We start from the raw sequence: 115,343 nt of genomic DNA, 5'->3' as shown, positions 1-115,343 counted from the left end.
TCAAAATAACCCAAATCGGCATTTACATTTAGGGCAAAACCGTGCATGGTAACCCATCGGCTGGCACGTACACCCATAGCACAAATTTTTCTGGCAAAAGGGGTACCAACATCCAACCATACACCGGTTTCCCCAGCACTCCTTTCTCCTTTTAAACCATACCCTGCCAAAGTAAGAATAATCATTTCCTCCAAAAAACGAAGGTATTTATGAATGTCTGTAAAGAAATTATCCAAATCTAAAATAGGATAACCAACAATTTGTCCTGGTCCGTGATAAGTAATATCTCCTCCCCTATTAATTTTATAAAAGGTTGCCCCTTTTTCGGTAAGTTGTTTCTCGTTTAAAAGTAAGTTTGCCAAATCACCACTTTTACCTAAAGTGTAAACATGCGGATGCTCTACAAACAAGAAATAGTTTTGGGTAACATCATTTAAGTTTTCCCTGCGGTTTTTAATTTTGGCATCAACAATGCCTTTGAACAATTCTTCTTGGTAATCCCAGGTTTCCTTGTAATCCTTAAAGCCTAAATCTTGCAGTAAAACGGTCTTATTCATAGGCTGCAAAATTACAACAAATTTATGTTCTAACGGTTAGGGTTGTTTAGTATTACCAAAGCTGCGATGACCCCAGGCACCCAACCACAAAGCCACAATAAAAATACAATAAAGATAGAGCCACAACCTTTATCCAATACGGCCAAAGGTGGACATATAATTGAAAGTAAAACTCTCCAAAAACTCATTTTGATTTATTTTAATGATTGATGATTGCCTATTTGACGTTATATCCAGCATTTTGTTACAAAGATTTTCGTTGAAAATATTCCATCTCATTTTGAATAAATTATAGTAGTTTAGCGGTATGGCAAAGTGTTCCTTTTTTTTATTTTTTGTATTGTTTTCGTTTTCTATGAAAGCGCAATATTCGTTTACGGGTCATGTTGACAATGAAGAATGGCATAATAATGTTTACCTTTCCATAATTGAGGATTACCGAAAAATTTCCGGTGTTTATTTTGAACAAATTATAGCTAAAGCAACTACCGATAGTTTAGGCTATTTTAGGTTTACTGGGAACCAATTGGAAAATGACAATAGAATTTACAGAATACATGTTGACAATTGTTTTGAAAGCGAACAAAACCAAAACCATTTTGATGGCCATTGCGATGAAAGCAAAGAAGTTATTTTTATTGCAAAAAACAACGACACTATTGTATTCCCTATTTCTTTTGAGCAGCAAATATTTTGCGATATAAAATCTACAAACCAAAAAGCAAAAGCCTTTGTTAAGATTGACTCTTTAAGGGAAGAGATGAAATTTGCCTTTAGCGAATTCAGAAGTGAAGCCAACCGAAAATTAAATGCTAAAAAATGGTTTAAAACCTTACAGGATTTTGGTCAAAATCTCAATGAACCTTTAGCTGAACTTTATATTTACTCCTTTCTATCGGACAGAAGAAACGACCTTCATAGCCATTATTTAGAAGACCTAAAAAACAACGCCTATTACGCAGATTTGTTGAGTCGACTGGAAACACAATACCCAAATTCCAGCTACACCAAACAGTATAGGGCAGAATTAAATTCAGATAAATTTATTGTTAATGGAGCTTCAGATTCTGATTTTAAATTGAACTACTTACTTTATTTTTTCTTAGCCATATCACTATCATTTAACTTATGGTTTTTGTTTTCCAATAAGAAAAACAACCCTAACACCATAACAAAAGCAAAAGAACAACTCACCAAACAAGAGCAAAACATTCTCTCCCTTTTATTGGAAGAAAAGAGCAACAAAGAAATTGCAGACAAACTTTTTATAAGTTTAAGTACGGTAAAAACCCATGTTAATAACATTTACAAAAAACTGAATATACAATCCAGAGACGAGGCAAAATCACTATTCAAAGCAAATTAAATAAATCTAAACCTAGGTACTAGTACTCATTTCAACCCCTAATTTTATTGATGTTTCTAAAAATTTTATGATGTTTGTGTCTTTATAAACCAAAAAACTCGAACATTATGAACTTATCTAAAAATGCTTTCCTTTCTTCAAAGACCAAAGTTTTATTAATTCTTTGTCTTTTTGTTTATGGTATTAACTTTTCACAAGAAACTGCCACTAATGAAAAAACTGGCGTTTTTTCTTTTGAAACTACCGAAATAGACTATGGCACTATTGAACAAAATGCAGATGGCGAACGATTTTTTAAATTCACCAATACCGGAGACGCTCCAATTGTAATTTCAAATGCAAAAGGATCTTGTGGTTGCACCGTTCCTACTTACACTAAAAATATGATTGCTCCGGGAGAAAAAGGAGAAATTAAAGTAAAATACGCCACTAATAGAATTGGTAAATTCTCAAAAACGGTTACGTTAACATCAAACGCATCAGAACCTACAAAAATTCTGAAAATCAAAGGTGAGGTTTTAAAGCCCGAAGTGGAACCGGCCGCAAATTAACCTCGAATTTCTTTTCACAAAAATCTACCAACAAGTTGTATGCTAATTTTTTGAAAATAACGTAATTTTGCAGGCGTCTGTAAAAAAGGCAGAATTCAAAATTAATTAGCATGCAGCTTTCAGAACAAGAAATAGTAAGAAGAGTCAAGTTAAACAAACTTCGCGAGTTAGGAATCAATCCTTATCCAGCAGATTTATACCCCGTAGACCACACTTCAAAACAAGTAAAAGAGCATTTTGAAGAAGGAAAAAAGGTGGTCATTGCTGGCCGATTGATGATGATTAAAGTTCAGGGAAAAGCCAGTTTTGCCCAATTACAAGATGCCGAAGGGAAAATTCAGGTATATTTTAACCGTGATGAAATATGCCCTGGCGATGACAAAACCAAATATAACGAAGTCTTTAAAAAACTAATTGATTTTGGCGACTTTGTTGGTATTGAAGGCGAATTATTCAAAACCCAAGTAGGCGAAAAAACAGTAAAAGTAAAAGACTTTAATGTACTTAGCAAAGCGCTAAAACCGCTACCGCTACCAAAAGAAAAAGATGGTAAAGTATATGATGCCTTTACCGATCCCGAACAACGTTACAGACAGCGTTATGCCGATTTGGTTGTAAACCCACATGTAAAAGAGGTTTTTGTAAAACGCACAAAATTGTTCAATGCCATGCGTCAGTTTTTTAACGATGCTGGTTATTTTGAAGTAGAAACTCCAGTTTTACAGCCTATTCCGGGTGGTGCGGCGGCACGTCCATTTATAACGCATCACAATGCTTTAGATGTGCCTCTATATATGCGAATTGCCAACGAGCTTTACTTAAAAAGATTGATTGTTGGTGGTTTTGATGGAGTTTACGAGTTTTCTAAAAACTTCAGAAATGAAGGCATGGACAGAACCCATAACCCAGAGTTTACCGCGATGGAAATTTATGTGGCCTACAAAGACTACAATTGGATGATGGGCTTCTGCGAGCAATTACTTGAGTATTGTGCCATAGCAGTAAACGGAACAACCAAAGCTACTTTCGGGGAACACGAAATAGATTTTAAAGCACCCTATGCTCGGGTGACTATGGCCGATTCCATCAAGCAATTTACAGGATTTGATATTACAGGAAAAAGCGAAGCTGAAATAAGAAAAGCTGCCGTAGATATGGGCATTGAAGTCGATGACACCATGGGCAAAGGCAAGTTGATTGATGAAATTTTTGGTGAAAAATGCGAAGGTAACTATATACAACCTACGTTCATTACAGATTATCCAAAGGAAATGAGCCCATTGTGTAAAGAACACCGTGATAATCCTGAATTGACTGAGCGTTTTGAACTTATGGTTTGTGGTAAGGAAATAGCCAATGCATATTCCGAATTAAACGACCCCATTGATCAACGTGAACGTTTTGAACATCAGTTAAAATTAGCCGCTAAAGGTGATGACGAGGCAACAGAATTTATAGACCATGATTTTTTACGTGCTTTGGAGTACGGTATGCCTCCTACATCGGGAATGGGCATTGGCATGGACCGATTGATAATGTTCTTAACCAATAACCAATCCATACAGGAAGTGCTGTTCTTCCCACAAATGAGACCTGAGAAAAAGCCTGTAGCGGTTAGTGAAGATGCAAAAGCTGTTTTTGAAATCTTGAAAAAGGCTGAAAAACTGGAACTTGATGACTTAAAAAACCAATCTGGTTTATCAAACAAAAAATGGGATAAAACTATTAAAGAACTTACCAAAAGTAATCTGGCAAAAGTTGAAAAGACTGATGAAGGTTTACAAGTTCAAATTATTAATTAAACTTCTGGGTTTTATTCAAACTACAAAAGGATTAAATTAAATTAATCCTTTTTTTATATCATTTAGTGTAATTTTATTCATAAAACATAAAATATTTGCTATTACTTTAATTAATTAAAAATCACTATCTTTAACAACCCAAGGTTGATTTAGCCTTTTGTTTTGGTTTATTTGTTTTTTTTTGAACTCAAAAATCAATAGCATATATGCTGCGCAAAACCTTTTGTGAAATGTCCTTCTTAGCTGGCTTGAGCATCTTTTTCCCAACAGTAGGTTGCTCAAAATTAGAATCTTCCATAGCTAAAAAACTAAGCCTACCATTGACCTTAGCCAAAATCAACGATCATAATACAATAATTGACATTGGAAATTCCTATTTAGATAAAAATCCAGATGAAAATAACCAGGAACATTTGATTGACAAACTTTTGGTTTCCTCAAATGGCGGTTTAATTTCAAAAACAACTGATAGTTTAACTCTAGAAAATTTGATTTTGAAAAAAATAGAAACCGATTTCAAAAATGGAGAAACCATTGTAATTAATGGATGGGTGCTTTCCAAAACCGAAGCTCGTCAATGTGCATTATTTTCACTCACTCAAGCTAAAAATTAAGTTATGCATATAGATGCCAGATATTTAGATGATCACACTAATATTGAAGGGGATATTTGCATTGTTGGTTCTGGAGCCGCAGGCATAAGCTTCGCTTTAGAATGGATAAACACTCCTTATAAAGTTATTCTTCTTGAAGGGGGTGGTTTTGAATATGACAATCAAGTTCAAAATTTGTATGCCGGTAAAAACACAGGGCAACGTTATTACCCATTAAGATCAAGCCGCTTACACTATTTTGGTGGAACTACAAACCATTGGGCTGGTATGTGCTCGCCATACGACCCTATTGACTTTAAAAAAAGAGATTGGGTTCCCCATAGTGGTTGGCCCATTACCAGACTCGATTTAGATCCATTTTATGCTAGAGCTAATAAAGTATTAGAATTAGGCCCATATCGTTACGATATTGAATATTTAAAGGAAGTAAGACCCAACAAGGAAACCCTACCTTTAGACGAGGGAGTCGTATGGAATAAAATGTGGCAGTTTAGCCCACCAACAAGATTCAATAAAAAATATCGGGATGACATTGTAAATGCCAAAAACATTCACCTATATACTTATGCGAACCTCACCAATATTATTGCAAATGATAGCATTAACTCCATAGATAAGTTAGAGTTAAAAAATCATGCCAATAAAACTCATAATGTTAAAGCTAAACATTATGTATTGGCTTGTGGAGCCATTCAAAATGCTCGAATGCTATTGGCTTCCAACAAGCAAGCCAATAAAGGGCTGGGAAACCAGAACGATTTAGTCGGCAGATATTTTATGGAACATCTTGAAGTTATTTCTGCTCAAATGTTTCTAAAAAAACCATTTGCTATGGATCTTTATGGATTTGACCCCAAGAGCTGGACAACCCCAAGAGCCGAAATTGGATTAACTGAAGAAATACAAGAAAAACACCAAATTTTAAATGGCACTATATCTTTCACTCCCATGGCTTTAACCAAAAGTCAAAAGCCCATGATAGATGTTTGGACTAGTGATGACCCTTTAGAAAGTGAGAAAAAATTATATGAGAACTTCGAAGATTATGATAAGATTGATAGAAGTGTCAAAAATCCATATGAAACAAATGTCTTTGAACTGTTTACAAGAATGGAACAAGCTCCCAACCCCAATTCTAGAATAACCTTAGATTCAGAAAAGGATGAACTTGGCGTCCAAAGAGCCAAACTGCATTGGGATTTAACTGAATTAGACAAACACAGTATGAGGAAAATTTATGAAATCTTTGGAGAAGCCGTTGGCAAATCTGGAATTGGCAGGGTGAAAATGTATGATTTCTTATGGAAAGCGAACAACAGTGAGATGCTAAAAACTCTTGGTGGCGGATGGCATCATATGGGCACTACCAAAATGCATGATGATCCAAAACAGGGAGTGGTTGATGCTAATTGCAAAATACATGGTTTAAGCAACCTTTTCATTGCAGGCTCTGGTTGTTGCTCTACAGCAGGGGCACCCAACCCAACACTAAACTTGGTGGCTCTAAGCCTTAGATTATCAGATCATCTTAAAACTTTAATGCGTAATAATTAATCATTATACCTATCATTCTCCATAAAATTGCAATGCATCATTAATTAAATCCATACCGAAACAGTTAGTCTTTCTTTTATTAAGTTTTAACTAATAGTATTGTAAATTTACTTTACGAGTATTACCTTTAAATCAGTTATCTTTTCATTCATAAATGCAAGCCAAAAGCTAATCACTTGGAATGATTCAGGACGATAAATTAATATCCAAACTAAAATCAATAGTTCTAGATAATCTTCAAAATGAACAATTTGGCGTTGAAGAATTATCAAAATCAGTAGGTCTAAGCCGTTCACATTTACACAGAAAATTAAAGAGGTTAAAATCACAATCCATAAGTCAATTCATAAGAGAAATAAGACTTCAAGAAGGACACAAATTAGTACAACAGGACGCCTATACAATTTCTGAAATAGCCTATAAAGTTGGTTTTGGAAGCACTTCATACTTTCATAAGTGTTTTCACGAATATTATGGTTATCCAGCTAGTGAAGCTAAAAAACATCTTAATAATGAAACCTTAAAGCAAACGACAGAAAAAAGAAAGCTTTTCAGTTTTCAAAATCAAATAAAAACAACATTTAAGATTATTGAGGTTTTGCTTTTTGTCTTTTTTGCTGGTTATTTACTAACTAACCAATTTTCAAAAAATAAAGTTCGATCTACAAAAGATAAATCAATTGCCGTTTTGCCGTTTAAAAATATAAGTGATGATGCAGAAAATCAGTTTTTTGCAGATGGACTAGTTGAAGGGATTTTAAATAGGCTTGCTACCTTAGAGGATTTCAAAGTTATATCGCGTACCTCGTCAGAAATCTACAAACATAACACAACGAAGACAACTCCAACAATTGCCACTGAATTGGGCGTGTCCTATATTTTAGAAGGCAGTATTCAGACGTATGAAAACAAAGCTAGAATTACGGTTCAGCTTATTGATGCTACTCAAGATGATCATGTCTGGATAAAAAGTTTTGACAGAGAACTATCTGATATTTTTGATGTCCAAAGCGAGATAGCTATCCAGATAGCTTCAGGTCTTAACACGACACTTTCAGAAGAACAAACTTTAGAGATTAAAAAGAACCTAACAAAAAATTTAGAAGCGTATAAATTATACCAACTAGGTAGATTCTATTGGGGCAAAAGAATAAAAGAAGATTACGCAACGGCCATAGGTTATTTTAAAAAGGCCATCATCGAGGACCCTAATTATGCTTTAGCCTATGCCGGTCTGGGCGATACTTACTTTCTAAAAATATGGACGTCTTCAACCCAAGAGGAGATTATAGAAAACAGAAAGAAAGCCGAATTTTACGCATTAAAAGCTTTGGAATTAGATGAAAATCTAGTTGAAGCCCATACCGTTTTGGCAACCCTTTACTTTTTTATTGACTGGGAATGGGAAAAATCAAATAAAGCATTTATGAAGGCCTTTAAAATTGGTAAAAACTATTCAACTTTGCATCACCGGTATTCTGAATACCTTAGTTGTATTGGCAGACATAAAGAAGCCCGATTTCATATAAACAAAGCCCTAGAATTAGACCCTTTGTCATTTATAGTGCGCGAGGTAAGTGCGAAGTTGCACCTAAATAACGGACAATTTCTTAAAGCTATAGAGGAATCAAAAATTGCTGGAGATTTGAACAAGGATCATATACGACCACCGCTATATCAGTTTTGGAGTTATTATATGCTCAAGAATGATGCACTAGCTTTAGAAAATTTAAAAAATCTTAGAACCGTAATAAAAAATACTACTACCGGTAAGACTTTAGACAGCATTCATAACACCTCGGGGAGAGACGGTTTAATGAGATGGTGTGCAGAAGCCACTTCAAAAGAAGTTAAGACCCAAACCCTGGTTTTTTTAGGTGAAAATGAAAAAGCATTGGATGGGCTTGAAGAGCTTTATTATAGAGGAGAACGTTTGCCTGATGTACCCTATTGGTATTCCCCTAACAGTTTAGAAGAACACCCACGTTTTATTGCCTTAAAGAAAAAAATGAATCTGCCCTACACTCCAGCATCATTGCCTTAATTTGTTCTTAATTCTATCGAATTATAACCCGTATATTGTTTTCTGCAACATAGTTTGACCAAACAACATAGTTTTCAAAAAAAATTAAGCATTCTGCAACATAGTTTCTTTATATGACAAGTAGTATTTAACAATCTTTATAGTTATAAATATTGTATAACCACTAAAACTATTTAATCATGAAAACTATAAAAATATTAGGTTTAGCCCTATTAAGTCTTTTTCTTTACACGAGCTGTGAGGACACCACTGATGAATTCAATTCGGAACAAAACTTATTTGAAGAAAACAACTTAACTTCAAAATCAACTAATAAAAAAGAGCTGCCTTTTAAAGCTACGTTTACAGTGTGGCGAGCAGAAGCTCCAGGTTCCCAGCCATGCGATGCTGGTTTTAGTGAAACCATGATAATGAAGGGAAACGGTGAAATGACCCACCTTGGGCAGCTACAGGAACTCTTTATGAGATTTTGTTCAGCGCCTACTCCGGAAGTAATTTTTCCTGTAAACTATTCATTTATTGAAACCGGTAAATTTGTCGCTGCCAATGGAGACGAACTGCATTGTATAATTGAGTCAGGCCAGATATGGCCATATTCAGGAGATAACCCTCTGTATCAACTATATTTTAATGACGATATCTTATTTATTGGAGGTACTGGCCGTTTTAAAGGTGCATCCGGATGGGCTAAAACCAATGCCTATGTTCATCCGGGAACTACAGATAATGAAGGGGAGGATCCTTTTTATACCGACTTCTTTATAAATGAAGGAGAATTAATTATTGTACCAGGTAGTGCCGCATCGGAATTGCATTTAAGTAAATGAAAATCTAGTTTAAAAAAAGGAATCAAGATTGATTTCCCTTTTTTAAATAAAAATCCTCCTGAACCGAAATTATATCACCAAGTGGCATCAATATTATCTCAAAAAAAGGGCTTGGGATTGAATAACAAAAATGCGAAGAGATAATCAGAGAATTAACTGTCAAAAATTAGCAAAGTTGAAAAAATTAATAAAGTAATTATCGTTGGTGTGACTTAGATTTTAAGTATTGATTTTTTTCTAAAACCACAATGCAACAAAAAATTCCGAAATACAATTCGTGTTTTATTTTAATGAAGATTCTATTCCAGTCCGAAACTCTTCAAAATCAATAAGATTATTATGATTTCCTCCTTCAACAGTAATAAATTTAGTTTGTGACTTGGGAGCAACCTCAAATAATTTTCTGGCTGAATTAAAAGGAACAACATCATCATTGGTTCCATGAACAATCGTTATAGGGCAACTTACATTTTGGACAAACTGAAACGTTGGAAATTTATATTTAAGCAGCGGTTTAACAGGAAAGAAAGGAAACCTAGATTTGGCCACATCAACCATACTGTAATAGGGCGATTCCAAAATAAGCCGTTTTGGGTTGTTATTTGAAGCCAGATAAGTGGCTATTCCCGTTCCCAATGAACGGCCGTAGAGTGTTATTTCAGATTCATCGTAACGTTTCAATAAGTAATCGTAAAACAACTGGGCATCATTATAAAAAGCTTCCTCACTTAACTTTCCGGTGCTTTTACCATAGGATCTATAATCCATGACCAAAACATCATACTGCTTTTCAACAAAAAATTCAGCTATGGTTCCCCAACGTAATAAATCGCCAGCATTACCATGAAAATATAGTATTATGCCTTTTGGGTTTTCAATCTTAAAATGAATGGCATTCAATTTTGCGCCATCATTGGTTTCAAAATTCAATTCCTCAAAATCATAATTAAAATCAAACTGATAATCCTGATCCAAAGTTGTGGGCAAAAACAATATTTTTTCCTGAAGAAAATACAACGATGCTGTTATCATAAAATAAATACCGAATAAAACGAAAATTAGCCTTTTAAGCTTTTGCTTTAGTGACCTTGGAGCTGTGTTTGACATGAATACTTGTGGTTGACAAATCGATATTTTGAGGTTTTGAATTGAGTATATCGTGAATCATTTCATGGTAGGATTCAAAATTATTTAAGTTTTTATGGCCACCCCCGATAACCGTATGTAGTTTTGTGAGTTTGGGGTTGATTTTAGATAATTTTAAACTGGTTTTGTAAGGAATCAGTTTATCGTTAGTTCCGTGGATTATATGAATGGGGCATTGCACATACTTGAGCCACTTAAACGTTGGAAGCGGATATTTTAACAAAACCGAAAGCGGCATAAATGGGGCATAACGTGCCGTGACTTTGGTCATGCTATAATATGGGGCATCTAAAATGAGCATTTTTGGGCTATTCATAGAAGCCAATTTCGCAGCAAAACCCGAGCCCAATGAGCGGCCATATAAAATAATGCGGTCTTCGGTGGTCCGTTCTTTTATTCTGTTGTACACTTGTTGCAAATCGCGCTTAATGGCTTTTTGGGAGCGCTTTCCGGTGCTTTTTCCAAAGCCCCTGTAATCTACCATCAAAACATTATAATTATGGCGTGTAAAATCTACTGCAAATTTACCCCAGCCTCTAATGCTTTTTGAATTCCCTTTGAGGTACAATACAATGCCTTTGGGCTCTCCCCTTGGCTTAAACAAGAGTCCGTTGATAACGGCACCGTCTCGGGTTTCTAAATTGTACTCTTTGGTATCCTGATTTTCATAATGGAACTCAAAATCCTTGGGAAGCTTTTCAGGTTTAAACAGCATATAGTCCTGCAAATAATACAAAGCCACGCTTATTGCTAAATAGGCTATCAGCAAAATCAAAATAATATGCAACCAATAAGGCATGTTAAAAACCTGTTAGAACACTAAGTTACAACAAAAGTTGAAAACAATTTTGGGAAGCTGTAAAACAAAAAAAGCCAACCTTAGCAGGCTGGCTTTTTTTAAACAAACTAAACTTTAACTTTTTCGCACAATAATAAGAAGATTGTGCTTAACTAAACTAACTATGCAAAGAGACGCAATATTTTTCGCTTAGGAAATTAATTTTGAAATATTTAACACTCAAAGAGCCAGTTTTATAACTTCATTAAGAGACGTTTATTCGAAGTGTTAATTTTTTAAGAATACAATGTAGCCAAAACTTAAATTTCTACTTTTGTGCGATGCTAAAAAAACTGTTTGTACTTTTTATTTTTTCAATCCACATAAATGGTTTCGCTCAAGAAAAAGATAGCCTATCTTACAAAAATGGTATAAGTAATCCCAGTCTTTTAGGTACTCATCATTTTGGTATTTTCAGTTCAAGAATAAATACTAATTTTAAATATTTACCAAACCAAAAACCAAGATTCAGCATTGATTACTCCAGCGGGAACAACTTCCATCCGTTTGTTGAGGCACATTACCCAAAAGACCCTGAAATAAGAAGACGACTCAGTCAAACCATATGGCACGACCGCCAGTTTACCTTTTTAGACCAAGAAACCACACCAGCCGATTACATGAATATTGTAGTTGATGCGGTTATTAAGGAGTTTAGGCTAAATTTTGAGATTCCATTAAACAAAAGGCACGAACTAAATTTAAATTTCAGGTCTTATTTAATTACTAAAGGGAAATATCCCTTTTCATTTTTTACCGCCGACGAAAGCATCGAGTGGTTCCACTCCAATGTTGCTGGAGGTGAAGACCCTTATGGAAGACGTTATTACGGTCTAAACCAAGTTAACTTTAGATATCTCGACCGCAATGGAAACACGCTTGAACTTAGGCAGAACAATTTCTTTATGGGTGGTATTGAGCTAAGCCATTATTACTATCCAAAACTTGCAATAAATGACTCCCAAGGTATTTTTATCAATTTTGGAAGCCATTTGGGGCTCAATACTTCAAGATTTAATTCTTCCATGGATTTTGGTCTGTCGGCGAATGCCATTAAAAGGATTGACTTAAAAAACAATTATGAACTGAACTTAGCCCTGGGAGCCAATGTTTTAAGAAAAAATATAATCGATTTTAAAGAGGTTATGGATTTGGGGAACAATCCTTATTTGGGCACGTTTGAAACCAATTTAGAGATTACAAAATATACCAAAAAAGGCAACTACCATGCCTTTGGGGTAAACTTTCAGGCACAAACCCGATACAACAAAAAAGAAGAATTCGGTTATTTTAGGCTTTTGGGCAAATGGCGAGAAATTAATGCTGGTTGGCAAAACGGTGTTTACACCTTATATAGCACCATACAAAACTGGAATTTTGTTTACACCTACGGCAAACCCAATTTTCAGCTATCTATCTATATAAAAGAAGATTTTGAGGTCAATAATGCCCCTGATTTCCAAACAGGCATCAGCATAAAATTACCTATCGTCAAGTAGCTTCTCCAATATCTTCTTTACCATAAACGTTAACGTCTAGTTAAAAGCTAATGGCCTTTAAACCTTTTCAAGTTTTTAAAGTCCTATTGGTATAAATCAAAAATATCAAAAAATGAAAAAGCTTTTAATTATTGCAATTGCTTTGGTTACCATTCAAGGAATTGCACAGGAAGAGAAGAAACCACCAATGTCCAAAGACAAAATGCATCGTATGCAGGATTTAACCCCTGAGGAAGCGGCCACTTTACAAACAAAAAGAATGACTTTGCACTTAGATTTGAGCAAGTCGCAACAAGATGAGATTTACAAAATCAATTTGGACAATGCCACCAAACGAAAAGAAATGATGGCTGCATGGAGAGCCAAAAAAGAAAGTGGTAATATGGAAAAGCCCACCAAAGATGAGCGTCTTAAAAAAGAAAATGCGAGATTAGATCATCAGATTGCGGTGAAGGCAAAAATGAAGAAGATTTTGAATGATGACCAATACGCAAAGTGGGAAAAGAGTCAAGCTAGAATGGGAATGAAAGGAAAAGAAAAAAAGCAAGAGCTTAGAAAAAAGATGCACAAAAAAAATATGCAAAAAGAGTAAAGTTGACTGATTTTAGTTTAGTTTGTTGAAGAAAAGCGCATTTCTGAATTTTGAAATGCGCTTTTTTTTATAAACTTTTAGCAACCCTGCTTACAGCGGCTATGGTAAAATCTAAATCTTGGTAAGTTAAGGCATCCGTAATAAACCACGTTTCGAATGCACTTGGCGCAATATAAACACCTTCGTTGAGCATCCCATGAAAAAACTTTTTAAACGTATCATTATTGCCTTTTGCAGCAGTATTAAAATCCATAACTTCAGCTTCATCAAAATGCACCGAAATCATTGAACCTGTCCTATTGATGGTGTGCACAACATTATTTTCATTTAAAACCTTTGCAATACCTTTATGCAGATATTCCGTTTTTTCAGCTAAACGATTAAAAATTTTGGCACCATTGTTCAACTCAGTCAACATGGCCAAACCAGCTGCCATGGCCAAGGGGTTTCCACTTAAAGTTCCAGCTTGATAAACAGGTCCAAGAGGCGCTAAATGATTCATAATTTCATTTCTAGCCGCAAAAGCACCAACCGGCAAACCGCCGCCAATTACTTTACCGAAACAAACAATATCTGCATCTATCTTGAAAAGTTCTTGTGCTCCACCCTTAGCCAATCGGAAACCAGTCATCACCTCATCAAAAACCAACAAAATATCGTTGATGTCGCAGAGCGCTCTTAAGTTTTGCAAAAAGCCTTCCTTTGGTGGAATACAGCCCATATTACCCGCTACAGGCTCAATAATAATACAAGCAATTTTGTTTTTGTTGGCTTTAACTAACTCCTTTACATTTTCAATGTCATTATACTTGGCCAATAAGGTGTCCTTTGCCGTACCTTGAGTTACACCCGGGCTATTGGGCGTTCCAAAGGTACTGGCACCACTACCGGCTTGAATTAAAAACGAATCGGAATGTCCATGGTAACAACCAGCAAACTTGATGATTTTATCCTTTCCAGTAAAGCCGCGTGCTAAGCGCACTGCACTCATACAGGCTTCTGTTCCCGAATTCACAAATCGAATTTTATCAATGTTCGGCACCATAGAAACTGCCAATTCGGCAATTTGGGTTTCAATTTCGGTTGGCATACCAAACGAAGTTCCTTTTTTGGCTTTTTCAATTACTGCATCTACAACCGGTTTGTGGGCATGACCCAAAATCATCGGTCCCCAAGAGTTTATGTAGTCAATTAACCTATTACCATCTTCATCATATAAATAGGCACCTTTTGCTTCTTTTACAAAAATTGGGGTACCACCAACACCTTTAAAGGCCCTAACGGGCGAATTCACCCCTCCAGGAATTACTTTTTCAGCTTCTGCAAACAATGCACTGCTTCTTTTATAAATCATTTTTTAATTGTTTGATACCGGTTTAACAACCAACACTTGTCCAATGCTAAGTGCCGTATCATTTAAACCATTTATGTTTTGAAGTTCTTTTACCGTGGTATTATATCTTTTTGAAATGGAATACAATGTATCTCCTTTAGAAACGATGTAGGTAACAAATTCATTCTCTACAACTTGAGGTTCATATTTTGTGTAAGAATCACCCAAAACGGCTTTGTCGTATTCATGCAAATTGTAGCGTTCAATCAGGTCTATCAACTTTTGCGGGTATTTTCTATCGGTAGCATAACCTGCCTCTTTCAGCCCTTTTGCCCAACCTTTGTAATCTTCTTTCTTTAAGAGGAAAAGACCTGAATAGCGTTTCCGTTCTGTTAAGAATAGAGAATGGTCTCTGAAGGAATATTTAGCATCTTTATATTTTCGGAAGCATTCTTGTTTTTTATCGTCGTCGTGATAGATTTTTGCCCCAGTCCATTCATGGCATTTAATGCCGAAATGGTTATTGGCTTCAACCGAAAGTCGGCCACTTCCCGAGGCTGACTCCAATATCCCTTGGGCCAAGGTAATGCTGGCTGGGATTCCGTATAAAGCCATTTCATTTTGGGCAACTTCTTTGTAATTGTCAATATAGCGTTCAGTGTTACTGGTATAAACTTTTGGCGTTTCTTCTATAACTTCTTTTTGCTTATCCGTTCTATCTATTACTATTTGTCTTTCAGTGTCATTGCCTTTTTTGGTTACAATGGCCTTCTTAGATTTACAACTAAAAAGCAAGAATCCAACACATAAAAATATTAATATTCTGTTCATTAATTTGTGATAATTATCGGTAAATTTTTCTTCTTCAAAAGAGCGTTCATTCCTTCAATGCCTTGCAAACCTCCGGTATGAATGGCCAGTATTTTTGACCCTTTTGGAAAATATCCTTGTTTGACCATATCAAAAATTCCGAAAAGCATTTTACCCGTGTAAATGGGATCCAATGACACCTTATAATCGGCTTTAAATTGATTAATAAACGAGACTAAATCTTCATTTGTTTTGGCATAACCCCCAAAATGATAATCGGTAATCAATTTCCAACTGCTCTTGGTAACAAATTTACTAATATCTTGTCGTAAAAAATCGCCTTTTAAAGCAGGAAAACCCAAAACTTGTTGACTAGGTTTTGAACAATTTATAATTCCTGAAATGGTACCACCAGTTCCAACAGCACAACAAACATAATCGAATTGCTTATCCTCAAGGGTTAAAATTTCCTCGCAACCCTTTATGGCAAGAGCATTTGTTCCACCCTCGGGAATTAGGTAAAAATTTCCAAATTCTTCTTTCAAACCAGACAAAAAATCTTTCGAAGTTTTGTTTCGATATACATCACGCGAAACAAACTTAAACCGCATACTATTTTGGTGTGCAAACTGAAGCGTACTATTTTCATTAATTTTATCCTCCAACTCATCACCCCTGATAATTCCGATGGTATTAAAACCAAGTTCCTTTCCCGCCGAGGCTACAGCCGCAATATGGTTGGAAAATGCACCACCAAACGTCAGCAAGGTTTTAAAACCTTCTTTTTCGGCTTCTTGCAAATTGTACTTAAGCTTTCTGTATTTGTTGCCAGAAACGAACGGATGAATTTGGTCTTCCCTTTTTATAAATAGCTCAACCCCAAATTTCTTAGGTAATGCCAAATGCTGATTGATGCTATTTTCGAGTTTGAAATCCATTTGTGCGAAGATAACCCAAAAATGCCCAAAGTGGTCTTTTGTTTAAATATCCTGAATCCTTTTCATTGGCATTAGCTTCCCGCTCAAAAGAAATATTCCTATATGCCAAATGCCAATTTTTGTATTGTGCCAATCACAAAAAAAATTCTACACCATAAATCAGATAAAAGGGAAAAATCAACAACTCAATTTGCTGACTTAAATGGATTTTTTCATGGTTAATCAATACTTTGTCTACCTTTAATTGTTCATACTTTAAAAGAACAAACGGAAAAATGGTCATTGCCGTATAACCTTTGGGCACCAAAAATTTAGAGATGAAAATCATGTATATTTGAAATCAAAAATCAATCCAATTTACTTTATCTTTGCTTATATATGAAAAAAATTGTCCCGATTGAAGAAGGCGATTATTATATAACGCCCGAAGGTTACCGCTGTTTTACCGAACAGTATCATTTAAAACGTGGGTATTGTTGCGAAAGTGGTTGCAGACACTGCCCCTATGGATACGATAAAAGAACAAACAGTATAAAAAGTTAACTACACCTGTTTTTACCAGACCTTGGTACGATTATTGCTGCTTTTATTCAATGAAAACGTATAAGAAAAAGCCTTTTTGTCCTAAAAAAATTCATTCTACGAACCATTAATTTTATTTGCTATGAAAAATTTTTTAAAAACCGTTCCGATTTTGGCATTACTAATTGTTGCTACTTCATGCAGTTCGATTAGAGTGGCTGCCGATTATGATAAAAATGCAACCTTTAACGATTATAGAACGTTCGCCTTTTTTAAAACTGGAATTGACAAGGCTGAAATTAGCGACCTTGACAAACGCCGTATTTTAAGAGCCATTGAAGCGGAACTCTTGGCAAAAGGCTATTCAAAATCTGAAAATCCGGACTTATTGGTGAGTTTGTTTACCAAATCGCAACAACGTGTTGATGTTTACAATAATGCCTGGGGCTATGGTGCCTGGGGTTGGGGCGGATGGGGCCCATGGGGCGGCTACGGACCTGGTTGGGGCTGGGGCTGGAATCAACCTACTGCCTCGGTAAGCACACAAGGCACACTTTACATCGACCTTATTGATGCCAATAAAAAGGAATTGGTATGGCAAGGTATGGGCACAGGCTACTTAAGTAGAAACATGGAGAAAAAAGAAGCACGCATCAAGGAATTTGTTGCCGAGATTATAGCGAAATATCCTCCTGGAGCACAACAATAAAAATTCAAAAAGCAGCTTAAAGCTGCTTTTTTTATGGAAAATATGGTTTTGCATGGCCATTGTCAACTAGCCATTGGTTGACTTCCAGTCCGTCTTCCAAAATATATTTGCCAAGTATCGGCAGTATTTGCTCTGTTTACCGTTGTAAGAGCGAATAGTGACTTCTTTATCTAAAACCATTTCCCTAAAATACCCCTGACTTTTATACCTTCTTCTTTCTCTTCTCCCCTTAATTCAGGAGTATCACTAACATACAAGCGAAGCTTCATTTCTTGAAAATGTAGAAAACCTAAATCTACAATGGCGGTTACTGTATCCCCATCGTAAACATCAATAATTTTTGATTTATAAGTGTACATTTTTTCTTTTTAATTGTTCGCTTCTCTGATTATTAAATATACACAAATACGCGAATGATTTTAAAATTATTCTATTTTAAACCATATTATTAAATGATTCTTTGAAAAACAGAACAATTTATAAATATTTCGTATTTTTACTTATCGCCTAAAGCAAATTTTATCATGCCCAAACATATAGAATCTAACCACATTTTAAATCGCCTTCCCAAACACCTGAAGCAATTTATTAAGCCACAGAATTACGACTTATATTCGGCAATTGATCAAGCGGTTTGGCGATATGTCATGCGAAAAAACGTGGATTTTTTAAGTACCGTAGCGCACAAATCATATGTTGACGGGTTGAAAAAAACGGGGATTTCTATTGACTACATTCCCAATATGTATGGCATGAACCGTATTTTAAAAGATATTGGTTGGGCAGCCGTAGCCGTTGATGGTTTTATTCCACCAAATACCTTCATGGAATTTCAAGCCTACAACGTTTTGGTTATTGCCAGCGATATTAGGCAGTTGGAGCACATTGAGTACACTCCTGCCCCAGACATCATCCATGAAGGGGCTGGCCATGCACCAATAATTGCCAATCCAGAATATGCCGAATATTTAAGACGCTTTGGTGAAATTGGCTGTAAAGCTATTTCATCTGCCAAAGACTACGAACTTTACGAAGCCGTGAGGCATCTTTCCATTATAAAAGAAGCACCCAACACGAAAGAAGAAGACATTGCTTTCGCCGAAAAAAAAGTAGAAGAGCTTCAGCAAAATATGGGTAGTGCTAGTGAAATGGCACTCATAAGAAATCTACATTGGTGGACGGTTGAATATGGCTTAATTGGCACCATTGATAATCCTGAAATTTACGGCGCCGGCCTTCTTTCTTCAATTGGGGAAAGTGCTCGGTGTTTGATGGATGACGTTAAAAAATTACCATACACAATTGATGCAGCCTATCAAGATTTTGATATCACCAAACCACAACCCCAACTTTATGTTACGCCCGATTTTGCCCATTTAAGTTTGGTTTTGGAAGAATTTGCCAATACCATGGCTCTGCGTAAAGGTGGGCTCTCTGGAATTAACAAACTCATTGAATCTGAAGCTTTGGGTAGTGTGGAATTAAGCACAGGTCTTCAAATTTCAGGTACCTTTAAAGAGGTCATTGAATACGAAGGCAACCCAATTTACATTCAAACCACGGGTAAAACGGCATTGGCGTATCGAGAAAAGGAACTTGTTGGACACGGAACTAATACCCATCCAAAAGGATTTGGTTCGCCAATTGGAAAACTGAAAGGCATCAATTTGGCCATTGAAGATATGAGTCCGCGTGATTTAAGCGCATACAATATTTACGAAGAAAAACAAGTTACTTTGGAGTTTGAAGGTGGCATTAAAGTTTCTGGTGAAATTATTACGGGAAAACGCAATCTTCAAGGAAAAATAATCCTGATTAGTTTTAAAAATTGCACTGTTAGCCACAACGAAACTATTCTATTTAAACCTCAATGGGGCGTTTACGATATGGCCGTTGGCAAAGAAATTGTTTCAGCATTTGCTGGCCCTGCAGATTTGAACAGTTTTGATTTAATGACCCATAAAATATCATCGCAAACCATTCATGTGGAAAAATCGGATGAGCGATTGGAACTCGAAACTTTATACCAACAAATTCGAGATTACAGAGAAGGTAAAAACCGAACAATATCTAGAACAAAAGTTTCGGAGCAACTTATTGAAAAACATCCAAACGATTGGCTTTTATCTGTTGAGCTCTATGAGCTGGCTTATAAAGGAAACGAAAAAATGCTATGCGATAACATTTTAAAACATTTGGAGATCGTTAAGCAAAACAGACCTGAGGTTGGAAAATTGATTGATGATGGGTTAGCTATTATTAATTCAAAAGTAAGGGTTTGACGGCTACCTAAATCGTTTCAATGTTTTTTTCGTGAACTTACTTAAAACAAGTTTTCCGCTAATTTCAGCACGTTCTGCAAGTAATTGGTCCCAATATTGAGTATCTTTCCAAAACACCTTTTTCATTTCAGCAAGCGCTTCTGGATTATAGCCAGATAATTTTTCAACTAAAGCGCTAACGGCATCATCTAATGCTTCCGTAGTTTCAAATATTTCCGAAAATAATCCCTTTTCTTTTCCGTATTCCGCTGAGAAAAAAGTTTCGGCATTTATGGTCATTTGCGCCATTGAATTGCCTCCCATTTTTCTCGATACTATAGGTTCAATAACAAACGGGCCTATTCCAATACTTAATTCACTAAGTTTTATGGATGCATATTTAGTAGCCAAACAATAGTCGGTTGCTGCAGCTAAACCCACACCACCACCGACGGCTTTACCCTGCACCCTTCCAATAATTAATTTGGGGCATTTACGCATAGCATTTATTACATTGGCAAAACCCATAAAAAATTGTTTTCCGGTTTCGGCATCTTCAATGGCAATGAGCTCATTAAAACTGGCACCTGCGCAAAATGTTCTGTTACCCCCGCTTTTTAAGACAATTACTTTGATTTTGTCATCCGTTCCAGCACTAATGATTGTTTGTCCCAACTGGCTTAAAACATCACTTGGCATGGAATTTTTGTTGGGATGAAAGAATTCAATATAACCAACTCTGTTTTCAACTTTAAGCTTAACGTAAGGGGTTTCCATTTTTCGGCGGCCGTTATTTAAGGGATGAATATACGTAAATTTTTAATGAACTTTAATGCAACTTATGTTACCGATGCTTTAAAATTTATTCAATTAATTTGCCGAAAAATTATTTATGGGATTATTAGATTTTTTATTTGGAAACAAAAATAATATGATAAAAGAATATCAAAACAGAGGCGCCATCATTATAGATGTTCGTACTCCAGGAGAATACAGCCAAGGTGCCATTAAGGGTTCAAAAAACATTCCGTTACAAAACATCAATTCCAAAATTGAGACTATTAAAAGTTTTAAAAAACCTGTAATTACATGTTGCGCTAGCGGTATGCGCTCAGGAAATGCTGCATCAATTTTAAAAAGCAACGGAATCGAGGCTGTAAACGGTGGCGGTTGGGTTAGTCTAAAAAACCAACTATAGGTTCAAGCCATCCAAAGATTCACGGGTATTTATTGGTTGGTTGTTATACTGTAAAGTCCATCCCAACGAATTTGTGAGGATATAGAATTTTGACAACTCACTAACCAAACGGTTTTTGGCGTTTTTCTTTAAATCTGAAGCCTCAATCTTTTTTTGTAAGGATATCTTAACTTTGTTTTTGATATCGTTGTAATCTTTGGCCTCAAAAGGATTTAAAAAATCTGCTTGTATATCGTAATACTCAAAATCTGGACTAATCTTTATTTCTTCCTCCGGAATATTTAAAATGGTGAGTGTTTTGTTGGCTTGGTCTATTTCGAAGTCAATTTTACTTAAATCGTAAGCAATGGTAACATCCGCATTCACTACAACCAAAGCTTTTTTCTCGGAAGTGAAATAATCCCCAAAAATTTCCTTAGAGTTTTTATAATTGAACACATCACTAAAATGCCCTTCTGTAACAATAAGTTTTCCGACGTTGCTTATTTGCTCCTGAATTAGCCCGCTGCTTTCCTGAAGGGCCAACTTGTCTTCACGCTTATCGCCACAATACTTGAGGGTGAACAAGACAATTAGGGTAATTACAACACCAAAAAGAATTTTTCGCATACGCTAAGTTAGAAATATTATGAGAAGCTTTAATTTTTTATTTTACCGGAAATTTACTAGGATAAGAAGATATTGATTCAAATCGAACCTTTTAAAAACAAAAAAACATTAGTTTCCTTCGACATATGAAGCCTAACTAATGTGATTAAATACCAAAAACTAATTCGTTGTAAAATTAATAATGAAATACTTTTGAATTATTACCTTGAATTTACCAAATCATTAAATTAAATTGTTCTTTTTGGCTTTTTGTACAGCCTCCAGTTTATTGTGTACTTGAAGTTTTTTATAAATATTTTCTATATGCTTCCTCACCGTTCCAACCGAAAGAATAAGATTGTCTGCAATTAAATTATAGCTCAACCCTTTACTCAGCTGCTCCAAAACCTCAACTTCACGTGTTGTCAGTTTTACATCATCTTTCTCATTTGTGTCTTCAATTTCTAACGGATTTCTTAGCAACTTCAGTGTTTTTAAAGCTATTGACGGATTCATGGCAGCGCCTCCATTTAAGGTTTCTAAAATTCCTGTATGTAAATCTTTAGCGTTCACCTCTTTCAGCAAATAACCATCGGCTCCCGCTTTTATGGCGTTAAAAATGTTTTCGTCATTATCAAAAACAGTTAACATGATAATTTTAATGTGCGGATATTTTTGTTTTACTTCTTCTGTTGCCTCTATACCGCCCATAACTGGCATTTCAATATCCATCAAAATAACATCGACATTATGATCGGCCTCAAGTTTTTCCAAAAGTTCAGAGCCATTCATGGCTGTTAATTTTAAACTTAGGTCATTAAAAAAAGACAGTTTTTCAGTTACTATGTTAACCAAAAATGTATTGTCGTCTGCTATGGCTATTTTAATATTCATTAAATATATTTTCTGTTAACAAATCAGCGATATGGTTGTTCCCATATCTAAATTACTCTCAATTGCTAGTTCGGCACCAATATCTTCCGCTCGTTTTTTCATATTTTGAAGCCCATTTCCTTGTTTTATATTTTGCATATAAAATCCTTTACCGTTGTCCGCAACCTTAAATAATATTCCTTGTTCTACTTTGTTAATATCAATTTCCACCAAAGAAGGTTCGGCATACTTAATAGCATTGTGGATAGCTTCTTGAAGAATTCTATAAATATTCATGCCTTTTACCGAAGTGAATTCTAAATCTTTCGAAATAGCCTCATCTGTATTGAATTCAAATTTTATTCCTTGTGAAGATAAATCGGCTTTATCAATAAAATTAGAAATTCTAGCTTGCAAATCTTCCAAAGTGATTTCATCTTTATTCATTGCCCAAATGGTATCGCGCAATTCATATATGGTTTCTTTAGTGAAAGCACTCATGTGCAAAAGTTTGCTAGTGAGTTTCTCGTTGGCAATTTTAAATCCGTATTGCAAGTTTTCTATCGAAGATATGATAAAAGTGAGCTGCGCCCCTATATTATCATGCAAATCGCGTGAAATTCTAATGCGTTGTTCGTGCAATCTGTTTTGGCTTTCAATTTTGGCCAATGCTATTTTTAACTCACTGTCCTTTTGTAATTGTTTGTTTTTAAGTTTTTGTTGCTTATAGATCAAATACCCCAACAGCGACAACACCGAGACCAATATGCCCAAACCTATTATTTGGGTATTTTTTCTTGTTAGGTTTAATTCTTTTTCAGCCAATTCAGCCCGCTGGGTTTGAATTTCTGTTTCCTTGAGTTCGTTTTGGTATTGGGCTTCGAGTTGGTCAACGTTCTTTTTTACTTCTGAAGACGAGATTGAATCATTCACTTTGTGGTATTCCTCATAATAACCCAGCGCCTTTTCAAAGTTTTGTTGTTCTTTACTCAGTAAACTCAAAATGAGTAACACTTCTTTTTTTACATAAAGATTTTGGCTTTCCTCAGCCATCTTCAATGCCTGTAACAATTGTTGTTTTGCTAGATTAAATTGCTTATTGAACCTATATGCATCACCTAAATTTGTTCTAGCAACCATCTCTTTATCATAATCTTTAGATGCAACGGCTAGCTCCAAGGCTTTTTGTCCATAGGCAATACTGCTCTCATAATTTTTTAATGTGCTTTCAACCAAAGCCAAATTAACGTAGGCATTATTCTTTCCCCGAAGGTATCCAGAAGAAATACTCAATTTCAGGGCTTCTTGAAAATATTCCCTTGCCTTAAACAGCATAGAAGAATCTTTTAGTTTATCGCCCATGGCACGCTGGTTGGCGCCCAAATTTAAATAGCTGCCAACGATATCTATTGGATTACCTTCTTCCCTTTTTATTAAAAGTGATTTCAACAAATACTCATCTGCCTTTTCCAGTTCATTTAAATCTTTGTAAACCAAACCCATATTGTTATAGGATTTAGCCAAGCCAATTCTATCATTCATTTCTTCTGCTATTTTTGCTGATTTTATGTGCATTTCCAGTGCTGCATGATATTTTCCCAAATAAGACATGCAAATAGCAATGTTGTTATAACTTCTGGACTGGGCATTTAAATCCGCTTCTTTTTCGGCTATAGCCAAGGTTTTCTTAAACTCATTAGCGGCCAAATTGTATTCCGATTTATGAAAGAGCAAAATTCCCTTGTTGTTGAATAGTGACTTTTGTAGTTCCTGACTCTTTATAACTTCAAGGCTTTTTTCTGAAACGTCAAAATAGTAATCGGCCGAGTCAATCATAGTCTTATCAGTAAAAGCTTTTGCCATACCCAAATACCCTTTTAATTCAAGTGTATCATTATTAACGATTTTAGAATTTTTAATGACTCGACGAAAGATTTGTAAAGAAGAATCTAAATTGATGCTCAAATATTCAATGCCTATTTTATAAAGAATATCATTTTTGGATTTTTTGCCCTTCAAAGAATTATATTCGAGCTGTAAACTATCAATGCTCTTTAAACTGTTTTGAGAGAATATTAAATAGTTACATATTAAAAAGATGATGGCCAATACCCTCTTCTTCATAAAATTTAATTAAGATATAAATATCATTTTTTGAACTGCCAACAATTCCTTGGTTATCTTAAAAAGCCTTTTCATTAGTAAAGCAGTTAAATTATCAAACACTAGAACTTTTTGACTGTTCAATTTAAGTTTTTGTGTTTGCACTTCCAAATCCTTCATTAAAACAGAATTCTCCTTGTGCGCTTTCCTTTTAAATGACATTATGTTAAAAAACACCTTAACTGAAAAACACACCAGAATCAATGCCAACAAAAGCAACCCGTGAATAAGCAAAATATCAAACTCCATTTTTGATTTTTCAATTCAATACCAATAATCCTAAAAGTAAAAAACACCAATAGCAAATAGGTTTTTTGCATATTGGTGCCTTTTGATATGAACTGATTAATAGCAGTATTAAATTTAACCCAATATGTTGAACCTCAACTAAATTTTCGACAAAATGTTATAAAAAAAGATTAAGCGCAGTAGTGTTAATACCACACTTAATCATAAAAAACCTCAACAACAAGATTTATTTATTTAAATCGAATGCGCTTATGTTATTTCCTTTGTCTTTGAAATAAAGAAAACCTGCAATATCATCCACCTCGTACATAGGATCTTTATCTTTAATTACAATTTCGTTCAATGTTTTTCCTGAGTCTTTATCTACTTTAACCAGTGCAACTCCATCATCTACTTTGGTTAAGATAAACGCAGAATTTGCCGTAGCCTTGGTAGCTTTAAAGCGTTTTGCCATTTCCTGAAATCCTGCATCGGCTACATTGGCCCAACTTTCTGCTTGTTGTTCGTGATATTGAACCGAACTATTATAAGATGGAACACCTGCACCTTTCATATATCCGGCGGTAGCCGAGTGGGAAATTGATGCGGAAGCCGATGCTAATGTCAATGCACCAACTATAGCAAGCCCAAAAGCACTTTTGCCTGGTGCACGATGGTACACATGCCAATTAGAGTCTCCTTGAAAGCCTAACATTTCTAAATTTTGTGAAGCGGTTAACAATATTCCATTATCCCTCGCTTCAATTCCTGTTGGATCTTCTTTGCCTTCAAATTTGGTTCCGTTGGCAATTAAATTGTACTCTCCAGTATTTCCATTCACTTCGTAAACACCATCTTTGCAGGTAATAAGGAACCTGTCTCGAGCTTTATCATATGTGGAAGCTATCGCTTCAGAATTCCTGTATTTAATGGCTTTTCCAAAAACCGATTCGCCGGTTGACATATCAATAATATCGGCATCTGTTTCGGATATATAAAGAAGACCAGTTGGCACAGTTGCCATAATTTGAATTGCAGGTCCTGTATTTAATGGTTTTCTCCAACGTGGCGTGCCATCAAAACCAATTTTATTGATGCCTCCATCTGAAACTCCAAAAAGAATACCATCATCCTCAACATAAAAATGATTGATGATACCTTTGGTTTTTGGCGACTTATCCCATAGGTCGGCGCCCGAGTTCAAGTCTAAAAGATATACTTTTGAGGTTCCTGAACCTTTTAGTTTACTCATAAGTTTGCTTCCACCGCTTAAGATGTTGGTCACAATAGCCAATCCCTTATCCGTAAACTCAACAGTTGAAATAACACCTTTAATCTTGTTGCCTTCCGGCCACATGTCTGCACCGGTATCAGCATTTATTTTATGAACTACTGTGTTGTCTCCCTTTGTTTGAAATGCATAAATCTCCTTTGAGTCTTCATTTGCAGCAATATTTGAAGCATTTTTTATGTCTGCCGTCCACTTAACAGCACCTGAACTTATAGAATAGCACTCAACATTTTTCATGCCTGGAATAACAATATTATCGCCCAATATGTCGGGCTCACCAACCATAGGATTTGTTGCTTTACGTTCAAAAATATTAACGAGTTTTCCTGTTTTTAAATCATATAGGCCAACTCCACCCGTATACTTATTGCCTTCTTCTTTATGCATTCCATTCACTACAAACATCATCTCAGGCCCTAAAAAATACCTACTGGTTACACCGTTTTGCCAATTTTCTTCTTTTGAATCAAAAACAATTTTACCCTTAACCACGTCAACAACCACAGTGTGCATAAATATTCCGCGTGGTTTTATAATCACATAGGGTGTACCTGGAACAAACTCAAGGTTTTCCTCTTTAACTTTTTTAAGTCGCTCAAGCTTAAAAGACACTTCATGGCTGTTGGGTCTTATCCCAGCTAAAGCTTCACCTGTTGATGCCAGCAAGGTTCCTGATTCATGAAGAATCAACCATTTTACTTGTCCATCAAAAGCATATTGGTAGTCCGGAGTAGTTTTTTGGGACCATCCTACGTGAGCCAATAACATTACAGTTACCAGTATCACTATTTTTTTTAAATCTCTCATTGTTGAATATTTGTTGATTAATACTTCAACAAAGCTCAAACAATAAACAAATGGAATCAATACGATGAATTACGTATTTTTAGAACACAATCTGTGGGAATTGCCTTTGGATTTCAAATTTTTTAGCCTGCAAATTTTGAAGAAAGGCTTGGTGTGCCGAGGAATTTGGATTAAATGGTCTATGCTGAAGTCCTTTTTGTATGGCATCAACTTCTTCCATTGTTTTTAATGTTTTGGAAGACATCCAAACCTGAATAAATCTTTCCCAAATATAATCTACTGCCGTTTGGTTGGGATGAATCATATCCTCTGAATAAAAACGGTAATCGCGAAGTTCGTCCATAATAATTTCATAGGAAGGGAAATAATGAGAATTACGATTGGCAATTGACGATTCTTGATTTAAAGCTTGGTGGATGGCTGTAATTAAATGCGATTTGCTTTGTGTGTTTTCTACAAAGCCGTCTTTTAAATGACGCACAGGTGAAACGGTAAAAATTATGGCCGCTTTTGGATTGACACCTTTTACTAAATCGATAATGCCTTGCAAAGATTCTGCAACTTCATCAACAGACAACAGCTTTTTTGAAAATTGTTTTTGGGGAACTTTATGGCAATTGGCCACAATGGCACCAGATTCCATTAATCGGTAAACCCAAGCAGTCCCAAGCGTAATAATGATATGCGATGCTTTTTGTATTCCTTTATTAGTCTGCGCAACTTGGTTATTTAATTCATTCAATAAGTCATCTTTTGAAGACGAACTCAGTCTTGAATGCGCATCAAAACAATGCCATTGTTCATTATGAAAAAAAATGTCTTTTTCTGAATATTTTTTCTCTTCAATGGTATAGGAAATCAAATTTTGGATGGCTTTAGAATGAAAAAGAATCCCAAACGGATTTTGAAGATTTTGAAACTTAAAATAGTTTAGTTTACCTCCAATATTTTCTGTAAAGCACGATCCAAAGAGCAACACAGTAGAATTGTAGTCTATTAAATGTTCAGACTGTTTTTCTAACGGTATTTGGGTTTGGAGTTTCACTGGTCTAAAGTTGCAAAGTTTCAAAGACACAAAGTTAGAAAGATTAAAAACTGAGCTTTGAAACTTTGCATCCCTAAAACTGCTATTAAATATATTTTTTGGCTTCTTTTAAAGCCGCATCAATACCATCAGGATTTTTACCTCCTGCCGTTGCAAAAAATGGTTGGCCGCCACCACCACCTTGAATTAGCTTGCCTAATTCCCTCACCACTTGCCCTGCATTCAAACCTTTTTCAGCAACCAATTCTTTTGAAATGTAACAGGTTAAAAGCGCCTTTCCATCTTGTTCACTTCCGAACAACAAAAACAAATTATCAAACTGGCTGCCCAATTCAAAAACGACATCTTTTAATCCTGCCGCATCTAGATCTAATTTTTTAGCTAAAAACTGAACACCGTTAATTTCAGTCAACTCACTTCTAAGTTCACCTTTAATATTTTTAGCTTTATCTTTTAAAAGGCTCTCAATTTGCTTTTTTAAATTGGCGTTTTCTTCCTGTAAATTCTGAAGTGCCTTTACGGGTTCTTTGGCATTATTGAGTAAATCTTTCATTTCAAAATACGCTCGGTTATTTTCAAAGTAAAAGTCCTTCACCGCATCATTGGTTATAGCCTCGATACGGCGAATACCTGCGGCAACCGCACCTTCTAAAACTATTTTAAAATGCCAGATATCTGAAGTGTTTTTAACATGCGTACCCCCACAAAGCTCGATTGATTTTCCAAAGCGAATGGCACGTACAGTATCTCCATATTTTTCACCAAACAAGCTCATCGCACCTTCGGCAATGGCTTCCTCTTTCGGAATATTTCGCTTTTCTTCCAATGGCAATTTTCCTTCAATTCTTCGGTTTACGAAATCTTCAACATCGCGTAATTCTTCGGTAGTCAATTTTGAAAAATGGGAAAAATCAAAACGCAAATGTCGTGCATTTACCGCACTTCCCTTTTGTTCCACGTGAGTTCCTAAAACCTCCCGTAAAGCTTGGTGCAACAAATGGGTTGCCGTATGGTTGCACTCCGTTCTGTAACGGACTTTGGCATCAACCACTGCCTTAAATGTTTCGTTGATATGGTTTGGCAATTCTTTTGAAAAATGGATAATGACGTTATTTTCCTTTTTGGTGTCCAAGATATAAATGACACCGCCATGGCTATCTTCCAAATAGCCCTTGTCGCCCACCTGGCCACCGCCTTCGGGATAAAATGGGGTGATATTGAATACCAATTGGTACATATCTCCATCTTTTTTGGAAGTCACTTTTCTATATCGCGTTATTTTAACTTTAGCCTCAAGCGTGTCATAGCCCACAAATTCTTCCTCAAAATCTTCGCTTAAAACCGTCCAATCGTCCGTGCTCATTTCACTGGCAGCTCGAGAACGATTTTTTTGTTTTTGAAGTTCTTCCTTAAATCCTTTTTCGTCAAGTCTCAATCCTTTTTCAGAAAGAATCAATGCCGTTAAATCTATTGGAAAACCATAAGTATCATACAATTCGAAAGCCTTTTCACCAGAAACAACTTCACCTTTTGTTTCTTCAACAATACCATTTAAAAGCACCAAACCTTGATCTAAAGTCCTTAAAAAGGATTGTTCTTCTTCCTTAATAACACTTTCAACCAATACTTTTTGAGTTTTTATTTCAGGAAAAGCTTGTCCCATTTTTTCGCTCAGCACATCAACCAATCTATAAATAAATGGTTCCTTTTTGTCTAAAAAGGTAAATCCGTAGCGTACGGCACGGCGTAAAATTCGGCGTATTACATAACCGGCACCTGTATTGCTTGGCAACTGCCCGTCTGCAATGGAAAATGCTACAGCGCGAACATGATCGGCAATGACGCGAATGGCAACATCGGTCTTTTCGTTTTTGCCATAATTCTTATTGGTAATGGTTTCAATCTCTCTAATTAATGGCGTAAAAACATCGGTGTCGTAATTGGACTTAACCCCTTGCAATACCATGCATAAACGTTCAAAACCCATTCCTGTATCTATGTGCTTGTTGGGCAAAACCTCAAGACTTCCGTTTGCTTTTCGGTTGTATTGCATAAAAACCAGGTTCCATATTTCCACAACTTGTGGATGGTCTTTGTTTACCAAATCCTTTCCTGAAATTTTTGCCTTTTCTTCAGCAGAACGGATATCAACATGTATCTCGCTACAAGGTCCACATGGTCCTTGATCGCCCATTTCCCAGAAATTATCCTTTTTGTTTCCTTTTAAAATGCGGTCTTCTGAAATGTATTTCTTCCAAATCTCAAAAGCCTCGGTATCCATACCCAATTTATCGTCTTCACTCCCCTCAAAAACAGAAACGTAAAGTATGTCTTTATCAATGCCAAAAACCTCGGTAAGCAATTCCCAAGCCCATGCAATGGCTTCTTCCTTAAAGTAATCACCAAAGCTCCAATTTCCTAACATTTCAAAAAGCGTATGGTGGTAGGTATCGTAGCCAACCTCTTCTAAATCGTTATGTTTACCCGAAACACGCAAACACTTTTGGCTATCTGCCAATCTATTGCTCTTTGGCTGTGCATTACCTAAAAAATATTCCTTAAACGGCGCCATGCCCGAGTTTACGAACATTAACGTAGGATCGTCCTTTAAAACCATGGGGGCTGATGGCACGATAGTATGCTTTTTATCCTCAAAAAAACTTAAAAACTTAGAACGGATGTCTTGAGACTTCATAAAATATAAAATATTCTCTTTTCGGTTATTTGGCTCTAATTACAAAACAATTTTTATCTTTACTCACCCTAATTTTGAATAACCAAACCAATTTCTATAATATTTTATTGGTTTGTTCGTTTTTTACAAAATTCGCGTTTTGCAACTAAAGTTTTCAAAGCGCAAAAATAGTATAATTTAAGTAATGAGTAAGGTAAAATATTACTACGATTCTGAAACACTTTCATACCGGAAGATTGAACGCAAAAAAAGAACAACTTTTAAGTATGCGTCTTTCTTTATTTTAGCTTCAGGACTTTTTGCCTTTATCTTTGTTTTTATTGCAGGCCAATATATAGAATCACCAAAGGAGCGGGCTATGAAAAGAGAGTTGGAAAATGCCAAATTGCAATTTGAACTGCTCAACAAAAAAATGGATCAGGCCGAAGCTGTTTTGGCGAATGTAGCTGAGCGAGATAACAACATTTACCGAGTTTACTTTGAAGCAAACCCAATTCCGGAAGAACAACGTAGAGCTGGGTTTGGCGGTATTAACCGCTATAAAAGCTTAGAAGGCTTTGACAATTCTAAATTAATTATTGAAAGCAACAAGCGTTTGGATATTTTACAAAAACAAATAGTTGTTCAATCCAAGTCTCTAGATGAAATTGCCGTATTAGCCGCAGAAAAGGAAAAATTGTTAGCGGCCATTCCAGCTATTCAACCCGTAAGCAACGAAGACTTAACACGCATGGCATCGGGCTACGGTATGCGATCGGATCCGTTTACAAAAGCAAGAAAAATGCATTGGGGTATGGATTTTACAGCACCACGCGGAACTCCTGTTTATGCCAGTGGCGATGGTGTTGTTGTTAGAGCAGATAACCGTGCAGCTGGTTACGGAAACCACATTCGCATTGACCATGGTTATGGTTACACCAGCTTGTACGCCCATTTATACAAGTATAATGTAAGAAAGAACCAAAAAGTAAAAAGGGGCGACCTTATTGGCTTTGTAGGGAGCACAGGACGGTCTGAAGCACCACATTTGCATTATGAGATTTTTAAGGATGACAACCGTATCAACCCAATTAATTTCTACTACGGAAGTTTAACGGCGGAAGAATTCAACAAACTATTGGAGCATGCTTCTCTTGAAAACCAATCTTTAGACTAATGCATATAGAATTACCAGAAAAACGATATTATAGCATTGGCGAAGTTGCCAAAGCCTTTGGAGTAAACACCTCATTGATTCGTTTTTGGGAAAAGGAATTTGATGTGCTGAAACCTAAAAAAAACGCTAAAGGAAACCGCAAATTCACTCCAGAAGACATCAAAAACCTTAAATTCATTTACCATCTTGTAAAGGAACGCGGTTTTACCTTAGAAGGGGCAAAAACCCATTTAAAGGAAGAAAAAAAACAAGCCCTTAGTAATTTTGAAATCGTCAGCAAACTCGAAGACATAAAAAACCAACTTATCAAAATAAAGGAACATCTTTAATCTTTGAAAAAAATGTTTTTAAAACGTAACTTTTCAAAAAAGAATGTGTCTTATAGATAACTTTTAAAAACATCTTTAAACTAAATTATCATGAAGAGATTTTTACCATGGATTATCGTAGCCATAGTGGTCTTCGGAATCTATTCTTGGGGAAAAGGATTTAACAATACAGCTGTAGAATATGAAGCCAATGCAAAAACCGCTTGGAGTAATGTAGAAAGTGCCTATCAACGCCGCGCCGATTTAATACCAAACTTGGTGGCTACCGTTAAAGGTTATGCCGCGCATGAAAAAGAGACTTTGGAAGGTGTTATCAATGCACGAGCCCAAGCCACCAAAACTACAATTGATGTGAATGATTTAACGCCGGAAAAAATGGCGCAATTCCAGCAAGTACAACAAGGTCTAAGCGGTGCTTTGTCAAGGTTATTGGTTACCGTTGAACGCTACCCAGATTTAAAAGCTGATAAAAGCTTTCAAGAACTACAATCGCAACTTGAAGGCACAGAAAATAGAATTAACGTAGAGCGCAATCGCTACAACGATGCCGTTAACACATACGATATTTACACTACAAAATTCCCAGGAAAATTGTTGGCTGGCCTATTTGGTTTTGAAGAAATGGCCAGATTTAAAAGTGCTTCAGGCAGTGAAAATGCACCAAAAGTAGAATTTTAAATGTCCAAAATTGAAGATTTTTTAACTAAGGGCGAAGAACAAGAAATTGTTGAGGCCATAAGGCAAGCCGAGTTAAATACATCTGGTGAAATACGCGTGCATCTTGAAAAAACAGCCAAAGGCGATGCCACAAATCGTGCTTTGGAAGTCTTTCATTTTCTAAAAATGGACAATACCAAACTCCAAAACGGGGTATTGATTTACGTTGCCGTTGAAGATAAAACCTTTGTAATTTATGGTGATGAAGGCATCAACAATGTGATTCCCAAAAATTTTTGGGACAGCACCAAAGATGTTATCCAAGCACATTTCAAAAAAGGCCACTTTAAAAAAGGCTTAATTGAAGGCATTTTAAAATCTGGCGAGCAACTTAGAGCACACTTTCCATATTTGGATTCGGATACCAACGAACTACCAAACGAAATTTCTAAAGGCTAGGTTTCATCATGGAGTTTTCAGTTTTCAGTTTTCAATCGCAGTATAAATCACTTAGAAGGCTTGTTCTTTCTTTGTTCGTTGGTTTTTTGTTTTTAAACGTTTCCTATGGGCAGTTTGAAATTCCAGTAAAGCCAAGTCTTCAAACCAGTGTTTATGATTATGTTAGCTTGCTTTCTTCTTCGCAAAAAAATAGCTTAGAGCAAAAATTAGTAAAATATTCAGATACGACGTCAACCCAAATTGTTGTTGCCATTATTAATTCCACCAACGGTGAAAATATAAATTTTCTTGGAGCGGAATGGGGCCAAGCTTGGGGTATTGGTCAAGAAAAAGAAGATAACGGTATTTTAATTTTACTGGCCAAAAACGATAGAAGAATTGCCATTAATACGGGCTATGGCATTGAACATTTATTGACCGATGCCTTATCAAAACGTATTATTGAACGCGACATTATTCCGTATTTTAAACAAGGGGATTATTATGGCGGATTAAATAGAGGTGCCGATGCTATTTTTGAGGTTTTAAATGGTGAGTATAAAGGCACGCGTCAGTCCAGCAAAAACGATTTTCCTTTTGGGCTGATTTTCATTCTGATTTTTATTTTTATCATCATCCTTGTATCCATTTCAAAAAACAGACGTGGCGGTGGTGGCAATCGTGGTCATCGGTCTACAGGACAGGATTTGTTGGAAGCCATTATTTTAAGCAATATGGGACGTGGCAGTTACAGACGTGGTTCATCTGGTTGGGGCGGAAGCTCCGGCGGAGGCGGATGGACTCCAGGTGGAGGCGGTTTCGGTGGTGGCTTTGGCGGCGGCGGCTTTGGTGGCGGAGGTGCTTCAGGTGGTTGGTAAAACCCAATTTCCTTCTTAAATATGCATGAAAGAGGTTTTTAAAAGTGCATAAAATACCTTCCTAAAATTAATCAAAAAGGAATTTCACTATCTCGTAAAACGCCCAGTTATATTGCCATCAAGAATTCTTGTAACTTCCTCAGTCGTTGCGTAATTAACGTCACCAACATAAGTGTGTTTTAAAGCACAGGCTGCACTGGCAAATTGCATGGATTTGTAATCGTCGTAGTGCTGCAAGCCGTAAATCAATCCAGCGGCGAAGGCATCTCCAGTACCAATACGGTCTACAATATGGGTAATATCAAAATCCTCGGTTTCCCTAAACTCTTTACCATTCCACATTCTGGCTCTGATTTTATGCCATGAGGAATTAATAGAAGTTCTTATTTTATCAAAAACCTTATCAATGGTAGGAAACGTTTCCATAAGTTTTTTACTGGCCTCAACAAATTCTTCATTGGTATAGCCATAATTGGTATCTAAAACCTCATTAATTTCATTTATGCCACCAATAAAAACGGTTGAGCAATGCAGCAATTCTGTTAAAGCTTCTCTGGGATTTGCCCCATATTTCCACAAACCACTTCTATAAGTTGGGTCTGCAGAAACCTCCATACCTTTTTCCCTGGCCAATTTCAGGCCCGCCTTTAACGTGTCAAAAGCACCTTGGGTCAATGCCGGCGTAATACCAGTCCAATGAAACCAACTGCCTTTTCTAAGGGCCTTTTCCCAATCTACCATGCTTGGTTTTATTTCAGAAAATGCAGAATGTGCCCGATTATATGAAATAGAACTTGGACGCATTACAGCACCAACCTCCAAAAAATAAACACCTAACGGGTTTTTGGAGCGCACAATGGCCGTTGTATCCAAATCAAATTTATTGAGATAAGCTATGGCCGTATCTCCAATAAAATCATCCGAAATGGCCGTGATGTGCTTTACATTACCCCCAAAATTGGATATAGAAAGTCCAACGTTGACCTCAGTTCCTCCAAAATAAAACTCTAACGTGTTGGCTTGAATGAATTTTTTGTTCCCGAAAGGCGACAAGCGCATTAGCACTTCACCGAAGGTTATAATCTGGCTCATATATTGGTTGTTTGCGAATAAAAATAACCAATATACTTGATAATTAAACTATATTTTAAAATGATTTTATTGTGAAAATGTTACTTCTTCCTCATATAAACACTCACCGGAACACCTGTAAAATCAAAATTCTCACGAAGCTTGTTTTCCAGAAAACGTTTGTAAGGGTCTTTAACGTATTGTGGCAAATTACAAAAGAAAGCAAATTGTGGTTGCGGTGTAGGCAGTTGCATGATGTACTTTATTTTAACAAATTTGCCTTTGTATGCTGGCGGGGGATAGTTTTCAATAAGCGGCAAAAACACTTCGTTAAGCGTACTTGTTTTTATTTTTTTGGTTCGATTTTTATAGACCTCAACTGCAGTTTCTATGGCTTTGTAAATACGTTGTTTGGTCAACGCTGAAATAAATACAATAGGTACATCAGTAAATGGTTCCATTTGTTTTCTGATTGCTTTTTCATAATCCTTAACAGATTTATGGTCTTTTTCCACCAAATCCCATTTGTTAACCAAAACCACGATTCCTTTCCTATTACGCTCAGCCAACCAGAAAATGTTTTGCACTTGTCCGTCAAAACCTCTGTTGGCATCTAAAACCAGCAAACACACATCGCAGTGTTCAATAGCACGAATACTGCGCATTACAGAATAAAACTCTAAATCTTCCTTTACCTTCGACTTCTTTCTAATTCCCGCTGTATCAACCAAATTAAATTCAAACCCAAAACGATTGTATTTGGTATCAATGGAATCGCGCGTAGTTCCTGCAATGTCAGTGACGATGTACCTGTCTTCACCTATAAGAGCATTGATAAAAGATGACTTTCCAGCATTGGGGCGGCCAACTACAGCAAATCTTGGCAACTCTTCTTCAATCACCTCTTCCTTTTCAGGCAAGGCTTCAACCAAAGCATCCAGCAAATCACCGGTACCACTTCCATTTATACTGGCAATGGTGAAATATTCACCTAAGCCCAATGCATAAAACTCAACGGCATCTTCGGCACGTTTGGCATTATCCACTTTGTTGACCACCAAAAAAACGGGTTTCTTAACTTTTCGCAGCAATTTAGCCACATCCTCGTCCATTCCGGTAACACCAGATTCAACATCTACCATAAAAATTATAGCATCGGATTCTTCTATGGCAATTTCAACCTGTTTATCAATTTCGGCTTCAAAAATATCATCGCTACCCAATACATAGCCACCGGTATCAATTAACGAAAACTCCTTTCCATTCCAATCGGTCTTTCCGTAATGGCGGTCTCGAGTAACGCCGCTAACGGCATCAACGATGGCTTCCCTACGGCGAATTAAACGGTTGAAAAACGTTGATTTACCCACATTTGGTCTTCCTACTATAGCTACAATATTGCTCATGATATTTAATTAATGGATTCTGGACAACCTGACTATCAACAAGCTTACCTGAAAACTGGTGCAAAAATAGCAAATATCCTAATGCACCGTCCTTTTTATGAAGAATAATAAAATATCCACATTTTGAATAAAAAACAGTAATTTACTATCCTAAAACTAAATTAATGGCATTACCAAATGATATTGTTTTAAGGCCACGCTTTAAGTTTGAACTCCCCAAAAGCAATGAAGCGGTTTTAAAGGACTTTGAGGAAGCTAAAACTGCACAATCTGATTTTATTGTTAGTAGAATTGACGACCATGTTTTTATAAAATTCCCGACGGCAAAACAGCATTTTTGGTCACCACAGTTGCACTTGGAAATTAATGAAGTATCAAAAGAATCTTGCATGCTTCATGGTTTGTTTGGCCCGAACCCAACAGTTTGGACACTTTTTATGTTTCTTCACTTTGTAGTAGCCCTTGTTTTTGTAGCATTCGGCATTTGGGCATATTCCAATTGGTCTTTAAAACAAAGTTATGCCGTGCAATTGAGCGTTATGTTTTTGATGGTCGTTATCTGGATTGCCTTATATTTTGCGGGAAGCATTGGCAAGGCATCCAGTAAAAAAGATATGCTAGCATTGAATGATTTTATGAACGGTGTTTTAAATAGAGAAGATTAATTATTATACCCAAAACGTTTCAGCTGGTTTTGGTTGCTGCGCCAATTTTTGTTCACTTTTACGTAAAGTTCTATATGTATTTGTTTTCCAAAGAATGTTTCCAAATCTTTTCTAGCTTCTACCCCAACACGTTTTAGCGCACTGCCTTTGTGACCAATAATGATGCCTTTTTGGGTTTCACGCTCCACCATTATAACTGCTCGCACCCTTATAATTTTTTCTTCCTCTAAAAACTCTTCAGTTTCTATCTCAACAGCATAAGGTATTTCTTTTTTATAATGAAGCAGGATTTTTTCGCGAATGGTTTCATTAATAAAAAAACGTTCTGGTTTATCGGTCAGTTGGTCCTTTGGATAAAACGGAGGGGATTCAGGAAGCAAATCAAGAATACGGTTAAACACTTCTTTTACATTAAAGCCTGTTAATGCAGAAATCGGAAAAATCTCAGCGTTGGAAACCTTTTCAGCCCAAAGCTGAACCTGCTCTTCCAATTGTTCTTGATTGGATTTGTCAATTTTATTAAGCAATAGTAAAATGGGAATTTTAGAGCTGGTTATTTTTTTGAAAAAGGCTTCGTCCTTCAGTTCTTGCTCACCAATTTCAACCATGTACAATAAAACATCGGCATCCTCAAAAGCAGATTTTACAAAATCCATCATGGATTCTTGTAGTTCATAAGCTGGTTTAATGATACCCGGCGTGTCACTTAAAACCACTTGAAAATCATCACCATTAACAATGCCCAAAATTCTATGGCGCGTGGTCTGTGCCTTTGAAGTGATAATGGAAAGCTTTTCACCCACAAAGGCATTCATTAAAGTTGACTTGCCCACGTTTGGGTTACCAATAATATTCACAAAACCTGCTTTATGGCTCATTTACTTGATTTTATTTGGTACAAATTTACAACTTGAAAAACTTATTCTTCCATAAAAATTGAAAACAAAAAAAGCAGAAAGATAAACTTCCTGCTTTTAAACTCTTTTAAATATATGGTATGTTATTTTACTTCTAGAAGTTCAACATCAAAAACTAATGTTGCATTAGGCTTAATAGCACCGCCTGGTCTAGGGTTAGCACCGTATGCTAATTCAGCTGGAATGAAGAATTTATATTTTGCGCCTTCTTTCATTAATTGCAAACCTTCTGTCCATCCTTTTATAACTTGACTTACACCAAACTCTGTAGGCTCACCTCTATCAACCGAGCTATCAAACACAGTACCGTCCAATAAAGTACCATGATAATGTACTTTTACCTTGGATGTTGCCGTTGGTTGCGCCCCTGTTCCTTCTTTTAAAACAATGTACTGTAAACCGCTTTCGGTAGTTTGAACACCATCTTTTGTTTTGTTTTCAGCTAGAAATTTTTCGCCTTCTGCTTTATTTTTTTCACCTTCTTCTTTTCTTTTAGCCATTTCTTCCTGTTGTTTCTTTTGGAAGTAGGCTCTAACTAATTGTTGCGCCTTTGCTTGGTCAATTTGAAGGTTTGTAGAATCTGAACCATTCATAAATCCTTGAATGAATAATTTGTTATTAAACTCATCAAAGCTCCTTTTAACATTGTTAGCCACATCTAAACCGATTGCATAACTTACAGAATCCAACTCGGTTTTTAATGGTTCGTTCGATACACCATTTTTGTTACATGATACCATAATCAGTACGAACGCCACTAGACTTAAAAATTTCATTATTTTCATTTTTGAATTATTGTTTTTATAAAGTTGTTTTTTTCGCGATGCCAAATGTAACAAATTTAAAGTGAGTAAAAAAAGGAAAACCTTCCCGAATCCCGAGAAGGTTTTTAAGTTTAACAAGTTTTTAACGATGGAATCTGATTAAAAACCTCTAACCTTTTTAACAATAGCCAAAGCATTTTTTACATCCTGCTCTAGTTTTGCATAATCTTTATTGGAAATGATTTCCTTTGAAATCAATTGAGACCCCATACCAACACAAGTTGCACCAGCATCAAACCAACCTTTAAGGTTAGCCTCGTCTGGAGAAACCCCACCAGTTGGCATAATGCTTGTCCAAGGTTGTGGTCCTTTAATACCTTTAATGAATTTTGGGCCGTATAAGTCGCCTGGGAATAACTTAACAATCTCGCAACCCAATTCCTCGGCTCTTGCTATTTCTGTTAAACTTCCGCAACCAGGAGACCAAAGAACTTTTTTACGGTTACAAGCAATTGCAATATCTTCCCTTAAAACAGGCGTAACGATAAAGTTTGCGCCCAAAGCCATATAAAGTGAAGCCGCTGCACCATCAGTAACAGAACCAACACCCATTATCATACCAGGAAGTTCCTTTATAGCGTATTTTGTTAATTCACCAAAAACTTCATGGGCAAAATCGCCACGGGCGGTAAACTCCATTAATCTAGCCCCACCATCGTAACATGCCTTTAATACTTTTTTGCTTAATTCAATATCTCCGTGGAAAAACAAAGGAATCATTCCAGTGTCTTTCATAGCCTGAGCTACTTCTAATCTTGAAAATTGTGCCATTTTTTTAATTTTAATTCTTGATTGACTACCTAGCTACACGACCAGAAGCGTCGCCACCCATTAATTTTTCAACCTCGGCAACAGTTACCAAGTTAGCATCACCTTTAATGGTGTGTTTCAAGCAAGATGCGGCAACGGCAAAATCCAATGCATTTTGGTCATCTTCAGGGTATTTCAATAATCCGTAGATTAAACCCCCCATGAATGAATCACCTCCACCTACTCTATCAACAATGTCTGTAATTTGATACTGACGGGTTTCGTACATTTTCTTTCCATCATATAACACACCAGCCCAGGTATTATGTGATGCAGAAATAGAACCTCTTAAAGTTGTGATTACTTTTTTAGCTCTTGGGAATTTTTCCATCATTTGCTTGCAAACTGACAAAAATGCTTCAGCTTTCACATCGTGCCCATGCGTTTGAACCGCAAGACCTTCTGGTTTTATCCCAAAGTGCATTTCTGCGTCTTCTTCGTTACCTAAAACCACATCACAATATGATGTTAACTCGGTCATTATTTGTTCTCTTTTTGCCGCATCGCAGTATTTCCAAAGTTTCGCACGATAATTTAAGTCGGTTGAAATAGTAACACCCTTCTTACTAGCCACTTTCACAGCTTCCAAACAAACATCGGCAGAGCTTTGCGAAATAGCAGGTGTAATACCTGTCCAGTGAAACCACTCCACACCTTCAAAAACCTCTTCCCAGTCAATCATACCAGATTGAATGGTAGACATTGAAGAATATGCCCTATCATATACCACTTTACTACCTCTGGACACCGCACCCGTTTCTAAGAAATAGATACCAAGGCGATCACCACCCCAAACAATTTTATCTACACCAACGCCTCTTTTGCGCATTTCCATCATAGCACATTCACCTATATCGTTTTTAGGTAAGCGCGTTACAAAGTCTACAGGTACACCATAATTGGCCAATGAGACGGCTACGTTAGATTCTCCACCACCATAAACAACATCAAAATTGTCTGCTTGAGAAAATCTTAAAAATCCTTGAGGAGCCAAACGAAGCATAATCTCCCCAAAAGTGACTACTTTTTTCATCTTTTTGAATTGTATTTAGTTTTAATAATTATTAATTGGTTAAACGATTAAGCAAATAGTTGAACGAAAATCAAAACTATACAAAGTATTTGATATTAAATAGGTTTTGATTATAAAATTTATCGCCCTATATTTGTTTAAACGATTAAGCAAAGATATAAAAAAATTGAATATCAAAAGAAAAACAACCATAAAAGATATCGCCAACGTCTTAAATATTTCTACGGCTGCGGTTTCTAAAGCTTTAAACGACGATTCGCGCATTAGCGAAAAGACCAAGCAAGCGGTAAGGCAGGTTGCCAAAAACCTAAATTACCAGCCCAACCATCTTGCCAGTGCGTTACGAAAAGGCAAAAGCAACTTGGTTGGGGTTATTGTACCCCGAACCAACAGCCACTTTTTTTCTTCGGTTATTCAAAAAATTGAGGAAGTTCTCAATAAAGAAGGATACAATATTATCATGACTCAGTCCAGTGAGTCCTATAAAAAGGAGTGCAACAATATTGATACGCTATTATTTACACAAGTTGATGGCATTATAGCATCCATGGCCAACGAAACAATAGATTTGGCTTACTATGAAAAAATTAAATCTAAAGGCATTCCTTTAATTTTATTTGACCGTGGTGAAAATGACCTTAACGTAGATTATATTGGAATAAACGATTACGACAGTAGCCAAATGATTGTTGAACATTTGGTCAAACAAGGCTGTAAAAGAATAGCTCACATAGGTGGCTACAGGCATACCCGAATTTTTAATAATAGAATTCGGGGCTACATTGACGCTCTTAAAAAGCACAATCTGCCTCTAGACAACGAATTGCTCATTGAAAGTAGCCTGACCATTGAAGATGGCCGCAAAAAAATGACACAACTTTTAAATTTAAAAACGAAACCTGACGCCGTTTACGCGGCAAGTGATTACGCCGCTTTAGGTGCCTTGCAAATACTTAATGAGCAAAACATTAATATTCCCCATGACATGGCTTTGGTTGGCTTTGGCAATGAACCATTTACCTCTATGGTTACACCAAGCATCACCAGCGTAAACCAGCATAGTGAAGAAATTGGGAAACAGGCTGCGCTGAAATTTTTAGAGTATACCAAAGAACCGGTTATCAAACAATCTTTGAACAAAATTATCTTAAATGCCGAATTGGTTGTTCGCGATTCCTCTAATATTGCAAAGGTTGAATAAAGTTGTTGCTTTACCAATAAAAACAGAATGATTTTTGCATACTAATGAACCTTTAAAATAAAAGATTCCAATGGTTTTAATTGTATTTCTAGGCTTCCAACATTGTTTTCAACTAGTAAGTGCCCCGAAAATTTATAATATAGCTGATCTTCCACATAATAAGCTTTATTCGAAAATTCCCATGAATCGATAATGGCTTTGGGGATTTGTAAGTCAAATTGTTGATGATTTACAGCATCAAAATTTGAAACAACAATTAACTTTTCATCCTCACTGCACCGCACAAAGGAAAACACTTTGTCACCGTAATGCTCTGTATTTTCGCGGTTGTATAAATGGATGTCTTGATATTTTCCTACCAATGCCGAACTCGAAATGGTAAAGTTCAATAACCGTTTGTAAAAATCCCTCAATTCTTTCTCAGATTCGGTTAATTGACCTCCGTCAAATTTTTTGTTGTTTACCCAACGCTGATGTGCCGGTACACCAATATAATCAAAAATTGAGGTTCTAGTGGGCGAGCCAAACCCTGCATTTTCTGAACCGTCTTCCCCTACTTCTTGTCCAAAGTAAAGCATGGTAGGAGCCGTTGTTAGTGTAGCAGAAACAACCATGGCCGGCTTTCCTTTTTCGGCATTTCCAGCAAAATCCGAACTTGCCAAACGCTGCTCATCATGGTTTTCAAGAAAGTGCAGCATGTGGTGTTCAATTTCTTTAAGTTCTTCAAGGATAGGTGGAATATTATCGGTTTTCCCATTGCCCTGGATTATGTCCTTTATGGTATCGTATAATTGAACTTTATCATAAAGATAATCCATTTTGCCATTTTTTATATAATCGCGGTACAAAGCTGGATTGTAAACCTCGGCTAACAGAAAAGCATCAGGGTTTTTCATTTTTATTGAAGAATTCATGAAACTCCAAAATTCCACGGGCACCATTTCAGCCATATCATACCGAAAACCGTCAACCCCTTTATCTAGCCAATACAAGGCTATATCACGGAACTTTACCCATGAATTTGGAACCGACTTATCCTTCCAAAATTCATAATGCCTTTTAAAATTTTCATTTTCAAATCCATAGGGCAATTCATCAAAATCCCTTCTGCCTTCAGGAGAAATGCCATAATTCACTTTAACGGTTTCGTACCAATCATTAAAATTTGGTTGCGACAAACGCGATCCATTGCCTGTCCATTTTGCAGGAGCTTCATCAAAATTTCCATCAGCCAACGGATTTTTTTCTCCTCCAAGGGGCACATAATCACCTTCCCAATGGGGCATTTTAAAGGATTCGTCTGGGTTGTAATAGAAATTATTATTTACGTTGTAGGCGACGGAAGTATCATCATCTTCCCCAAAATCCCTCACTCCTTCAGGCTTAGAAATACTTTTATAATTTCGAGCTACATGATTGGGCACGATATCAATAATTACTTTCAAACCTATTTTGTGGGAGCGTTCAATTAAGGCCTCAAATTCCTCTAAACGGTTTTCAACATTTACTGCCAAATCTGGATTAACATTGTAATAATCTTTAACGGCATAAGGTGAACCTGCCCGTCCTTTTACAACATCGGGGTCGTCTTTTGAAATGCCATATTTTGTGTAATCGGTAATTACATTATGATGCGGCACACCCGTGTACCAAATATGGGTAACACCTAAATTCTTTATTTCCTCTAAAGCTTGATAAGTAAAATCATTGAACTTTCCAACACCATTCTCTTCAATGGTTCCCCAAGGTTTATTAGTGGTTTTTGTATTTCCAAACAAGCGTGTAAACACTTGATAAACCACTAATTTCCTTTGAACTTTCTCTGTATTTTCAACGGTAGTTTTTGCTTCATTTTTCCGCTGCCCACAACTAATAAAAAACATAAATAATCCGATAGTAATTATGATTGATTTTAAGTTAACGCCCATTATCAATTTCATTTTGTCGTTAGAATAACACTGCCTTTCTCATTTAATAAAAATGAACCATTCCAAATCTGGCTTTTTCCATTTATGATATTGTGCACCATTTTTCCATCAAGACCAATTTCTTTGAATCTGTCTAAAGCCAACTCAATTGGGCCGCTATTTTTATTCATTATATGAATGACAGTTTCGTCATCTAAAATCCTGAACAGCATATAAACGCCATTCTCAGGAGCAAAGTGGGTAGTTTTACCTTCATGAATAGCTTTACTATTTTTTCTGTAATTCAATATTTTTTTGAGGAATAATTGCATGTCTTTCTGTTCCCCACTTAAGCCTTCACCCGTAAATGCATTTATGACATCGCCTTGCCAACCACCTGGAAAATCTGTACGTACCAAACCGTGGTCGCCGGGCTTATCAAAATCGTCCATCAAAATTTCCGTACCATAATAAATTTGCGGAATTCGAGGCATCATCAAAATATAACTTAGGGCCATTTTTGTATGGACAACATTTCCATGCAATTGGGTAAATATGCGACTCATATCATGATTATCAGGAAAAACCATAATATCCTTGGGGCTAGCATAAGCAAAATCGTTGGCCAAGCCTCTGTAAATTTCTATCAAGCCAGCATCCCATGATTCTTCATTGTTTAAACCTTTAACAATGGTTTCCTGCATGGCAAAATCCATGGGTGATTTTAAGTTGGAGTTGTAGCCATCCCTATTGATATTACCCTGCTGCCAATAGGCTATTAACAACGGATTTGTAGTCCATTCTTCCCCAACAATACTAAAGTTTGGATATTCATTCATAATCGCTCCAGCCCATTGGCTCATAAAATTTTTATCGGGATAAGGGTAAGTGTCTTGACGTATGCCCCGAAGTTTAGCCGTTTCAATCCACCAAATACTATTCTGAATTGTGTACTTTGCCATGAATGGGTTTCTTTGGTTTAAGTCTGGCATGGCCGAAACAAACCAACCTTCGCTCATGGCGTTTTTATCTAATTGTGATGCATAAATATCTTGGTTTGTAGTGCGCCTGTGGTTGGTGGTAATACTTTTGCTACCATCCCAATTCTCAATGTTTTCAACATAGCTATCTTGATGGTTTATCCAATCTTTAAACGGCAAATCTTTCATCCACCAATGCTCCACACCACAATGGTTGGCCACTTGGTCCATGATTAATTTCATGCCCTTTTCGGACATTTTTTTTGATAGCGCTACATACTCCTCCAAAGTTCCATACCTTGGATCAATTTGATAATAATCTGTAATGGCATATCCGTGATATGAGCTTTGAGGCATATCGTTTGTTAAAAGTGGGCAAGGCCAAACTGCGGTAAATCCCAATTCTTGAATGTAGTTCAAATGATTTGTAATACCCTCAATATCGCCACCGTGCCTGGCATAGTCATCTGTTCTGTCAACGGTTTTTTCCTTTAAAGTTTCAACAATATCATTTTCAGGATTTCCGTTTGCGAACCTATCTGGTGTTATCAAATAAATAACATCGCTGCTGTCAAAACCTTTATAATCTTCAGATGGCCTGTCCCTTGGTTTTAAATCATAAGTATGCACCAAATCCGTTTCACCTTCCTTTGTAAAAACGATGTTAAATTTTCCTGCATTTGCAGTTTCAGATACATTTATATCGATGAACAAATAATTCGGGCTATCCGCTTTATTTACATGCTCTATGGAAACTCCTTCATAAGAAAGCTCGGGAGTCCATTCAGAGATGTTGGGATGTTTCACCATCAACTGCAATTCTGAATTCTTGAAACCAACCCACCAATTTGGCGGTTCTATACGCTGAATATCATGCCTTTGAACAATTGAATTTTCCGAGCTATTGCTTTCAGCCATATTACTTTGTTTTTTGCAAGATAAATTTAACGTAATTACGCATACTAAAGCAATTAAAATGAAAGGTTTAGCTTTTTTCCTTTGGTTTGAATGACCCATAGTTGACTTCTTTATTTGATTTCTTCAATACTAACGGCATACCCTCCACCCGGAACTGACAATTGCGATAATTTTGATTTACTACTTACTTTCTTGGTTTTAATAGTATAAGCCTGCGGATTGGTTTTATAGTGTGCATCTTTGGCATCGGCATAAATAGTGGCTTTGTATTTCTTTCCCGCCTCTAAAAAATCCAGTTTAATGTTTGATGTTCTAGCATCAACACCATTTACATTACCTATGAACCATTTGTTTGCTCCTTTTTCTTTACGGGCCACCGTAATGTAGCGACCTGGTTCTGCTTCTAAATAAATGCCTTCATCCCAATCTATAGCGACATCTTTTATAAACTGAAAGGCATCTAAAAACCGATTGTAATTTTCTGGCAAATCGGCTGCCATTTGTAACGGACTGTACATGGTAACATACAACGCCAACTGATTGGCAATGGTGCTGTTTACATGGGAGTGGTTATTCGGATTAAGTTTACTGATTTCCATTTCAAAAATACCGGGCGTGTAATCCATAGGGCCACCAATCAAACGTGTAAAAGGTAACAGCGTAACATGGTTTGGTTTTGAACCACCAAACGCTTGAAATTCTGTACCTCTAGCCGATTCATTCCCTATTAAATTTGGATATGTTCTACAGATACCTGTTGGCCTGACCGCTTCATGGGCGTTTACCATGACTTGATAGTCTGCAGCTTTTGCAATGGCATATTGGTAGTGGTTTACAATCCATTGGCTGTAATGATGTTCACCACGTGGTAAAATATTCCCAACATAACCACTTTTTACGGCATCATATCCATTGTCTTTCATGAACTGATAGGCCTTGTCTATGTGGCGCTCATAATTCCTTATGGAACCTGAAGTTTCATGGTGCATAATCATTTTTACCCCGTTGGATTTTGCATATTCATGTATTTCTTCCACATCAAAATCTGGGTAGGGCGTTACAAAATCAAACACATAATCTTTTGATTTTCCAAACCAGTCTTCCCAACCTTCATTCCAACCTTCAACAAGCACACCATCAAAACCATGCTTCGCAGCAAAATCAATATATTCCATTACATGCGCAGTGTTGGCCGCATGTTTTCCATTGGGTTCGACTTTTGAAAAATCTGTTTTCCCGAGCTGAACAGCAGGTAAATCATCAGTATAGGCCCAAGAACTTCTACCTGTTATCATTTCCCACCAAACGCCAACGTATTTAACTGGCTTAATCCAAGAAGTGTCTTCTATTACACATGGGTCATTTAAGTTCAACGTTATTTTTGAAGCAAGAATATCGCGAGCATCATCGCTAACTATTACAGTTCTCCAAGGCGTTTTGCAAGGTGCTTGCATATAGCCCTTGTCGCCTATGGCGTCTGGGGTTAAATGTGATTCAAAAATGAAATTTTTATCATCTAAATTAAGGTGCATACAAGAATAATCAATAAGAGCCGCTTCATGTAAATTGATGTACAAACCATCATCTGTTTTCATCATTAATGCCGTTTGAACGCCTGTTTTTGAAAATTGCTTTTGTGACGCATTACCCGTTAATGCAGAATCGAATCTTTTTCGTATTTCAGATAATTTTGATTCAGTATAATCGTATTCCTGCGTATCATAATCGCCAGGAATCCAAAAAGCCGTGTGGTCGCCTGTCATTGCAAATTGCGTTTTTTCCTCTTTAATCACAAAATATACAAGGTTTTCTTGAGCAGGAAATTCGTAGCGAAAACCTAAACCATCGTTAAACAACCTGAAACAAACTAAAACCTTTCGTTCCGTTTCATTCTGTGTTAAGGTAACCGCCAATTCGTTATAATGGTTTCTTATTTCCTTTTGTTCTCCCCAAACGGGTTCCCAAGTTTCATCAAAAGAACTTGTTTCTGTATTTGAAATGGTGAAATCATTCATCAGTGATTTTTCGTCGTCTTTCAACAGAAATCCCAGTCGGCTAGATTTAATAACAGGCTTACTTTTGTATGACAAATTATACGTTGGCATACCATTAGCTTCCAATGAAAACCGCATGATTAATGCCCCATTTGGAGATTTCAGTTCTTGGGAGTTTCCAATAAATATGGAAAAAATAATCGTTATCGATACAATAAATAACCTCATTCTAATTAGATTTTGTTAAACGGTTATTAAACTATTTGGGGTTATGGTTACGGGTAAATTATTGACTAAAATTTGGAGTTCGGTATTACCTTCCAATTCAAACTTGGTATCGCTTTGGCACACCTCTACCTTTAAAATCTGATTTCTAAAATTGACTTTAAACGAATAAGCATCCCATTGTTTTGGTATTTTGGGCGTAAACGATAATTTATTGTCCTTAACGCGCATACCTCCAAAGCCTTCAACTATACTCATCCAAGTTCCAGCCATCGAAGTAATGTGCAGCCCTTCATGGACTTCTTTGTTATAGTCGTCCAAATCCAACCGCGAGGTACGCAAATAGAATTCATAAGCTTGTTCCATCTTACCTAATTTTGCTGCCTGAATACTGTGCACACATGGCGACAATGAGCTTTCATGGACCGTAAAAGGCTCATAAAAATCAAAATGACGTTCAAGTTCTTCTTCTGTAAAATGGTCTTCAAAAAAGTAGAAACCCTGCAAAACATCGGCCTGCTTTATGTATGGCGAACGGAGAATATGGTCCCAACTCCATTTTTGGTTTATTGGGCGTTGGCTTTTATCTAAATCAGCCACGGTAATCAGTTCTTTATCTAAAAATCCGTCTTGCTGAAGATATACATTATGTTTTTCTGAAAACGGGAAATACATGTTGTCTGCTACCGCCTTCCACTCTGCCAATTCTAAAGTTGACAGCTTGACTTTATTCATAATTCTAGTAAAATCTGATGCATATTCTTCTTCAACTTTACCGATATTTTCAAGTGCATAATTAATACACCATTGCGCCAAATAATTGGTGTACCAGTTATTATTTACATTGTTTTCATATTCATTTGGCCCCGTAACCCCCAAAATAACATACTTGTTTTTGGCTGTTGAAAAATTGGCTCGCTGATGCCAAAAACGGGCAATTCCGATTAAAACTTCGAGTCCTTTTTCGGGAATATAACTGTAATCATCTGTGTATCGACAGTAGTTATAAATGGCAAAAGCAATGGCTCCGTTTCTATGTATTTCTTCAAAAGTAATTTCCCACTCGTTATGGCATTCTTCACCATTCATAGTTACCATCGGGTAAAGCGCTGCGCCATTCTTAAACCCTAATTTTTGAGCATTTTCAATAGCTTTTTCCAAATGATTGTATCTGTATTCCAAAAGTGTTCTGGCTACATTTTGGTTTTTGGTTGCCATATAAAAAGGGATACAATAGGCCTCGGTATCCCAATACGTACTTCCACCGTATTTTTCACCTGTAAACCCCTTAGGACCAATGTTTAATCGAGAATCTCGACCCAAATAAGTTTGGTTTAACTGAAAAATATTAAAACGAATACCTTGTTGCGCCTTAACGTCTCCTGAAATTGTAATATCGGACATGTTCCATATCAAGTCCCAAGCTTTCTTTTGATCTTCCAATAATGTATTAAACCCTTTTTTGGTTGCCGATTTTAAAACCGATTTTGCCACAGTAACCAATTTAGATTTTTCATGATTTCTATCTACAACATAACCTCCAAACTTATGAATGGTATAGGTTTCATTTTGCTTTACTGAATGTTTGTAGCAAAAAGAAGCATATGTAGCATCAGCTTTAAATTTAGGCTCAATGATTAATGATTTTTCATCAATATAAATTTTGGATTCCATGAACGTGCATGTATGAAAATCGGTCTTCATGGTTTTAGCCTCAATAAAAGCCTGATGGTTTTTATGGCTTACATTTCTTGTATCCCAAAACTTATCATCCCAATTGGTATCTTCGTTTGTTATTCCAGAATCTAAATAGGGTTGAAAGATAATTTCGGCATCTTCATTTAAGGGTTTTATTTGGTATTGAATAGCGCCAACCTCTTCTAAATCCAAGCTTAAAAACCGTTTGGCGTTTACCTCAACCGTAATTCCGTCTTTTAATGTAGCTATGAAACTTCTAGATAACCAACCTTCCTTCATGTTAAGCTCTCGCCTAAAATTTTCTACTTTTTTACACGTAAACAAATCGAGTTGTTCGCCGTTTATTTCAACGTTGATTCCTATCCAATTTGGCGCATTAAGCACTTTTGCAAAATACTCTGGATAGCCATTTTTCCACCAGCCCACGCGGGTTTTATCTGGATAATAAACCCCTGCAACATAACTGCCTTGAAAGGTTTCACCAGAATAGTGTTCTTCAAAATTGGCACGTTGCCCCATGGCTCCATTTCCTATACTGAATAAACTTTCTGATGATTTTACACGTTTGGGATTGAACCCTTCTTCTATGATGGACCAGTTGTCTAGTTTTATATAATCTTGATTCATATTTTTAAAGATATGAGGGCATAGATTGCCTACGTCAATTTTAGGGCTATAGCTCTATAAGCGTACTATTTATCTAAGCCCTATGTTTCTTTTTGTTTTTTACTGAAATTAATTTTTTAATGAAATCGGAAGTCACTTCCGTTAAATTTTCAAAATTGTAATCTGCCTCATGAAGTGTTTCCTCATTACCAATTCCTATTGAAACCATATCAGCTCTATTGGCGGCTTCAATGCCTGCAATGGCATCTTCAAAAACGACACAATGTTCTGGCGGAAGATTTAACTTTTTAGCGCCGATTAAAAACACTTCAGGATCTGGTTTCGCTTTTGAAACACTGTTGCCATCTACTATTCCAGTAAAGCGTTCAAAAATCCCGACTTGCTTTAGTATAAGTGGTGCATTTTTACTGGCAGAACCTAGCACGTATTTTATTCCTAAACTATCTAAGGTATCGAGTAGTTCTAGTGCACCAGGCAAGATTTCATCGGATTTCATTTTTGTAATAAATCCCAAATATTCTTCGTTTTTGGTTACGAGATATTCTTGTTTTTTTTCTTCGGAAAGTTTTATGTTTCCTATTCCCAATAAAATCTCTAGGGACCTTACGCGACTCACTCCTTTAAGCAACTCATTGTGTTTTTCGGTAAATTCAAAACCTAATTTATTGGCAAGATTTTTCCAAGCCAAATAATGGTATTTTGCGGTATCAACAATAACACCATCTAAATCGAATATAACTCCTGTTTTCTGCATTGTTTTAAGATTGAATGATGTCATCAACATCTTTTACTTTATTAACTAAAGCTGCTGCGACAAGAAAACTCACACCACTCAATACCAATGCAAATATGGCTTGATTGCTATAAGCATATTTTACCAGTGGACCACCAATTAATGCATTGATTATTTGAGGTATTACAATGAAGAAATTGAAAATACCCATATAAACCCCCATCTTTTTTGGCGAGATAGACCCTGCTAAAATAGCATACGGCATAGCCAAAATACTTGCCCATGCAATGCCCACACCAATCATTGAAACGATGAGCCAATTCTTATCGGGCATGATGTAAATAGATAAGAGGCCTAAACCTCCAATGATAAGGGATATGGAATGTGTTTTCTTTCTTCCTATTCTCTGAGCTATATAAGGTAAAGCGAATGCGTAGATGGCCGACACCAAATTGTAAACCCCAAAGAGAATACCTATCCAATCACCTGCATCTTGATACATAGTGCTAGTGCTATCTGCATGGGATAGCCCATAAATATGTTGCGCAATGGCAGGAGTAGCAAACACCCACATACCAAACAAACCAAACCATGAGAAGAATTGCACCCATGCTAACTGCCGCATGGTTGTTGGCATTTTTTTAAAGTCCTCAAAAACGTCCAACAAGCTAGATTCTTTGTTTTCAACAACCACATCTATATCAACAGATTTGGCCTTTTCTTTTTCAATTAGGGCCAATTCCTCTGGTGAATATTCTTTGGTCGTTAATACCGTTATTAAAATTGAAACAATTAAGACAGCTGCTCCAATTATAAACGATAGAATTAAATTAAATGGAATTGCCCCATCTGAAGTTTGATTTGAAACGCCGAACCAATTGGTTAAGGCATATGGCAACCATGATCCGATTACGGCTCCAAAACCAATGAGTGCTGTTTGAACGCTGAACCCTAAGGTTCTTTGGTCAGTTCTCAGATTGTCACCAACCAACGCCCTAAATGGCTCCATCGCCACATTAAATGACGCATCCATAATCATGAGCATTCCTGCACCCACCCATAGAGGCGGTAAAAATACCGTGAAAATATCGGCTTGGGGCATTAAAACCAGACCAACAGAGGCTAGTATGGCACCCACCAAAAAATAAGGTTTTCTTCTCCCGAAGCGCCCCCAGGTATTATCACTGTAATGTCCAATAATAGGTTGAACGATCAACCCCATTAATGGGGCAATAATCCAAAACCAGGACAGTTCGTGAACGTCTGCTCCGAAAATTTGAAGTATTCTACTTGCGTTGGCATTTTGAAGGGCGAACCCCATTTGGATTCCTAGAAATCCAAAACTCATATTCCAGATTTGCCAGAAACTTAATCTACGCTTTTCCATGAAATAGTACGTTTAGTTAATACTATTTGATAAGCGGTAAATACTTATCAAAACTTATGTGAGAAGTGAAAATATAAGTTTTGATTTCGCATCAAAGATATAAAAGAATTTTTGTTTTCCTAATAATTTTTTTCAAACGAAACTATTTAGTTGATTCTCTCTCAATAATTTCGGTTTCGATAACTACCGTTATAAAGTCACTTTTCTTGTCCTTATTCGTAAAGTATTGCTCGCCTTCAGCATCTTCAGCATCCAATCGGTCAATGAGTAAATTTGCAGCTTGTTCACCCATTTTTTGACCATGCTGACTTACCGTAGTCAAACTAGGGGTAGCGTGTTTTGACAATACTCCATCTGTAAAACCAATAACCTGAATGTCATCAGGAACATGTACGCCCAATTTCTTTGCCACCTTCATTGCGGTTACGGCATACAATTCATTAACCGCAAACACACCATCTATTTGAGGATTAGTTTGAAAGAACTGAGCGATTTCGGTTTCAAGAATCTCCAGATGATTTTCAACATTTAAACTGTCGTCAATTTTTAAAATTAAATTGGAATCTGGCACAAAACCATTGGTTTCAAGGGCTTCAAGATAGCCTTGTGTCCTCAATTTTCCAACACTAACATAATCCATAGTGGTAATGAGTGCTATGTTTTTGCAATTATTTTCAATAAGCTTTTTTACGGCTTTAACAGCACCATTAAAGTCATCAACTATTACTTTATCACACTCCACTTCACTTACAACCCTATCGAACATCACAATTGGCATACCTTGGTTTATAGTGGCATGAAAATGGTGGTAATCTTGCTTTAGCAGGGTTTCTTTGGAAATGGAAAGAATAAAACCGTCAATACTTCCATTGGCAAGCATTTCCATATTGATTATTTCTTTGGCAAAGGATTCATTGGACAACCCAACAATAACATTGTATCCACGCCTGTTGGCTACCCTCTCAATACCACGAATTACGGTTGAAAAAAAATGATGTACAATTTCAGGAATGAGAATACCGATGGTTTTTGTTTTTCGGTTTTTTAAGCTAAGCGCAATATTGTTGGGCTTGTAGTTGTAAAGCTTAGCAAAGGCCTGTATTTTTTGGGTTGTGTCTTCGCTAATTTCTTTGCTGCCGCTCAACGCTTTTGACACTGTTGAAACCGAGACATCCAATTCTCTAGCAATTTGCTTTAATGTTATCTTCTTTTTCATGGCTAAAAACTGACTGTAAAGTAACAATTATTTGCATGCTTTTAAAGCGATGGTAAAATATTTTTCCGTAGGCCAATTCATGAGTTATTGTCAATTTTGGACTTAAATACTAAAAATTTATCAACACGAAAACGTTTTCGTTAAATATTTCGTAATCTAAAATTATTTCTTAACATTTTCTTTACATAGGTTTGATGCGAGAAGTGAAAATATAACTAAACAATTTAATTCATTATTCAACAAAATTATATGAAAACAACTACTAAAAGTTTGCTGTTTTTCCTGCTGATTTTGCCCGTTCTAGCATTTGGGCAAAACAGTTTAAAAGGAACAGTAACAGAACAATCAACTTCTATACCGCTTCCGGGAGTAAATGTAGTTATTAAAGGTACCTCAACAGGTACAGCTACAGATTTTGACGGCCAGTATGTAATTGAAGTTAACAATGGTGATGTTCTTGTATTCACCTATGTAGGTTACCAAGCACAAGAAATAACGTACACCGGACAAGCTACGCTAGACGTTCAATTAAGTGAGGACGCAGCGCAACTTGAAGAAATCGTTATTATTGGATACGGTAGCGTTAAAAAGGAAGACTTAACCGGCTCGGTTGATGTCATATCTTCTGAAGATTTTAACCAAGGTGCTGTTGTATCTCCAGACCAATTACTTCAAGGTAAAGCTGCGGGTGTCAGGATAACAAGTGCTGGTGGACAGCCAGATGCTGCTCCAAACATTAGAATTAGAGGTGGTTCTTCATTATCTGGAAACAACTCTCCTTTAATCGTAATAGACGGCGTACCATTAGATAATGGTGGTGTTGCTGGTGTTGGTAACCCATTAAGCTTGATAAACCCAAATGATATTGAAAGCTTTAGTGTGCTTAAGGATGCTTCCGCAACAGCTATTTATGGTTCAAGGGCGTCAAACGGTGTACTTATTATTACCACCAAAAAAGGAACTTCTGGTGAAGCTAAATTTAATTTTTCGGCCAGAACCTCTCTAAGCAACATCAGTTCCAGAAATCAAATTGAAATTATGGATGGGGATACTTTTGTGAAATTTGCCCAAATGTATTTCCCAGATGACATAGGCGCATTGGGTGTTCCTGTTGGATCAGTAGACACTAATCAGCCTGTTTCTCAAATTTTAAGCACACCAAATGGTGACAGAGCCATTTACAATTCAGATTGGCAAGATGCCATTTACAGAACCGCCATTACCAAAGATTACAATTTTGGGGTAAGAGCTAATTTATTCGAGAAAATACCTTTTAGAGCTTCCGTAGGATACAACAATACCGAAGGTGTAGTAAAAACAAATGACTACGAAAGAATAACAGCTTCCTTAAGGTTATCTCCCAAGCTTTTTGATGAGCATTTAAAAGTCGATTTAAATGCTAAAGCTACTTCTGTAGACAAAAATGCAGTAGATGATGGCGCAGCTATAGGTGGAGCGGTTTCAATGGATCCAACAAAGCCTATTTACGACGGAAATTCAATTTTTGATGGTTTCTATCAACAATTACGTCCTTCCACCGACGCTAACAATCCAAATGCAAAAGCAGGTTCAAGTAATCCATTGGCTGTTCTTTTACAGCGAGCAAGACCAGAAAAAGTTAAACGACTGCTTGGTAACTTGGAACTTGATTACAAATTTCACTTTTTACCAGAGTTAAGAGCAGTAGTCAACTTGGGCCTTGAGGCATCTAGAGCTGAAATAGAAGAACGATTTACTGATAACTCCGTGAACTCCTATACTTTGGTTCCAGATACAAATCAACCAAAAGGAACTTACATTTTCAATCCAGGAAAAAGTTTTGGTGAAAGACAACATATTACCAATACCACTATGGAGTCATATCTGGCTTATAGAAAAGAATTTGATGGGTCTTTTCTGAATAACTTTGATATACAAGCGGGTTATTCATATCAAAACTTTAAAAATGATGGTAATAAAGATGAATATGAAAACGACCCTGTAACAGGAGTTAGGATCCCGAATATTGACCCTCTAAATGAGAATAATAGATATTTTAACTCGCTCAATCTTCAATCGTTTTTTGGAAGGGCGAATATAAACTTAGGTAACAAATATTTGTTAACCGCTTCCTTTAGAGCTGATGGTTCCTCATTCTTTACAGAAGAAAACCGCTGGGGATATTTCCCATCGGCTGCTGTAGCTTGGAAAGTTAAAGAAGAAAGCTTTCTTCAAGCCGTAGATTTTGTTAATGATTTTAAAATCAGACTTGGCTGGGGAGAAACCGGTCAACAAGACATATCTGGGCAAGTAGGTTTTTATCCATCAATTCCACTTTTTGAAATTGGTTCCCCAGAAAGTCAATACATCTCAGGGGTAAATCTATACAATGCTAAGGAGTTCAACCCGGATTTAACATGGGAAAAAACAACCACATATAATGCTGGTGTTGATTTTGACTTTTTTGCAAACAGTGTTTTTTCTGGTTCGTTTGATATTTTCAAAAGGAAGACTACAGACTTGTTAGTACTAACCAATGTACCACCTGGTCAAGCGCTAAGTGATCAAGTGATACAAAATGTAGGTGCAACTAAAAGCAAAGGTTTTGAATTGAACTTAAACTTAAATCCAGTACAAAACGAAAATTTCAATTTATCATTAAACGGAAACCTATCATACAACTATACCGAAGTTACAGATCTTAGTGGTGTAGAGCAAATTACCGTTAATAAAGATGAAGCCAGATTAGATATTGGAACAGGAAACTTCCTTTTAAGACATGCCATTGGTAAACAAGCGAGTTCTGCATACGTATTAAAACAAGTTTACGATACTGATGGAACACCAATTTTAGGTTCTTTTGTTGATTTAAATGGTGATGGAAGAATTACTGAAGATGATAGATACTACAAGCCTATTCAACCTAACTGGACTTTTGGATTTGGCTTCAATATGGACTACAAAAACTGGAATTTATCGGCTAGTTTTAGAGGTCAATTAGATGGATATATCTATAACTCAAGAAAATTAACACATGGTAGAATACAAAATGCAAAATCCTTAGACGGTACATTCTTTAACAATACGTTAAACTTCTTTACGGGAGCTGCCGATCCTGTATTCACCAGTATTTTAGACCCTGTTCAATATTCCGATTATTTCTTGGAAGGCGCATCATTTTTAAGATGCGAGAACATAGTATTGGGCCATACACTGTCCAATGTTATTAAAAACGCAACGTTGAAAATTTATGGCGCTGTTAATAATCCTTTTGTTATAACCAAATACTCAGGACAAGACCCGGAAAACTTTTGGGGTATTGATAAAAACTTTTATCCAAGAGCAACCGTTTATAACTTAGGTGTAAATATTGACTTTTAAACTATGAAAATGATGAAAAATAATATTTTAAAATTTCTATTTGGTTTGGTGGTTGTAGGCACCCTAAACATTGGATGCACCAGCGATTTAGATACCGAACCCCTAATTGAACTGTCTTTGGATGAACTTTTATCCCAAGACCCAAAAGCGATAGAAGGTATTCTATCACGTCTTTATGGATCTTTTGCCTTATCTGGAGCAGATGGGGCTGGAAGTTCTGACATTAGTGATGATGCTGGAGAATCTCCTTTCTTAAGAGGAATTATAAACTTACAGGATTTTGCTGCAGACGGCATGAAAAACAGATGGGGTGATAACGGTTTGGACCAATTAACCACAACAAGTGATTGGACTGCCGAAAATAAATTCTTCAGATATTTATATAATCGAATATTCTTTACAATTCCGCAATGTAACAACTTGCTATCAATTCTACCAAACGTAGATGTTGAAAACAAAGAAGCTATTACTTCCGAAGTACGATTCATTAGGGCATTGGCAAATTTCTATTTGATTGATGTATTTGGCAAAGGTGTTTTGGCTAATGAAGAAAATTTCGGCCAAACTGAGTCACTTCCTGAAGCTTCAAGACAACAGCTTTTTGACTTTGTGGAATTTGAACTATTGGCAATAGAGCCTCTTTTACTGGAAACAAACACCTACGGAAGAGCCACCAAAGGTGCCGCGCAAATGCTATTGGCTAAACTTTATTTAAATGCAGAAGTTTATACTGGAACTGCCAGATATGCAGATGCTGCCGTTTATGCCAATAAAGTAATCAATGAAGGGCCTTATCGTTTGGCAAACGATTTTGTAAGCATATTTTCTGCAGACAATGACACATCAACTGAAATTATTTTCCCTTTAATTGCTGACGCGCAAGTAAGCCAGAGTTACGGTAACACGACTTACATAGTAAATGGTAATTTAAACTCAGACACAACACCTTTGGCACAATTTGGTGCAACTGAAGGCTGGGGAGGACACAGAGCAACCAAAGCTTGGTATGGTTTATTTGGAGACTTAGCCACTTCAACAGATGATAGAGCAAAGTTGTTTTGGACTGAAGGACATAACTATGAAATGACGGATTATAAAACTTGGATAGATGGCTACCCATCGGTTAAATTTAGAAACACCAGTTTTTCTGGTTCAACGGTGCCTTCAAGTTTCTCTCCAACTGATTTTCCTTTATTTAGATTGGCTGATGCCTATTTAATGTATGCCGAATGTGCCATTAGGAATGCAGCTGGAACAGATAAGGGAACTGCGACGCAATATGTCAATGCAGTTAGAACACGATCTAATGCTAGCGCTGTTTCACAAGGTGATTTAACCCTTGACTTCATAATCGATGAACGTGGAAGAGAATTAAACCTTGAAGGTCATAGACGCACAGACTTAATACGTTTTGGCAGGTTCACCGGAGGCTCCTATTTATGGCCTTGGAAAGGTGGCGTACAAAATGGAGCGTCAATTCCTGCTTCCTATAATGTTTACCCTATTCCATCATCGGCCTTACAGGCAAACCCCAACTTAACACAAAACCCAGGTTATTAAAAAACTAATTATCACTATTATGAAAAATATAAAAATTTTATCGCTACTATTAATTGCCGTAATCGGCCTTGTATCTTGCGAGCAAGATGACGAATTGGTATTTACGGCTCAAGAACCTGCTGAGGGCATCAGCTTTTCTAATACATTTTTAGCTGAATATACTTTAACTGCAGCCGCTGCCAAAAATATAGGTGAGCGCTTTACATGGGAAGACGCCTATTTTGATGTTCCTACAAATGTAAGCTATGAGTTGCAGAATTCTGTTTTAGGAGACTTTACCGATGCCACTTCTTTAGGAACTACAAGCGGAAATGAATTGGCAGTTACTATTGGGCAAATGTTAGGTTTTGCTGAAGCAGCTGGCTTAGATAACGACCCAAATACGGACAACCCAAATACGGGTGAACTCTATTTTAGAATTAAAGCATTTGTAGGAACCGATGGATTAGAAACCTTTTCCGATATTCAAACATTGAACGTAGTGCTGCCTGAAGTAGTTGTAGGCGGTGGTGCTTTTGAAGTTGCCTCTTGGGGTGTTGTTGGGTCTGGTTACAACAATTGGGGAGGTTTTGCTGATGGTAAATTTTATACAACAGGAACGCCTGGCGTAATTGTTTCATATGTAAATTTAGTTGATGGCGAAATTAAATTTAGAGAAAACAATGCATGGGGTGGTGATTTAGGTGATGCTAATGATGATGGTGTATTAGATGCTGATCCAGACAACAACATTGCTGTTACTGCTGGAGATTATAAAATCACGATAAACACCAACGACAATTCTTATACAATAGAACCTTTCTCTTGGGGTATTGTTGGAAATGGTTATAATAATTGGGGTGGAGCTGGTATTGATGCAAAACTATATTACGACCATACCACCGATACTTTCAAAGCCAGCGTTAAACTTTTTAATGGATTCATAAAATTCAGACCATTAAACACATGGTCAGGAGATATGGGTGATGCTAATCTTGATGGTATTTTGGACACCGATTCCGACAACAATATTCCTGTAACTGAAGGACATTACTTAGTTACAGTCGATTTCAAAGATAATAGCTATACTATTGAAGAAGCCACTGTATGGGGAGCTGTAGGATCAGGATTTAATAATTGGGGTAATGATAGTTGGGACCATGACGGAGATGCAGGAACACCTGACGTACCAGTTTCTGATGCAGCTCTTACAGAGATCCAACCAGGCGTTTGGTTCGCAGAAAACATCACTTTGGTTGATGGCGAGCTTAAATTTAGACCAAACAATACATGGAATGGCGATTATGGTGATGCAAACGAGGACGGTATCCTAGATCAAGATGCAGATAATAACATTGCCGTTACTGCAGGAAACTATGTAATAAGCATCGATTTTAACGACCCTTCTGGACCTGTATATTACCTAGGCAAAAGATAGTTTATCTGCTAAAATACAAGCTTGATACTTGTAGTGATATAAATTAATAAAGAGGTTGTATTACTAAAAAATACAACCTCTTTTGTTAAAATTTCTATGAAAATTAACCCAAAGTAACTCTTGATTTACAATCGGGATACTTGACGGCAATTAACATTTTTCTTTCTAAAAAAATACTCAAATGAAAAGAATTATTCTTAGTTTATTTTTATGTTTAACCGTTTCTGTTATTTATTCCCAACAACAAACTGTAATTTGGGAGATTACTTACGGCACGGAAAACGATCCTGTAACAATATCACTTGATGGCAGTTCTATAGATGAATCCTCATGGGGAATTAGCGATAATGCCATTTATTTATGGTCATGGTCTTATGACCTGAATTTTGCCAACAGTCAAGATTGCCCAACAAATGGGAGTTGGTCAAATTCTGATGAAGCCAATAAATTAAGCTATGACAGCAACAAGGATGTATATAATATCACATTTACACCAAATACCTTTTATGCAAGAACCGGAATAGGTAGAATTGGATTTCTATTTAAGGCTAAAGATGGTACTGGGGATAAAAAATCGCAAGATATTTTACAAGACCTTGAGTTCAATGAATTAACTTTAAATTCCCCCACCGAAGACCCAATTATTGTTGATGCTGGAACATTAATCAATATTACAGCTAGCACAACTTTTACTTCAGATTTTTCACTAAAAGCCAATGGTATTGAAGTAGACACCGCTAATGAATCTGTAAATTACGGTTTTGACTTTACAGTTAATGCAGACACCGATTTTGTTCTTGAAGCCAATGATGGTATTCAAACAATAAGCAAATCCTTTCGAGCCCGATTAACACCTCAATTCCCCGTACCAGATGGAATGCTTGATGGCATCAATTTAGACCCAAATGATAACACAAAAGTAACACTTGTTTTATTTGCGCCCGGCAAAACCTCTGCGCATGTTATTGGTGATTTTAATAATTGGCAGAAGGATAGTAATTATGTCATGAATTTTGACACGGCTCGGGATAAATTCTGGATTGAGTTGAATGGTCTAACGCCCCAATTCAATCATATGTTTCAATACTTGGTAGATTCAGATATTAGAATTGCCGACCCTTATTCCACTGTTATTCTAGACGAATTTAACGATCAATATATAGATTCTGTTACCTACCCTAATTTACCCACTTACCCAACTGGATTAACCAATCATGCAGTAACATTATTAAGAACCGGAGATGCAGATTACAATTGGCAAGTCACAAATTTTCAAAGACCTGAAAAAACCGATTTAGTTATCTACGAACTTTTAATTCGCGATTTTGATGCGCTACATAGTTTTGATGCCGTTAAAGCACGCTTGGATTATTTAGAATCTTTAGGTGTAAATGCCATAGAATTAATGCCGGTAAACGAATTTGGCGGAAATTTAAATTGGGGTTATGATCCATCATTCCACATGGCCTTAGATAAATATTATGGCACTGCAGAATCATTTAAACGGTTAATAGACGAATGCCATAAGCGTGGCATTGCCATAATTCTAGATGTGGTATATAACCATGCAAACGGTCAAAATCCATTTTACAGACTTTGGAACACAGATAATGGAAACTATAATGGGCAAGCCTCTGTAGACAATCCATTTTTTAACCCAGTTACCACGCATGCCTATGCCTTTTTTAACGATTTTAATCATCAATCCAACGCCACAAAAAAATACATCGAAAGAATTGCAAAGTATTGGATAAACGAATTTAAAATTGATGGTTTTAGATGGGATTTAACCAAAGGGTTTACCCAAAACTGTACAGGAAATGAAAGCTGTACAAATAGTAAGCAAGAGGACAGAATAGCTGTTTTAAAAGAATATGCTGATTATCAGTGGGAAGCTGACCCTAATTTCTATATCATTTTTGAGCATCTAGGTGGCATCGATGAAGAAAAACAATGGGCCGATTACCGTGCCGATGAAGGAAAAGGTATTATGCTTTGGAATAGATTAGATCCGCCTTATGGTGAAGCAACCATTGGGAACCATTCAGGTGGAGCGTCTGATTTTTCAGATGTATCATATGCCGTTAAAGGATTTGATGGTCCATCCGCTGTTTCTTATATGGAAAGCCATGACGAGCAACGTATTATGTATAGAAATTTGCAATATGGCAAAAGTGAAGGTGATTATTCTGTAAAAGATTTAAACACCGCTTTAGAAAGGATGGAAACAGCAGGAGCTTTCTTTTTTACCATTCCTGGACCAAAAATGATATGGCAATTTGGTGAGTTAGGCTATGAAGTTGACATCGATTTTAATGGTAGAACTGGAGAGAAACCAATAAGATGGGATTACGTTGATAATCCTAATAGGAAATCAATCTATAATACATGGTCTAAATTAATTGATCTAAAGTTAAATGAACCTATTTTTAAAACATCCAATTTCACTATTAACGCAAACAGTACAACCGGATTAAAGTCCATACACCTAACATATTCAAGTGCTACTGGCAATGAAATACAATATGTAACAATTATAGGCAACTTTGGATTGGTTCCTCAAGAAATAAATCCAGAATTTCAACAAATTGGCACATGGTACAATTTAACCCATAGAAATAACCCAATTGATGTTACCAGTGCAACTTCAGTCATTTCATTGGCACCAGGTGAATTTAGAGTGTATGGTGACAAACCATTTGTAGACCCAAATGATTTAGATAGTGATGGTGTTATAAATACAGAAGATAATTGTACAGACACACCACTAGGAACCGTTGTTGGTGTGAACGGTTGCGAAATATTTACCTTACCTGTGAATAATTTTGCTTTGCAAATCACGAGTGAAACATGTAGAAATAGCAATAACGGAAGTATTAGTATTTTGGCCACCCAAAATTTAAGCTATACAGCTAGCGCTTCGGGTAATGGAGTAAACCTTACTCAACCTTTTACTACAAATTACACATTCGAAAATTTAGAAGCTGGTGATTATGAGGTATGTATTACAGTTGACGGGCAAACAGATTATGAACAGTGCTTTAATGTTACGATTACAGAACCTGAAAACATATCCGTTCTTTCAAAAGCCGGTAAGACCAAAAATTCAGTTTCACTTCAAATGACTGGAAGTTCCCTTTACAAGATAACATTAAACGGAGTGACAACCGAAACTTCTAGTTCTAGTATTGATTTAGAATTGAGTAGTGGAATAAATACCATTAGCGTTCAAGGAGAAAAAATCTGCCAAGGGACGTATGAAGAAACTATATTCTATAATAATGATTCAATTGCAGTTACAAACCCTATTAAGAATAATGTTCTACACGTCTACTTAAACGAGGGTAATTCTGAAGCGACTACGATAAACATTTACTCCATGGTAGGCAAGCAAATTTATACGACAAAAACTAATCAAAATAATTTAAAAATTGACGCCTCTAGTTTTTCAAAAGGTATTTATATACTACATGTAAATTCAAAAAAAGATACTAAAAGTTTTAAAATTATAAAGAACTAATGAAAAAATCAGTTATATATTTCGTTATCGGCTTCTTCAGTTTTCCTGTTGTTTTTAACTGCAGTGGTAGTGACTCAGATCCAGATCCAGTAGTTATTACCCCCCCAGGGGAAGCCACTTTAATTTTTCCCAATGAAAATTCTGAATGCACGGAAGGCACAAATGTAACAAGTACAGAAAGTGATGTCACTTTTGATTGGAACGATGCGCTCAATGCAGATTCATATCAATTGTATTTAAAAAATTTAGACACTCAAGAAACCAGTAATTATAGCAGCGTGAATTCTCAATTTACACTTACCCTTTTAAGGAGCACACCATATTCTTGGTATGTGGTTTCCAAAAATTCTGGAACACAGACAACACAAAGTGCTACTTGGAAGTTTTATAATGCCGGTGAAGCAGTATCATCTTATGCACCGTTTCCAGCAGAATTAGTAAGCCCCGAAATGGGAACTTCATTGGAAGCCTCTTTAACTGATGTGTTGTTACAATGGGCTGGTAGTGACATAGACAATGATATTGAAAGTTATGATGTTATTTTTGGCACGGAAAACACACCAATTAATAATCTAGGATCCACCAGTCAAGTTAACTTTTCGGCAAATGTTACTTCAGGAACAACCTATTATTGGCGCGTTATTTCAAATGATAGCCAAGGGAACAGTTCTGAATCTGAAATTTTTCAGTTCAAGGTGAAATAAATAGGGTTTTGATTGATGAAAAATTAACAATTTGAGCAAGTACATTATTGAAGCCTACAATATTATGGGCAAACTTAACAGAACAAAAGGTTATTAAACTCGTTAAGTTCTGATTAAGTAGTTTAGTTTGTTTGGAATGTTTAATAGCTGAGACGACAATAAAACTCAGCTATTAACTTTTATTTAGTGCTTTCAATAAAATTTAAAATAATGAAAACCATCTCCCATATCCGTATTTTCCACTTTTCAGTTGTGTTGATTTTTGGCTGCAAAAAGAACACCAAATAGCCCAATAACAGAGCAATTAAGAAAACAATGAAATAGCTGCTCCAAGAGACATATTCTAGGTACCATCAACAAGAATATGTGATAAAAGACGGCTCATTTATGTACAATGTTTTTGTATTGCGCCAGTTTTAGGATATCTGCCAAAATGGGAACAAGCTTTGATTCAAACTCAGACAACATTTTGGATTTAGAATTGTTGCCAAACTTGATATGCTCAGCTAATAGCCAACAACATTTAGCACTACTCAGATAAAGGAATAGAAAGTTCCCAATCCCAAGTTTGATTTAGTAATCTAGAAGTAAGTATTAATTCTTTAAGGATAAAACTATTACTGTAAGGCTCTTTTTTAAATAACTCAATTCAGTCATCCAACATAGCTTTATTTTTTACTTTTGAAATTGTCATGTGCGGCGCTTTTGAAATAAATATTTTTGGAACCACATCATTGAGTTCTTCGTTAAACATCACACCGATTTTATAAAAAAGCTTACCTAAGGCCTTACTGTTATCAATCTCCAAAAGAAGCACATGTGAATTAAAAAAGGCATTAATCCCTAAAATATCAACAATAAAATATTTTCCTTTAGAGAGTTTAGCAACAATATTGACCAACCTATCTTCATATTTTGTTTCCACTCTAAAAAGCGCCATGGTAATATGTGGTTTAGAAAGAATATTGATATTTTCCATAAACCTCCCTAAACTTGCCCTTCAACCCCAACACATGTTCATAAATAGGACTAGGCGCCACAATTCTTAGGGTGTATTCCCGGATTAATTGTTTCATTTTAAAGTGATAAATAATAAATATACTAAAAAAACAGCCATTTATTTTCTCAATTAAAGATCAATGATATCACAAAAAATACGTACATTAAAGTACCATTTTAAACGATGCTCAAGTACCGAATATGAAACCTACTATAGCGCATCCCATACTCATATTCTTATACCTTTTGGTTAAAGTTTCTCTTATGGCACAGACATTGCCCATGGCATATACCCCAGGGCCAGCGAATCTAAATCCTAACAATTTTGCCCAGATTTATTTTCTAAGAGAAGAGGACGACGATTTTCCTGAAAATTGGTTGGCCGTAATTATAAACGATGATTCAGGGTTTTGTGTAAAAGCAAAGATGAATCACATTTATCGGGTACACACCAAACTTACAGGCTCCACCCGATTACGAACAAAAATTAAAGAGATTACCAAGGAGGTTATACTAGACCTGCAACCGGGTACAGATTACTATATAATCGTAAAACCTATACGCCAAACTGACCATAGGATTGCCGGCCAAATAGCACAACTGAAGCCTAGTGAAGGTCTTAGGCGCTTACAAGCATACAATGGTAATGTACAAGACCGCTATTGCGTTGTTCCCATGGGTGGCAATCATGATTTTCGGGAAAACACTTGGAACGACACCATACACTGGTACGCTGGAAAAACACACGATTACCATTTTAAACCTTTACCCTCTTGGGAATTACTGTTACGCGACCAACAAAAAGTTGCCCTGGCTTTTAGAAATCCATTAATCTCTAGCACGTATTCTGAAGCCGCTGGTATTATGCCTTTGTCTTTAAAAAAATGTGCAAACATTAAAGACTTTGAAAACTATTGCCAAACCCAGTTTATTGGTACCATATTAGATAAACAACAGGACACTAATATCAATACAAGCTTGGTTCCTGTGTCGGTGCCCGATGGTATTAGCTATGCCCGAATGGTTACAATAGAAAACCAGAATAACAACACCATGCTTCCAAAAACACCTCTTTTAAACATGCGCTCTTGCTACATCGTATTTTTCTGGATTGACCAAAAAGGCAAAGGCTACACCGCAGCCCTATACCTATCTGAACGTGGCCTTGCTGAAGAATTACACCCTTTAGATACCTTAAAAAAACGTCTGCTTTGGGTGTGGGATAGTTTTAAATTGGTAAAGACAAAAAACATTAAACCCTAAAGCTTTTAACGAGATACCATATTGCAATAATCTCTACAACTATTTTTTATTCCATTTCTATCACCTAATATTAGGATTTCAAAAATACTTAAAACACAAAAAAAACCGTTAAAGGTGAAATAAACCTGTGGTTTCGAATTATCTAAGTCCTGTAGTGGGAATAGAAAAAATGTTTATCAAAACTATTGATGAAGCAAACAAGTTTGATTCATTGAAATTCAAATTCCATTTCAATAACACTTGATTTTTTTTCGAGAAACATTGAATTAATTATAATTGACCCTAAAAGTTAAAAATTCTAATCTGTTGAACGATTTCAATCACATTAAAAACAATAATTTCATTTTTAATTTAGTAAAAAACACCTAAAATCTCTGTAATCTGTAATGTGAAGGTGTAACGCCTTTTATTTCTTTAAATTTACGGTTAAAATTAGCCGTATTGTAAAAGCCGCTTAGCTGAGAAATTGTAGAAATTGAATGGTCAGGTCTGTTAAAGATAAGTTTACATGCATTTTCAATCCTTATTTCAATTAAAAACTGAAAAAACGTCTTGTTAGTTCGCCTTTTAAAATATCTACAAAATGCATTTTTACTCAGATTGGCTACCTCCGATATTTCTTCCAAAGTTATGGGTTCCATATACTTTTCCATAGCATAGCTAAAAACATCTTTCATTCGTTTTCCTTCATCATCTGTATACTTCCTTTTGTAAACAAAAGATGATAAAGGAGATTTTTCTGCCTTGGTAATGTAATCTATTATCTTTAATAGTGTACTTATCCGTTGTACCATATTTTGATTCTGTAGCTTTAAAAATTGCTTAATTAGCTTTTCCTTCCTTGTTAAGATTTTCATTCCATATTCCGATTCTTTAAAGAAATCATCACAACTTTTTAGGTCTGGTAAGTCGAAAAAATCCTTGCCAAAGGAATTTCTGTTAAAAAATAAAGTGTATACCACCGTTTGTTCAGAAAAATTTAAATCTGTTATGAATACATGGGGCACATCGCTACCTAAAACCAATATGTCGCCAGGATAAAAATCATTTACTGTATCTCCAACTATCAATGTTCCTGCCCCTTGTTCTACATAAGTAATTTGTATTTCATTATGCTGGTGAAGCTGGTTGTATAGCACTTTTAATCGCTCCTCTTGATAGACCAACGCTTCGTTTTCTGGTTTTGGAATTTTAAAGGGAAGTACTTTCATAAGCTAATAAATTTGCTAATATCATCAATTATTATATTCAAATTTAATATAAGGGGTAATATAATATTACAATAGGCTAATAAATGTAGAGATAAATACAAAAACAACAACTAATTTTACATAGATTAAAATTTAAAAACTATGATAAAATGGGAAGGCATAATGCCAGCAGTGACAACTAAATTTAAAGCAGATGACACGTTGGACCTTGCAATGTTTGAAAAAAATATTAATGCTCAAATTGAAGCAGGCGTAAATGGAATAATTCTTGGTGGCACTCTAGGTGAAGCAAGTACACTTACCCAAAAGGAAAAGGAAGCTTTAATCAAAGAAACATTATTAATTGCAAATGGTAAGGTACCCGTAATAATTAACATAGCAGAACAAAGCACTAAAGAGGCAATTAAAGTTGCAAAAAATGCCGAAGTAGTTGGTGCTGATGGTTTAATGATACTGCCTCCTATGCGTTACAAAGCAACAGATTACGAAACGGTGACTTATTTTGCCGAAATAGCAAAGAGGACCTCACTACCAATAATGCTCTACAATAACCCTATAGATTATAAAATAATGATAACTTTAGATATGCTTGAAGAGTTAGCAACTAATAAGAACATTCAGGCAGTAAAAGAATCTACAAGAGATATTACAAATATTATTCGCATTAAAAATCGTTTTGGCGATCGTTTTAAAGTATTTACAGGTGTAGATACTTTAGGTTTAGAAAGTTTAGTAACGGGTGCCGAGGGTTGGGTAGCTGGTTTAGTTTGTGCCTACCCTGCGGAAACTGTTGCTATTTACAATCTAGTTAAATCAGGTAGAATAAGTGAGGCACTTGAAATTTACAAATGGTTTATGCCTTTATTGGAACTTGATGTTAGCCCGCAACTGGTACAAAATATTAAATTAGCAGAAGTGGCTACGGGTATAGGTACAGAAAATGTAAGGGCACCAAGATTACCATTGCAAGGTGCAGAAAGGGAACGTGTTTTAAAGATAATCAAAACCGCTATGGCAACGAGACCAACATTGCCAGATTACAAAAATAATATCTTTCAAGTGTAAATGCTTAAAATTAGTTAATGGCTAGAAAAACCTTTTTTTGTGTTGATGCGCATACTTGCGGAAACCCAGTTCGCGTTGTAGCTGCTGGTGGCCCTAATTTATTGGGTAAAACCATAAGTGAAAAACGACAACATTTTTTAAAGGAGTTCGACTGGATTCGTAAAGGATTGATGTTTGAGCCTCGAGGACATGATATGATGAGCGGCAGCTTAATTTTGGCTCCTTCAAATCCAGAAAACGATTTTAGTGTTCTGTTTATTGAAACTTCGGGTTGTTTGCCCATGTGTGGCCACGGTACCATTGGGACCATAACGATTGCCATTGAAGAAGGACTAATTACTCCCAAAACGCCTGGCAAAATTAAAATGGAAGCCCCTGCTGGATTGGTTGAAATTGAATACCAACAAACAAGAAAAAAGGTAGATTGGGTAAAACTGGTTAATGTTAAATCTTATCTAGCAGCGGAAAATTTAATGATTGATTGTCCAGAACTTGGCGAACTGACTTTTGATGTGTCGTACGGTGGGAACTTTTATGCTATAGTGGATCCGCAAAAAAACTTTAGTGGCGTACATAATTTCACGGCAAACAAAATTATTCAATACTCACAGGTTATCCGAAATCGGATAAATGAAAAATACCTCAACATGTTTATTCATCCTGAAAACGATACGATTAGGGATGTAAGCCATATGTTGTGGACGGGAAATCCTATTGACCCAACATCATCGGGAAGAAATGCTGTTTTTTATGGTGACAAGGCTATTGATCGGTCACCATGTGGCACAGGCACCTCGGCTCGAATGGCCCAACTCTATGCTAAAGAAAAACTAAAACTTGGTGAGCCCTTTATTCATGAAAGTTTTATAGGCAGTAAGTTTATTGGTAAAGTTGAAAAAGAAACAACACTTAAAAATATAAAAGCAATTATACCCAGCATACAAGGGTGGGCTCAAGTAACCGGATACAACAATATCATTATTGACGACGATGACCCCTATGCTCATGGGTTTCAAGTTATTTGATACAGAAAAATATAAAAATTAAATGAAAAAGGTAATTGTAATTGGAGGGGGAATCTCAGGCGTATGCAGTGCCTATTACCTTTTAAGAGAAGGATGTCAGGTTACGGTTATTGATAAAAGCAATTTAACAACTGGCGCATCATTTATAAATGCTGGGTATTTGTCGCCCAGCCATTTCATTCCGTTGGCCGCACCCGGCATTATTACCCAAGGCTTAAAATGGATGCTAAATAGTTCCAGTCCCTTTTACATAAAACCAAGAATCGATTTCGACTTTTTTAAATGGGCTTTGTATTTTAAAAAATCCGCAACCAAAAAAGGTGTCGAGAGATTATCGCCTGTTTTGAAGGAATTAAATTTAAAAAGTCAAACCCTTTTCGAAGATATGATTGATGATTTAGACTTTAAATTCCATTACGAAAAAAAGGGTGTGCTGATGGCCTATACAGAGGCTGAAAGTGAAAAACATGAATTAGAAATAGCACATTGGGCCAAAGAAGAAGGTTTAGAAGTTGACTGTTTAAATAAAGATGAATTAAGCAAAATTCAACCCGTTTTATCAAACCATGTTATTGGAGCAGTCCATTATAAATGTGACTCGCACATGACGCCAAATCATTTCATTAGGGACTTGCGGACTTGGCTGGAAAAGAATGGTGTTGTTTTTAAAACAAATCTAGAAGTATTAGATTTTTCAATAAAGAACAGTCAAATTATTTCAGCAATCACAGAAAATGAAGTTTATAACGCTGATGATTTTGTGCTCGCCAGTGGTTGTTGGACATCACCTTTAGCTTCAAAGCTAAATTTGAATATTCCAATTCAAGGAGGCAAAGGTTACAGCATGGATGTCCATAGGCCAACAGGCATTACAATACCCGCCATCTTAATTGAAGCCAGGGCTGCCGTTACACCAATGGATGGTTTTACTCGTTTTGCAGGTACCATGGAATTTTCTGGAAACAATACGATAGTTAGAAAGGAGCGCGTTGAAGCGATCGCTAAAGCAGCAATAAAATATTATAAAGATTTAGAAATTAATGAGAAAGAACGTGCTGGCGCCACTTCAGGATTAAGACCTGTTTCTCCTGATGGTGTTCCTTTTATTGGTAAAACCAGTAAATATGCTAACTTAACAATCGCTGCAGGACACGCCATGCTGGGTTGGAGTTTGGGACCTATAACTGGAAAACTGGTTGCAGAGGAAGTTTGCAATAAAAAATCATCGGTAAATTTAACCCCCATTTCTCCAGATCGCTTCAAAAAATAACAAAAATATATTGCACTAATGAAGAGAGTTAAACTGTCCATTTATTTAGCGCTAGTCTTTTATTCGTCTAGTGTACTAACTCTATTTGCCCAAAGCGGTAATCAAATCTTGGATGGTATTGGAGAAACTGGATTAATTGCGCGGTATGTGTTTGACGGAAATTTAAAAGATTGGTCTAGGAACAATTTACATGCCGAAATAAAAAATGGTTCTCCTGAGTTTGTAGAGGACAATTTATTTAAGAAAGCACTTGCATTAAATGCTGGCAACAATACCTACATTTCTTTACCAAACCAAACTTTAAATAGCATAGAATCATTGAGCGTTACAGGGTGGATTTTTTTTAAATCTGAAGCAGATAATCAATTTGTTTTAGATCTTGGAAAAAACAACAGTTCACATATTTCTTTAAAGACAACGGAAGACGGAAGGGGTATTCAATCTGAAATTATATCAGAAGCAAAGTGTGTCTTTAAAACAATAGCAAAAGGCTTGGAACCCAATAAATGGAATCATTTTGCCATTGTACTTGATGTTGCTTCCGAAACTTTCAAAGTATATATTAATGGAAAACATACCGAAGAAACTAAATTAGAAGGCATTGAATTAGAAAATATCTTCAATACTGAAAATGGCAAAAATGAGTTATACATTGGCAAATCGTTAGCATCAAACATTGGAAACCTTAACGCGAACTTGCATGATTTTCGCTTGTACCGTATTCCATTGAACAATAGCCAAATCGATAATATCTATTACAACTCTTTGGGGCGAGAAAATCGTGTTAACGAACACCATGAAGAAAACAACGATTTACAAGCATTTACAGATGATGAGCCTCAGCTATACAATCAATTCCTTATAGGTGTTTATGATGTTGAAGTTGAAACCGTTGTTGGGTTCCTACCACGCTTACCACGGACAATTGATGGAATATACAGTAAGGGCTTTAATGGTCCTAAAGTACGTGTAATTTGGCCTGCACCAACCGACAATGGTGTAGTTTTAAAACCTGGAAAATACACAGTAACAGGAACTATAGCCAGTTCAAAAATAGTTCCTACGGCTATTGTTACAGTTAAAGCTGATACCCCATTAACCACTCCAAGAAAAGGACTTGAGACGTTTACTTTGGATGCCGTTTCCTTAGATATAGATAGCCATGGTCACTCGACAAAATTTATTGAAAACCGAGATAAATTTATCAAAACCCTAGCTGAAACTAATCCCGATGACTTCCTGTACATGTTTAGAAATGCCTTCGGACAAAAGCAACCTGAAGGAGCTAAACCATTGGGCGTTTGGGATACGCAAGAGACCAAATTACGAGGGCATGCTTCTGGGCATTATCTTTCGGCACTAGCTCAATCTTATGCTAGCACAGATTTCGACAAAGTGCTTCAATTAAACTTTAAAACCAAAATGGAATACATGGTTAAAACCTTGTATCAATTATCGCAAATGTCTGGAAAACCAGTTACAGAAGGAGGTGAATTTGTAGCAAACCCAAATGCCGTACCATTTGGACCTGGTAAAAACTCATTTGATTCCGATTTAAGCGAAGATGGTATCCGTACAGACTATTGGAATTGGGGTAAAGGATTTATAAGTGCCTATCCTCCTGATCAATTTATAATGCTAGAAAACGGAGCAACTTATGGAGGACAAAGTACCCAAGTTTGGGCCCCATACTACACCTTACATAAAATCCTTGCAGGCTTAATGGATATTTATGAAGTAAGTGGCAATGAAAAAGCTCTTGAAATTGCTGAAGGTATGGGTGCATGGGTAGATGCCAGATTAAGTAAACTCTCAATCGAAACACTTATTAGCATGTGGAACAGATATATTGCTGGTGAGTTTGGAGGAATGAATGAGGCCATGGCCAGATTATATAGAATAACAAACAATTCCAAATACTTAGAAACAGCAAAACTATTTGATAATATAAAAGTATTCTTTGGAGACGTAAATCACAGTCATGGTTTAGCTAAAAATGTGGATACTTTTCGCGGATTGCATGCTAACCAGCACATACCTCAAATCATGGGCGCTCTAGAGATGTATCGTGATTCATATGATTCAGAATACTACCACATAGCAGATAATTTTTGGCATAAAGCTGTTAATGACTACACCTACAGTATCGGAGGCTTGGCAGGTGCAAGCAACCCTGCCAATGCAGAATGTTTTATCAGCCAACCAGCAACCCTTTATGAGAATGGGTTTTCGGCTGGTGGACAAAATGAAACCTGTGCTACATATAATATGCTCAAACTAACTAGAAATTTGTTTCTTTTTGAGCAATCTGCTGATTTTATGGATTATTATGAGCGTGGTCTCTATAATCATATCCTCGCTTCAGTTGCAGAGGACAGCCCTGCAAATACATATCATGTACCGTTAAGATCAGGGTCGGTAAAACACTTTGGTAATCCAGATATGAAAGGGTTTACATGCTGCAATGGTACGGCACTGGAGAGCAATACAATGCTGCAGAATTCCATTTACTTTAAAAGTTCTGATGACAGTACATTGTATGTCAGCCTATTTATACCTTCAACTCTAAAGTGGACGGAAAAGAAGGTAACCATAATTCAAACAACTGCTTTTCCAAATGAGGATTGCACCAAATTAACCATAAAGGGAAAGGGAAAATTTGATATTAACGTACGAGTGCCCGCATGGGCCACGAAAGGCTTTTTTGTAACCATTAATGGTAAGGAAGAAAAAGTGAATGCCAAACCAGGAAGCTATATCAAATTAAGCCGTAAATGGAAAAATGAGGACACCATTGAACTTCGCATGCCCTTTCAATTTCATTTAGAACCTGTTATGGATCAGCAAAATATAGCCAGCTTGTTTTATGGTCCAATTTTGTTGGCTGCCCAAGAGCCTGAGCCACTAAAAGAATGGCATAAGATAACTTTAGATGGTAATGATATTAGTAAATCGATTAAGGGCAATCCCAAGACATTGGAATTCACTATTGATGGAGTTCTTTTCAAGCCTTTCTATAATACTAATGGACGATATTCCGTCTATTTTGACGTAACGTTACAATGATTGATAATGCATAAACAAATAATGAGACGATATAAATACGAACTTGGCATACTGTTTTTCTTTATATCAGTATTGACCCTTCAAGCTCAAGGATATTGGGATAATATAAAAGCCAAAGAACCAACCTTGGGAATTGCAGAGGTGTATCAAAAATTCAACACGTCTCAATTTCAATTGAAACTTGTTAGAGCCTCACAAACTGTGGCAAGTTTGAAACCTTTGAACGACTTAAACTTTGATTTCACTCCGAGTGACCGACTGGAAATAAGGGACAAAGATGGCCTTTACCATTTAGGGGATATTAATTTGAGAATTAAAGAAAGTGATGGCGAGTGGAAGAACTATTCAACAGCCAAAAAGCGATTTCCAATAACACCTTTGGAAACATTTGGGAATATATTGGCAGGTGCTGATTTATCAAATACTTTGCCAAGTGACATTCCAGTATCCATTAAACGTTATTATGAAATTATTGCAGACGGTCTTGTTATCCGTTTTGAAATAACCAACAAAATCAACAATAAAATAGAAATTGGCGCCCTAGGTATTCCTATGATTTTCAATAACATTTTAGAGGGAAAATCATTGAATGAAACCCATGCCCAAAATGTATTTTTTGACCCCTACATTGGCTTGGATGCTGGCTATTTGGAAGTAAAAAGATTAAGTGGTCATGGTCCAGCACTCGTGGTATTGCCAAATGAAAATATGCCTTTTGAAGCATATCGTCCGCTTCTAAATGACCCTACGCCAAGAAGTATTGTTTTTGAGGGGTTTCATGAATGGATGGCTCTCTCTAAAGCCTATGCCGAAAATGAATGGCGAGGCGCGAAGCAATGGAATAAGCCAACTTCATTGATATTAGCTCCTGACGCAACTAGAAATTTTTCTTTAAAACTTGTGCTTTCTGAAGGCATTGAAGAGATACAAAGTACCCTAAAAAAGGTACAACGACCTGTTGTAACAGGTATTCCAGGATATGTTATTCCACAAGAAACAAAAGCGCAATTAATTGTTGATTTTGATAGTGATGTAGTATCGATACAAGTTGAACCTAAAGGCGCCTTAAAAATTAAAGAAGAGGGACTTACAGCAAAAGGAATAAAAAAATATTCTGTGGAAGGGATAAAATGGGGGCGCTCTGTTGTAACCATAAATTACAAAAACGGTTTGAAGCAAACCATTAACTATAAAGTTATTAAGTCAGAGACGGAAGTAATCAAAGATTTTGGTCATTTCTTAACTACAGAGCAATGGTTTCATAAATCAGATCCTATATTTAAAAGAAACCCTTCCGTTATCAGTTATGATTACCAAACCAAAAAACTACTAACCCAAGATAGCAGGGCATGGGTGGCCGGTTTGAGTGATGAGGGTGGTGCAGGAGGCTGGTTGTCTGCCATCATGAAGCAACTTATTCTGCCGAACAAAGAAGAAATAAAAAAATTGCAGAAGTTTGTAGATAGTACGCTTTGGGGAAATATTCAATATAGCGAAGGGAAACGCAAATACGGTGTTAAAAAGAGTGTTTTTTATTATGAGCCAGACTCCCTGCCTAAAGATACTTATAACGATTCCATAAACTACAAAACGTGGGCAGCATGGAACCATGAACATGCCAATGAACCAGGAAGATCTTACAATTACCCTCATGTAGCAGCGGCATATTGGGTAATGTACAGGCTGGCTAGATATCATGATGGTTTAGTAGACAGCAGGCCATGGGACTGGTATTTAAAACAAGCTTACCATACCAGTATTGCCATGGTTGAACAAGCACCTTATTATGCTCAATTCGGACAGATGGAAGGGTCTGTGTTTTTATTCATCCTTGAAGACTTAAAAAATGAAAACTACGAAGAAATGGCTTCAGATTTAGAAGCTAGAATGAAAGACAGAGCAAATCATTGGAAAGCCTTGGAATATCCTTTTGGAAGTGAAATGCCATGGGATTCTACAGGTCAGGAAGAAGTATATATGTGGTCTGATTACTTTGGTTACCATCACAAGGCTTGGGTAACTCTTAGGGCGATATTGGCTTATATGCCTATTATGCCGCACTGGGCTTATAATGGTAATGCAAGACGCTATTGGGATTTTCTTTATGGTGGTAAATTGTCACGGGTTGAGCGCCAAATCCATCATTATGGTTCATCACTCAATGCTATTCCTGTTTTAAAACAATTCAGAAAAACACCTGATGATTTCTATCTTTTAAAAGTTGGCTATGGCGGACTTTTGGGCGGTATTGCCAACATTACCGAAGATGGTTTTGGCCCATGTGCATTCCACTCATATCCAACAGAACTTCGAATAGATTATCTGTCAGGAGATTATGGAACTGGTTTTTATGGTTATGCTGTAAATACGGCAACATACCTTACAAAAGATGAAGATTTAGGTTGGCTGGCCTTTGGAGGTAATACAAGTGTAAAGGATGATATTGTAACTGTGAAAATAACTACAGCGGCAAAATCGAGAGTGTATATAGCCCCAAGACACTTATGGCTTACGTTGGATGCGGGAACCTTTAATATGGTCCGTTATAATTCAAAGACAAATGAGTTACATGTCACTTTAAATGAAAGAACAGAATTTACGCCTAATGCATATTTAAGGATTAATAAAGATTTGGAATTGCTCTATCCAAAAGTGAGAGGAGCTTATGAAATTCCATTAGATAAATGGCCTATTGAAATTAAATTGTAAAACCCATTCAACTCAACTAAGACCTAAAAAATGGTTTTTAAAATAATAACATCTCTAAACTTTGTGATATTTCTGTCTTTATTTTCCTGTAATAAACAGTTAAATCAAATAGCCGAAGTACCAAGAGGAGCCAAAAATACATCACCTAATACCGGAAACCCAATTTTACCGGGCTACTTTGCAGACCCAACAATTAAAAAATTCGGTGATATATATTATATATATGCTACAACCGACAATGAAATGTTGGCTTCTGGAGCCCCTACCGTTTGGTATAGCAAAGACTTGCAAAATTGGTATAATTATACCATGGAAATGCCTTCACTTTCATCTGTTAATCTAAGAAACTATTGGGCACCTGATATTATAAAAGGTAAAGACGGAAAGTATTATTTGTACTTTGGAAACTGTCAAGCTGGGTGCAACATTTATGGTTATGTTTCAGATACACCAGTCGGTCCATGGATTAAATTAAATGAAGATGATACACCCGTTATAACCCATAACTTTCCCAGGGCAGGTTTTCCTTCTTTGGATGCCCAATTTTTTACTGATACCGATGGCAAAGTTTATGCCTATTGGGGCACTTGGGTTCATTACAATGGGGGCTATGCTGCTGGCGAGCTGGATACCGATACTATGAAAGATATTATTAATCCAAAGAATATTCCGTTGGAGCAAACACCAAATCCTTTTGAAGCTGTTTATATGATGAAAAGAGGAGATAAATATATTTTGATGTATTCTGGTGAATCTTGCCATGATGAAACATACAAGGTTTTGTACGCTTATGGTGATTCACCCTATGGTCCGTTTACCCCAGGTGAAAATAATCCCATTTTAAGCACTAATGAGGATATGACTGTTCATGGACCGGGACACCACTCGATTTTAGAAGATGGTGATGATACCTATATTGTTTACCACAGGCACGATTACCCCATGACCAGAGGAGGGCTTTCAAGACAAGTTTGCATAGATAGAATGATTTTTGAAAACGATTCCACCATAAAAAAAGTAATTCCATCTCAAAAAGGTATCGCCCCAATTGTTAGGACTTTGGTGCCAAATAATATAGCTTATCAAGCTAAAGCGACGGCTTCTTCTTCGTATCATCTTAAATCATTGGAATACGACTATACCTATGCGCCCACTTTTGCATCGGACAATAACAATGCCACCCTATGGAAGGCAGGAAAAAATGGGCTTCCACAGAACTTAACTTTGGATTTGGGTGAGGTAAAAGAGGTTAAACGAGTTGAGACGCAATTTGAATTCGCCAGCTATTATTACCAATATGTTATAGAATATTCAAAAGATGGAAAAACATGGGAGTTGTATGCTGATAAATCCAAGAACCTAACCTCTGGTAGCCCGATGATTGATGACAATGACGTAAAAGCAAGATATATTAAACTTACTGTATTGGCTACTGAAAAAGTGGGGTTGTTCGCTGCTGTTTGGAATATCAAGGTGTATAGCGATTTATTTGAAATGCCATTAAAATTAAAGAACAAACCATCAACTAATGGCCCAGCACCATTGAGCACAAAGGAATTAATTGTTGATATTAATGCCCAAGAAATAAAATCGGACTCTTTAAATAAAGTCATCAATAATGGAACACTTTTCGGGTATTTCACCAAACAAGGAGAGGTTTCCTTATCTATTGATATAGAAACAGGTGCTAAAGTTTTCAATTTCAAAGAAGGAGCTTTAATACTTGATCAAGCCGTTCCTGAAAATCTATCATGGAATGGTTCATTTACAGTGGCTACTTGGGTTAAAAACCCAGAAATATCCAATCAAGGAGAAATCGTGGCATCTTGGTGTAACCGTTTAACCTATGGTTTGGCAAATTCATACAATGCTTTAGCCTACAATAGAGGTCCGTATGGAGCTGCCGCACATTTAGATGGCCATTTTGATATGAGCTTTAATAAACTACCAGAAGCCAACAAATGGCATCACATTGTATTGACGTTTGATGGTGTTGTAGAAAAAATATATGTAGATGGAGTACTTGATAATGCCCAGAACATGCTATTATCATCGGCAACTGATGATGCCAAAATAATTATTGGGGCTTCAGATATTGGTGAACATTTTTCAGGTTTCATGATGTCATTACAAATGTACGATTACGTACTGAATGAACAGGAAATAAAGCAATTGAAAGATAACGTTAAATGGTTTTAGCGGTTTGTCCTTTAATACCACAAGTGTTAGGCTTTACATGAGAAGCAATACATCTACAGGGATTGTTGAGTTTCGCATATATGGAACGGAAACAACGAATTGTGACCCTATAACCATAACTCCTAAAGTTAGTATGAACAGTGGCGCAGATCAAGAACAAAATTATACTGTTATTGGCACTTTAGATGCTGTTGAATTTATTCCAGAAATACCACAAGGCCTTACGGAATGTTTTATGGGATGGGTTGGTCCCAATAATTTTTAAGCCAACACCCAAACCATAACTTTATATAACTTGAGCAGCACTGATTCAGGGACGTACACGTATACTTATGTTAATGAATGTGGTTCTGAAACAACCCAAGACTTTTACCTAACAGTCCAGGAAACCACTGATGATTTCAACAATTGACCAGCACACGGTCAAGAAACACTTTATTATGATTGGAGTTCGAAATATCCTACTTTCCCTCATCCAACAAAAAATTTAATTGATGATTATCCAGGTTACCCTGGCTGTAATGTGGATTACAGAGAATCATATGGAAGTTGGACTTATGTACAGGGACCTACTCCTAATCCAGAAATTATTCCTATAGCTATAACCAATATGTTAAAACGCGTAGATGGTGATTTTAGATTTTTGATTGATAATATGGGATGGCCTCCAATCAAGTTATACCAGGCAGGCTATCGAGATATGATTTATTTATCAGGCTCTGGTTTGTGTAATGATAGTCATGGTCAGTATGAACCAGGAGGTTGGATGGGTACCATAAGTACTCAAGACGGAGAAGTATGGCATAATATTATCTTATATACCCGTTAAGTCTTTTGACCCTGCTACACCCGACCCATATCAATCAGGTGCAGTGGTTCATGAAGGCATTCATGCCCTTTATGCCGCCCTAACAGGATGCGGGGATGCAGCTTGGTTTCATGAGGGTTCCAATGTTTGGTTACAAATGGTTTTGGAAATTGAAAAAGCAGGTGGTAAACTAATTGCTTATGAAAACAGCGACTTGGGTTGGTTAAGTTCATCTAGTGTATTTGCACCTTTTATGCCCATTGAGACTTATGGTGGTTGGTTAACGGATGGTACGTTTGCTGGGCCCGCAGCACAAGGTTTGGTTAGATCAGATGGAACACTAAGAACCAGGAATTTGTTTGGGGGTGTGCAATACAGTACTATTTTCCCAACATTCTTAGGTGAAGTTGTTAATATTAAAAGTTTACCTTGGGTTTGGAAATATGCCATAGGAAATGTGTTGGAGGGGATTGCTGAAGGAAGCGGTGGGGCTCCAGGCTTCGGAGATTTTAAAATGCGTTAACTCATTCAGGAATATAGAGCACGATTGGCGTTATCTGATTTAAAAGTTTTACGAAGCCTATCAAGAATATGTATAACTACTGGTTTCAAACAAGAATTTATGCAGAACATCCTTCCACAGTAGTTCCAGAACCAGTGGCTGATTGGTATGCAACTCCTTATGCCAAAACAACCGAAGATGCTGAAGGATTTTGAATTCCTGATGAACTTACATTACCAGGTTGATCTGGTGCTAATTTTGTTCCAATTCATACAACAGGCAATAGTGCTACAGTGACTTTCCAACCTTTGGGCCAAAATATGTCGATGCAATTGTATTACCGCACAAAAGCAGGGGCTACTTTTTATAGCCAGCCAGTTTATGCCGGCGATGCCACGATTTCATTTGATGGCGGTGCACCAGCAAACGGGCTTATTTTTGCCGTCATTTGTAATACAGATTATGTTTTTAGTGAAGAAGCAAGAACCAGTAGATTTGATTATAAACTGAAATTAGGAACTGGAGCTAGACAAGCTGCCGATGTCAATTTAAGATGGTTTAACTGGGAGGATACTATTGTAGATCCTTCATTATCTACTGATGATGTGTTCGCAAAGGTTTCTCAGTTTGAAATTTATCCTAATCCTGCCGAAAGTTCATCTTTATTAAATTTAAAGTTTAGATATGACAATCAAACAGATTATGATTTAAAAATTTCCAATATAAGTTGTCAGGCGGTTTACACAAAGCTAAATTGTGAGTCGGACGAACAAATTCCCTTATCAAACCTTTCAGAAGGACTTTATTTTTAACAGTTAAAACTGCAACCTATCAACAAACCAAAAAGCTTGTGGTTAAATAGATTAAAATCATTTTGATGAAAATTTTATAGGATTTAATGATTTATGAAATACTAAATTGTTAAATCCTATTTTTTTTTATGCTACCCCATTCTCTAACCTAATAAGAAAATTAAAACCCAATTACAAAACACTCTTTATGGTAAAATCTGCCGCTTTTAATCCTTTACCACTTACTTTAAGGTGAATATCTCCAACCTCGGTAGTTGATTGTACCAAAATCACCAGTTTACCGTTAAAAAGTTTCATGGTGGGTAAATGGAACATTTGCAACGAGGTTGCATCTCCATTACAAGCGGCCCTATAGCTACCTTCACCTTTAACTTTAAACTTTAATTGATTATTTGCAGTTGGACAAGGAACTCCATTTTTGTCAACCACTGAAACAGTAACAAACGCCAAGTCTTCTCCATTAGCCTTTAATTGTTTTACATCAGGGTCCAACACTATTTTATAGGGTTTTCCTGAGGTATGGGTTTCTTTTTTATCTACAGGATTTCCTTCATTATCGAAGGCTACTACTTTTATAGTTCCTGGTTCATATTTAACATCCATCCACATTAAACGATAGCGATTTTGCGGTGTTTCATTATTCTTTTTTTGAATGCCCATGCTCTTGCCATTAACGAACAATTCTGCACTGTTGTAACTAGTGTAGACAAAAACAGGTGTGGTTTCTCCTTCTCGGCCTTCCCAATTCCAATGTGGTAGAATATGCAACGTTTCTTCTTTGGTATTCCATCTGCTTCTGTAGAGATAAAATCGGTCTTTTGGAAGTCCAGCCAAATCATTTATACCAAAATATGAACTACGCGATGGCCATTTATCATCGTAAGGTGTTGGCTCTCCTAAGTAGTCGAATCCCGTCCAAACAAATTCACCAATCACCCAAGGTTTGTCATCTTGCAGCACAAAATCATCATCAGGCAGATTAGACCAGCTACAATATTCCAAATCATATGAAGAACACTGAAAATCATCGTATTGTTTCATACTTGCCTTTTCCACTGGAAATTTATAAACCCCTCTTGAACTGACTGTTGAAGCCGTTTCGGAGCCTAGAATAAACCCTTGTGGAAACTTTTCGAAAGCTTCCTCGTATAAATGCACTCTGTAATTTAATCCAGGAACATCCAATAAAGCACCAAAGCCAGATTTCATAGTTTGGTCTACTCTATCCATCCCAACGGTAACCGGTCGCGTTGGGTCTTCACGATGAAAAATATCCTGAAGACGTTTTGCCCGTTTCACACCTTCGGTTCCATATTGGTCAGGTACTTCGTTTCCTGAACTCCACATGACAATACATGGGTGGTTACGTGTGGTATGGATTAAACTAACCAAATCTTTTTCCACATCTGTTTCAAAGTAGAGATGATAGCCATTTTTTACTTTTGCTCTTGCCCATTCATCAAAGCTTTCGGCCAAATACATGAACCCCATTTCGTCGCATAATTCCAACTGTTCCAGTGAAGGCATATTATGGGAGCTTCTAATGGCATCAACCCCCATATCTTTTAAAATGCGTAATTGCCTGCGTAAGGCAGACCTGTTTATCGCTGTACCAATAGGCCCTAAATCATGATGTAAACACACACCTTTAAATTTGCGAACATTCCCATTAAGGCTAAACCCTTTATTCGCTTCATATGCAATAGACCGAATACCAAATCTGGTTATTGACTCATCAATAAGTTCGTCATTTTTATATAGTTTGGTTACCGCTGTGTAGAGATACGGGTTCTCAGGGCTCCACAAATTGGGATTTATAACGGGAATATTCTGTTCGAATTCGTTATTGAATACCGTTGCTGTTTTATTTGAGGCGACTTCATTCCCTTGGGCATCCGAAATAGTGGTAAGTAGTTGGACATTATTACCTATAACCTCCGTTTTCACATTAACCTTGGCCAAATCTTTTGAAACCATAGGGGTGGTTATGTAAGTTCCCAAATGGTTTATACTTTCCTTGTTTTTTACAATTAGCCGAACTTTTCGGTAAAGCCCTGCACCGGGGTACCAACGTGAAGACTCCCCAAAGTTTGCTAAATGAACTGCCAAAACGTTATAATCACTATCTAGAAAATCGGTTACATCAAAATAAAAATAGTTGTAGCCGTAATTCCATTCACCAACTTTTTTCCCATTTACAAAAACTTTTGGTTGGCTCATGGCACCATCAAAAGTCAATAGAACTTTTTGGTTTTTATTTAAGTTTGAAACATTAAATGTTTTACGATACCAACCTTCTCCTATATATGGCAAGGCCCCTGTTCTTCCAGTTTTTTCCGTAGGTATCTTTTCTCCATTTTGTTCAATGGCAACCATTTGTTTGTCAATTTCCTTGTTGAAAGGACCGTAAATTGCCCAATCGTGAGGCACTGAAACCGTTTGCCATTTAGAATCGTTAAAATCTTTTTTAAAAGCCTCTTCATTTTGTCCTTTATAAAATTTCCAATCTTGTTTTAGTTCAATAACCTTTCTGGTTTGAGCCAAAACATTTATAGAAATTAGGAGAACAAGGAAAATGGCCCTTTTTAAATACATCATTTGCTTATCGTTAAAATTTTAACCTGTTCAAACTTAATAAATAGTCATTTAATTTAACATTCTTTCTATGCCCATTTCAAGTCCACATAATTCAGCCAAACCTTTTAAACGGCTACTTTATCTTTTAAATCAAACATATTTTTAGTTTTTTGGTTTTATTTGTTATAATCTTGGAATTAGTGATAAAATTCATTTACTATTTCTTTTTCAATATCTACCCATTTTTCGTATCCCGCCTCGTTTAAGTGTACTCCGTCATTTGTTAGGCCTTTAGCAAGATACCCCAAATCATCCACAAATTCTGAATAAAAATCAATCAAGGCAAAATACCCATTTTTACTCGCCTTATTAATTACTTTATTCACCTTCAATATATCTTCCTTTAGAAAATCTCTTCGGGTTGGCATAACCGTTCTTACATAAATTTTTGTGTTTGTCAATCGTTTATGCAGTGTCTTTGCTATTTTCGTAATATTCTTTCCAACATAATGGGCAGAAGGTATTATTTTATCGTATTTCATACCTTTGGAGTCTTCTTTATAATGTATGTTGAACAAATCATTTATTCCAATTAAAATAAATATGGCTTTTGGTTTGTAATAAACAATTTCATCCAATCTTTTTAAAACCCCATCAGTTACATCACCAGCTATACCTCTGTTTTTAACATAAGGGACTCCAAATCTCTCTCTCCAATCATCGCCTTGTTGAGTTATACTATTTCCTATAAAAAAATACATCCAGGTGTGGGAATATCATTTTTAAAAACATCAATTCGTTTTCGATAGTTTTTGACAGTCCATTCATTATGGTACCTAGTTACTATTTCTGCGGTTGGAAAAAGATTAGCTGGTCTCTCCTGTTCAAAATTATTTTGTTGAGAATATACAAAGGAACAGACCAACAAAGATATAACTATAAGGACGCTTGGTTTCATTTTTATCGTACTTGCAATTAATTAAAAACGACTATTGCATAGTTTTCGAGAAAGTAAATAATAAATATTTAGTTATTGCCAATCATAGTTTCATTTGGCAGTTTATATGGCATATAGTTACTGCCAGAAGTGTTTAAAACAAAGTAATCGAGCAATACTCCAGGGTCCATCATGTAAATCTTTAGTGTTTGTTCGCCTTTGGTTGTCAATGGAACTGTTATCTGTTTTGAAGCCTTATTACTCAGCACATATTGTTTCCAAGTTGCACTTCTGCCTCTGGTTTTGAAACTAACTATTTCAATAGGGTTATTGTTCCACTGCACAGCAATCCTAACATCTCCATCAGTGTTTAAAGGATGTGTTGGTATAGCTGTAAGGTTAAGCAGTGCTGTATCATTTAGCGTTTCAGTAAACACCTCATATTTTAGCAATGGTGCGTTTTCATGATTTAATATTGAAGCAGCGCTTAAAGGTAGTGCTTGCATGACTGAATTAGAATGCCCTAGACCTTCCAGCCTCTTCCAGTTAAGTGTATCTAAAGATGTGTTTTCCGAGAAATTTTCTGCATAAACAACAGCAAAACCATTCTTTTCTACAATATCGTTAGGATTTAAACCATCATAACTTTTGGATATTAAAATTTGAACAGATTCTTCAGAAGAACCTTTTTGAATGGTGAATGAACCTGAGTTAGGCTCACCAGCTTTTTTCCAGTTATCCCAATTAATGGAAACATAAATTCTATCTTCAATATAGTCTTTTGAAATATTAAAATTACCCGAAGTTTTAGTTACCTTCAACCAATTTGGAAGATGTTTGATTTGCCATGTATCTTCTTTCGCGTTTTTCTCTAAAAAAATATCGATAAAGTATTTTATTGAATCGTTAACATAAAATGTAGGTAGTCGTTTCAACCCTTCAAACGTTTTAAGTGTATCTTCAATTGAAATTCCAATGGTTTGATCTGATTCCGGCCACTTGAATTCAATTTCTGGATTGTCAAAAACTGGAAGGCTTCGGGGTTTCATATCCATTATGCCATTCCATTTTCCGCTAGAAAGTTCGTTATAGTTTTCGGTTAGCTCAACTATGTTTTGATATGCTTGATTGGATAGGAATTTATATTTTTCAGCGCTTAAACGGGCTTGTTTTGCATAAGCCAAAGCTTTATCACGGTATAGGAATTTCTTGTTCATATTTGAAGCTCCTCTAACAGGGTAGCTCACCAATTGTGTAAAAGCCGATTTTAAATCTTCAGTAAGTTTTGATTCAATGGTTTCTACTTGATTTTCTAAATTTTCATAAGCCGTAATTCGCTTTTCAATTTCATCAGCATTGCTAAACATATTATATGCTGTATTAAAAATTGGAGTTGTTGGTTCGGTTTGGCTCCAGCCCATAAATTCTGGTCTGCGCTCAAATGCCAATTGAAAATACTCGTTCCTTATTTTTGTGATGCTTTCAGAAAAGTCACTTCCAAAAATAGCTCCATAAAATTCCTTTTGATGCTCCGTTATTGATTCCGGGTTTTGAAACTTTTCAGAATCATAGGCCATATCTAAAAACAGTTGGGTATTGTATTCAATTGGTTTTATGTCACCTACATTCAAAATCCAAATGTTCTTGTTGTTAAGATTGTATGCTTTCAACATTTCCGTTCGTATCAAATACGGGTTTGTAGAACTTAACCACAAATAATCATGGGGCCTTCCCCAATAGGACGCATGGTAATAAACTCCACCACCACCGGCACGTTTTTGTTCTTCCGCATTGCTTAATGCTCTAATGTAGCCGTAATTATCATCCGTCCAAACCAAAGTAATATCATCGGGAACTTCAAGTCCGTTTTTATATAAATCCAATACCTCTTTGTAAACGGTTAATCCCTGGGGAACTTCTTCAACTTTTTTATTAATGTACTGTTTTAAGAGTTTGCGTTGGTCTTCAATAATTCCATTTAAGATTGAAACGGCTTCATCTTTACTGATTACGCCTTCCATGCCACTGTCATGAACGCCTCGCATGCCCATAGTATAAATGGCGTCAATATTTTGTGTTTCTCTTACCCGTTCCTCCCAATAATGATAGACTTTTTCTTTATTGGATTTATAGTTAAAATCACCGTATTCGGTTTTATTCCATTCGTCAACATTGTTTCTTAACATAGGTTCAGCGTGTGAAGTGCCAATTACAATGTTGTAAGCCTTTGCAACTTGAACATTCTTTGGATAATGGAAAAAGGCTTTAGTGCTTGGGTGCATAGCTGGCCAAATGGTATTAGCATTTAGGCGCAAAAGAAGCTCAAAAATTTTGGCGTAGGTTTTTGGCCCAATGTCACCAGTTTCTGGTTCGAAAGTTTTTGCAGCCCAAGGCTGTAAGCCCCAGTCTTCATCATTTAAAAAAATCCCCCTATATTTTACTGTAGGTTCTTTACTGTATAAATCTGCTTGGGTTAAAATCAGCTCCTCTTGCTTTTCAATAGGCACATCAGCCCACCAATACCAAGGAGAAACACCCATTTGCTTTGATATATTAAAAATACCATAAGCTGTGCCTCTTGGATCTGTTCCTGCAACAACAAAAGCCTTCTCTATTTTATCGTTTGGATTTAAAATGGTTTTGTAGCAATAACTTTCCCATTGGTTTTCAAAATTTGAATTAATCTCAGCTTTTTCAAAAAAATGACCAACCAAATCGGATTCAACCTCTCCAATTACAATAACATTTCCTTTCGCTTTATTTATGCTGGAAATAACTTCTGGACGATAACCTGAAATTTTAAAAATGTCGTCTGCTAACAGGTGTGCCACAATAGAATCTAAATCGGCTTTAGACTTGCCATACAAAATAACCGACTTATATGTGGCATTAAAAATCTCAAATTTGTTTTTGTCGGGTTTATTGGCGTGAAGGTTTTTGCAAGCATTTAACCCTAAAAAGGAAATAAACAGCAAAAACCAAAATTTGTATTTCATTTAATTTTTAAGTTTAGTTGAACGTATTTTAAATCATAATTAAACGGTGGCTTTTGATGGTTTAGATGCAGCAACCTATTTTTAATAGATACAAATGTTTGGCAATTTTAATGCTTTAACAACCAAAAAGAGATTTGCAAATACAAATCTAACTAGATAATTTGACTATTGATTCACTTTCAATGGAAAAGCACATTCATGAAAATGTGTTGAACTTTAAAGAAAATTAACACCCTTGATACCTCCAAAAAAAGCATTATGACGTAACTAAAATTAAAAAAGGCTTTCGAGAAATCGAGAGCCTTTTGTTTTATTGCAGCGGAAACCGGACTAGGACCAATGACCTTCAGTTTATGAGTTCGAAACCCAACATAGGACATATCCTATTTTTAAGGCTTTCCAGATGCTGAAATTTAGGAACGCATGTACTTCAAGTTTTCTGATTACTTCAATATTTTATACTAATGGTTTTAGCTTGTTTGCCGTTAGAAAAAGACACCTGAAATTTATAGGTTTCTAGATCAGCTATTAAATGGGCAAAATCATCACCATACTGCCACAAAATATCTATTTCAGTGTCTGAAGATTCATTGATTATCATTTCTCCTAAAAATGCTTTATGGGTATTTCTTAACTTAAGTATTTCAAGTTGACTTTTAACCACATTCCTTTCCAGCCCTCGCTCGATATCTTTTATAGATAATGTGGTTCTATTTATTTCTTTATGTCCGCCACTACCTCCTTTATCGGCCGCTTCGTAATTATTTTTGCCCGCAAAAATATCAAGGTACCAAATTTGTGGAATTCCTGGCATAAATATTTGAATGGCTCTAGCCAAAAGTAATTTTTGTTCGTTCTCACCCAAAGCACTAAAAAAAGTCGCGTTTACCTGATAATAAGATATTTTTTTTCCTTCGGCATCATATAAATTTTTAACGCGTCCTCCCCGTTCAATTATAAGGTTCATTATGCTTTCTATCTCATGGTCTTCCAACAAACCTTTTTGATATTTACCGTTGACTTCTTTTCCTTTTAAATCCAACACCGGAATTCCATCATGGCAACCAAGCATATTTACCGTTCTATAGCCTTTATCTATAATTTCATTAGCCCAAGACAATATAGCTTTACTAGAAGCATTTTCAATGGTATGAATCATCAAACCGGGAAGAAAGAAATCATAGATTTGATATCCTTCTTGGGCAACTTCGTCATGAAGATGCAACCCATATTCAGCGTGTATCTCTGGCAATAATATCAAACCATTCTTCTTGGCTATCTGGTTTATTCGTTCTAAATATTCCCAAGTTCCTGGTTTATTAAAAAAGTTTGACTGCCCAATTTCCTTGTGCAAATAGGCAAAAGCATCTAAACGTAATATTTTGCAACCAAATCCTTTTAGTTTAGACAGTGTTTCTTCATAGAATCCCCAAACCAATTGAGACTTAGCATTAACATCCATTTGCCCTAAATACGACCTCTTTTTATGCACTATTTTAATAACCTCATCCTTGCATTTATTAAAGCTCTGCAGATCTAATGTTACCAAATTTTCTTTTTCAGCAATGGCAATATTGACTTTGTCGCATATCGATTTAGCATCATCCAAAGTCAACCCATCAACATTTTTTAAATCATCAACAGTTATGTTGTTGTAATTTATTTCTTGATAAAATGTGTTCCAGTATGGCTGTTCTGAACCGTCTGGAAACTGAACTTTCAAAATGGGCAACCCAGATTTTCTCATGAACAATTTACTCAAATACTCTTCCTTTGGGATTACAACACCATTTTCATTCATGGTTCCATGTCCCTCCCAAAAGTTATTCCAGTTAATAAAAAAGTCTTTGTATTTTGATTGCTCACCATGCTTCAATAAATCCTTGAATTGGGGAGATGCCACAGACAAATGATTTAACACAATATCAAACTTCAGCATAATATTGAGTTCGTCTAGGTTTTTTAAATCTTCTTTGGACACCAATTCTTCGTTGATATTGTAATCTATGATAGAAAAACCCCTATCTAAATCACTGTTAAAAAAAGTGGGCAAAACGTAGAATAACGAAAAAACATCTTTAAACTCAGGTCTTTTAAGCATTGAAATGGTATCGCTAAGCTTTTTGCCGATGCTATCTGGGTAAGCATTAAGCATTACGCCATTAAAAACTGAATTCTCTGTATCTTGTTGCATATTTTTTCTATAAGAGATTGGATAGGATATCAATATTGTCGGGTAACCTACCCACATTTTGAAGTTTTAAAGCGGCTAATTGTAAAGCAACCTCTAGGCACTCTTCAACAGACCTTTCTTTTACATAGGCAAATAAAAAGCCGGACCAAAAAGCATCGCCAGCACCTGTAGCATCCTGTACTTTTTCCACCTTTTTAGCTGGTAACTGAATAATCTTGCTGCCTTTTCGAGACAATTTCACTCCACTACTTCCCAGTGTTAAACAAACCGTCTCCACCCCCATTTTATGAAAAAATGCAAAGATATCTTCATGAGGAAGTCTTTGCTCAAAAAGACGATGCATATCATCTTCACTAATTTTAACTAATGGATTGAATTTGCAATAAGATTTAACCACATCAAGAGCTTCTTCCTGACTTTTCCAAAGTTTCTTGGCATAGTTTACATCTATACTGAGTTTACAACCAGCTTTAAATGCCTCCTGTGCTTTTTTCAATATTGTGGTTTGAGCGGGCTCCTTACTTAAGGCAAAACAAGTTGTATGAAATATTTTGGTTTTCCTTAAAATATCCTGGGATATTTGATCTTCAGAAATACAAATATCTGCTTTACGAAATGGAATAAAATCTGGCGTACCATCTGTTCTAGAAACAAAAATAACACTGGTAGGCTTGTCATCAATTTTTTTTATGTGGTCTGTAATTACACCAACTTCAGAAAGACGCTGAAAAATATATTCACCAAACCCATCATCACCAACTGTAGAAACCAAAACTGGCCTTAGCCCCAATCTTGCCATATTCATGGCCACATTGGCCGGTGAACCTCCCAAATATCTATGATAGTCTCGTGTGTTGTTTATTTGAACACCATGCTGATGCCCAATGAAGTCTATTAATACTTCTCCTACACATAAAATGTCTATGCTTTTCAAAATAATAGTTATTTTATTTAGTTATTAGGTGGCTCAGCTAATTTACGATTACAATTGGAATTTCTCAATTTTACCCACTGAAAACGTTTAATCTTCTAACCGAAATCGTTTTCGATAATTTCACAAATATCTCTTTATTCTTAAATCAATTATTCTGTAAACACCAGAAATTCCAATGGTTTTAATTCCAGAGCCTTATTATTCAGTGTATAATTTTTACCATAAAAATAGTCGGAATATGTTCCGTAAACGCTCTGATTATTAATTTCAACAGATTGATTTTCTGGAGACAGATTAAATATTCCTATTACTTTATTGCCTTTTACCTGACGCATAAAACCAACAACATGCTCATTATCTTCAATTGAAATGGGAAATCCTCCCACATCTCCAGCCCAAATGGCGGGATTATCCTTTTTTAAACTTACCAATGATTTATAAAACGGTTGCAGGCTTTTTGGGTCAGACCAATCAATGCTGTCTTTTTCAAAAAATTCAAGTCGTTTGTCCATTCCTACCTCCTGTCCTCCGAGAATCAATGGAAAACCATAGGAAATGAACACAAAAGCAGCAAAAGTCTTGTGGCCTTCGCCGAATCGTTCAAAAACAGTCCCATTCCAAGAATTTAAATCATGATTAGATGTGTAGGTCATTCGCAGAGCGGTCCTTCCATATTTAAACATGTCACTATTAATCCAGTCTGAAAGCGCATTTGCCTTTTGTTTTCCTTCAACAACTTCCCTCATGATGAATTCAAATTCATCGGCATAACTCCCATCCAAAATAAATGTTTCATGGCCGCATTCAGCCAACCAAAATAAATCTTTTATGGGGTCCAATTCTGCCCTTGCTTCTTCCCAAAGATAAAGTGGGATTTTATCACCACATCCATGGTCAAGCCTAAATCCGTCAACACCCAGCTCTACCCAAAAGCGCATCGCCCCTATCATCGCTTTACGTGTATCGGGATTTTTGTGGTCAAGCAAAGCCGTGTCCCACCAAACATCTGTTGGGCTCATAGCCTCGTAAGTTACTTCACCATTTTCATCCCTTATATAATATTCTGGATGTTCTGTAACCCAATGATGGTCTCGTCCTGTATGGTTTGGCACCCAATCAAGAATCATATAAAAACCCATGTCATGGGCTTTCTTAAGTAATGCATTGAAATCCTCAATAGTACCAAATTCAGGATTAACCTGAGTATAGCTTTTGGGCGCATAATAGCTGCCCAATGTTCCCTTTCTATTGGTTTCACTAATGGGGTGAATAGGCATAAGCCAAAGCACCTCAACACCCAGTTCCTTCAATCTTGGCAAATGCTCTGCGAATGCATTAAATGTACCCTCAGGTGTAAATTGACGAATATTCACTTCATAGATTGTTGAACCATTAAGCTTTTGAGGAAATGTATCCTCAGAAGAAACTGAATTAGCCTCAGATACAACCTCCGTTTTATCTGATGTGTTTTTACATCCAAATAAGATAATGGACAGGGAAAGAATTAAAACAAAATGCTTCATAATATATAGTTTAAAAAGATAAGTGCCAATCAAGACATTATAAAAATAGGATAACCACACCACTGAAAAATAATGAGATTTAGATAGTAAAAGCTTTAGCGAACCCATAAATTAAAAGATTTGTTCTGGCCCAATTAGGCCATTCAGCCTAACAAGATATTCCTTTTTCAAAAGTGACAAACCATACTGATATGAAGCATTCATCCAGCCAAATCCTTCTTGAGACATATACTCAAAATCGGTACCTACATTACCATACTCTGAAAATACTTTATGGGTAGCTTCCACAACATCGTATTTTTCGGGGATAGTTCCATTGTAGTCTACAGCATTTTTTGTAATCATATACAACCATCGGTAAATTAGTTCTTGACCTTCTTTTACGAATCCATAGCTTACTAACCCTTTCCAAATCATCATTTGATGCGGCGCCCATCCATTTGGGTAATCCCACTGCCTGTGAGGCCTTGATTCATTAATACCTCCTCTACTTTCTTCTGTGCTTCCTGCTATTCCGCCCTTTTCCTTTAAAAGGGGCAAGGCATTTTCTACCAGCTTTTTTGCTTGTTCTTTACTTGCTATACCACACCATAAGGGAGTGAATGTTGTTGCAGAAATAAATTCAGATTGCTTTTTTGTAACATGATTATAATCGACATATAAACCTAGTTCATCGTTCCAACAGAGGGTGTTAATCAATGTTTTTCGTTTATTGGCTTTCTCTTTCCAATATTTGCTTGTGTAGGTTTTAGAATTAATTTCAAAATGGTCTTCAAAAATCTCTTCTGTAAGTTCGGCAAAATCCAGTTCATATTTATACAACAGTACATTAAGTTCTACCAAGTTTAAATCGGCACAGTTGCCTTCAATTCTATATGAAGTGTCATGCCCAGACTCCCTTACCGTTCTATCGTGAAGAAAATAGGTGTCCAAAAAATCATTTTGGATTTCGCTGTTCTGATACTTTTCAATATATTCTTGAATTGAACAACTTGCTTGAGCTGCGAATGGTTTTAAAATAGCATCATAATGGCCCTCTTCGGCCTCCGGTGGCATCCCCAACCCTTCCGCTAGATATCTATTTAACCCATTATCTGTAAGACGTTTGTTCTTAACCATCCAAACAGATTCATATTCCTTGACGGCTATTTTTAGATGGCTGGACAACCAATCCCTGTCTTTAGTAATTTGGAAAACTTCTCGAATAAGACTTGTATAAAAAGGCGGCTGTGTTCTTGTTAGGTAATACGATCTATTGGCGTTTAAAATTTTTCCATAATGATTAATTTCATACTGAAAATTATCGGCCATGGCTTTAGCTAAATCAACCTTACCATCCAGCATTAAGCCTATGGCCTCAAAATAGCTGTCCCAGCCATACATTTCATTAAATCTTCCCCCTGGTACAACAAAAGGAACACCTTTAACCTCATCGTCATTTTTTTCCAATTTAAGGGTCAATATTCCTGGTTCAGCATTTATAGATTTGACATATTTTGGTGTAATTTCATTGGGTAATTTACATGCTCTTATCGGAAGTTTAGTTTCTAAGTTCTTATAATACGTTAGCGCCAAATCATCATTAAACGGAATATAAATTGGCAATTTATCTGCGGTTAAGGTCTCGTTTTTAGTGTCTGAAATAAGGCTTTTTATACCTGTTTCATCCATTCTTCTTGTTAAACCATTCCAATAATAGTCTCGAATCATTCGCGAAATACGGGTTACCGGGGGTTCTTCAATTTTGGCCAATGGAATTTTTGCAGTTGTATTTCCTTCATTTTTTGCAATAATCAATTCCTGCAACAAATTTGAAAGATGGTATGTGCCCCTAACTACATATTTTTCACCTTTATCCGAAACTAACTGAAATGCTCTTGAACCTTTGTCGTCAATGGTGATTTTTTTATCACCATCAGTATCTTCCTGCTGCAATAGCTTGTTTAGCGTATCCTGTATGTTTAGTTTAAAAATCATGGTTCAGCAATTACTTCCCTTTTGGACATCCTATCAATAAGTAAAACAAAAACTATAAGTAGGCCCATGGGTATCAACAGAAAATAAAACGCACTGGCACCTCCAACACTCTCAAAAAGTTCGCCTACAATTCTAGACCCTATGGTTCCGCCCAATGCAGAAAAAATAATAATCAAACCAGACATTGGCGAGTGCAAACTTTTTGGAAGCGAGCTTAAAACCGTCGAATTTAAAAGCGGATAAATCGGTGCAATAAATAAGCCTATTAAAGGTAGAATAAAACCTAAGGATGGCACTTGAGACAAACTTTCAATTTCACCGATTGTGGCTACTTCACCCTGTAATTGTGGTAAGATGTACACTAAGATACTTCCTGAAATTACGACACAAATAATCACCAAAATAACCCAATTGATATATTTTGTTAAAAACCCGGCAACAAATCTCCCCAATGCCAAGGTAAGTGCCAATATACTGGCCATTTGTACACTGAGCACCGAACTGAATTTGAATATCTTTTTATTAAATGTTGGCAACCAAGACATAATGCCTTGTTCAATCATAACAAACAAAAAGGCAGAAACAATAAACACAAGAACTAAAGGAACAACCATTAACTTAACCGATTCTTTTAAATCATCCTTTAAATTGGATCCAATGGCCTCGACTTCATATTCAACTTTAGAAAACAACAGGAACAAAAAAGAAATGGCTATCAATCCACATAATAAATAATATACGTTTAGCCATGAATTTTCATCTTCAGAATAAAAGGCAGGAAACAAAAAATAGGCAAGTGCAATACCAACCATAAAAAAGCCTTCAATAGAACTCATTAGTGAAGCATGTTCTTTTTTAGAGTCTGTTAAAATCCCAATAAGTGAATACACAGACAATTTAATTAAAGCGAAACTAACACCAATACTTAAAAACAAGACTTTAGTGTAGAAAAATGAATTACCAAAAATCATTTGCAAGCAACCAAAAAATACAATCCCAAGGGCCACAAGCATAGCCTTTTTGTAACCAAAACGCGGTAAAAATGAAGCCACAATAAAAGAAACAATAGCAATTGGCAAATCTTTAAAGGCTTCAAGTAAAGAGGCTTGAGATTCGGTTACTTTGTATACATCAATCGATTTTTCAATGACAATTCCAACACTATTCAATAAAATAGCAAACACAAAATAGTTAAGAAATATTGATATTTTAATTCCTAAATTTTTCATTCACTTAGATTTTAGTTAATGACCTCCTCCAGCTGCAAATGCAGTTGTATCATCATCGGTGTCATCAGATATTGGTTGTTTTATGCGCAAAGCCAAAACACCGGCAATAATAAAAAAGACCCCGCCAAATATTATAGCATTAACCGCACTGTCATCCAATAGGTTTTTAACAATTGGACCAAAAGTCAATGTTTGGATGCCCATTGGAATAACAATCATCATATTTAAAATTCCCATATAAACACCTCGTCTTTCATGGGTCACTACTTTAGAAACCATGGAATATGGAATCCCCATCATTGCGGCCCATCCAATACCGAACAAAATCATCGGTAAAATAACTAAAAGCGGATCTTGAATGTATGGTATGCTTAACATAGCAATACCTGTAAAAAACAAACTGAATACGTACACTTTTTTACCTCCAAATTTTAAAGCCAAAGGCACCAAAGCCATTGCAAAAACAACAGTAGAAATATTATATGTGGTATTCATTTTAGCCGCTTGACTTAAGGCTTCGGAGGCATTAAAACCCATACTTTCCCTAAACATGGGTGCTATAAATTGCCAATAGACAAACAATGCATACCATTGGAACAAATAAACAGCGGCCAATTTCCACATGAGCTTTGGCATATCTTTAATGGCCTCAACAATTTCAATAAACGGTGTTTTTATCCGTTCGGACATTGGTAAAGCGTTGTGCTTTTTAATTTCTTCAAATTCTTCATCTGAAGGTGGAATTTCCGGTGTTTTTAAAACCGACCAAAGAATGGTTGAAACAGATAATATAGCACCAATAAAAAATGAATAATACAGCCACTTAGGAATACTCTGAGTTGCTTCTACAACTTCTTCTGCCCCACCAAACCAATCTTGAAAAATAAAAATAGAAGCATTGGCCAATACTATACCCGCACCAACAAATAAACTTTGCATTTGGTAACCAAAACTTAACTGCTTATTTGGTAGTTTATCTCCAACAAATGCCCGATAGGGCTCCATGGCCATATTATTACCCACATCTAAAATCCACAATAAACCTACTGCAAACCACAGCGTTGGACTAAAAGGAAAAGCAAATAAACATAAACTGCCTATTATCGCTCCAATTAAAAAGAATGGTTTACGCCTACCCCAACGTGGCGACCATGTTTTATCCGAAATAGCACCTATTATGGGCTGAATAATTAAGCCCGTTACTGGTCCAGCCAAGTTCAATAGGGGCAATTCATCGTGATGTGCACCTAAAAAAGAAAAGATAGGATTAACTGCGGTTTGTTGCAATCCAAAACTGAATTGAATTCCAAGAAAGCCTACATTCATGTTGAAGATTTGCCAAAAGGATAATGTTGGTTTAGCTAGTTTCATGCTTATTAATTTAGTTAGTGGTGGTTAGTTGGTTTAGATTCATTTTTGAAAAATACTCATAGCAAACCCTCCCCCAGGAGCTAGTTTTATATCTAAAGTCGAATCTTTTTTCAATTCAAGCTTTTCAATTTCGTACGCTTCGGGATTATCGTTCCAATGGGCATCTGGTGCATCTTTGTAAATGATTGCTTCGTAAGTCTTGCCCTCATCTAGAAAATCAAAACCCAAAGATACCGTTCTATCATTTTCATCAGTAATGCCTCCTACAAACCAATTTCCTGTTTCTTTTTCATGCCTTGCTATGGTTACAAAATCCCCAACTTCACCATTTAATACTTTTGTTTGTTGCCAATCTACCCCCACATCAGTTATGAATTGAAATGCCGGATGAATTTTTCCATCAATCATATAATGATCAGGTAAATCGCAAGCCATTTGAATAGGGCTGTAAATAACTACATAAAGTGCCAACTGATGAGCCAATGTAGTATTAACTTGATTGTCTTTCTTGTACTCATCAAACTTAATATTGAAAACACCAGGTGTATAATCGATGGGACCTGAAAGCATTCTTGTAAATGCAACTGTTGGCAGATGACTTGGAGGATTGCCACCATCACTAGCCCAAGCATTGAACTCCTGACCTCTTAGTCCTTCCCTAGCAATGGCATTGGGATAGGTTCTTCGCTTTCCTGTAGCTTTAATAGGCTCGTGTGCATTTACTGCAATTTTCTTTTTGGCAGTTTCTACCAAAACTTTATGATAATGGTTTACCATCCATTGTCCATGATGGTATTCCCCTTGAGGTATGATTTTACCAACATATCCCGTTTTTACCGAATTTATGCCGTTTTGTTTCATAAAATCATATGCCACATCCATCTGTTTTTCATAGGTAAGTGGTGCTGCCGATGTTTCGTGGTGCATTATGATTTCCACCCCCTTTTCTTTTGCATAATCCCTAACTTCATCAAAATCATAATCTGGATAAGGGGTCATGAAATCAAATATGCCTTCCCTCTCATTGTTTATCCATTTGTCCCAACCTGTATTCCAGCCTTCTACCAAAAGCCCCTTAATGCCATTTTGGGAAGCAAAATCGATATATTTTTTGGCGTTTTCTGTATTTGCACCATGCCTGGATGTGCCCACTTTTCCCGTTGTAAAGGTGTTCATGTCTTGGCTACCTTCCAAATCCCAAGTGGATTTACCAATGTGCATTTCCCACCAAATACCAACATATTTCATTGGCGTAAAGTAACCCACATCCCCAATTTCGTTTGAGTCGTTAAGATTTAAAATGAGTTTGGATTCTATTAAACCTCCAGCTTTTTCAGCAATTTGAATTGTTCTCCATGGAGTATCAAAAGGTACTGTTAGTTTCGCTTTTCCTCCCAATCGTTCAGACCCTACCAATTCGCTAACCATATTTAAGTTTTCATTGTCAACTTTTAAGGTCATGCCTGCATAATTGGTTAAGTCAGCTTCATGAAAACTCAAATACAATCCATCATCCGTTTTCATGGTAACCGGCGTATTTACTGCATTTTCAGGAATGTAAGTAGCACTCAAATTTGGGTGATTTTGTTTTGAAATAGCATCAATCTCAGAAAACTTTGTGTCATTATACACATGCTCATAAATATCCCAATCACCAGGAATCCACCAAACTTTATGGTCTCCCGTAAGGTTGAATTGTGTGTTTTCATCGGTAATTAAAACCTCCTTTAAATTTGGTTGTTCCGGAAATTCATAACGAAAACCAATACCGTCATTATATACTTTAAAATGAACATTTAAAAGCCTTTTTGATTCTGACTGTTCTTCTAAATTCACCGTTAATTCGTTGTAATTATTCCTAACTTCCAGTTGCTCACCCCAAGGCATTGGCCATGTTTCATCAACTGTTCCAGTTGTAGAAGTGATAACTTTAAAATTATCTTTTAGTGAAGGTATATCCTTAAAATCAAAACTCATATACGAAGTGTCGATAACCGTTTTACTTTTGTACTTCACTACGTAATAAGGTCGCCCACTGGCAGCCAACGCAAACTCTATCGTAATGTCGGTGTCTGGTGAATCAACCACGAAGTTTGTTTCAGCCTGTTTACATGCTATTGTAAAGAATGCTATTACAACTATGACACTAAATACTTTTAAATTCTTCATGATATTTATTATTTACTATGATAAAGTCTAGCTTCCCACGGATTTAATTCCAGCGTTTCAGTATCGATTTTCTGGCCATATATGGGTAAGTTTCCAAGAATTAACTTATAATTTTTGAATTTTGAATCTAATTTGAAAGGAACTTCTTTTCCAGACATATTTAACACAACTAAGTAGGTGTCATCTTTTCCAGATCTGGTATAGGCAAATATTTCTGGATGTTGTCGTGCAATGTCTTCATAATCTCCATATATCAAATCACGATTCCCTCTGCGGATATCAAGCAATTTGCGATAGAAATGAAAGATGGAGTTAGAATCTTCTAAATTATCCTTAACATTGATTTCTGTGTAATTAGGATTAACTGCAAGCCAAGGTTTATCGATCGAGGTAAAACCAGCTTGGTCTTCAGGAGACCATTGCATTGGTGTACGCGCATGGTCTCTTCCTGACTCATTTAGCTCCTCTAAATAAGTTTCTGGACTTATACCATTAGCTATTACTTTGGGGTAATTACCCTTTATTTCCACGTCATCAAACTGCTCAAATGATGTAAATGGATAATTGGTCATACCTATCTCATCCCCCTGATATAAAAATGGAGTGCCTCTTTGGGTAAGCAATAACATGGCGAGTAACTTAGCAGAGGCCATTCTAAATTCTGGGGAATCGTCACCAAATTTACTTACAGTTCTTGGGTTATCGTGGTTTGTTAGAAAAAACGTTGGCCAATTAAAATAATTCACAGTGCTTTGCTCATTAACCAACTTTTTAAATTGAGGTAAGGTCCATTCGTTTTGGTACCAGTTATCACGTCCAATCCTAACGGCATCAAACCAAAATGCTAAGTCAATTTCTTCATTGCGCTCATCGGTTAATTCCATAGTCATTTCTGGTGTCCCCCCAAACGCTTCACCAACAGTCATAACGTCATACTTAGAGAGCACTTCTTTATTCATTTCCTTGAGAAACTCATGAAGTCTAGGACCATAAGCATAGGTGAATTCAGGGTGTTTTAGCCCAATAGAATCCATATCTTTAAATTCCTGACGTTTAGATATTAAAGCTATGACATCCATACGGAATCCATCAACCCCTTTATCTAACCAAAAACGCATCAAATCATAAACTTCTTCTCTTAATTTTGGATTTTCCCAATTTAAATCTGGTTGCTTTTTTGCAAAATAATGCAAGTAATATTCACCATCAGGCCCTGCCTGCTCCCAAGCTGACCCTCCAAAAAATGACGGCCAATTATTTGGCTCTTTTCCATTTTTTCCAGGTTTCCAAATGTAATAATCACGATAAGGATTGTCTTTTGAAGACATGCTTTGCTTAAACCACTCATGCTCGTCACTTGAGTGATTAACAACTAAATCTATGATGAGCTTTATACCACGCTCCTTCAAACCGGCCAACATGTGGTCAAAATCCTCCATAGTCCCAAATTCTTCCATTACTTTTCGATAATCCCTAATATCATAACCATTATCAGCATTGGGGGAATCAAAATGCGGACTCAACCAAACCACATCGACTCCTAATTTTTTAATATAGTCAAGCTCTGAAATAATTCCTTTTATATCACCAATACCATCGCCATTGGAATCTTTAAACGATCTTGGATAAATTTGGTAAACAACAGCTTCCTTCCACCATTGTTTTTTAGGAAAAGACTTTTCATCTATAATCTTTTCCTCCTTTTTCTTTGCACAACTACTTAACAGAATAATTGTAAGCATGAGAATAACATAATTTCTCATAATCCAAGGTTCATTTAAAAATTCAATTCACAAATAACAGCCTGATATGGCTTTAATGTTATAGATTCTCCTGTAATACTTAATTCGTCATAATTATTAATCATTGTTTCACCAATAGCTTTAATTTGCGGCAACGTTACACTTGAATCATGCTCTGTAAAATTCAACAAGACCAAAACCTTTGCATCTTCTAAAGCTCTTGTAAAACAGTAAGTTTCATCGTTGTCCTTATCCAACAATTCATAAGCCCCATAAACCAAAATCTCATTTTCTTTCCTCAATTTAACCATTTTTCTAAAATGATTCAATACGCTGTTGGGGTCTTCTTCCTGCTGGGCAACATTAATTTCTTTGTAATTATCATTCACACGTTTCCATGGCTTTCCAGTTGTAAAACCGGCATTTTCAGAATCATCCCATTGCATGGGTGTACGGCCATTTTCACGTGAATTGTAATTGAGCGTTTTCATGAATTCTTCCATGTCGTCCCCTCTCTTTTTTGCCATGCCATATTCTCCAATCGCTGAAACATCTACATATTCTTCAATTTTTGGCATGTCAATATTGGTCATTCCCAATTCATCGCCATAGTAGGTATAAGTCGTTCCTCGCATGCTCATCAAAAAAGTATTTAACATTTGCGTGGATACCCTTCTAAATTCCGGAGTTGGATTTCCAAACCTATTCACCATTCTAGATTGATCATGATTGGAAAGGAAAATAGACAGCCAACCTTCTTCAGCAAACGCTTTATCCCATTTTGTAAACACATCTTTAAATTCTGCAAGTGTATAACCTTCGGGGGTTCTTGAAAGGGTAACATAATCGAAATGATAGGCCATTTGAAGTTCCTTTCTATCAGCATCAACCAAATCATGTGCATCTTGGAACGTAGTTCCTGCACCCTCTGAAACGGCAAAAACATCGTACGGTTCAATGACTTCTTTGTACATTTCCTTTAAGTAATCATGTAGGTATGGACCCATACCATACCACTTGGCGAAATCCTTTTCATGACCTTTAGGGAATTCTGGAAATGTGGTGTCTTTGCTCACAAATTGGAAGGCATCCATTCTAAAACCATCAACACCCTTTTTTGCCCAAAACTTCATGATATCATAAACCTCTTGGCGCACTTGCGGATTTTCCCAGTTTAAATCGGGTTGTGCCTCAGCAAAGGTGTGTAAGTAATACGAGTTGTTTGATTCAACATAATCCCAACCTCCTTCTGGGTCAAAAAGACTATGCCTGTGTGGTGGTTCTCCTTTTTCGGCCGGCCACCAATGATAATAATTATAATATTTGTTATCCCTAGAACTACAGGCCTGCTTAAACCATTCATGTTCATTACTGCTATGGTTTACAACCATATCTAGAACAAATCTTATACCCTTGGCCTGCATGCTATCCATCATTACCTGAAAGTCTTCCATAGTACCATATCTGGGATGCACAGCTTTGTAATTACTAACATCATATCCATTGTCCACCAAAGGAGACTCAAAAAATGGATTCATCCAAACCATAGTAATTCCTAAACTTTCTAAATAATCCAGTTTCTCAATAACACCTTTAAAATCACCAAAACCATCTCCATTGGTATCATTAAAACTTTGTGGGTAAATCTGGTACAGCACACCCTCTTTCCACCAAGCTTTGTCATTACCGGGTTTAGACACTTCTTTAACTTCGGTTGAATTTTCTTGATTTTTTTTATTGTCGGCACAACTCATAATAAGTAAAGGAGTTAATAAGGTTAGAATTAATCGTTTCATAATTAGCTAGTTTTAATTGGTACATATATTTCGGCTACCCATTCAAGTTCGATACCTCCAGAATGCGGATCGTTTAAAAACACTTCTATTGGGTTGGTTTCAATTTCAATATTATTCCTGCTGGCGTAATCAAGAAGCGTAAACCATCCCCTATCTGATATTCTATAATTACCGTTGAAAACTGTTTTCAGAGCCTTTATTTCTTCAATAGTTTTAATTTTAACGAATTTAGATTCTGGGTAAGAATCCCTATTACCAATTGGAAAGCAAAAATTGAAGGTTATAAAATCTTCATTTAATTTCCAATCTGTAACTTGTAAAAATGGGTCACCTATCAGCTCAATTTCATTGTCTCTTAGATAATCCATAACATCAATCGTATGGGCTATCATGAGTTTTGCTTTTTCATTCATCTTACAACTCAAGGTAATGTATGCACAGGTAACTTCTGGAAAAGTATCTTCTGAAACTGGTGATAATTTATACTCTGTTTCGTGCATTTTAAGTCCTTCCCTTATATGCTTCACCGTCGCTAGGCTTCTTTTCACAAAATCTGTTTTGGCAAATGGAGCATTGATTTTTTGATATAGACTATGTGTTTCATCCTTTAATAAGGCCGTTACTTTAGTGATTGAATCTGATTTTCTTTCAATTGACCATTTAATATCAATAATAGAATCTGAAATATTGAGTTTTTGGTTCAATTTTGAAAAAGGAGTCTTAGAAATTGTAGACACCGCCTTTTTGCTCCTTGGTTCCCAGTTATTCCAACCCACAAGCGTACTGTAAACAATACCAGGCGCTTGATGTGTTTTAAAGGTAACTTTGTAATTGTAATCCTTAATAAAAAAGTACCAGCCAATTACCGCTACACAAACCATTATGCCTGCCGATAAAACAAATTTCTTCATGTTTTCCTTTATTTCATCTTGACTTTTTCGGCTACTAGATGACCTACATCCCTACCTTGTTTTAACCCTTCTTCTATTGCCGCCCGGTAATGGATACCTCCATACAATCTGCTAATAGCGGCCTCGTCTGCGGCCGTATTAAAAGAGGTAAATGCTCTTATAGGTAAACCAAAAGGAACCTCGGTATCATCAGCAAATTTGAAATTGTCGCCAAAAATTGACGTCAAAACAGTTGATGCTGAACCCGAAACCACCGAGTGACCGCTGGTATATTCCGGAAACGGAGGGGTTTGCAAAATAGGCTTCCAATTTTCGTCAATATATTGATTAATCAAGGTTTCTGGTCTAATTAGATTGCTTCGGTACTTTTCGTCCCAACAGCTAATAAACGCTTCAAAAATGCCTATCGATGTTTTTGTTAATGCATAAACGGTTTCATTAAAATCAAGATTTTCATTTTTACAGGCGATTTTGGTAATTCCAATCCAATGTGCGCCGGGTGAAATCTTTTTAGTTGCAAACATTAAATGGCCTCGGGTAACTGTTGCAAATGGATTGCAATCCCAAAATTGGGCTATTTCCACTTCCTCTGAATCGTCTCCTAGCTTATCCATATTATTCCTTACATCATAAACTTCAATAAGTTCCTTATAGAAAGTTGAATCTTTTTCCAAAGAAAATTGTGGTGGTGGAATTGGTTTGAATTGTGACGCAGAGTCTAAAACCATAGTTCTAATTTTCATCCAATGTGGCTCAATACCATCCATATATGCAGGTGGAGTTGGCTGCCAACGCGATGGGTCGTCTGCATCCACATTAAATTTATGCATTGTTCTGGTTTGGATATAATTATCGCCATTCATCCAATCTTTAATATGGTCAGCCACTTTTATTCCATAGGCTTCCGAAACCTTAAACTCCTTTTCATTTTTATCACTCCAAACACCATATAAACTATCCCTTAAGTGAATCATTTTGTCTTCAGAAAAAATGAGCGTCTTACTCAATTCCATATGGGCCACCAAGGCCGAAACTTTTAAATTTACATTTTGGCTTTCAGGCTTTGGTATCGGTGTTAATCCAGAGATTTGACCAGACAAAGACTTAAAGGTTTCATTATTTTGGGCAATAATTTCGAAAGCGGCAATGTTAGGATAAACATAAACCCTACTAGCCACCGGTGGCGAAAAAACATCATGAATCATTATATTGGTAACTAGGTCTACAGAATCAAAATAATTCTGTGAAGTCACTTCAATAGACTCTTCTTTAGTATTACAACCTTGCAAGATTGCAAATCCTGCAAGCAGCAAATACGCCTTATTCAATTTCATAAACTTGAACATCATCATTATGTATTACAGCAATTAAATATTGCTTGTTATTAAATTTTATGGTCTCTAATCTTGTAACAGCCTTGTTGAAAAATTCCAGCCCTAATGCATTACCTAATTCAATGTCGTTTTCGCTTGAAATCAATGCCCCCAAAAAGCCATCAAAACGACCATGATATGGTTTTACCCCAAAATAATTTCCTGCACAAAGCACATGGTCTTTTCCTGATAGATTGATTTTAACAAAACAGTTTATCGGTGCAACCTGTAATTGATTATTGAATGGCTGAAAAACAAATTGACCGTTATTATTTTTCAAAACCCCTGAAGCCAAAGTATGTACTTCAAAAACTTTTGAATCATCTAATATCGATTTATCAAAAACCTGATTAATTGGCTTACCCGCAAAATCCTTATAAACCGTAAACTTCTTTTTGGTAAGGCTTACAAGCTGTGAACTTAATTCGTCCAACCCTTCTAGTGTATAATATTTTCCATCCTTTTCGGTAGCCAACAGTGTTTCTGTTTTTGAGTTTTTATCGAAATCAGCATAATACATCAGCATAGGGAATTCTTCAGAAGCTTTAAACTTAGTATTTGTGCCCCAATTACCCAAAAGATAATCCAAATCACCATCAGCATCTATATCAAAAGGAATAATAGCTCGCCATAAACCGTTTAATGGGCTGGATATATAATTACTTGTTTTATCAATAAACTCACCATTATTATTTTCTAAAAATAAAGGTGACATCCACTCACCAACCACAATTAAATCGTGTTGATTGTCACCATTAAAATCCGTCCAGGTGACATCTCGAACCATCCCCAAATTGCCTAATGATTTTTTACTGAACGAAACACCATCGTTTTGCAAGATGTAACTTTCAGGTATATTTCCGAAATCATTTGAGATACTGGCATTTCCAACAAACACATCTAAATCGCAATCTGCATCAAAATCAGCAGCCTTAATTACGGCCGTATCTTCATAGCCTTCTGGAACATTTAAAGTTTCCAAGCCTGTTTCTGAAATAGTATATAAAGCATTTTGAAGAGCTTCTGATTTTCCAAAAAACTCACCACCACCAGCAGCAACAAACAATTCATTTTTATTGTCATTATTAAAATCTGAAATGATGGCCGAACTTTCTTCAACAATAGCATTATTCTTTAAAACAGCATCTTCATATTTCAGAAAACCTGTATTATTTTGGAGGTATATTTCGGATGGGATATGTTTGCCGTTCCCAAAGAACACATCATCTTTTCCGTCGTTATTTATATCTCCAACAGCTATTGCAGGACCTCTATCAGAAATTTGGTAAGGAATTAATTTGTTGCGATTGGAATCGATGTAATTATTATCCGTATGCTTGTATTTGATTCCTAAATCATCTTCAATTTTTGTGAAAATTTGACGGCTGTGATCTAGCTCCAAATTGTATTGATAAGGCCTTGCATTTTCATACAAAACAGTCAAAGTTTGATTTGTACTGATGTTTTTTAAGGTTTGATAAGTTTTATTTGGCCAGATTACTTTTATGGAATCTATAGTCTTTAAGCTATCCAACCCAAAATGCAAAATGGGTTGAGAAGACGACTGAAACCCCCGTTGCAAAAACAGCTCTTTGGATTGAATCCATCCCTGATTATACAACTTAACCTTGGTGCCAATACCGAAACTATTCTTTTCCAAATATTTGAATTGAAGTTTTAAATAGTTCTTTTGAGAATTGGTATTGTTTATGTAAACAGTTGCTGGTTCATCAATATTATTGGTCACTAAATCTAAATCACCATCATTATCTAAATCACCATAAGCCGAACCCGTGGAATATGATTCATTTTCAGTAACCCATATATCCGTTTGATTATTGAATATTAAATCGGCACTTCCTTGGTAAAAACTGTTTTTCAACTTTCCATCAGGCATATAATCTAGAGCTTCCTTATCAATTAAATTAGTGGTTTCAATTTTCTTTTTAACCTGGCTATTTGAAATATACTTAATATAATCTAAATCATTTGGACGCTTAGGAATACCGTTAGCTATAAAAATATCCTGATTTCCATCTTGGTCGTAATCTGCAATTAAAGCACTCCAACTCCAATCGGTGGCCGCAATGTTGCTCAAGAATCCTGTTTCCGTAAAACTGTTGGCACCTTGATTTACCTGAACCATGTTTCTGGCATATTGGTAATAATAACCAAATTGCTTCGTACGTAAGTTTTGCAATTGTATGTTATCATCTCCAGCTGATGATTTTAAGACCTTTTCATCTTCAGGAAGCATATCTAAGGTAATTAAATCGATATACCCGTCATTGTTGATATCGGCCGCATCGTTACCCATTGAAAATTTGCTGACATGGCCAAAATAGTCTTTTAAAGATTCCGAAAAAGTCCCATCACCATTGTTCAAATAATAATAGTCGTCCTCATGAAAATCGTTGCTAACGTAAATATCAGGATAGCCATCTTGGTTAAAATCTGATATGGCCAATCCCAGTCCGTACCCATTTGCTCCACCAAAAATGCCGGCACTTTCACTTACATCAACAAACTTATTATTATCGTTTCTTAAAAGTTTATCACCACTTTCATAAGTCCTGTTGTTCCTGATACTGGCTTTGCCAAATGACTCTTCCGAATGAATGGCATGATTAAGCAAATACACATCCAAATCACCATCCAAATCATAATCAAAGAATGCGGCCGAGGAACTGTAATTGTCAAAATCCAATCCGTATTCTTCAGCTTTTTCCGAAAATGTTAAATCGCCATTGTTAATGTAAAGTTCATTCATACCAATAAATCCATTGGTTCCAGCCACAGCACACACATAAATATCCAACAGGCCATCGCCATTTACATCGGCCATAGATACACCTGTGCTCCAATCATTTTTTCCAGCAACTTTGGCCATATCAGTAATATCCTCAAATGTTAAATTTCCTTTATTTAAATAGAGTTTGTTTTGGTTTTGGTTTGAAGTGAAAAAAACATCTGGAAAACCATCATTATTTACATCGCCTATGGCCACACCACCGCCATTATAATAATAAAGGTAATCCAAAATATTTTGGCCAACCGTATCCTTGAGTGTGTTGTTAAAACGAATTCCTGAATCTTTGGGCGATAAAACCGTAAACAGCTTTTCAGGTTCTTTTTTGCAACCCAAAAGAACCATTGAAACCAAAATATATGGTATAAATTTAATCATGGTTCAATTTGAAAATTTTAGGCTGTTGGTTATTAATACCTATTATCAATTCAATTCCTTGCGTTGTTTTAAGCGTTGAAATATTCTTAATTTCCCCGTCCACAAAAAAGCCGGAGTCATCATAATCTACCCAATTGAAAGCACCATGACCATTACCCAACAATAAGCTTCCATAATTGGCATCAAGTCGAGAATACTGCGGCTTAAAGTTGTATTGGTTTCCACCAAGCACTAAATCTACATTTGAATCATTATTTATATCCAAAACAGCAATGGCATTTACACTTGAAAATTGCACTTGTGTAGGGAGTGGAATTATTTTAAAATCGCCCGATGGGCTATTTAAAGCCACTACCGTTTGAGAGATGTTTACTTCCCTAACAATGGATTGTGAAATGATTTCTTCAGAAAAAAGCTCATCAATAGATTTAGTGGCGTATTCTGAGAACTTTAAATTTTTCTTTTTTAAGGAAACTATTTGTGCTGTAAGTTCGTGTTTCGTAATAATGGGCACATCCTTACCATCAATGGTTTCCGTTAAGATTTGCTCAATCGTTCCGTTATTGTCGAAATCGTTAATATAGATTTTTATGGGCTTTTCTTTTGAAGGCTTGTAAGGTAAGTTCAATCCGTTATTGCCCAAAACCAAGTCAGGCAATCCATCATGGTTTAAATCGGTAACCTGAATGGTGTTCCACCAACCTTTAAACTGACTTAAATTGGTGTTACGTTCAACCAATTGCTTTCCATTATTTTCAAAAATCCTAGGTGTTCCCCAATCTTCGGTAACAATCAAATCTTTTTTGCCATCGGTATTAAAATCGTACCACTTGGCATCCGTTACCATACCTAAACCATTAAAGCCATAGGCTTTATTCTTGGTGATATCTTTAAAGATTCCCTTGCCGTCATTTTCCAATAACTGTTGTTTGGCATTAATGCCATAAATGGCAGGAACACTTCTACTCCCAACAAAAACGTCCATATCCCCATCGTTATCAAAATCACAAGGTGCAATTACCGACGCATTGTGAAATGTGGCTTGAATGGTCTCGCTACTTTCAGTAAAATAGCCTTTACCGTTATTGAGATATAATCTAGTTTTATAGCTTTTTTCATCTTCTACCTCATTTCCTCCTGTGCCCACCATAAGGTCTAAATCTCCATCATTATCAGCATCAAAAAATGCAGATGCCGTATCTTCAAGGTCTTTATCCTTTTCAAATCCTTGTGTAACTGATGCAACCAAATCCTCTGAAGACGTTTGAAAAAACAACTTACTTTCTTGCCCTTTTGCTCCTCCTACAAAAATATCGTCTAGCCCATCGCCATTAACATCGGCAACCGAAATTGTTGGACCTTCTCTGGAAAGCATTTGGTGTATTAAACCTTCATAGTTAAAATCGCTATGGTAATTCTCCTGATGAGCGCTCATTGTGGTGTTGACCTCAGACAAGAATGTGTTCTTGTTTTTATTTAAAGGGGCTAATTTTTGTAAAGCATCTGTTTGTTTGAATATGTACTTTTTATTTGGAAGAATATTTGCCAATGTTTCTAAAGAATTATCGGGCCATATAATTTGAATGGAGTCTATAGATTTATTTCCAATTCCGATGGTTTGGACATAATCAACGGATGATTGAAAGCCTCTGGACGGAATAACCTCCTGAAGAATAACTTCTTTATCTGAAAACAATTTTATTTTACTGCCAATGCCATATCTGTTTGGGGATTTTCCTTTTAATTGAATTTTTATATGCTTATTTTGGGTTAATGTTTCCGCATTGTTTTTATAAACAAGGGCTTCTTGGTTTACATTATTAATTACTAAATCCAAATCCCCGTCGTTATCCAAATCCCCATAAGCAGCCCCATTAGAGAATGTAAGCTTATCAAAACCCCAAGTTTCAGTAACATTTTCAAAACCCAAATTGCCAGAGTTTTTAAATGCATAATTGGATATAGGGTTGCTGGGCATTTTATTTACAATGTTTGAAACCTCTTCCTTTTTACCAGTAAGCACCATATTTTGGATAATATCGTTGGCAAAAAAGGTCATAAAGTCTTGATTGGTTAAATCATGATAAATACCGTTGCACACATAAATATCTTTGTAGCCATCGTTATCCATATCAAATAAAAGTGCGCCCCAACTCCAATCTGTTTTGGACACGCCGCTTAAATTGGCTATTTCCGCTAAATAATTATCACCTAGATTTAGCTGCAAACTATTTTGCATGTATTGATGGTCAAAATCCAAACCTTGCTTTCGTTGATAAACGTCATAGGTTTCAAACTGGGTGGTTTCTTTTACTCTTTTACTGTGCTCTGGCAACATGTCTGTAACAAACACATCTGGATTACCATCATTGTTAATATCGGCCATGTCCGCGCCCATTGAGGATTGGCTGGTGTGCGCCGTCCAATCTTTTATAGATTCGGTAAATGTGCCGTCTTGGTTGTTGATGTAGAGGTAATCGCGCTCATAAAAATCGTTCGACACATAAATATCCGGATAGGAATCCTTATTGATATCGCCCACCGTTACACCGAGTCCAAAACCTATTAGGCTTCCAAAAATTCCAGCTTCCTCGCTTACATCAACAAATTTTCCATCATCATTTCTGAGCAACTTGTCCCCACCACCTTTTAACAAGCTAGGCACTTCCCAATCTTCCGCACGAAGTTCCCGTTTGTTCGAATAATTTAATGAATTAACGGGGATAAAACTATTGTTAAGAATGTATACATCTAAATCGCCATCCTTGTCATAATCAAAAAAAGCGGCATGGGTGGTCAATCCATTTTCCGCGAGATTATACTCTTCCGCCTGTTCACTAAAAGTTAAATCGCCATTGTTGATATAAAGCTCATTTTTTAAATTATCGCCCTTTACATTTCCTGCGTTACACACATATATATCCAATAAACCGTCATTGTTAATATCAACCATATTAACACCTGTTGACCAAACATTGTTGCCTCCAATATTGGCTGATTTGGAAATGTCCTCAAACTTTAAATTGCCTTTATTAAGGAACAATTTATTTGGACCTTGGTTTGCCGTAAAAAAAATATCGGGCAAGTCATCATTATTGATATCGCCAATAGCCACGCCTCCGCCATTATAGAAATTACGATAAGTAAAAATATTGACTTCCTTTTCGTTTTGAACCGTATTTGTGAATTTTACACCCGTATCGTTTGAATCTAAACTGGTAAACAGCACATCTTTATTTGAATGATTAGATTCTTTACTACACGATATATAAACAACAACCATTAAAAAGAAAAACACTCCCTTTTTGCTCATAATTAATAAGAAGACTTAAAATAGTTAAAAAGACAATATAACATGATTTGACTTTTAGATATTAACTGGTTATAAAAAAGAGGGGGCGAACCACCACCCCCTCACACTAAGTTAACAAAAAAATCAAACTAAACTAACTCATAAAAACTTAGTACTAATATCCTGGATTTTGCGTTAAGTTAGGATTTGTACTTAATGCTGTAGCTGGTATCGGGAAAATCAGTTTTGTTCTATCTGTGGTATCAGGTTTCTGCTGAACAGGGTTTAACAATGTTCCAAAACGTACTTGATCATTTCGTCTCCAACCTTCCCAGTATAATTCTCTAGATCTTTCATCTGAAATATCGCTTAAAGAAGTTCCAGTATAAAGAGCATCTACACCCCTAGCAGCTCTAACAGCATTTAAAGGTCCTGATGGATCGCCTCCCATTCTTGCCATAGCTTCTGCCTTCATCAAATAAACATCTGCTAATCTAAAAATCACAAAATCATTGGCTGGTCTGGTTGTGTTAGCATAATCGGGAGTATATTTAATAGCTCTTATTCCTTTTTCCTCGGTTGAATTACCTAAATTAAATTCGCGGGTGTAAACTAATGGATTCCCCGCTCTGTCTTCAATTGGAGCTCCTGTCTGATTATATTGCGGTCCAAGTAAGAATCCAGTCTTTAATCCAGATACATCAGTTACACCAGCATAATCGCCACCTCTTCTTGGGTCAGCGGCATCAAATTTATCGTATAAATCCGTTAATGCCACAAAACCATTCCATCCACTTGGGTTGTGGTTATAGTGCAAGGTCATAAAGTAGTATCTAGATACTTCGCCACCTGTAGTATTGTTATTCTCTGAAACAAAAATATTCTCTGTTCCTTTATTGGTGTTATCTGCTGCAAAACTATCAAAATAGTTGCTTACAAAACTAAATGGACCCGCTATCACATCATCACAATAATCTATTACTTTTTGCATATCGGCGTTATCAAATGTAAATGGTCCTACCTGAGGCGTTCCATCTTCATCAGTTGCTTTATAAACGGCCCTATTCAAATACATCTTGGCCAATAAAGTCGCTGCAGCATACTTGTTAGCTTTATTATTTGCTGAAGTCGAAGGTAGACTACTATAAACAGCTTCCAACTGTGAAATTGCCAATTCTACAGCTTCTGTTCTTTTTAGCACGGTTGGGAAATCGGCATAACTTGCATCAATTTCTCTATAAGGTACCTGGCCAAACAAATCGGCTGCGGAAAACATATATAAGCTGGAATAAAAAGTAGCGATTGCTTCTTGCTCTGCGGTCGGACTATTGTTTAACGCATCAATGGCATTAAACAAACCTCCCAAAAGTTGATCCCAAGCACCTTGAACTCTAGGGTGCGATGAATTCCATTGGTGCAAATGTAAGGCTCTCCATGCACCACCATCATCCCAGTCTGCACCTCTAGTAGGCCCAGCCATTTCATCAGTTGAATGTTGGTTCAAAACAAATTGAAAATCAGTGTTTTGAAATGATCTCAATTGACTATATGCAGCATCAAGTTGGCCTGTAACAATTTCTTGCTCAGTTAGACCACTTTCTTCTAAAAGTCCGTCTAAATCTTCTTCCAAATCAGTACATGAAAATATGAATACTGTACTAATTGCAAAAACTAAATATTTTTTCATAATTCCTTTTTTTTAAAAATTTAAGTTTAACCCTAGTGAAAAAGAACGTGATCTTGGATATCCACCATACTCAATTCCGAAAGAAGGGACTCCATCAACTGACTTATTTGCATTAACTTCAGGATCAAAACCACTATAAGGTGTAATGATGAATAAATTCTGTCCTGTTAAAGTTAAACGTGCACCTTTCAAATACTCACCTACTTTTCCAAATTTCTCTGTATCAAAATTGTACCCAATACTCATATTGGACAACCTAAAGAAATCACCCGATTCTAAAAAGCGTGTTGAAATGATTGGGCTCGACCCTGGATCTTCGCCATTACCTATTACGCTTTTAATAACATTTTCTCCTCTGTTTAAGGCACTAGCGCTAAATAAGGCATTAGCAGTATTATTATAAATTTGGTGGCCATAAGCACCATAACCATTAATGGTGAAATCCCAATTTTTATAACTACCTCTTACATATAAACCAACGTTCATATCTGGGTTTGGATCTCCAGCAAAAATTCTATCACTTTGCCCTCCTGGTTGGTCGAAATTAGTATCCACCACCCCGTCGCCATTAGTATCGGCATAAATTGGTGTACCACTAGTATCGAAACCTTCAAAAACAGGCAAATAGAATGCATACAATGGTTGCCCATCATACAATAGTTGTAACCTCTCCCCTGACAAACCTTGTCCACCTGCAGAACCTGTTGGTGTACCAGAAGCAAAGGCCTCTTTACCTTTAATTTCATTTTTAAGGAAGGATATGTTACCACCTACTTCCAAAGAGAAATCTTCCTTATCTATGGCTTGATAATTTAAACCAATTTCAATACCTGAGTTCACGATTTCATCATCAAAATTAGCCCAAGTAAATGACCCTACAGGTCCTGGTTGTGCTACTGGAAGCCTGAATAATAAATCGTTGGTCGTTTTGCTGAAATAATCAATGTTACCTGTTAATTTTCTATCCATAAATCCAAAATCAAAACCAACGTTAAATTGTGTTGTAGTTTCCCATTTTAAATCTGGGTTACCAATATTTAACCTGGTTACACTTCCAGTATCTGTGGTAACAAACACATCTCTTGCTGCTTCTGTACTAAATTCTTGGTTACCTGTTTGACCCCAACCAGCCCTAAGCTTTAACTCACTAAATGCTTCTGGCAAAAATCCTTCCTCATGAATTTTCCAAGCTCCAGCAAAAGAAGGGAAATAACCATATCTATTTTCGGTACCAAACCTACTAGAACCATCAGCTCTAACGGTTGCTGTTAAAATATACTTACTGTTGATACTAAATATTCCTCTAGCAAAATAAGATTGTAAAGTAAATGGTAAAAAGCCTACCGTTAAAACACCATCACCGTCGTAACTATATGCAAAAGAAGAATAACCTCTTCTTTCAACAGTTGAAGCAGCAAAAATATTATCTAGATATATATTTTGATCATCTTGCGCAAAATCTCTTAAAACTAAATTATCTCCACTACCATTATAATCTTCGTAACTATGACCAATAACCGCATCAATATTTAAGTTTTCAGATACATCTTTATTGAAGCTCAGTGTATTGGTAATTAATTGATTATTAAATCTTGAGTTCGTGATTCCGGCAAAACCTCTATTGAGCGTAATTTGAGCTCCAAACAACCTAGATGCAGCAATACCTCTATAAGCATTAGTTCTATCAAAACCATAAGTAAACTCATACTTTAAATAATCCGTAAATTTAATACTGGCCTTAACATTACCGAAAAGTTTGGTTGTTTTCGTGTCATCATTAAAGTAAGCTAAATAAGCCAGAGGGTTTCTTTGGTTATCTGAGGGCTGTACAAACGTGCCATCCGCAGCATTGATGAAAGGCTGTGTTGGGTTCCATTTTAATGCTGAGGCCAACAAATCTCCTTCTGCACCAATAGATTCAGAAAGTGCAGTGGCTTCACTCTCAATTTGAGAGGCTGTTAAACTGGCCGAAACTTCAACTACATCATTAAAGAACTTTTGAGAGATGTTTGTATTTAATGTGTACTTATCTAATCC

The 115,343-nt window shown here is 36.3% G+C and carries 86 protein-coding genes and 1 pseudogene (2 of these 87 cut by a window edge); 37 read left to right on the top strand and 50 right to left on the bottom strand.

Translation table 11 applies throughout. The features are described from left to right. Together lipB and ACB104_RS15030 are read right to left on the bottom strand one after the other, a co-directional pair. Positions 1-557: the 5' portion of a lipoyl(octanoyl) transferase LipB gene (gene lipB, locus ACB104_RS15035; RefSeq protein ID WP_370480036.1), read on the bottom strand. 142 nt of this gene lie to the left of the window's left edge; 557 of the gene's 699 nt are visible here — the first part of the coding sequence; the start codon lies at positions 555-557; its stop codon lies off the left edge, out of view. A gap of 29 nt (positions 558-586) precedes the next feature. Then, positions 587-745 (bottom strand): YqaE/Pmp3 family membrane protein, encoded by a 159-nt coding sequence (locus ACB104_RS15030; RefSeq protein ID WP_223548593.1) that lies wholly within the window; start codon positions 743-745, stop codon positions 587-589. 167 nt (positions 746-912) lie between these two features. On the opposite strand from ACB104_RS15030, the gene ACB104_RS15025 reads away from it, so the two are divergent. The 7 genes from ACB104_RS15025 to ACB104_RS14995 all read left to right on the top strand — a co-directional run bounded on the left by ACB104_RS15025 (position 913) and on the right by ACB104_RS14995 (position 9,315). After that, positions 913-1,923 (top strand): helix-turn-helix domain-containing protein, encoded by a 1,011-nt coding sequence (locus tag ACB104_RS15025; protein ID WP_370480034.1) that lies wholly within the window; start codon positions 913-915, stop codon positions 1,921-1,923. A gap of 107 nt (positions 1,924-2,030) precedes the next feature. Continuing rightward, the gene (locus tag ACB104_RS15020) at positions 2,031-2,474 is read left to right on the top strand and encodes a DUF1573 domain-containing protein (protein WP_370480032.1); all 444 of its coding nucleotides are present in this window, start codon (positions 2,031-2,033) and stop codon (positions 2,472-2,474) included. 110 nt (positions 2,475-2,584) lie between these two features. Then, entirely contained in the window at positions 2,585-4,276 is a 1,692-nt protein-coding gene (lysS, locus tag ACB104_RS15015) for a lysine--tRNA ligase (protein WP_370480031.1), read from the top strand. 230 nt (positions 4,277-4,506) lie between these two features. After that, positions 4,507-4,890, top strand: coding sequence for a hypothetical protein (locus tag ACB104_RS15010; protein WP_370480029.1), 384 nt, complete (start codon positions 4,507-4,509; stop codon positions 4,888-4,890). Positions 4,891-4,893: 3 nt separating this feature from the next. Next, positions 4,894-6,444 (top strand): FAD-dependent oxidoreductase, encoded by a 1,551-nt coding sequence (locus tag ACB104_RS15005; RefSeq protein WP_370480028.1) that lies wholly within the window; start codon positions 4,894-4,896, stop codon positions 6,442-6,444. A gap of 181 nt (positions 6,445-6,625) precedes the next feature. Then, positions 6,626-8,488, top strand: a complete 1,863-nt coding sequence (locus ACB104_RS15000; RefSeq protein ID WP_370480027.1) for a helix-turn-helix domain-containing protein — start codon at positions 6,626-6,628, stop codon at positions 8,486-8,488. Positions 8,489-8,667: 179 nt separating this feature from the next. Then, entirely contained in the window at positions 8,668-9,315 is a 648-nt protein-coding gene (locus tag ACB104_RS14995) for a hypothetical protein (RefSeq protein ID WP_370480025.1), read from the top strand. 282 nt (positions 9,316-9,597) lie between these two features. On the opposite strand, the gene ACB104_RS14990 is transcribed toward ACB104_RS14995, so the two are convergent. Together ACB104_RS14990 and ACB104_RS14985 are read right to left on the bottom strand one after the other, a co-directional pair. Further along, the gene (locus tag ACB104_RS14990; protein WP_370480023.1) at positions 9,598-10,347 is read right to left on the bottom strand and encodes an alpha/beta hydrolase; all 750 of its coding nucleotides are present in this window, start codon (positions 10,345-10,347) and stop codon (positions 9,598-9,600) included. Between the two features lie 34 nt (positions 10,348-10,381). Continuing rightward, a complete protein-coding gene (locus ACB104_RS14985) occupies positions 10,382-11,260 on the bottom strand; it encodes an alpha/beta hydrolase (protein ID WP_370480021.1) in 879 nt (292 codons plus the stop codon). 320 nt (positions 11,261-11,580) lie between these two features. Here ACB104_RS14985 and ACB104_RS14980 point away from each other — a divergent pair, with 320 nt between their 5' ends. Together ACB104_RS14980 and ACB104_RS14975 are read left to right on the top strand one after the other, a co-directional pair. Then, positions 11,581-12,798: a hypothetical protein gene (locus ACB104_RS14980; protein WP_370480019.1), complete on the top strand. Its 1,218-nt coding sequence runs from the start codon at positions 11,581-11,583 to the stop codon at positions 12,796-12,798. A 112-nt stretch (positions 12,799-12,910) separates the two neighbouring features. Continuing rightward, a complete protein-coding gene (locus ACB104_RS14975; protein ID WP_370480018.1) occupies positions 12,911-13,390 on the top strand; it encodes a DUF4890 domain-containing protein in 480 nt (159 codons plus the stop codon). A 67-nt stretch (positions 13,391-13,457) separates the two neighbouring features. Here the strand turns inward: ACB104_RS14975 and hemL are convergent, their stop codons facing one another. The 4 genes and pseudogenes from hemL to ACB104_RS14955 form a co-directional block, all read right to left on the bottom strand. Further along, the gene (gene hemL, locus ACB104_RS14970) at positions 13,458-14,744 is read right to left on the bottom strand and encodes a glutamate-1-semialdehyde 2,1-aminomutase (RefSeq protein ID WP_370480016.1); all 1,287 of its coding nucleotides are present in this window, start codon (positions 14,742-14,744) and stop codon (positions 13,458-13,460) included. A gap of 3 nt (positions 14,745-14,747) precedes the next feature. Further along, entirely contained in the window at positions 14,748-15,554 is an 807-nt protein-coding gene (locus tag ACB104_RS14965; protein ID WP_370480014.1) for a glucosaminidase domain-containing protein, read from the bottom strand. Further along, a complete protein-coding gene (locus ACB104_RS14960) occupies positions 15,554-16,471 on the bottom strand; it encodes a 1-aminocyclopropane-1-carboxylate deaminase/D-cysteine desulfhydrase (protein WP_370480013.1) in 918 nt (305 codons plus the stop codon). The genes ACB104_RS14965 and ACB104_RS14960 overlap by 1 nt, the downstream gene beginning before the upstream one ends. Continuing rightward, positions 16,449-16,799 (bottom strand): annotated as a pseudogene (locus ACB104_RS14955) (hypothetical protein). Before ACB104_RS14955 ends, ACB104_RS14960 begins: the two are co-directional and overlap by 23 nt. 50 nt (positions 16,800-16,849) lie before the next feature. Here ACB104_RS14955 and ACB104_RS14950 point away from each other — a divergent pair. After that, positions 16,850-17,014 (top strand): C1orf53 family protein, encoded by a 165-nt coding sequence (locus ACB104_RS14950; RefSeq protein WP_370480011.1) that lies wholly within the window; start codon positions 16,850-16,852, stop codon positions 17,012-17,014. 121 nt (positions 17,015-17,135) lie between these two features. Further along, positions 17,136-17,702, top strand: coding sequence for a DUF4136 domain-containing protein (locus ACB104_RS14945; RefSeq protein ID WP_370480009.1), 567 nt, complete (start codon positions 17,136-17,138; stop codon positions 17,700-17,702). Positions 17,703-17,872: 170 nt separating this feature from the next. Here the strand turns inward: ACB104_RS14945 and ACB104_RS14940 are convergent, their stop codons facing one another. After that, complete coding sequence (locus ACB104_RS14940; RefSeq protein WP_370480008.1) at positions 17,873-18,061, bottom strand: hypothetical protein; 189 nt, start codon at positions 18,059-18,061, stop codon at positions 17,873-17,875. 165 nt (positions 18,062-18,226) lie between these two features. On the opposite strand from ACB104_RS14940, the gene ACB104_RS14935 reads away from it, so the two are divergent. Next, the gene (locus tag ACB104_RS14935; RefSeq protein ID WP_370480006.1) at positions 18,227-19,984 is read left to right on the top strand and encodes an aromatic amino acid hydroxylase; all 1,758 of its coding nucleotides are present in this window, start codon (positions 18,227-18,229) and stop codon (positions 19,982-19,984) included. Between the two features lie 3 nt (positions 19,985-19,987). Here ACB104_RS14935 and ACB104_RS14930 read toward each other — a convergent pair whose 3' ends face one another. Then, positions 19,988-20,740: an enoyl-CoA hydratase/isomerase family protein gene (locus ACB104_RS14930; RefSeq protein WP_370480005.1), complete on the bottom strand. Its 753-nt coding sequence runs from the start codon at positions 20,738-20,740 to the stop codon at positions 19,988-19,990. Between the two features lie 115 nt (positions 20,741-20,855). Between ACB104_RS14930 and ACB104_RS14925 the strand changes: the two genes are divergently transcribed. Next, on the top strand, positions 20,856-21,161 hold the full coding sequence (locus ACB104_RS14925; protein ID WP_370480003.1) for a rhodanese-like domain-containing protein: 306 nt from the start codon (positions 20,856-20,858) through the stop codon (positions 21,159-21,161). On the opposite strand, the gene ACB104_RS14920 is transcribed toward ACB104_RS14925, so the two are convergent. The 6 genes from ACB104_RS14920 to alaS all read right to left on the bottom strand — a co-directional run bounded on the left by ACB104_RS14920 (position 21,156) and on the right by alaS (position 30,851). Further along, positions 21,156-21,770 (bottom strand): DUF4230 domain-containing protein, encoded by a 615-nt coding sequence (locus tag ACB104_RS14920; protein ID WP_370480001.1) that lies wholly within the window; start codon positions 21,768-21,770, stop codon positions 21,156-21,158. The genes ACB104_RS14925 and ACB104_RS14920 overlap by 6 nt on opposite strands. 222 nt (positions 21,771-21,992) lie before the next feature. Beyond that, on the bottom strand, positions 21,993-22,643 hold the full coding sequence (locus tag ACB104_RS14915; RefSeq protein ID WP_370480000.1) for a response regulator: 651 nt from the start codon (positions 22,641-22,643) through the stop codon (positions 21,993-21,995). Between the two features lie 15 nt (positions 22,644-22,658). Beyond that, complete coding sequence (locus tag ACB104_RS14910) at positions 22,659-24,746, bottom strand: tetratricopeptide repeat-containing sensor histidine kinase (RefSeq protein ID WP_370479998.1); 2,088 nt, start codon at positions 24,744-24,746, stop codon at positions 22,659-22,661. Between the two features lie 514 nt (positions 24,747-25,260). Then, complete coding sequence (locus tag ACB104_RS14905) at positions 25,261-27,111, bottom strand: PQQ-binding-like beta-propeller repeat protein (RefSeq protein ID WP_370479996.1); 1,851 nt, start codon at positions 27,109-27,111, stop codon at positions 25,261-25,263. A 79-nt stretch (positions 27,112-27,190) separates the two neighbouring features. Beyond that, positions 27,191-28,156: a GSCFA domain-containing protein gene (locus ACB104_RS14900; protein ID WP_370479995.1), complete on the bottom strand. Its 966-nt coding sequence runs from the start codon at positions 28,154-28,156 to the stop codon at positions 27,191-27,193. 85 nt (positions 28,157-28,241) lie between these two features. Then, positions 28,242-30,851, bottom strand: a complete 2,610-nt coding sequence (gene alaS, locus ACB104_RS14895) for an alanine--tRNA ligase (RefSeq protein ID WP_370479993.1) — start codon at positions 30,849-30,851, stop codon at positions 28,242-28,244. A 184-nt stretch (positions 30,852-31,035) separates the two neighbouring features. On the opposite strand from alaS, the gene ACB104_RS14890 reads away from it, so the two are divergent. From ACB104_RS14890 to ACB104_RS14870, 5 genes are all read left to right on the top strand, one after another. Further along, positions 31,036-32,007: a M23 family metallopeptidase gene (locus ACB104_RS14890; RefSeq protein ID WP_370479991.1), complete on the top strand. Its 972-nt coding sequence runs from the start codon at positions 31,036-31,038 to the stop codon at positions 32,005-32,007. Beyond that, positions 32,007-32,336 (top strand): MerR family transcriptional regulator, encoded by a 330-nt coding sequence (locus tag ACB104_RS14885; RefSeq protein ID WP_370479990.1) that lies wholly within the window; start codon positions 32,007-32,009, stop codon positions 32,334-32,336. Before ACB104_RS14890 ends, ACB104_RS14885 begins: the two co-directional genes overlap by 1 nt. A 90-nt stretch (positions 32,337-32,426) precedes the next feature. Beyond that, positions 32,427-33,014 carry a LemA family protein gene (locus ACB104_RS14880; RefSeq protein ID WP_370479988.1) on the top strand — a complete coding sequence of 196 codons (588 nt, stop codon included), beginning with the start codon at positions 32,427-32,429 and terminating at the stop codon, positions 33,012-33,014. Then, positions 33,015-33,452, top strand: coding sequence for a TPM domain-containing protein (locus tag ACB104_RS14875; RefSeq protein ID WP_370479986.1), 438 nt, complete (start codon positions 33,015-33,017; stop codon positions 33,450-33,452). An 8-nt stretch (positions 33,453-33,460) separates the two neighbouring features. Beyond that, on the top strand, positions 33,461-34,309 hold the full coding sequence (locus tag ACB104_RS14870) for a TPM domain-containing protein (protein WP_370479985.1): 849 nt from the start codon (positions 33,461-33,463) through the stop codon (positions 34,307-34,309). 87 nt (positions 34,310-34,396) lie between these two features. Here ACB104_RS14870 and ACB104_RS14865 read toward each other — a convergent pair whose 3' ends face one another. Together ACB104_RS14865 and der are read right to left on the bottom strand one after the other, a co-directional pair. Next, entirely contained in the window at positions 34,397-35,401 is a 1,005-nt protein-coding gene (locus ACB104_RS14865; RefSeq protein ID WP_370479983.1) for a sugar kinase, read from the bottom strand. Between the two features lie 80 nt (positions 35,402-35,481). Then, the gene (der, locus tag ACB104_RS14860; RefSeq protein WP_370479981.1) at positions 35,482-36,786 is read right to left on the bottom strand and encodes a ribosome biogenesis GTPase Der; all 1,305 of its coding nucleotides are present in this window, start codon (positions 36,784-36,786) and stop codon (positions 35,482-35,484) included. Between the two features lie 164 nt (positions 36,787-36,950). Here der and ACB104_RS14855 point away from each other — a divergent pair, with 164 nt between their 5' ends. Next, positions 36,951-37,451 (top strand): GTP-binding protein, encoded by a 501-nt coding sequence (locus tag ACB104_RS14855; protein ID WP_370479980.1) that lies wholly within the window; start codon positions 36,951-36,953, stop codon positions 37,449-37,451. Here the strand turns inward: ACB104_RS14855 and era are convergent. From era to ACB104_RS14835, 4 genes are all read right to left on the bottom strand, one after another. Then, on the bottom strand, positions 37,448-38,329 hold the full coding sequence (era, locus tag ACB104_RS14850; protein ID WP_370479978.1) for a GTPase Era: 882 nt from the start codon (positions 38,327-38,329) through the stop codon (positions 37,448-37,450). The genes ACB104_RS14855 and era overlap by 4 nt on opposite strands. A gap of 122 nt (positions 38,330-38,451) precedes the next feature. Then, on the bottom strand, positions 38,452-39,144 hold the full coding sequence (bamJ, locus tag ACB104_RS14845) for a BamJ family beta-barrel-assembly machinery protein (protein WP_370479976.1): 693 nt from the start codon (positions 39,142-39,144) through the stop codon (positions 38,452-38,454). Between the two features lie 147 nt (positions 39,145-39,291). Next, the gene (locus ACB104_RS14840) at positions 39,292-39,963 is read right to left on the bottom strand and encodes a bifunctional 4-hydroxy-2-oxoglutarate aldolase/2-dehydro-3-deoxy-phosphogluconate aldolase (protein ID WP_370479975.1); all 672 of its coding nucleotides are present in this window, start codon (positions 39,961-39,963) and stop codon (positions 39,292-39,294) included. A gap of 25 nt (positions 39,964-39,988) precedes the next feature. Continuing rightward, positions 39,989-41,035 carry a PfkB family carbohydrate kinase gene (locus ACB104_RS14835; RefSeq protein WP_370479973.1) on the bottom strand — a complete coding sequence of 349 codons (1,047 nt, stop codon included), beginning with the start codon at positions 41,033-41,035 and terminating at the stop codon, positions 39,989-39,991. A 166-nt stretch (positions 41,036-41,201) separates the two neighbouring features. On the opposite strand from ACB104_RS14835, the gene ACB104_RS14830 reads away from it, so the two are divergent. Beyond that, positions 41,202-42,236 (top strand): LacI family DNA-binding transcriptional regulator, encoded by a 1,035-nt coding sequence (locus tag ACB104_RS14830; protein ID WP_370479971.1) that lies wholly within the window; start codon positions 41,202-41,204, stop codon positions 42,234-42,236. Positions 42,237-42,277: 41 nt separating this feature from the next. On the opposite strand, the gene ACB104_RS14825 is transcribed toward ACB104_RS14830, so the two are convergent. The 7 genes from ACB104_RS14825 to ACB104_RS14795 form a co-directional block, all read right to left on the bottom strand. After that, complete coding sequence (locus ACB104_RS14825; RefSeq protein ID WP_370479970.1) at positions 42,278-44,164, bottom strand: alpha-amylase family protein; 1,887 nt, start codon at positions 44,162-44,164, stop codon at positions 42,278-42,280. 8 nt (positions 44,165-44,172) lie between these two features. Continuing rightward, a complete protein-coding gene (locus ACB104_RS14820; protein WP_370479968.1) occupies positions 44,173-46,041 on the bottom strand; it encodes a glycoside hydrolase family 13 protein in 1,869 nt (622 codons plus the stop codon). Between the two features lie 110 nt (positions 46,042-46,151). Further along, positions 46,152-48,263 carry a glycoside hydrolase family 97 protein gene (locus ACB104_RS14815; RefSeq protein WP_370479966.1) on the bottom strand — a complete coding sequence of 704 codons (2,112 nt, stop codon included), beginning with the start codon at positions 48,261-48,263 and terminating at the stop codon, positions 46,152-46,154. A gap of 15 nt (positions 48,264-48,278) precedes the next feature. After that, positions 48,279-50,585, bottom strand: coding sequence for a glycoside hydrolase family 65 protein (locus ACB104_RS14810; RefSeq protein WP_370479965.1), 2,307 nt, complete (start codon positions 50,583-50,585; stop codon positions 48,279-48,281). Between the two features lie 73 nt (positions 50,586-50,658). Continuing rightward, positions 50,659-51,339, bottom strand: a complete 681-nt coding sequence (gene pgmB, locus ACB104_RS14805; protein WP_370479963.1) for a beta-phosphoglucomutase — start codon at positions 51,337-51,339, stop codon at positions 50,659-50,661. Between the two features lie 4 nt (positions 51,340-51,343). Beyond that, positions 51,344-52,705 (bottom strand): MFS transporter, encoded by a 1,362-nt coding sequence (locus tag ACB104_RS14800; RefSeq protein ID WP_370479961.1) that lies wholly within the window; start codon positions 52,703-52,705, stop codon positions 51,344-51,346. Positions 52,706-52,847: 142 nt separating this feature from the next. Beyond that, positions 52,848-53,921: a LacI family DNA-binding transcriptional regulator gene (locus ACB104_RS14795; RefSeq protein ID WP_370479959.1), complete on the bottom strand. Its 1,074-nt coding sequence runs from the start codon at positions 53,919-53,921 to the stop codon at positions 52,848-52,850. Between the two features lie 249 nt (positions 53,922-54,170). Between ACB104_RS14795 and ACB104_RS14790 the strand changes: the two genes are divergently transcribed. The 5 genes from ACB104_RS14790 to ACB104_RS14770 all read left to right on the top strand — a co-directional run bounded on the left by ACB104_RS14790 (position 54,171) and on the right by ACB104_RS14770 (position 64,482). Continuing rightward, positions 54,171-57,281 carry a SusC/RagA family TonB-linked outer membrane protein gene (locus ACB104_RS14790; RefSeq protein WP_370479958.1) on the top strand — a complete coding sequence of 1,037 codons (3,111 nt, stop codon included), beginning with the start codon at positions 54,171-54,173 and terminating at the stop codon, positions 57,279-57,281. 12 nt (positions 57,282-57,293) lie between these two features. After that, complete coding sequence (locus ACB104_RS14785) at positions 57,294-58,841, top strand: RagB/SusD family nutrient uptake outer membrane protein (protein WP_370479957.1); 1,548 nt, start codon at positions 57,294-57,296, stop codon at positions 58,839-58,841. 19 nt (positions 58,842-58,860) lie between these two features. Then, positions 58,861-60,258, top strand: a complete 1,398-nt coding sequence (locus ACB104_RS14780; RefSeq protein ID WP_370479956.1) for a SusF/SusE family carbohydrate-binding protein — start codon at positions 58,861-58,863, stop codon at positions 60,256-60,258. A gap of 181 nt (positions 60,259-60,439) precedes the next feature. Continuing rightward, positions 60,440-63,778 (top strand): alpha-amylase family glycosyl hydrolase, encoded by a 3,339-nt coding sequence (locus ACB104_RS14775; protein WP_370479954.1) that lies wholly within the window; start codon positions 60,440-60,442, stop codon positions 63,776-63,778. Then, complete coding sequence (locus tag ACB104_RS14770) at positions 63,778-64,482, top strand: hypothetical protein (protein WP_370479952.1); 705 nt, start codon at positions 63,778-63,780, stop codon at positions 64,480-64,482. Before ACB104_RS14775 ends, ACB104_RS14770 begins: the two co-directional genes overlap by 1 nt. Positions 64,483-65,131: 649 nt before the next feature. On the opposite strand, the gene ACB104_RS14765 is transcribed toward ACB104_RS14770, so the two are convergent. Further along, positions 65,132-65,461, bottom strand: a complete 330-nt coding sequence (locus ACB104_RS14765) for a 2'-5' RNA ligase family protein (RefSeq protein WP_370479950.1) — start codon at positions 65,459-65,461, stop codon at positions 65,132-65,134. Beyond that, positions 65,436-65,558, bottom strand: coding sequence for a hypothetical protein (locus ACB104_RS14760; RefSeq protein WP_370479949.1), 123 nt, complete (start codon positions 65,556-65,558; stop codon positions 65,436-65,438). Before ACB104_RS14760 ends, ACB104_RS14765 begins: the two co-directional genes overlap by 26 nt. Positions 65,559-65,682: 124 nt before the next feature. On the opposite strand from ACB104_RS14760, the gene ACB104_RS14755 reads away from it, so the two are divergent. Beyond that, positions 65,683-66,744, top strand: coding sequence for a hypothetical protein (locus ACB104_RS14755; protein WP_370479948.1), 1,062 nt, complete (start codon positions 65,683-65,685; stop codon positions 66,742-66,744). A 365-nt stretch (positions 66,745-67,109) separates the two neighbouring features. Here ACB104_RS14755 and ACB104_RS14750 read toward each other — a convergent pair whose 3' ends face one another. Beyond that, positions 67,110-67,955, bottom strand: coding sequence for an AraC family transcriptional regulator (locus ACB104_RS14750; RefSeq protein WP_370479945.1), 846 nt, complete (start codon positions 67,953-67,955; stop codon positions 67,110-67,112). Between the two features lie 141 nt (positions 67,956-68,096). Here ACB104_RS14750 and ACB104_RS14745 point away from each other — a divergent pair, with 141 nt between their 5' ends. The 11 genes from ACB104_RS14745 to ACB104_RS14695 all read left to right on the top strand — a co-directional run bounded on the left by ACB104_RS14745 (position 68,097) and on the right by ACB104_RS14695 (position 81,411). After that, entirely contained in the window at positions 68,097-69,020 is a 924-nt protein-coding gene (locus ACB104_RS14745; protein WP_370479944.1) for a dihydrodipicolinate synthase family protein, read from the top strand. 17 nt (positions 69,021-69,037) lie between these two features. Next, positions 69,038-70,045 (top strand): 4-hydroxyproline epimerase, encoded by a 1,008-nt coding sequence (locus tag ACB104_RS14740; RefSeq protein ID WP_370479942.1) that lies wholly within the window; start codon positions 69,038-69,040, stop codon positions 70,043-70,045. Between the two features lie 22 nt (positions 70,046-70,067). After that, on the top strand, positions 70,068-71,315 hold the full coding sequence (locus ACB104_RS14735; RefSeq protein ID WP_370479940.1) for an NAD(P)/FAD-dependent oxidoreductase: 1,248 nt from the start codon (positions 70,068-70,070) through the stop codon (positions 71,313-71,315). Positions 71,316-71,333: 18 nt separating this feature from the next. Beyond that, positions 71,334-74,381 (top strand): beta-L-arabinofuranosidase domain-containing protein, encoded by a 3,048-nt coding sequence (locus tag ACB104_RS14730; RefSeq protein ID WP_370479939.1) that lies wholly within the window; start codon positions 71,334-71,336, stop codon positions 74,379-74,381. Positions 74,382-74,402: 21 nt separating this feature from the next. Next, on the top strand, positions 74,403-77,090 hold the full coding sequence (locus tag ACB104_RS14725; RefSeq protein ID WP_370479937.1) for a DUF5695 domain-containing protein: 2,688 nt from the start codon (positions 74,403-74,405) through the stop codon (positions 77,088-77,090). 30 nt (positions 77,091-77,120) lie between these two features. Further along, positions 77,121-79,289, top strand: coding sequence for a family 43 glycosylhydrolase (locus ACB104_RS14720; protein WP_370479935.1), 2,169 nt, complete (start codon positions 77,121-77,123; stop codon positions 79,287-79,289). 4 nt (positions 79,290-79,293) lie between these two features. Then, positions 79,294-79,554 carry a hypothetical protein gene (locus tag ACB104_RS14715; protein WP_370479933.1) on the top strand — a complete coding sequence of 87 codons (261 nt, stop codon included), beginning with the start codon at positions 79,294-79,296 and terminating at the stop codon, positions 79,552-79,554. 258 nt (positions 79,555-79,812) lie between these two features. Continuing rightward, the gene (locus ACB104_RS14710; RefSeq protein ID WP_370479932.1) at positions 79,813-80,118 is read left to right on the top strand and encodes a hypothetical protein; all 306 of its coding nucleotides are present in this window, start codon (positions 79,813-79,815) and stop codon (positions 80,116-80,118) included. Positions 80,119-80,161: 43 nt separating this feature from the next. After that, a complete protein-coding gene (locus ACB104_RS14705) occupies positions 80,162-80,620 on the top strand; it encodes a hypothetical protein (RefSeq protein WP_370479930.1) in 459 nt (152 codons plus the stop codon). Between the two features lie 68 nt (positions 80,621-80,688). Next, positions 80,689-80,814, top strand: a complete 126-nt coding sequence (locus tag ACB104_RS14700; RefSeq protein WP_370479929.1) for a hypothetical protein — start codon at positions 80,689-80,691, stop codon at positions 80,812-80,814. Positions 80,815-80,925: 111 nt separating this feature from the next. Next, positions 80,926-81,411, top strand: a complete 486-nt coding sequence (locus ACB104_RS14695; protein WP_370479927.1) for a T9SS type A sorting domain-containing protein — start codon at positions 80,926-80,928, stop codon at positions 81,409-81,411. Positions 81,412-81,582: 171 nt separating this feature from the next. Here ACB104_RS14695 and ACB104_RS14690 read toward each other — a convergent pair whose 3' ends face one another. The 18 genes from ACB104_RS14690 to ACB104_RS14605 all read right to left on the bottom strand — a co-directional run. Next, positions 81,583-84,006 (bottom strand): DUF4982 domain-containing protein, encoded by a 2,424-nt coding sequence (locus tag ACB104_RS14690; protein WP_370480051.1) that lies wholly within the window; start codon positions 84,004-84,006, stop codon positions 81,583-81,585. A 179-nt stretch (positions 84,007-84,185) separates the two neighbouring features. Further along, on the bottom strand, positions 84,186-84,749 hold the full coding sequence (locus ACB104_RS14685) for a GDSL-type esterase/lipase family protein (protein WP_370479926.1): 564 nt from the start codon (positions 84,747-84,749) through the stop codon (positions 84,186-84,188). Between the two features lie 265 nt (positions 84,750-85,014). Continuing rightward, the gene (locus ACB104_RS14680; protein ID WP_370479924.1) at positions 85,015-87,921 is read right to left on the bottom strand and encodes a glycosyl hydrolase 115 family protein; all 2,907 of its coding nucleotides are present in this window, start codon (positions 87,919-87,921) and stop codon (positions 85,015-85,017) included. A gap of 448 nt (positions 87,922-88,369) precedes the next feature. After that, a complete protein-coding gene (locus tag ACB104_RS14675) occupies positions 88,370-90,115 on the bottom strand; it encodes an alpha-amylase family protein (RefSeq protein ID WP_370479922.1) in 1,746 nt (581 codons plus the stop codon). 7 nt (positions 90,116-90,122) lie between these two features. Continuing rightward, on the bottom strand, positions 90,123-91,049 hold the full coding sequence (locus tag ACB104_RS14670; RefSeq protein WP_502267026.1) for a carbohydrate kinase family protein: 927 nt from the start codon (positions 91,047-91,049) through the stop codon (positions 90,123-90,125). A gap of 149 nt (positions 91,050-91,198) precedes the next feature. Beyond that, positions 91,199-92,572 carry an alpha-amylase family glycosyl hydrolase gene (locus tag ACB104_RS14665; RefSeq protein ID WP_370479921.1) on the bottom strand — a complete coding sequence of 458 codons (1,374 nt, stop codon included), beginning with the start codon at positions 92,570-92,572 and terminating at the stop codon, positions 91,199-91,201. 111 nt (positions 92,573-92,683) lie between these two features. After that, positions 92,684-94,549 (bottom strand): trehalase family glycosidase, encoded by a 1,866-nt coding sequence (locus ACB104_RS14660; RefSeq protein ID WP_370479919.1) that lies wholly within the window; start codon positions 94,547-94,549, stop codon positions 92,684-92,686. Further along, complete coding sequence (locus ACB104_RS14655) at positions 94,546-95,778, bottom strand: MFS transporter (protein WP_370479917.1); 1,233 nt, start codon at positions 95,776-95,778, stop codon at positions 94,546-94,548. Before ACB104_RS14655 ends, ACB104_RS14660 begins: the two co-directional genes overlap by 4 nt. A 15-nt stretch (positions 95,779-95,793) precedes the next feature. Next, positions 95,794-97,149 carry an MFS transporter gene (locus ACB104_RS14650; protein WP_370479916.1) on the bottom strand — a complete coding sequence of 452 codons (1,356 nt, stop codon included), beginning with the start codon at positions 97,147-97,149 and terminating at the stop codon, positions 95,794-95,796. A 39-nt stretch (positions 97,150-97,188) separates the two neighbouring features. After that, positions 97,189-99,318 carry a glycoside hydrolase family 97 protein gene (locus tag ACB104_RS14645; protein WP_370479914.1) on the bottom strand — a complete coding sequence of 710 codons (2,130 nt, stop codon included), beginning with the start codon at positions 99,316-99,318 and terminating at the stop codon, positions 97,189-97,191. 8 nt (positions 99,319-99,326) lie between these two features. Then, complete coding sequence (locus ACB104_RS14640; RefSeq protein ID WP_370479912.1) at positions 99,327-101,081, bottom strand: glycoside hydrolase family 13 protein; 1,755 nt, start codon at positions 101,079-101,081, stop codon at positions 99,327-99,329. Positions 101,082-101,095: 14 nt separating this feature from the next. Beyond that, positions 101,096-102,856 (bottom strand): glycoside hydrolase family 13 protein, encoded by a 1,761-nt coding sequence (locus ACB104_RS14635; protein ID WP_370479911.1) that lies wholly within the window; start codon positions 102,854-102,856, stop codon positions 101,096-101,098. 2 nt (positions 102,857-102,858) lie between these two features. Next, positions 102,859-103,767 carry a GyrI-like domain-containing protein gene (locus ACB104_RS14630; protein ID WP_370479909.1) on the bottom strand — a complete coding sequence of 303 codons (909 nt, stop codon included), beginning with the start codon at positions 103,765-103,767 and terminating at the stop codon, positions 102,859-102,861. An 8-nt stretch (positions 103,768-103,775) separates the two neighbouring features. Beyond that, the gene (locus ACB104_RS14625) at positions 103,776-105,101 is read right to left on the bottom strand and encodes a vanadium-dependent haloperoxidase (protein WP_370479907.1); all 1,326 of its coding nucleotides are present in this window, start codon (positions 105,099-105,101) and stop codon (positions 103,776-103,778) included. Beyond that, entirely contained in the window at positions 105,088-108,327 is a 3,240-nt protein-coding gene (locus ACB104_RS14620) for a VCBS repeat-containing protein (RefSeq protein ID WP_370479906.1), read from the bottom strand. Before ACB104_RS14620 ends, ACB104_RS14625 begins: the two co-directional genes overlap by 14 nt. Further along, positions 108,320-111,640, bottom strand: coding sequence for a VCBS repeat-containing protein (locus tag ACB104_RS14615; protein ID WP_370479904.1), 3,321 nt, complete (start codon positions 111,638-111,640; stop codon positions 108,320-108,322). The genes ACB104_RS14620 and ACB104_RS14615 overlap by 8 nt, the downstream gene beginning before the upstream one ends. 154 nt (positions 111,641-111,794) lie before the next feature. Then, complete coding sequence (locus ACB104_RS14610; protein ID WP_370479903.1) at positions 111,795-113,306, bottom strand: RagB/SusD family nutrient uptake outer membrane protein; 1,512 nt, start codon at positions 113,304-113,306, stop codon at positions 111,795-111,797. Between the two features lie 12 nt (positions 113,307-113,318). Then, positions 113,319-115,343 carry the 3' portion of a SusC/RagA family TonB-linked outer membrane protein gene (locus tag ACB104_RS14605; protein ID WP_370479902.1) on the bottom strand. The gene runs 1,014 nt beyond the window's last position, so only the last 2,025 of its 3,039 coding nucleotides appear in the window; its start codon lies beyond the right edge, outside the window; the stop codon is at positions 113,319-113,321.

The sequence above is a fragment of the Tamlana flava genome (genome assembly GCF_041287255.1).
In the GTDB taxonomy this organism is placed as follows: domain Bacteria; phylum Bacteroidota; class Bacteroidia; order Flavobacteriales; family Flavobacteriaceae; genus Tamlana; species Tamlana flava.
Note: the sequence above shows the minus strand (reverse complement) of the source record. Positions and strands in the feature narration are given on the sequence as shown.

What these genes read in the sequence shown, in the direction of transcription:
- ACB104_RS14610 (WP_370479903.1), bottom strand. Translation starts at nt 113,306, where the DNA reads ATGAAAAAATATTTAGTTTTTGCAATTAGTACAGTATTCATATTTTCA.
- ACB104_RS14735 (WP_370479940.1), top strand. Translation starts at nt 70,068, where the DNA reads ATGAAAAAGGTAATTGTAATTGGAGGGGGAATCTCAGGCGTATGCAGT.
- ACB104_RS14775 (WP_370479954.1), top strand. Translation starts at nt 60,440, where the DNA reads ATGAAAAGAATTATTCTTAGTTTATTTTTATGTTTAACCGTTTCTGTT.
- ACB104_RS14870 (WP_370479985.1), top strand. Translation starts at nt 33,461, where the DNA reads ATGGAGTTTTCAGTTTTCAGTTTTCAATCGCAGTATAAATCACTTAGA.
- ACB104_RS14990 (WP_370480023.1), bottom strand. Translation starts at nt 10,347, where the DNA reads ATGATAACAGCATCGTTGTATTTTCTTCAGGAAAAAATATTGTTTTTG.
- ACB104_RS14790 (WP_370479958.1), top strand. Translation starts at nt 54,171, where the DNA reads ATGAAAACAACTACTAAAAGTTTGCTGTTTTTCCTGCTGATTTTGCCC.
- ACB104_RS14835 (WP_370479973.1), bottom strand. Translation starts at nt 41,035, where the DNA reads ATGAAAAAAGTAGTCACTTTTGGGGAGATTATGCTTCGTTTGGCTCCT.
- ACB104_RS14935 (WP_370480006.1), top strand. Translation starts at nt 18,227, where the DNA reads ATGCCCAAACATATAGAATCTAACCACATTTTAAATCGCCTTCCCAAA.
- ACB104_RS14940 (WP_370480008.1), bottom strand. Translation starts at nt 18,061, where the DNA reads ATGTACACTTATAAATCAAAAATTATTGATGTTTACGATGGGGATACA.
- ACB104_RS14880 (WP_370479988.1), top strand. Translation starts at nt 32,427, where the DNA reads ATGAAGAGATTTTTACCATGGATTATCGTAGCCATAGTGGTCTTCGGA.
- ACB104_RS14765 (WP_370479950.1), bottom strand. Translation starts at nt 65,461, where the DNA reads ATGGAAAATATCAATATTCTTTCTAAACCACATATTACCATGGCGCTT.
- ACB104_RS14975 (WP_370480018.1), top strand. Translation starts at nt 12,911, where the DNA reads ATGAAAAAGCTTTTAATTATTGCAATTGCTTTGGTTACCATTCAAGGA.
- ACB104_RS14685 (WP_370479926.1), bottom strand. Translation starts at nt 84,749, where the DNA reads ATGTATTTTTTTATAGGAAATAGTATAACTCAACAAGGCGATGATTGG.
- ACB104_RS14865 (WP_370479983.1), bottom strand. Translation starts at nt 35,401, where the DNA reads ATGAGCCAGATTATAACCTTCGGTGAAGTGCTAATGCGCTTGTCGCCT.
- ACB104_RS14695 (WP_370479927.1), top strand. Translation starts at nt 80,926, where the DNA reads ATGCAATTGTATTACCGCACAAAAGCAGGGGCTACTTTTTATAGCCAG.
- ACB104_RS14905 (WP_370479996.1), bottom strand. Translation starts at nt 27,111, where the DNA reads ATGAGAGATTTAAAAAAAATAGTGATACTGGTAACTGTAATGTTATTG.
- ACB104_RS14910 (WP_370479998.1), bottom strand. Translation starts at nt 24,746, where the DNA reads ATGAAGAAGAGGGTATTGGCCATCATCTTTTTAATATGTAACTATTTA.
- ACB104_RS14875 (WP_370479986.1), top strand. Translation starts at nt 33,015, where the DNA reads ATGTCCAAAATTGAAGATTTTTTAACTAAGGGCGAAGAACAAGAAATT.
- hemL (WP_370480016.1), bottom strand. Translation starts at nt 14,744, where the DNA reads ATGATTTATAAAAGAAGCAGTGCATTGTTTGCAGAAGCTGAAAAAGTA.
- ACB104_RS14740 (WP_370479942.1), top strand. Translation starts at nt 69,038, where the DNA reads ATGGCTAGAAAAACCTTTTTTTGTGTTGATGCGCATACTTGCGGAAAC.
- ACB104_RS14815 (WP_370479966.1), bottom strand. Translation starts at nt 48,263, where the DNA reads ATGAGGTTATTTATTGTATCGATAACGATTATTTTTTCCATATTTATT.
- ACB104_RS14965 (WP_370480014.1), bottom strand. Translation starts at nt 15,554, where the DNA reads ATGAACAGAATATTAATATTTTTATGTGTTGGATTCTTGCTTTTTAGT.
- ACB104_RS15005 (WP_370480028.1), top strand. Translation starts at nt 4,894, where the DNA reads ATGCATATAGATGCCAGATATTTAGATGATCACACTAATATTGAAGGG.
- ACB104_RS14800 (WP_370479961.1), bottom strand. Translation starts at nt 52,705, where the DNA reads ATGGAAAAGCGTAGATTAAGTTTCTGGCAAATCTGGAATATGAGTTTT.
- ACB104_RS14725 (WP_370479937.1), top strand. Translation starts at nt 74,403, where the DNA reads ATGAGACGATATAAATACGAACTTGGCATACTGTTTTTCTTTATATCA.
- ACB104_RS14615 (WP_370479904.1), bottom strand. Translation starts at nt 111,640, where the DNA reads ATGAGCAAAAAGGGAGTGTTTTTCTTTTTAATGGTTGTTGTTTATATA.
- ACB104_RS14995 (WP_370480025.1), top strand. Translation starts at nt 8,668, where the DNA reads ATGAAAACTATAAAAATATTAGGTTTAGCCCTATTAAGTCTTTTTCTT.
- ACB104_RS14885 (WP_370479990.1), top strand. Translation starts at nt 32,007, where the DNA reads ATGCATATAGAATTACCAGAAAAACGATATTATAGCATTGGCGAAGTT.
- ACB104_RS14785 (WP_370479957.1), top strand. Translation starts at nt 57,294, where the DNA reads ATGAAAAATAATATTTTAAAATTTCTATTTGGTTTGGTGGTTGTAGGC.
- ACB104_RS14930 (WP_370480005.1), bottom strand. Translation starts at nt 20,740, where the DNA reads ATGGAAACCCCTTACGTTAAGCTTAAAGTTGAAAACAGAGTTGGTTAT.
- ACB104_RS14760 (WP_370479949.1), bottom strand. Translation starts at nt 65,558, where the DNA reads ATGAAACAATTAATCCGGGAATACACCCTAAGAATTGTGGCGCCTAGT.
- ACB104_RS14945 (WP_370480009.1), top strand. Translation starts at nt 17,136, where the DNA reads ATGAAAAATTTTTTAAAAACCGTTCCGATTTTGGCATTACTAATTGTT.
- ACB104_RS14770 (WP_370479952.1), top strand. Translation starts at nt 63,778, where the DNA reads ATGAAAAAATCAGTTATATATTTCGTTATCGGCTTCTTCAGTTTTCCT.
- ACB104_RS14920 (WP_370480001.1), bottom strand. Translation starts at nt 21,770, where the DNA reads ATGCGAAAAATTCTTTTTGGTGTTGTAATTACCCTAATTGTCTTGTTC.
- ACB104_RS14720 (WP_370479935.1), top strand. Translation starts at nt 77,121, where the DNA reads ATGGTTTTTAAAATAATAACATCTCTAAACTTTGTGATATTTCTGTCT.
- ACB104_RS14985 (WP_370480021.1), bottom strand. Translation starts at nt 11,260, where the DNA reads ATGCCTTATTGGTTGCATATTATTTTGATTTTGCTGATAGCCTATTTA.
- lysS (WP_370480031.1), top strand. Translation starts at nt 2,585, where the DNA reads ATGCAGCTTTCAGAACAAGAAATAGTAAGAAGAGTCAAGTTAAACAAA.
- ACB104_RS14675 (WP_370479922.1), bottom strand. Translation starts at nt 90,115, where the DNA reads ATGCAACAAGATACAGAGAATTCAGTTTTTAATGGCGTAATGCTTAAT.
- ACB104_RS14640 (WP_370479912.1), bottom strand. Translation starts at nt 101,081, where the DNA reads ATGAGAAATTATGTTATTCTCATGCTTACAATTATTCTGTTAAGTAGT.
- alaS (WP_370479993.1), bottom strand. Translation starts at nt 30,851, where the DNA reads ATGAAGTCTCAAGACATCCGTTCTAAGTTTTTAAGTTTTTTTGAGGAT.
- ACB104_RS14635 (WP_370479911.1), bottom strand. Translation starts at nt 102,856, where the DNA reads ATGAAACGATTAATTCTAACCTTATTAACTCCTTTACTTATTATGAGT.
- ACB104_RS14855 (WP_370479980.1), top strand. Translation starts at nt 36,951, where the DNA reads ATGGCATTACCAAATGATATTGTTTTAAGGCCACGCTTTAAGTTTGAA.
- ACB104_RS14840 (WP_370479975.1), bottom strand. Translation starts at nt 39,963, where the DNA reads ATGGCACAATTTTCAAGATTAGAAGTAGCTCAGGCTATGAAAGACACT.
- ACB104_RS14750 (WP_370479945.1), bottom strand. Translation starts at nt 67,955, where the DNA reads ATGAAAGTACTTCCCTTTAAAATTCCAAAACCAGAAAACGAAGCGTTG.
- ACB104_RS14700 (WP_370479929.1), top strand. Translation starts at nt 80,689, where the DNA reads ATGTATAACTACTGGTTTCAAACAAGAATTTATGCAGAACATCCTTCC.
- ACB104_RS14960 (WP_370480013.1), bottom strand. Translation starts at nt 16,471, where the DNA reads ATGGATTTCAAACTCGAAAATAGCATCAATCAGCATTTGGCATTACCT.
- ACB104_RS14625 (WP_370479907.1), bottom strand. Translation starts at nt 105,101, where the DNA reads ATGAAATTGAATAAGGCGTATTTGCTGCTTGCAGGATTTGCAATCTTG.
- ACB104_RS14925 (WP_370480003.1), top strand. Translation starts at nt 20,856, where the DNA reads ATGGGATTATTAGATTTTTTATTTGGAAACAAAAATAATATGATAAAA.
- ACB104_RS15025 (WP_370480034.1), top strand. Translation starts at nt 913, where the DNA reads ATGAAAGCGCAATATTCGTTTACGGGTCATGTTGACAATGAAGAATGG.
- ACB104_RS15020 (WP_370480032.1), top strand. Translation starts at nt 2,031, where the DNA reads ATGAACTTATCTAAAAATGCTTTCCTTTCTTCAAAGACCAAAGTTTTA.
- ACB104_RS14810 (WP_370479965.1), bottom strand. Translation starts at nt 50,585, where the DNA reads ATGAATCAAGATTATATAAAACTAGACAACTGGTCCATCATAGAAGAA.
- ACB104_RS14755 (WP_370479948.1), top strand. Translation starts at nt 65,683, where the DNA reads ATGAAACCTACTATAGCGCATCCCATACTCATATTCTTATACCTTTTG.
- ACB104_RS14820 (WP_370479968.1), bottom strand. Translation starts at nt 46,041, where the DNA reads ATGGCTGAAAGCAATAGCTCGGAAAATTCAATTGTTCAAAGGCATGAT.
- ACB104_RS14980 (WP_370480019.1), top strand. Translation starts at nt 11,581, where the DNA reads ATGCTAAAAAAACTGTTTGTACTTTTTATTTTTTCAATCCACATAAAT.
- ACB104_RS14680 (WP_370479924.1), bottom strand. Translation starts at nt 87,921, where the DNA reads ATGAAATACAAATTTTGGTTTTTGCTGTTTATTTCCTTTTTAGGGTTA.
- ACB104_RS14730 (WP_370479939.1), top strand. Translation starts at nt 71,334, where the DNA reads ATGAAGAGAGTTAAACTGTCCATTTATTTAGCGCTAGTCTTTTATTCG.
- ACB104_RS14890 (WP_370479991.1), top strand. Translation starts at nt 31,036, where the DNA reads ATGAGTAAGGTAAAATATTACTACGATTCTGAAACACTTTCATACCGG.
- ACB104_RS14825 (WP_370479970.1), bottom strand. Translation starts at nt 44,164, where the DNA reads ATGGGCGTTAACTTAAAATCAATCATAATTACTATCGGATTATTTATG.
- ACB104_RS14745 (WP_370479944.1), top strand. Translation starts at nt 68,097, where the DNA reads ATGATAAAATGGGAAGGCATAATGCCAGCAGTGACAACTAAATTTAAA.
- ACB104_RS15000 (WP_370480027.1), top strand. Translation starts at nt 6,626, where the DNA reads ATGATTCAGGACGATAAATTAATATCCAAACTAAAATCAATAGTTCTA.
- ACB104_RS14630 (WP_370479909.1), bottom strand. Translation starts at nt 103,767, where the DNA reads ATGAAGAAATTTGTTTTATCGGCAGGCATAATGGTTTGTGTAGCGGTA.
- der (WP_370479981.1), bottom strand. Translation starts at nt 36,786, where the DNA reads ATGAGCAATATTGTAGCTATAGTAGGAAGACCAAATGTGGGTAAATCA.
- pgmB (WP_370479963.1), bottom strand. Translation starts at nt 51,339, where the DNA reads ATGCAGAAAACAGGAGTTATATTCGATTTAGATGGTGTTATTGTTGAT.
- ACB104_RS14915 (WP_370480000.1), bottom strand. Translation starts at nt 22,643, where the DNA reads ATGAATATTAAAATAGCCATAGCAGACGACAATACATTTTTGGTTAAC.
- ACB104_RS15010 (WP_370480029.1), top strand. Translation starts at nt 4,507, where the DNA reads ATGTCCTTCTTAGCTGGCTTGAGCATCTTTTTCCCAACAGTAGGTTGC.
- ACB104_RS14690 (WP_370480051.1), bottom strand. Translation starts at nt 84,006, where the DNA reads ATGTATTTAAAAAGGGCCATTTTCCTTGTTCTCCTAATTTCTATAAAT.
- ACB104_RS14645 (WP_370479914.1), bottom strand. Translation starts at nt 99,318, where the DNA reads ATGAAGAATTTAAAAGTATTTAGTGTCATAGTTGTAATAGCATTCTTT.
- era (WP_370479978.1), bottom strand. Translation starts at nt 38,329, where the DNA reads ATGAGCCATAAAGCAGGTTTTGTGAATATTATTGGTAACCCAAACGTG.
- ACB104_RS14655 (WP_370479917.1), bottom strand. Translation starts at nt 95,778, where the DNA reads ATGAAAAATTTAGGAATTAAAATATCAATATTTCTTAACTATTTTGTG.
- ACB104_RS14620 (WP_370479906.1), bottom strand. Translation starts at nt 108,327, where the DNA reads ATGATTAAATTTATACCATATATTTTGGTTTCAATGGTTCTTTTGGGT.
- ACB104_RS14660 (WP_370479919.1), bottom strand. Translation starts at nt 94,549, where the DNA reads ATGATTTTTAAACTAAACATACAGGATACGCTAAACAAGCTATTGCAG.
- bamJ (WP_370479976.1), bottom strand. Translation starts at nt 39,144, where the DNA reads ATGAAATTTTTAAGTCTAGTGGCGTTCGTACTGATTATGGTATCATGT.
- ACB104_RS14665 (WP_370479921.1), bottom strand. Translation starts at nt 92,572, where the DNA reads ATGAAGCATTTTGTTTTAATTCTTTCCCTGTCCATTATCTTATTTGGA.
- ACB104_RS14795 (WP_370479959.1), bottom strand. Translation starts at nt 53,921, where the DNA reads ATGAAAAAGAAGATAACATTAAAGCAAATTGCTAGAGAATTGGATGTC.
- ACB104_RS14950 (WP_370480011.1), top strand. Translation starts at nt 16,850, where the DNA reads ATGAAAAAAATTGTCCCGATTGAAGAAGGCGATTATTATATAACGCCC.
- ACB104_RS15030 (WP_223548593.1), bottom strand. Translation starts at nt 745, where the DNA reads ATGAGTTTTTGGAGAGTTTTACTTTCAATTATATGTCCACCTTTGGCC.
- ACB104_RS14780 (WP_370479956.1), top strand. Translation starts at nt 58,861, where the DNA reads ATGAAAAATATAAAAATTTTATCGCTACTATTAATTGCCGTAATCGGC.
- ACB104_RS14650 (WP_370479916.1), bottom strand. Translation starts at nt 97,149, where the DNA reads ATGAAACTAGCTAAACCAACATTATCCTTTTGGCAAATCTTCAACATG.